Source organism: Kiritimatiellia bacterium, assembly GCA_025054615.1.
Classification (GTDB): domain Bacteria; phylum Verrucomicrobiota; class Kiritimatiellia; order CAIVKH01; family CAIVKH01; genus JANWZO01.
The window spans coordinates 1-115,343 of record JANWZO010000001.1; the positions used below are offsets into that span (position 1 = coordinate 1).

110 protein-coding genes and 3 tRNA genes (1 of these 113 running past the window's edge) are annotated in these 115,343 nt (G+C 61.2%); 24 read left to right on the top strand and 89 right to left on the bottom strand.

What is annotated here, in order from left to right; all coding sequences use genetic code 11:
- The 9 genes from NZ740_00005 to aspS form a co-directional block, all read right to left on the bottom strand.
- Nucleotides 1-284, bottom strand: a 284-nt coding sequence (locus NZ740_00005; GenBank protein MCS6770392.1) for a hypothetical protein, incomplete at its 3' end; no start/stop codon positions are given.
- A 1,375-nt stretch (nt 285-1,659) separates the two neighbouring features.
- Nucleotides 1,660-2,088 carry a hypothetical protein gene (locus NZ740_00010; protein ID MCS6770393.1) on the bottom strand — a complete coding sequence of 143 codons (429 nt, stop codon included), beginning with the start codon at nt 2,086-2,088 and terminating at the stop codon, nt 1,660-1,662.
- On the bottom strand, nt 2,085-2,573 hold the full coding sequence (locus NZ740_00015; protein MCS6770394.1) for a hypothetical protein: 489 nt from the start codon (nt 2,571-2,573) through the stop codon (nt 2,085-2,087). Before NZ740_00015 ends, NZ740_00010 begins: the two co-directional genes overlap by 4 nt.
- Nucleotides 2,570-3,184 (bottom strand): sigma-70 family RNA polymerase sigma factor, encoded by a 615-nt coding sequence (locus NZ740_00020; protein ID MCS6770395.1) that lies wholly within the window; start codon nt 3,182-3,184, stop codon nt 2,570-2,572. Before NZ740_00020 ends, NZ740_00015 begins: the two co-directional genes overlap by 4 nt.
- 322 nt (nt 3,185-3,506) lie before the next feature.
- Entirely contained in the window at nt 3,507-4,439 is a 933-nt protein-coding gene (locus NZ740_00025; protein MCS6770396.1) for a metallophosphoesterase, read from the bottom strand.
- Entirely contained in the window at nt 4,436-5,716 is a 1,281-nt protein-coding gene (locus tag NZ740_00030; GenBank protein ID MCS6770397.1) for a VanZ family protein, read from the bottom strand. Before NZ740_00030 ends, NZ740_00025 begins: the two co-directional genes overlap by 4 nt.
- A 23-nt stretch (nt 5,717-5,739) precedes the next feature.
- Nucleotides 5,740-7,002 carry a VanZ family protein gene (locus NZ740_00035; GenBank protein MCS6770398.1) on the bottom strand — a complete coding sequence of 421 codons (1,263 nt, stop codon included), beginning with the start codon at nt 7,000-7,002 and terminating at the stop codon, nt 5,740-5,742.
- 15 nt (nt 7,003-7,017) lie between these two features.
- Nucleotides 7,018-8,652: a 4-alpha-glucanotransferase gene (malQ, locus tag NZ740_00040; protein ID MCS6770399.1), complete on the bottom strand. Its 1,635-nt coding sequence runs from the start codon at nt 8,650-8,652 to the stop codon at nt 7,018-7,020.
- Nucleotides 8,612-10,405 carry an aspartate--tRNA ligase gene (aspS, locus tag NZ740_00045; GenBank protein ID MCS6770400.1) on the bottom strand — a complete coding sequence of 598 codons (1,794 nt, stop codon included), beginning with the start codon at nt 10,403-10,405 and terminating at the stop codon, nt 8,612-8,614. Before aspS ends, malQ begins: the two co-directional genes overlap by 41 nt.
- A 247-nt stretch (nt 10,406-10,652) precedes the next feature.
- On the opposite strand from aspS, the gene NZ740_00050 reads away from it, so the two are divergent.
- Nucleotides 10,653-10,728 (top strand) — tRNA-Glu (locus NZ740_00050).
- A 27-nt stretch (nt 10,729-10,755) separates the two neighbouring features.
- On the opposite strand, the gene NZ740_00055 is transcribed toward NZ740_00050, so the two are convergent.
- Nucleotides 10,756-13,752 (bottom strand): Ig-like domain-containing protein, encoded by a 2,997-nt coding sequence (locus tag NZ740_00055; protein MCS6770401.1) that lies wholly within the window; start codon nt 13,750-13,752, stop codon nt 10,756-10,758.
- 161 nt (nt 13,753-13,913) lie between these two features.
- On the opposite strand from NZ740_00055, the gene NZ740_00060 reads away from it, so the two are divergent.
- A complete protein-coding gene (locus tag NZ740_00060) occupies nt 13,914-16,856 on the top strand; it encodes an FAD-binding protein (protein MCS6770402.1) in 2,943 nt (980 codons plus the stop codon).
- Nucleotides 16,857-16,919: 63 nt separating this feature from the next.
- On the opposite strand, the gene rplQ is transcribed toward NZ740_00060, so the two are convergent.
- The 45 genes from rplQ to NZ740_00285 all read right to left on the bottom strand — a co-directional run bounded on the left by rplQ (nt 16,920) and on the right by NZ740_00285 (nt 48,201).
- Nucleotides 16,920-17,363: a 50S ribosomal protein L17 gene (rplQ, locus tag NZ740_00065; protein ID MCS6770403.1), complete on the bottom strand. Its 444-nt coding sequence runs from the start codon at nt 17,361-17,363 to the stop codon at nt 16,920-16,922.
- A 21-nt stretch (nt 17,364-17,384) separates the two neighbouring features.
- A complete protein-coding gene (locus tag NZ740_00070) occupies nt 17,385-18,401 on the bottom strand; it encodes a DNA-directed RNA polymerase subunit alpha (protein MCS6770404.1) in 1,017 nt (338 codons plus the stop codon).
- A gap of 66 nt (nt 18,402-18,467) precedes the next feature.
- Nucleotides 18,468-19,094, bottom strand: coding sequence for a 30S ribosomal protein S4 (rpsD, locus tag NZ740_00075; GenBank protein MCS6770405.1), 627 nt, complete (start codon nt 19,092-19,094; stop codon nt 18,468-18,470).
- Nucleotides 19,095-19,106: 12 nt separating this feature from the next.
- Nucleotides 19,107-19,592 carry a 30S ribosomal protein S11 gene (gene rpsK / locus NZ740_00080; protein ID MCS6770406.1) on the bottom strand — a complete coding sequence of 162 codons (486 nt, stop codon included), beginning with the start codon at nt 19,590-19,592 and terminating at the stop codon, nt 19,107-19,109.
- A 17-nt stretch (nt 19,593-19,609) separates the two neighbouring features.
- Nucleotides 19,610-20,014, bottom strand: coding sequence for a 30S ribosomal protein S13 (rpsM, locus tag NZ740_00085; GenBank protein MCS6770407.1), 405 nt, complete (start codon nt 20,012-20,014; stop codon nt 19,610-19,612).
- A 19-nt stretch (nt 20,015-20,033) separates the two neighbouring features.
- Nucleotides 20,034-20,147: a 50S ribosomal protein L36 gene (gene rpmJ / locus NZ740_00090; GenBank protein ID MCS6770408.1), complete on the bottom strand. Its 114-nt coding sequence runs from the start codon at nt 20,145-20,147 to the stop codon at nt 20,034-20,036.
- A 235-nt stretch (nt 20,148-20,382) separates the two neighbouring features.
- A complete protein-coding gene (map, locus tag NZ740_00095) occupies nt 20,383-21,147 on the bottom strand; it encodes a type I methionyl aminopeptidase (protein MCS6770409.1) in 765 nt (254 codons plus the stop codon).
- Nucleotides 21,144-21,794 (bottom strand): adenylate kinase, encoded by a 651-nt coding sequence (locus tag NZ740_00100; protein ID MCS6770410.1) that lies wholly within the window; start codon nt 21,792-21,794, stop codon nt 21,144-21,146. The genes map and NZ740_00100 overlap by 4 nt, the downstream gene beginning before the upstream one ends.
- Nucleotides 21,795-21,810: 16 nt before the next feature.
- The gene (gene secY / locus NZ740_00105; protein MCS6770411.1) at nt 21,811-23,160 is read right to left on the bottom strand and encodes a preprotein translocase subunit SecY; all 1,350 of its coding nucleotides are present in this window, start codon (nt 23,158-23,160) and stop codon (nt 21,811-21,813) included.
- A 10-nt stretch (nt 23,161-23,170) separates the two neighbouring features.
- Nucleotides 23,171-23,614 (bottom strand): 50S ribosomal protein L15, encoded by a 444-nt coding sequence (rplO, locus tag NZ740_00110; protein ID MCS6770412.1) that lies wholly within the window; start codon nt 23,612-23,614, stop codon nt 23,171-23,173.
- Nucleotides 23,615-23,624: 10 nt separating this feature from the next.
- Nucleotides 23,625-24,110 carry a 30S ribosomal protein S5 gene (rpsE, locus tag NZ740_00115; GenBank protein MCS6770413.1) on the bottom strand — a complete coding sequence of 162 codons (486 nt, stop codon included), beginning with the start codon at nt 24,108-24,110 and terminating at the stop codon, nt 23,625-23,627.
- A 12-nt stretch (nt 24,111-24,122) separates the two neighbouring features.
- Nucleotides 24,123-24,479, bottom strand: a complete 357-nt coding sequence (gene rplR / locus NZ740_00120) for a 50S ribosomal protein L18 (GenBank protein MCS6770414.1) — start codon at nt 24,477-24,479, stop codon at nt 24,123-24,125.
- Between the two features lie 2 nt (nt 24,480-24,481).
- Nucleotides 24,482-25,018, bottom strand: coding sequence for a 50S ribosomal protein L6 (gene rplF, locus NZ740_00125; GenBank protein ID MCS6770415.1), 537 nt, complete (start codon nt 25,016-25,018; stop codon nt 24,482-24,484).
- A 5-nt stretch (nt 25,019-25,023) separates the two neighbouring features.
- Nucleotides 25,024-25,419: a 30S ribosomal protein S8 gene (gene rpsH, locus NZ740_00130; GenBank protein MCS6770416.1), complete on the bottom strand. Its 396-nt coding sequence runs from the start codon at nt 25,417-25,419 to the stop codon at nt 25,024-25,026.
- Between the two features lie 11 nt (nt 25,420-25,430).
- Nucleotides 25,431-25,616, bottom strand: a complete 186-nt coding sequence (locus NZ740_00135) for a type Z 30S ribosomal protein S14 (GenBank protein ID MCS6770417.1) — start codon at nt 25,614-25,616, stop codon at nt 25,431-25,433.
- Nucleotides 25,617-25,640: 24 nt separating this feature from the next.
- Nucleotides 25,641-26,180, bottom strand: a complete 540-nt coding sequence (gene rplE / locus NZ740_00140) for a 50S ribosomal protein L5 (protein ID MCS6770418.1) — start codon at nt 26,178-26,180, stop codon at nt 25,641-25,643.
- 13 nt (nt 26,181-26,193) lie between these two features.
- The gene (locus NZ740_00145; protein ID MCS6770419.1) at nt 26,194-26,460 is read right to left on the bottom strand and encodes a 50S ribosomal protein L24; all 267 of its coding nucleotides are present in this window, start codon (nt 26,458-26,460) and stop codon (nt 26,194-26,196) included.
- Complete coding sequence (gene rplN, locus NZ740_00150; GenBank protein MCS6770420.1) at nt 26,460-26,825, bottom strand: 50S ribosomal protein L14; 366 nt, start codon at nt 26,823-26,825, stop codon at nt 26,460-26,462. The genes NZ740_00145 and rplN overlap by 1 nt, the downstream gene beginning before the upstream one ends.
- 11 nt (nt 26,826-26,836) lie before the next feature.
- Nucleotides 26,837-27,115: a 30S ribosomal protein S17 gene (gene rpsQ, locus NZ740_00155; protein MCS6770421.1), complete on the bottom strand. Its 279-nt coding sequence runs from the start codon at nt 27,113-27,115 to the stop codon at nt 26,837-26,839.
- Nucleotides 27,112-27,315, bottom strand: a complete 204-nt coding sequence (gene rpmC, locus NZ740_00160; GenBank protein ID MCS6770422.1) for a 50S ribosomal protein L29 — start codon at nt 27,313-27,315, stop codon at nt 27,112-27,114. Before rpmC ends, rpsQ begins: the two co-directional genes overlap by 4 nt.
- A 16-nt stretch (nt 27,316-27,331) precedes the next feature.
- Entirely contained in the window at nt 27,332-27,748 is a 417-nt protein-coding gene (gene rplP / locus NZ740_00165) for a 50S ribosomal protein L16 (protein ID MCS6770423.1), read from the bottom strand.
- Nucleotides 27,732-28,391 carry a 30S ribosomal protein S3 gene (gene rpsC, locus NZ740_00170; GenBank protein MCS6770424.1) on the bottom strand — a complete coding sequence of 220 codons (660 nt, stop codon included), beginning with the start codon at nt 28,389-28,391 and terminating at the stop codon, nt 27,732-27,734. Before rpsC ends, rplP begins: the two co-directional genes overlap by 17 nt.
- A gap of 36 nt (nt 28,392-28,427) precedes the next feature.
- On the bottom strand, nt 28,428-28,775 hold the full coding sequence (gene rplV / locus NZ740_00175) for a 50S ribosomal protein L22 (GenBank protein MCS6770425.1): 348 nt from the start codon (nt 28,773-28,775) through the stop codon (nt 28,428-28,430).
- Between the two features lie 7 nt (nt 28,776-28,782).
- Nucleotides 28,783-29,301: a hypothetical protein gene (locus tag NZ740_00180; GenBank protein ID MCS6770426.1), complete on the bottom strand. Its 519-nt coding sequence runs from the start codon at nt 29,299-29,301 to the stop codon at nt 28,783-28,785.
- An 18-nt stretch (nt 29,302-29,319) separates the two neighbouring features.
- On the bottom strand, nt 29,320-29,604 hold the full coding sequence (rpsS, locus tag NZ740_00185; GenBank protein MCS6770427.1) for a 30S ribosomal protein S19: 285 nt from the start codon (nt 29,602-29,604) through the stop codon (nt 29,320-29,322).
- 3 nt (nt 29,605-29,607) lie between these two features.
- Nucleotides 29,608-30,432: a 50S ribosomal protein L2 gene (rplB, locus tag NZ740_00190; protein ID MCS6770428.1), complete on the bottom strand. Its 825-nt coding sequence runs from the start codon at nt 30,430-30,432 to the stop codon at nt 29,608-29,610.
- 10 nt (nt 30,433-30,442) lie between these two features.
- A complete protein-coding gene (rplW, locus tag NZ740_00195; protein ID MCS6770429.1) occupies nt 30,443-30,727 on the bottom strand; it encodes a 50S ribosomal protein L23 in 285 nt (94 codons plus the stop codon).
- A complete protein-coding gene (gene rplD, locus NZ740_00200; protein MCS6770430.1) occupies nt 30,724-31,365 on the bottom strand; it encodes a 50S ribosomal protein L4 in 642 nt (213 codons plus the stop codon). The genes rplW and rplD overlap by 4 nt, the downstream gene beginning before the upstream one ends.
- 1 nt (nt 31,366) lies before the next feature.
- On the bottom strand, nt 31,367-32,002 hold the full coding sequence (rplC, locus tag NZ740_00205) for a 50S ribosomal protein L3 (protein MCS6770431.1): 636 nt from the start codon (nt 32,000-32,002) through the stop codon (nt 31,367-31,369).
- A gap of 50 nt (nt 32,003-32,052) precedes the next feature.
- Nucleotides 32,053-32,361 (bottom strand): 30S ribosomal protein S10, encoded by a 309-nt coding sequence (rpsJ, locus tag NZ740_00210; protein ID MCS6770432.1) that lies wholly within the window; start codon nt 32,359-32,361, stop codon nt 32,053-32,055.
- 3 nt (nt 32,362-32,364) lie between these two features.
- A complete protein-coding gene (fusA, locus tag NZ740_00215; protein ID MCS6770433.1) occupies nt 32,365-34,494 on the bottom strand; it encodes an elongation factor G in 2,130 nt (709 codons plus the stop codon).
- A gap of 18 nt (nt 34,495-34,512) precedes the next feature.
- Nucleotides 34,513-34,980, bottom strand: coding sequence for a 30S ribosomal protein S7 (rpsG, locus tag NZ740_00220; GenBank protein MCS6770434.1), 468 nt, complete (start codon nt 34,978-34,980; stop codon nt 34,513-34,515).
- 20 nt (nt 34,981-35,000) lie between these two features.
- Complete coding sequence (gene rpsL, locus NZ740_00225; GenBank protein ID MCS6770435.1) at nt 35,001-35,408, bottom strand: 30S ribosomal protein S12; 408 nt, start codon at nt 35,406-35,408, stop codon at nt 35,001-35,003.
- A 63-nt stretch (nt 35,409-35,471) separates the two neighbouring features.
- A complete protein-coding gene (gene rpoC / locus NZ740_00230) occupies nt 35,472-39,656 on the bottom strand; it encodes a DNA-directed RNA polymerase subunit beta' (GenBank protein MCS6770436.1) in 4,185 nt (1,394 codons plus the stop codon).
- Between the two features lie 37 nt (nt 39,657-39,693).
- Nucleotides 39,694-43,452, bottom strand: a complete 3,759-nt coding sequence (gene rpoB, locus NZ740_00235) for a DNA-directed RNA polymerase subunit beta (GenBank protein ID MCS6770437.1) — start codon at nt 43,450-43,452, stop codon at nt 39,694-39,696.
- Nucleotides 43,453-43,589: 137 nt separating this feature from the next.
- Entirely contained in the window at nt 43,590-43,991 is a 402-nt protein-coding gene (rplL, locus tag NZ740_00240; GenBank protein ID MCS6770438.1) for a 50S ribosomal protein L7/L12, read from the bottom strand.
- Nucleotides 43,992-44,024: 33 nt separating this feature from the next.
- Entirely contained in the window at nt 44,025-44,558 is a 534-nt protein-coding gene (gene rplJ, locus NZ740_00245) for a 50S ribosomal protein L10 (GenBank protein MCS6770439.1), read from the bottom strand.
- Nucleotides 44,559-44,568: 10 nt separating this feature from the next.
- Entirely contained in the window at nt 44,569-45,273 is a 705-nt protein-coding gene (gene rplA, locus NZ740_00250) for a 50S ribosomal protein L1 (GenBank protein MCS6770440.1), read from the bottom strand.
- Complete coding sequence (gene rplK / locus NZ740_00255) at nt 45,273-45,698, bottom strand: 50S ribosomal protein L11 (GenBank protein MCS6770441.1); 426 nt, start codon at nt 45,696-45,698, stop codon at nt 45,273-45,275. The genes rplA and rplK overlap by 1 nt, the downstream gene beginning before the upstream one ends.
- 59 nt (nt 45,699-45,757) lie before the next feature.
- Nucleotides 45,758-46,306, bottom strand: coding sequence for a transcription termination/antitermination protein NusG (gene nusG, locus NZ740_00260; protein ID MCS6770442.1), 549 nt, complete (start codon nt 46,304-46,306; stop codon nt 45,758-45,760).
- A 17-nt stretch (nt 46,307-46,323) separates the two neighbouring features.
- On the bottom strand, nt 46,324-46,527 hold the full coding sequence (gene secE / locus NZ740_00265) for a preprotein translocase subunit SecE (GenBank protein MCS6770443.1): 204 nt from the start codon (nt 46,525-46,527) through the stop codon (nt 46,324-46,326).
- Nucleotides 46,528-46,548: 21 nt separating this feature from the next.
- Nucleotides 46,549-46,624, bottom strand: a tRNA-Trp gene (locus tag NZ740_00270).
- Between the two features lie 14 nt (nt 46,625-46,638).
- A complete protein-coding gene (rpmG, locus tag NZ740_00275) occupies nt 46,639-46,791 on the bottom strand; it encodes a 50S ribosomal protein L33 (protein MCS6770444.1) in 153 nt (50 codons plus the stop codon).
- A gap of 63 nt (nt 46,792-46,854) precedes the next feature.
- The gene (tuf, locus tag NZ740_00280; GenBank protein MCS6770445.1) at nt 46,855-48,063 is read right to left on the bottom strand and encodes an elongation factor Tu; all 1,209 of its coding nucleotides are present in this window, start codon (nt 48,061-48,063) and stop codon (nt 46,855-46,857) included.
- A gap of 65 nt (nt 48,064-48,128) precedes the next feature.
- Nucleotides 48,129-48,201: transfer RNA gene (locus tag NZ740_00285), tRNA-Thr, on the bottom strand.
- Between the two features lie 420 nt (nt 48,202-48,621).
- Between NZ740_00285 and NZ740_00290 the strand changes: the two genes are divergently transcribed.
- From NZ740_00290 to NZ740_00305, 4 genes are all read left to right on the top strand, one after another.
- Nucleotides 48,622-50,385 carry an ABC transporter ATP-binding protein/permease gene (locus NZ740_00290; GenBank protein MCS6770446.1) on the top strand — a complete coding sequence of 588 codons (1,764 nt, stop codon included), beginning with the start codon at nt 48,622-48,624 and terminating at the stop codon, nt 50,383-50,385.
- A 63-nt stretch (nt 50,386-50,448) separates the two neighbouring features.
- Complete coding sequence (locus NZ740_00295) at nt 50,449-52,266, top strand: ABC transporter ATP-binding protein/permease (GenBank protein MCS6770447.1); 1,818 nt, start codon at nt 50,449-50,451, stop codon at nt 52,264-52,266.
- The gene (locus NZ740_00300; protein ID MCS6770448.1) at nt 52,263-53,006 is read left to right on the top strand and encodes a 16S rRNA (uracil(1498)-N(3))-methyltransferase; all 744 of its coding nucleotides are present in this window, start codon (nt 52,263-52,265) and stop codon (nt 53,004-53,006) included. The genes NZ740_00295 and NZ740_00300 overlap by 4 nt, the downstream gene beginning before the upstream one ends.
- Nucleotides 53,007-53,013: 7 nt before the next feature.
- The gene (locus NZ740_00305; GenBank protein MCS6770449.1) at nt 53,014-53,970 is read left to right on the top strand and encodes a histone deacetylase; all 957 of its coding nucleotides are present in this window, start codon (nt 53,014-53,016) and stop codon (nt 53,968-53,970) included.
- On the opposite strand, the gene NZ740_00310 is transcribed toward NZ740_00305, so the two are convergent.
- Together NZ740_00310 and NZ740_00315 are read right to left on the bottom strand one after the other, a co-directional pair.
- The gene (locus NZ740_00310; GenBank protein MCS6770450.1) at nt 53,957-56,002 is read right to left on the bottom strand and encodes a PAS domain S-box protein; all 2,046 of its coding nucleotides are present in this window, start codon (nt 56,000-56,002) and stop codon (nt 53,957-53,959) included. The two genes, NZ740_00305 and NZ740_00310, sit on opposite strands and share 14 nt — an antisense overlap.
- Nucleotides 55,999-57,147, bottom strand: coding sequence for an FIST C-terminal domain-containing protein (locus tag NZ740_00315; protein MCS6770451.1), 1,149 nt, complete (start codon nt 57,145-57,147; stop codon nt 55,999-56,001). The genes NZ740_00310 and NZ740_00315 overlap by 4 nt, the downstream gene beginning before the upstream one ends.
- A 115-nt stretch (nt 57,148-57,262) precedes the next feature.
- Here NZ740_00315 and gltX point away from each other — a divergent pair, with 115 nt between their 5' ends.
- The 7 genes from gltX (at nt 57,263) to argA (ending at nt 65,723) form a co-directional block, all read left to right on the top strand.
- Nucleotides 57,263-58,570 carry a glutamate--tRNA ligase gene (gene gltX, locus NZ740_00320; GenBank protein ID MCS6770452.1) on the top strand — a complete coding sequence of 436 codons (1,308 nt, stop codon included), beginning with the start codon at nt 57,263-57,265 and terminating at the stop codon, nt 58,568-58,570.
- Between the two features lie 71 nt (nt 58,571-58,641).
- Nucleotides 58,642-59,373, top strand: a complete 732-nt coding sequence (locus tag NZ740_00325) for a DUF502 domain-containing protein (GenBank protein ID MCS6770453.1) — start codon at nt 58,642-58,644, stop codon at nt 59,371-59,373.
- Nucleotides 59,370-60,164 carry a DNA repair protein RecO gene (gene recO, locus NZ740_00330; GenBank protein ID MCS6770454.1) on the top strand — a complete coding sequence of 265 codons (795 nt, stop codon included), beginning with the start codon at nt 59,370-59,372 and terminating at the stop codon, nt 60,162-60,164. The genes NZ740_00325 and recO overlap by 4 nt, the downstream gene beginning before the upstream one ends.
- Nucleotides 60,165-60,174: 10 nt before the next feature.
- Complete coding sequence (locus NZ740_00335; GenBank protein MCS6770455.1) at nt 60,175-61,380, top strand: hypothetical protein; 1,206 nt, start codon at nt 60,175-60,177, stop codon at nt 61,378-61,380.
- Complete coding sequence (glgX, locus tag NZ740_00340) at nt 61,377-63,485, top strand: glycogen debranching protein GlgX (protein MCS6770456.1); 2,109 nt, start codon at nt 61,377-61,379, stop codon at nt 63,483-63,485. The genes NZ740_00335 and glgX overlap by 4 nt, the downstream gene beginning before the upstream one ends.
- A gap of 222 nt (nt 63,486-63,707) precedes the next feature.
- On the top strand, nt 63,708-64,403 hold the full coding sequence (locus NZ740_00345) for a zinc metallopeptidase (protein ID MCS6770457.1): 696 nt from the start codon (nt 63,708-63,710) through the stop codon (nt 64,401-64,403).
- Nucleotides 64,404-64,436: 33 nt separating this feature from the next.
- Complete coding sequence (gene argA, locus NZ740_00350) at nt 64,437-65,723, top strand: amino-acid N-acetyltransferase (GenBank protein MCS6770458.1); 1,287 nt, start codon at nt 64,437-64,439, stop codon at nt 65,721-65,723.
- Here the strand turns inward: argA and rfbD are convergent.
- The 4 genes from rfbD to NZ740_00370 form a co-directional block, all read right to left on the bottom strand.
- Nucleotides 65,705-66,595: a dTDP-4-dehydrorhamnose reductase gene (rfbD, locus tag NZ740_00355; GenBank protein ID MCS6770459.1), complete on the bottom strand. Its 891-nt coding sequence runs from the start codon at nt 66,593-66,595 to the stop codon at nt 65,705-65,707. The genes argA and rfbD overlap by 19 nt on opposite strands.
- On the bottom strand, nt 66,592-67,170 hold the full coding sequence (locus tag NZ740_00360; GenBank protein ID MCS6770460.1) for a metal-dependent hydrolase: 579 nt from the start codon (nt 67,168-67,170) through the stop codon (nt 66,592-66,594). Before NZ740_00360 ends, rfbD begins: the two co-directional genes overlap by 4 nt.
- 7 nt (nt 67,171-67,177) lie before the next feature.
- Nucleotides 67,178-68,146: a TlpA family protein disulfide reductase gene (locus NZ740_00365; GenBank protein MCS6770461.1), complete on the bottom strand. Its 969-nt coding sequence runs from the start codon at nt 68,144-68,146 to the stop codon at nt 67,178-67,180.
- 256 nt (nt 68,147-68,402) lie between these two features.
- Complete coding sequence (locus NZ740_00370; protein ID MCS6770462.1) at nt 68,403-68,963, bottom strand: DNA-deoxyinosine glycosylase; 561 nt, start codon at nt 68,961-68,963, stop codon at nt 68,403-68,405.
- Between the two features lie 58 nt (nt 68,964-69,021).
- Between NZ740_00370 and NZ740_00375 the strand changes: the two genes are divergently transcribed.
- Together NZ740_00375 and NZ740_00380 are read left to right on the top strand one after the other, a co-directional pair.
- Nucleotides 69,022-69,702, top strand: a complete 681-nt coding sequence (locus tag NZ740_00375; GenBank protein ID MCS6770463.1) for a hypothetical protein — start codon at nt 69,022-69,024, stop codon at nt 69,700-69,702.
- A 174-nt stretch (nt 69,703-69,876) separates the two neighbouring features.
- Nucleotides 69,877-70,173, top strand: a complete 297-nt coding sequence (locus NZ740_00380; GenBank protein ID MCS6770464.1) for a hypothetical protein — start codon at nt 69,877-69,879, stop codon at nt 70,171-70,173.
- A 32-nt stretch (nt 70,174-70,205) separates the two neighbouring features.
- On the opposite strand, the gene rpmE is transcribed toward NZ740_00380, so the two are convergent.
- The 3 genes from rpmE to NZ740_00395 form a co-directional block, all read right to left on the bottom strand.
- On the bottom strand, nt 70,206-70,412 hold the full coding sequence (gene rpmE, locus NZ740_00385; GenBank protein MCS6770465.1) for a 50S ribosomal protein L31: 207 nt from the start codon (nt 70,410-70,412) through the stop codon (nt 70,206-70,208).
- 108 nt (nt 70,413-70,520) lie between these two features.
- Entirely contained in the window at nt 70,521-72,365 is a 1,845-nt protein-coding gene (locus NZ740_00390) for a carbamoyltransferase (GenBank protein MCS6770466.1), read from the bottom strand.
- Between the two features lie 56 nt (nt 72,366-72,421).
- Nucleotides 72,422-72,880 (bottom strand): hypothetical protein, encoded by a 459-nt coding sequence (locus NZ740_00395; protein ID MCS6770467.1) that lies wholly within the window; start codon nt 72,878-72,880, stop codon nt 72,422-72,424.
- Between the two features lie 99 nt (nt 72,881-72,979).
- Here NZ740_00395 and NZ740_00400 point away from each other — a divergent pair, with 99 nt between their 5' ends.
- A complete protein-coding gene (locus NZ740_00400; protein MCS6770468.1) occupies nt 72,980-73,543 on the top strand; it encodes a chalcone isomerase family protein in 564 nt (187 codons plus the stop codon).
- Here NZ740_00400 and fmt read toward each other — a convergent pair.
- The 3 genes from fmt to NZ740_00415 are packed head-to-tail and all read right to left on the bottom strand — an operon-like array spanning nt 73,540 to nt 77,961.
- Entirely contained in the window at nt 73,540-74,472 is a 933-nt protein-coding gene (gene fmt, locus NZ740_00405) for a methionyl-tRNA formyltransferase (protein MCS6770469.1), read from the bottom strand. The genes NZ740_00400 and fmt overlap by 4 nt on opposite strands.
- 8 nt (nt 74,473-74,480) lie before the next feature.
- Nucleotides 74,481-75,539 carry a glycosyltransferase gene (locus NZ740_00410; protein ID MCS6770470.1) on the bottom strand — a complete coding sequence of 353 codons (1,059 nt, stop codon included), beginning with the start codon at nt 75,537-75,539 and terminating at the stop codon, nt 74,481-74,483.
- On the bottom strand, nt 75,529-77,961 hold the full coding sequence (locus NZ740_00415; GenBank protein ID MCS6770471.1) for a YfhO family protein: 2,433 nt from the start codon (nt 77,959-77,961) through the stop codon (nt 75,529-75,531). Before NZ740_00415 ends, NZ740_00410 begins: the two co-directional genes overlap by 11 nt.
- A gap of 196 nt (nt 77,962-78,157) precedes the next feature.
- Here NZ740_00415 and NZ740_00420 point away from each other — a divergent pair, with 196 nt between their 5' ends.
- Complete coding sequence (locus NZ740_00420; GenBank protein MCS6770472.1) at nt 78,158-79,822, top strand: putative transporter; 1,665 nt, start codon at nt 78,158-78,160, stop codon at nt 79,820-79,822.
- A 45-nt stretch (nt 79,823-79,867) separates the two neighbouring features.
- Here the strand turns inward: NZ740_00420 and NZ740_00425 are convergent, their stop codons facing one another.
- The gene (locus tag NZ740_00425) at nt 79,868-80,323 is read right to left on the bottom strand and encodes a hypothetical protein (GenBank protein ID MCS6770473.1); all 456 of its coding nucleotides are present in this window, start codon (nt 80,321-80,323) and stop codon (nt 79,868-79,870) included.
- A gap of 17 nt (nt 80,324-80,340) precedes the next feature.
- On the opposite strand from NZ740_00425, the gene NZ740_00430 reads away from it, so the two are divergent.
- Nucleotides 80,341-81,186 carry a metallophosphatase family protein gene (locus tag NZ740_00430; protein MCS6770474.1) on the top strand — a complete coding sequence of 282 codons (846 nt, stop codon included), beginning with the start codon at nt 80,341-80,343 and terminating at the stop codon, nt 81,184-81,186.
- Between the two features lie 107 nt (nt 81,187-81,293).
- Here the strand turns inward: NZ740_00430 and NZ740_00435 are convergent, their stop codons facing one another.
- The 7 genes from NZ740_00435 to NZ740_00465 are packed head-to-tail and all read right to left on the bottom strand — an operon-like array spanning nt 81,294 to nt 88,537.
- Entirely contained in the window at nt 81,294-82,046 is a 753-nt protein-coding gene (locus NZ740_00435) for an rRNA pseudouridine synthase (protein MCS6770475.1), read from the bottom strand.
- A complete protein-coding gene (locus NZ740_00440) occupies nt 82,033-83,088 on the bottom strand; it encodes a hypothetical protein (GenBank protein ID MCS6770476.1) in 1,056 nt (351 codons plus the stop codon). Before NZ740_00440 ends, NZ740_00435 begins: the two co-directional genes overlap by 14 nt.
- Nucleotides 83,089-83,118: 30 nt before the next feature.
- On the bottom strand, nt 83,119-84,033 hold the full coding sequence (locus tag NZ740_00445) for a hypothetical protein (protein MCS6770477.1): 915 nt from the start codon (nt 84,031-84,033) through the stop codon (nt 83,119-83,121).
- Nucleotides 84,030-85,022 (bottom strand): N-acetylmuramoyl-L-alanine amidase, encoded by a 993-nt coding sequence (locus NZ740_00450; GenBank protein MCS6770478.1) that lies wholly within the window; start codon nt 85,020-85,022, stop codon nt 84,030-84,032. Before NZ740_00450 ends, NZ740_00445 begins: the two co-directional genes overlap by 4 nt.
- Nucleotides 85,023-85,039: 17 nt before the next feature.
- Entirely contained in the window at nt 85,040-86,548 is a 1,509-nt protein-coding gene (locus NZ740_00455) for a hypothetical protein (GenBank protein MCS6770479.1), read from the bottom strand.
- A gap of 25 nt (nt 86,549-86,573) precedes the next feature.
- A complete protein-coding gene (locus tag NZ740_00460; protein ID MCS6770480.1) occupies nt 86,574-87,740 on the bottom strand; it encodes a glycosyltransferase family 4 protein in 1,167 nt (388 codons plus the stop codon).
- On the bottom strand, nt 87,737-88,537 hold the full coding sequence (locus NZ740_00465; GenBank protein MCS6770481.1) for a glycosyltransferase: 801 nt from the start codon (nt 88,535-88,537) through the stop codon (nt 87,737-87,739). Before NZ740_00465 ends, NZ740_00460 begins: the two co-directional genes overlap by 4 nt.
- A gap of 76 nt (nt 88,538-88,613) precedes the next feature.
- On the opposite strand from NZ740_00465, the gene NZ740_00470 reads away from it, so the two are divergent.
- On the top strand, nt 88,614-89,585 hold the full coding sequence (locus tag NZ740_00470; GenBank protein ID MCS6770482.1) for a GDP-L-fucose synthase: 972 nt from the start codon (nt 88,614-88,616) through the stop codon (nt 89,583-89,585).
- Nucleotides 89,586-89,591: 6 nt separating this feature from the next.
- Here NZ740_00470 and ftsW read toward each other — a convergent pair whose 3' ends face one another.
- The 10 genes from ftsW to NZ740_00520 all read right to left on the bottom strand — a co-directional run bounded on the left by ftsW (nt 89,592) and on the right by NZ740_00520 (nt 99,140).
- A complete protein-coding gene (gene ftsW / locus NZ740_00475) occupies nt 89,592-90,725 on the bottom strand; it encodes a putative lipid II flippase FtsW (protein MCS6770483.1) in 1,134 nt (377 codons plus the stop codon).
- 80 nt (nt 90,726-90,805) lie between these two features.
- Complete coding sequence (locus NZ740_00480; GenBank protein MCS6770484.1) at nt 90,806-91,828, bottom strand: LysM peptidoglycan-binding domain-containing protein; 1,023 nt, start codon at nt 91,826-91,828, stop codon at nt 90,806-90,808.
- Nucleotides 91,825-93,147, bottom strand: a complete 1,323-nt coding sequence (murD, locus tag NZ740_00485) for a UDP-N-acetylmuramoyl-L-alanine--D-glutamate ligase (GenBank protein MCS6770485.1) — start codon at nt 93,145-93,147, stop codon at nt 91,825-91,827. The genes NZ740_00480 and murD overlap by 4 nt, the downstream gene beginning before the upstream one ends.
- A gap of 84 nt (nt 93,148-93,231) precedes the next feature.
- On the bottom strand, nt 93,232-93,924 hold the full coding sequence (locus tag NZ740_00490) for an HAD family phosphatase (protein ID MCS6770486.1): 693 nt from the start codon (nt 93,922-93,924) through the stop codon (nt 93,232-93,234).
- Between the two features lie 11 nt (nt 93,925-93,935).
- On the bottom strand, nt 93,936-95,663 hold the full coding sequence (gene polX / locus NZ740_00495) for a DNA polymerase/3'-5' exonuclease PolX (GenBank protein MCS6770487.1): 1,728 nt from the start codon (nt 95,661-95,663) through the stop codon (nt 93,936-93,938).
- Nucleotides 95,664-95,708: 45 nt separating this feature from the next.
- Nucleotides 95,709-96,143: a hypothetical protein gene (locus NZ740_00500; GenBank protein MCS6770488.1), complete on the bottom strand. Its 435-nt coding sequence runs from the start codon at nt 96,141-96,143 to the stop codon at nt 95,709-95,711.
- 29 nt (nt 96,144-96,172) lie between these two features.
- A complete protein-coding gene (frr, locus tag NZ740_00505; GenBank protein ID MCS6770489.1) occupies nt 96,173-96,727 on the bottom strand; it encodes a ribosome recycling factor in 555 nt (184 codons plus the stop codon).
- A gap of 15 nt (nt 96,728-96,742) precedes the next feature.
- A complete protein-coding gene (gene pyrH / locus NZ740_00510; protein MCS6770490.1) occupies nt 96,743-97,435 on the bottom strand; it encodes a UMP kinase in 693 nt (230 codons plus the stop codon).
- Between the two features lie 200 nt (nt 97,436-97,635).
- The gene (locus tag NZ740_00515) at nt 97,636-98,118 is read right to left on the bottom strand and encodes an NYN domain-containing protein (protein MCS6770491.1); all 483 of its coding nucleotides are present in this window, start codon (nt 98,116-98,118) and stop codon (nt 97,636-97,638) included.
- The gene (locus NZ740_00520) at nt 98,115-99,140 is read right to left on the bottom strand and encodes a LacI family transcriptional regulator (protein MCS6770492.1); all 1,026 of its coding nucleotides are present in this window, start codon (nt 99,138-99,140) and stop codon (nt 98,115-98,117) included. The genes NZ740_00515 and NZ740_00520 overlap by 4 nt, the downstream gene beginning before the upstream one ends.
- A 200-nt stretch (nt 99,141-99,340) precedes the next feature.
- Between NZ740_00520 and NZ740_00525 the strand changes: the two genes are divergently transcribed.
- The 4 genes from NZ740_00525 to NZ740_00540 all read left to right on the top strand — a co-directional run bounded on the left by NZ740_00525 (nt 99,341) and on the right by NZ740_00540 (nt 105,763).
- Nucleotides 99,341-100,279, top strand: coding sequence for a PEGA domain-containing protein (locus NZ740_00525; GenBank protein MCS6770493.1), 939 nt, complete (start codon nt 99,341-99,343; stop codon nt 100,277-100,279).
- On the top strand, nt 100,276-102,198 hold the full coding sequence (locus NZ740_00530; GenBank protein MCS6770494.1) for a hypothetical protein: 1,923 nt from the start codon (nt 100,276-100,278) through the stop codon (nt 102,196-102,198). Before NZ740_00525 ends, NZ740_00530 begins: the two co-directional genes overlap by 4 nt.
- Nucleotides 102,191-103,060: a HEAT repeat domain-containing protein gene (locus NZ740_00535; GenBank protein MCS6770495.1), complete on the top strand. Its 870-nt coding sequence runs from the start codon at nt 102,191-102,193 to the stop codon at nt 103,058-103,060. The genes NZ740_00530 and NZ740_00535 overlap by 8 nt, the downstream gene beginning before the upstream one ends.
- Nucleotides 103,061-103,159: 99 nt before the next feature.
- On the top strand, nt 103,160-105,763 hold the full coding sequence (locus NZ740_00540) for a glycoside hydrolase family 26 protein (protein ID MCS6770496.1): 2,604 nt from the start codon (nt 103,160-103,162) through the stop codon (nt 105,761-105,763).
- Nucleotides 105,764-105,793: 30 nt separating this feature from the next.
- Here the strand turns inward: NZ740_00540 and rph are convergent, their stop codons facing one another.
- The 4 genes from rph to tsaE form a co-directional block, all read right to left on the bottom strand.
- Entirely contained in the window at nt 105,794-106,555 is a 762-nt protein-coding gene (gene rph, locus NZ740_00545) for a ribonuclease PH (GenBank protein MCS6770497.1), read from the bottom strand.
- 48 nt (nt 106,556-106,603) lie between these two features.
- Nucleotides 106,604-107,869: a hypothetical protein gene (locus tag NZ740_00550; GenBank protein ID MCS6770498.1), complete on the bottom strand. Its 1,266-nt coding sequence runs from the start codon at nt 107,867-107,869 to the stop codon at nt 106,604-106,606.
- Nucleotides 107,870-108,002: 133 nt separating this feature from the next.
- Nucleotides 108,003-108,638 (bottom strand): tRNA (adenosine(37)-N6)-threonylcarbamoyltransferase complex dimerization subunit type 1 TsaB, encoded by a 636-nt coding sequence (gene tsaB / locus NZ740_00555; protein MCS6770499.1) that lies wholly within the window; start codon nt 108,636-108,638, stop codon nt 108,003-108,005.
- Complete coding sequence (gene tsaE / locus NZ740_00560) at nt 108,635-109,087, bottom strand: tRNA (adenosine(37)-N6)-threonylcarbamoyltransferase complex ATPase subunit type 1 TsaE (protein ID MCS6770500.1); 453 nt, start codon at nt 109,085-109,087, stop codon at nt 108,635-108,637. Before tsaE ends, tsaB begins: the two co-directional genes overlap by 4 nt.
- Nucleotides 109,088-109,270: 183 nt before the next feature.
- Between tsaE and NZ740_00565 the strand changes: the two genes are divergently transcribed.
- A protein-coding gene (locus NZ740_00565) for a hypothetical protein (protein ID MCS6770501.1) crosses the window boundary here: on the top strand, nt 109,271-115,343 show its 5' portion. 311 nt of this gene lie beyond the right edge of the window; the window shows 6,073 of its 6,384 coding nt (coding positions 1-6,073); the start codon lies at nt 109,271-109,273; its stop codon lies beyond the right edge, outside the window.

A 115,343-nucleotide genomic window follows, 5' to 3' on the forward strand; every position in this document is an offset into this window, starting at 1 on the left:
TGCGCGTTCGTCAACGCCGCGTCCAAATTGCCGACGACCCCGTGCTGCCCGATCACCGTCGCATAGAGCCCGTCCACCGCCGTCGCAAAATTCGTGCTCTGGTGCAGCAGCGTTCCCCCCGTCGGCGCATCATACATCCGGAACACCAAACTCACCGGCCCGCTGTACAGGTTCGTCCCCTGCACCAGCCGACCCTGATAGTGAATCATCCCCGGCGCATCCGCCTGCGCCAAGTCGGCTACGGCCCCGATCAACAGCATCGCGAACAGCCAACCGCGTTTCATCGCGGCTTCCCTCCTCCTTATGGTCGTAAAGTACATGCGCGTTTTCTCCTTGCCCATCACTGTGAAATCACCCTCCTCAGCGTTCCAATCTCTTTGCGAAGCGCCCGGATCTCGTTCCAGAGTTGAGCATTCTCTTCTTCAAACCGCTCACTGTGTTTCGCAAGCGCTGGGACGGAGGCGAAGAGGACCTCCTCCGGCCCAATGGCTGACCCCCCCTGCGGTTACTCTTCGGTACCACTAAGTCCAGTTTGTTTGTCCCATCCTAATATACGCTTCCAACGTATTCCAGGTAGGATTATTTCTTAAGCTCGCTGTTTCCGCAATCCAGTTCTTTTTGGCTTGTCATAACTCTTAGCAAACATCCACTGGCAAACGCGATAGAAATGATCCGATGTCCGAGGAAGGAGTACTGCTGTGATGGCAGAACTACCAAGGAATCAGAATGAGTGAACGAGGCTGAAGGTTACTGAGGCAGAGAAAAACCTCTCGTGCGTGGGTGATGTGGCGCGAAAACCGGGACTTAGCGTTCGCGGCGCCAAACGGGTTTGGCAGAAATTTCGGATTGAGGGGGATGCGGTGTCGGTCCACCGAAGTCGCGGCCGACAAATAAATCGGCAGGAGGCGACGATCCGTGAAGGGGCGCTTGAGAGGTATGCCAAACGTTACGCGGGGTTTTGGGCGACAGCTTCGGCTTCAGCGTCGTCGTTTTGAGTCGTAGCCGCGCTCGATGAGCCCGGAGAATTACTGGTGACCTGTAGAGGGGCGCGGTGAGCCCGGAATCTTTCCGGCGCCAACGACGCCGGCGGAAGGAAATTCTGCGGGGCTTCAGCCATAGGACTGAGATTTAGACCTCTCATGCGGCCGCGACATCGGATAGATGGCGCAGCAGGCCCTTTTTTATGAATAGGTATTAACAGGAACTCATGTAATTCGTTTTTACTCGATTCGTCAGATGGAACATTTAATACTGATCTCATGAGGAAGGGGAGTTCGATCAGACCGCTTCCATGCCCGACGTGCGGCTATCAACCGGAGTCCTTTGCAGAAACGGTCTGCGCAAAATGCGACTCGCTACTCTACGAACCGACGCAGGGCGCTTACCTTCAGGTCGATATCGCTCACAAAGGTCAAACTAGAGAAGATGCAACACGGATCATTGAGAAGAGTCTTAACGAGGCCATCATAAAGCGGAAAAGCGCGATTCATTTTATCTGCGGTTACGGTAGCCAAACCGGGCACACATCGATCATTCGCAACCATGCCATAAACGTTCTAAAGCGCCTGGCGAGGACGTCGAACTATCAAATGATATGCCCGCCCGAGAATCCCGGTAAGATCATCCTCGTTCTCGAATCTCATCGGAAAACGGCGTCCTCTATTTGGCCGTGATTGTCACGATCAAACGGCCCTCGCCGTGGGGAACGCCACCGAGGATGGCCGGGCGCCCGCGCTGAAGCTTGATGGACGTACTTAGGAGGCGCCGGTCATCCCGGTACCAGATGACTTCCACGTGGCTGCCGCGGTCACGCCCGGCGCGAACGGAAAGCACGTGGCCCTCTCCGAGATCGATCGCGGCTTCGCCTGGTGTGTGGAGAATGACAGAACCCATGCCCAACAGGCGGTACGTCTCAAATCGGAGAAGCGGGCGGAGGATGTAGTCCACGCGCTCGAGACGGCGATCCAGCGGGGCGGGTTCATTCGACGCCAGGATCCGCATCGCCTCAATTTCTATGGTCCCGTTTGCCGAGACCGGCGCGGCAGCCAAACCGATCACCCACCCCATGAGCATGAGAAGCCGTTTCATGTCGGTCCCTCCGCAGGCGGACCTTCGGGCATTACAATCCAAATGACGACCGCGCCATTTTCGGAGTCTTCGTAAACCATGGCACTGCTTCCAGGCAATTCCGGTTCAACCCATTCAACCACCGGCCCGGCGGCATGAGCGTGAAGCGGAGACATCGGGCGAAGACCGATCACGCCGAGCCCGACGACGAGAACAAGCGTGGCGGCAATGGCCGCCCAATTCCAGTGGGCTCGGATCCGCTCCGCCTCGCGGCGTTGGGCGCGCCTTAAACGGATCTCCCGAAGGACATCGATGCACATTGTTTCCGCTGGCGGCGTTGGAACCGGCTGCCGGCGCAGGAGGTCGCCCACGGTGTCCCAGGCACGAAGCGATGCTTCCACGTCAGCGGGTGGGGGTCCCTTGGCGTCGAGCCGTTCGGCCTCTCTCGGCTTCAGCTCTCCGTCGCGCCGCCGGCTCCAGGCTTTCAAGCATTTCTCCACGTTCATAGCAGGTCCTTCAAAAGGCGTTGCATTTCGCGGCGGGCGTAAAAAAGGCGCGACATGACAGTACCGGTACGGCATTTCATGACCTCGGCGATTTCGCGGTAGGAAAGACCTTCGACCTCCCGCAGAATCAGGGCTGCCCGGTGTTCCGGCGTAAGCCGCTGGAGGGCAGCTTCAAATGCTTTCCAGATCTCGTCCCGCGAGACGCTCGCGTCGGGTCGTCCCGCATCCGGCGCCTGCCATTCCGCGGCCGGACTGGGCTCGCGCTCGGGTAGCTCGTCGAGGGAGACCTCCCGTCGGCGGGTCGATCGGCGAACCTCGTCAAGCACGGTGTTAACGGCGACGCGGTAAAGCCATGTAAAAAACCTGGATTCCCCCTTGTACGTGTGGAGGCGCTGCCAGGCCCGAACCCAAGCCTGTTGAGCCAGTTCTCGCGCCAATTCCGCGTCGTTGACCATGCGGTAAATTACTCCATAGACCCGGCTGTGAAATATTTGTACCAACTCGCCGAAAGCGCGGTCGTCGCCGGCCTTGGACCGGCGCACGAGGTCTTCGACGCCCGCTTCCGGCGAACTCTCCTCGAGGTTGGACGCCTCCGACTCAAGGTTATTCATTCCGACGCCAGCCCCCTTCGTCTTGGCGGGCTGAAAATCTGTTTACCCGCCTCCCAGGTACGCGACGCCTGCGAGATGGACACCCGCTGCGCGTCATCGTTGCAAATCGGGCTTCGCTACTCAACTTGGGAAAGTTACGTCGCGTAGGGGCCAAGGTCATATTACCTCGGTTCATAAGCCTGCCGAGGGTCTTGAAGTCGGAGCGAGAATCTGGTGGATGAACCTTGGTCGTATTTCTGATCCTCCGCCGATACGAAGCGCGTCCGCATAGTTTGGTAACTGACCTATTCTCTCAGCGCCTCGCGCAGCCTCTTCGTACTAATCACACGCGCCGTGGTTTCCAGCCCAGCGGAATATACTCCCAATCCACCCGGGTCCGACGGAGGGTTACCACGCCGAATCCCGGCTCCGTACCCATCCACGGCCCGCGCCACCACCGGCCGCAAACGGCTCCGCCTGTGATAAACGTCGTGCCCCGCCATCGAACGATTTCATCCACGTGCAAGTGCCCCTGCAACACCAGGGGCAACGGGCGGTTCTCAAATGCATGAATTACCTCGTGCGCATTGACGACAATCCGATTTCTCCGCGCGGAGGCCTCCCCGCCCTCTGTGGCCTGGAAGAACGTGGTTAGCAAGGGCATATGTGTAACCAGCACAATCGGGCGGTCTTCCGGCGTGCGCTCCACGACCTCGCGAATCCAGGCGATTCGCTCGGGCGCGACATATCCCCGGTAATGAAGATCATCGCCGGTGAGGTCCACCGAATCGATAATGATGATCCTGCAGTCGCCCGCTTCGACGACAAAATTCGTCTCTCGCACAGCCAGTTCCTCGCGGAAGGCTGCCCGGGGATCGGATTCGGGCGGCCCGCCATCCTGGGGCCGGAGCCCGACGCAATCATGGTTTCCTATCGCTAAAATCGGCGGCTGCCGGAGCTTGTCGAGCAGATGCGCCCGAAAGGCTTTCCAACGATGGTCCACGGCCGCGCGGCTGCTCGTGAGCCCGTCGGTGATATAGTCGCCGCCGCCGATGATGAGGTCGGCTGCCTGGCGATTGATGAGATCTGCCGCCAGCTCCATTGCCACTGGCGTTTCCCACTCCACGCGCGCATGCACGTCCGTGAAAAAGGCAATCCGCACGGTCTCGCGCGGACCCTGCTCCACGGCCCAGCTAGCGCGCCGCGAGAAGCCGAGTCCTACGGCGCCCGCCCCAAGGGCGCCCCAGAATTCGCGACGGCTCATGCGCTGTTTCATGGTGGAGTCTGACGCCTCACCTTGCGCCGTACATCATAGGTTTCCCCGACCAGCGTGAGCAAGAGGACCGCGGCAACCGCGGCCTGCAATTCCCGCTTCGAGCACCAGGTGATCAGCTCACGGCTCACCGGGCTGTGATACGGCCCCGGCAGAGCCTCGCGCGCCGCCTCAATCCGGCGCGATTCCGGCCACCTGCGCTGAGTTGCGGCGAGCGTGCTGCCGTAATACTTCTCGAGGATCATGTTTTCGCCCCACGCCACTGTCATCAACACCCGCCGTTCGGCCGAATCTATCTTCGGCTCTTTGGCTCGATCCCAAAACCGGTCGCGCCGAAACAGACGTACGCGGAATTCGTACAAAAAGGGATCAGTAAACATCGAATAGCGATCGATGAAGGCTTGGTAGTCTTCTTCCTTCGGATATTCGCGGAGAAGTTCGGCTGCTTCATCGGCGCGTGCGCTGTCAGACGCAAGAATCCGCTCCCGCTTCAATCGCGAATTGAACGAACCAATCTGTGGATCCACGTGGCGATAGCCATATTCGACCATGGCTTCTTTGAACACGAACGCGTCCGGCCGATAGGAATACAGGGGGCTCCAAACGTCGGGGGTGTTGGAGACGATGAGAAGGAAGACAAGGCTTAGGATCTGGGCAAGACGCCACACGGCGCGCGTGGACCGCATCCCGGCCCGAATCGCCATCCGTTGCGGCGCCAGGCCGGCTGCCAGACCGATTTGAACCAACACACCGGAAATCGCATTGATAAAGAGATCTCGAAAATCGAAGAATCGACGCGGAACAATCCACTGGATCACCTCGTCCAGCGTGCCCAGAAGAGCGCCCATCAGCACCGAGCAGATATAGGCTCCGCGGTCGCCATAGCGGTGCGAGTAGGCGCGGAACAGCAGGAGGGACAGCACGCCGTACTGCACAAAATGCAGGGCCTCTTCCGCATTAGCGCGCAGCAACCACGTACCCCATGCAAAGATCGCGCACAGCGAAGCCAGCAGGATCCATTGCCGCCGCGTCATCGGCTCCGGCCTTCGCCGATAATAAGCCACCGCCCACAGTGCACCCGCCGCGATGCAACCGTAGACGAACCACGAAAAGGCAGCGCGGGTCCAATTTTCCGTCACCCAGATTTGGATTCCACGCGCGATCGGGATGGTTGTGTAAATGACGAGGGTCCAGAGCGCGACGAGCGTCCAGTTCCAAGCGCCCCGTCGCCACGATTCCTTCGCCCCAACAGCCTCACGAGATGGTTCAGCGTCAACCACGTTCGCCGAGACCTTTCCGCTCCTTATCCAGCCCTGTGGGACCGGCCAGTGGCCAGCCGGTCAGACATCCGCCAGAACCCGGCGCATAACGCGAGAGCTCCCGCGGCGATCAGCCAGACGTCGGTCAACGTTACAGCGCAAACCAAGTGGCGTCCAACGGGACTGGTGTAGGGATCCGCTCGGATATGCGTCGCGAGCGATTCCTTCGTCTCATCGGTCCAGCGCTGGCCGGCGGCCTCCAAGGTCCTGGGCAGATACCGCTCGAGAAACTGGTTCTCGCGCCATGCGATCGTGGCATGAAAGGAGTAATTATCCGGGTCGGACCGATACTTGGGCAGCACGCCCCAGTAATGATTTCGCCTCTCCAGCCGCTGTAGGGCCTCGAACAGGAACGCATCACGCGCGGCAGCGAGGACCATGCGGCGATTGGTTGGGAATCCGCTCTGGGCCGCCTCAGCGAGCAGAAGGCCCACATCCGGCCCTCGCAGGGTGTCGGCGAGGCGGAGCGATTCGGGGTCAAAACGTGAGTAGAAACGTCCGCCATCCGCCTCTCGATAGCAGAACCCGTACTCCGTCATGGGATGCGTGTTGTCAAACAGGGGTTCCAGGGCGGGAATCCGCGACGTCAGGCGCCGGGCCATCTGGGGCGTATTGGAGAAACAGAGCGCCAGCAGGACTGTCGCGGACGCAGCCAGAGCAGCGGCCCGGCGGATGGATTTCGGTTGAATAGGACCTCGGAGATAAGGCGGCCGAAATCCCAGCGCTAGGGCTGTCAGCACACACGCCACGGCCGCGGCATTGTGCGCGACATCCCGCAAATCCCAATAACGGCCGGGTGAAAACCACTGCAGCGACTCGTCGACCACGCTCACCAGCAGACCCGCAAGAAAAGCGTGGAGGTATACCAGGCCATCCCGCCCATCGATCGCGAACGCTCGGAAGCAGAGGACGCCCAGAACGCTGTACAAGACGAAATGGGTTGCTTCCGCAGGCGAATCGAGGCCGACAAAGGCCATCCCCCAAAAGACAGCCCCTGCTCCGGCTATGGCAGTTGCGCGAAGCCAGGCCCGACCCCGGAATATGCGGACCCCCCGATATAGGGCGACGGCGGTTGAGACCGTCAGCACGGCAAGGGAAATCCAGCGCAGAGAGCCCTCTCCCAGCCATTGGTTGGAGATGCGCTGAATCGCCCGCGCGAACGGAATGATGGCGAATATGAACGCCGACCAACCGAACACCCACGCCCAGGCGCCGAGTCGCGAACCCTTGGGCGGGTATTCAATCATTATAAATGCCCGCAATCAGTCGTGGATGCGGCCCGTCTCCTCGGTGAGGAGGCGCAACCGCTGTTTGATTTCGGGCGTCAACTGCTCCCAGCGAAAACGCCAGCGCCAGTTGCCGCCCTTGGTACCGGGAATGTTCATACGCGCCTCGGACCCCAAGCCGAGGAGGTCTTGTAGCGGAAAAATCGCGGTATTTGCATTTGATCGCATCGCCAGTCCGATCAGATCCCAATGAATCTCATGCCCATCCGTGCCCAGGTAATTTAAGATGGCTTCGCGCTCTTTTTCGATCTCTTCCGCGCTGCGCGTGCTGCCCTCGCCGGCTCGACTGTTGAACCACCCCACTGTCGTGTCATTGTCGTGGGTTCCAGTGTAGACAACGCAATTTTTGGGGTAGCTCTCCGGGCGGTACTCGGCGGCCTTGGCGTCGTTCCCGAAGGCAAACTGGAGGACCCGCATACCGGGAAACTGAAATTGGTCGCGCAGGGCGTCGACATCCGGCGTAATCACGCCGAGGTCCTCGGCGATGATGCTCACATTTCCAAGATGCCGTCTGACAGCGTGGAAGAAATCTGCCCCAGGGCCCGGTACCCAGCGCCCATGGATGGCCGTGTCCGCGTCACCGGGGATTTCCCAGTAGCCGGCAAATCCGCGGAAATGATCGATCCGAACAATATCGACCATCTGGAAGATCTTTCGAAGCCGGGCAATCCACCACGCGTAGTCTTGCGCCTTGTGCACATCCCAGCGGTACAACGGGTTTCCCCATAGCTGGCCTGTCGCGCTAAAGTAATCCGGCGGGACTCCGGCGACGACGGTGCATTTGCCGTTTTCATCAATGTAGAAGAGCTCGCGGTGCGACCACGCGTCCGCGCTGTCGTGCGCAACGAAAATCGGGATATCTCCGATGATCTTAATGCCCCGGTCGCGGCAGTAGAGGCGGAAGCGGTGCCACTGGTCGTCGAAGATCCATTGAAGGATTTTGGCGTTCCGAATCGCAGTCCTGAATTGCCTGCGGGCATGAGCTAGGGCTGATGGCTCGCGACGCACAAGTTCCGGCTCCCAAGTGTGCCATGGCTTCAAGTTGTGCGCCTCCTTGAGCGCCATGAACAGGGCAAAATCCTCGAGCCAATCCGCATTCCGCTCGCAAAACTCCTTGAAAGCCTGCTTTTGGGTCTGCGATGCATGCCGCTCAAAGGTTCGGCAGACCGTGCGGAGCACGGCCATTCGCGCGGGGATGACCTCCCCGTATTCCACGTGGTCATCCGGAAACTTCGGAAACTTGTCCAGATGCCACTTTTTCAGAAGGCCGTCCTGGACAAGCAGATCGAAACTGATGAACATCGGGTTGCCGGCAAAGGTCGAGAACGACTGGTACGGCGAATCGCCATAACCCGTGACCCCGTGGGGCAGGATTTGCCAAAGGTGCTGCCCCATCTCCACCAGCGCATCGGCAAAAGCTCGGGCCGAGGGACCGAGGTCGCCAATTCCCCAACGACCGGGCAACGACGTGATATGCAATAAAATTCCGCTTTCTCGAGGAAAGTTCACCGTTTCCCTCCTATGTAAAAACGACTTTGAAGTAAAACGGTTTACCCGCGATCTGTCACGTTTATTTCCGAGGGGAATCCGATTCTTCCTCCGGCAGGTCAAGCTGAATCCAAACTTCCCGCAGTTGTCGCGCTTCCACCCGGTCCGGCGCGTTCATCATCAGGTCGACAGCCTTCTGGGTCTTCGGGAAAGCAATCACGTCGCGGATGCTGTCCGCCCCAGCCATCAACATCACGAACCGGTCAAGCCCGAGCGCAATGCCTCCGTGCGGCGGAGCCCCGTATTTGAAAGCATCGATCATGTGGCCAAACATCATGCGAATTTTTTCCTCAGGCAGACCCAAGGCACGGAATGCGCGCGCCTGTAGATCCGAATCGTGAATTCGGATGCTGCCCCCGCCAAGTTCAATGCCGTTGAGGATAATGTCGTACGCAAGAGCGCGCGCACGGAGCGGGTCGGTTTCGATCAGCGCCGCGTCATCGGGGTGAGGTGCCGTAAACGGGTGGTTGACCGACGTGATCCCCCCTTCCGCGCTCCGCTCAAAAAGCGGGAAGTCGGTCACCCATGTGAACCGGAACACGCCGGTGGGTATCGCTCCCGCCTCCGCGCCGGCCAGCAGGCGGATGCGGCCCAGAGCGATATTCGCAATATCCGGCTTGTCGGCTGCGAAGAGCACAAGGTCACCGGGGCGCATATCCAGCCGATCTCGGAGCAAGGCCTGTTCGGCTTCGCTGAAGAATTTGACAATGGGCGATTTCCAGGAACCGTCCGGCTGAACCCGGATGTAGGCGAGTCCGCCCAGCCCGGACTCTTTTGCCACCTGGGTCCAGTTGTCGATCGTCCCCTGCGACACCGCGCCAAGCCCCTTCGCGTTGATGGCCTTGACCACACCCCCCTGCGCGAGCACCGACGCGAAGACCTTGAATTGCGTGCCCGCGAAGATGTCGCTCAGATCGGTCAGTAGCATCTGAAACCGCGTATCCGGCTTGTCCGAGCCGTAACGGTTCATCGCCTCCGAATAGGTCATACGCGGGAGGGGCAACGAGGGGCGCGGGTGTCCGGCCGCCTCCATGGCATCGGCGATTAGCCCGTCGATCAATGCGTAGATGTCCTCAGGAGTGATGAATGACATCTCAATGTCGACTTGCGTAAACTCCGGCTGGCGGTCCGCGCGCAGGTCCTCATCCCGAAAACACCGCGCGATCTGAAAGTATCTGTCCAGCCCAGCAACCATGCATAACTGCTTGTACTGCTGGGGCGATTGCGGCAGGGCATAGAAGCAGCCTGGATTCACGCGGCTCGGCACCAGATAGTCGCGCGCGCCCTCGGGCGTGCTCTTCGTGAGAATCGGTGTTTCGATCTCGATGAAGCCTTTCCCGTCCAAATATCGGCGGATGGCCTGCGTGATCCGGTGGCGCAGAACCAGGTTTCGCTGCATCGACTCGCGCCGCAGATCCAGATAGCGATACGTCAGCCGCAATTCCTCCGCCACCCTGACGGCCTTCGCCTCCTCCAGCGGAAAGGGGGGCGGCTGGCTGCGGTTCAGCAATTCGATGGCCGTGCCTCGCACTTCGATCTCCCCCGTCGCCAGCCTTGGGTTGACCATGTCCGCCGGCCGCGGCTGCACAACGCCGGTCACGCGCAGGACGTACTCGCCTCGTGCGGATTGCGCCGCATCCCACGCCGACTGGGAATCGCGCGGGTCAAACGTAACCTGTGTCACCCCGTAGCGGTCGCGCAAATCGATGAAGATGAGACCGCCGTGGTCCCGCACTGTATCGGCCCAGCCGCACAACGTAACCGTCTGGCCCGCGTGTTGCCGGCGCAATTCTCCGCAGGTATGCGTTCGCATCATGGTCTGTGACGCTCCAAAAAGTTCCATTCTCTGTAAAAATTTTTTCAGCAGCTTCCATGCTTTGGAAATTCAGCGCAATGGACGCCTGCCGACGCCTGTTTCAACATTGCTCGCGCTTATAGGCACGCTAAGCGGTCTGAATCAATCTGTTATTCAGACCGCGGAGGCGCGATAGGTCCGGGCGGCGCGGCGGGCAGGGCGTGATTGACGCGATCGCATCGCTGCGGTAGCGTTCCTCAATCATCGCGCCCCCATCGTCTAGAGGCCCAGGACGCCAGGTTCTCATCCTGGAAACACCGGTTCGAATCCGGTTGGGGGTGCCAAGCCGCTAGGCAAAATGAACCCAGCATCTACTCCTGTGCGCGAACGCGCAAGAACCGCTGATCGTTGGTCGAAGCGGCGTCGAGATAGTGATGCCACGTGTTGGGCGGCGAATTGGTGAGGGTGCCGGCGGGCGCAAAACCGCCGAACAGATTTGTCGAGGCGTCCACAAACAAGCTTACGCCGCGGGACGGCGTCGGCTGGTATCGGAGCCGCCAGCGGTTGGTCTCGAACAACCATTCAATCAAGGGCACATTCGTCGCTGACATCGGATGGCCGCCCAACGCGTATTCCATCAGGTTGGCCCAACCGTCGCCGTCCGGATCAGCCGCGGCAGATGCCGCCGTCCCGGTTACGGATAGGTCCGAGATCCAATCGGCGAAGCGCTGCGGTCCAACCGGAGCAAAGCTCAACCAGTTGTAGTTGCCGGCCCCGTATTCAAAAAAGATGCGGATCACGCGTGTCCCGCGCGAAAGGTGGGCGGGAACGGGAGAGGTCCAGGTCTGCCAATTCTCGTAGTCCCAATTCCAGCGGCCGTTTGCGGGAATCGCAACGTTGCTGATGGCAAGCGAACCGTCGACATACAGCGAGATTCGCGGGTTCGGGAAGTTTGTTGGCGAGGCGTAGCGGACCCGCAGACCATATTCGTTGCTTTCGGGCACCCAGATGGTGTAGTCGAGCCACTCGCCGTTGTTGACCCATCCCACGTGGTGACCGCCGCCACTGTCGCCCGTCGGCTGGATATCGACACTGTCGATGCGATACGCGCCGCCCTCATTGTTCGGCGTCGTGTCGTGCCAACTGATGCCGGGGCCGCCGACGTCATAATTTTCGAATTCAATGCGGTTCGTCGCAACGGGCGCCGTCCCGCCGTAAGGTCCCTTTGGGGGATTGTTGACTTCAACCGTCTTCCACCCATAACCGCGGGCGCCCCGACTGTCGAATGCCTTGGCCAGATAGGAGTGGATACTGGCCGTCACGGGGAAATTAGTCACCATATAGGGCGCATTCGTGCGGGTGGCGAACAAGACATTTCCGCGATAGAACTCCACCTTCGAAATCGAATCCCCATCCGGATCGGAGACGGATGCACTCAGAACGAGGCTCGTGGGCGCCTCGTAGGGCCCTGAATTGAGTACATTCAGCGAAACGTTAGGCGAGCGATTCGACAGCGGCCCGATATCGACGGCGAGGGGTGGAGTCACGCCACGGCGCCCCGCGGTGTCCGTAACGCGCGCCACCAGCACGGCGAGCTGAGCGGTGGACGGCGTCCATGACAAAGTGTAGGGCGCCGTGGCATTGGAGAAGCGGACCGCGCCGTCGACCAGCAGCTCCACATACGCGATGGCCGCGTTGCCCGTGGCGACGGACGGAGTTGAGGACCACACTTCGCTGACGCGCCCCGAGACAGAGGGCGAAACCCACGCAATCTGCGGTGCGGGATTTGCCGGCGCTGAAACCGAAAGCGTGCCCAGAGAATATCTGCCGTTGGCGTCGCGTCCCTGGATCGCAAGGGAAAGCGGACGCTGGTAGTGGTTGGTTCCCTGTAGGAGAACAGCGACTTTCAGGGAGTACGATCCCGGAGGCAACGAAGCGGGCACCGCCAATTCATCGAGAATCGTCACCGGAACGTTCTTTCCGTTGGCTTCGGTCTCCTCCGTATTCACATCGAAATCCCCATTCACGGTCGTCGGAAGGAGCTGCTGAAAATCCAGGCGGCTTCGCGCCGACCAGACCAGGGACGTGCCGCTGTACAGTTCCCAGACCGGCGCCCATTTTTCATACGCCGGAGCGACGCCGACGTTCGACCAGCGTGACGTGATGACGAAACGGTGGCCAGCTTCGACCGAGTCCGGCCAAGCTGCTCGGTTCAATTGGAAGCGGAACCCAGCAGCCTTGCCGATCTCAATTCGCTGAGTGTGCGTGTTATAGGAATTTAGCGCGACCTGGCTTACCGCGTAGCGGATCACCTGTGTCTCGGCGCGCATCATCGCCGGCGTGTCTTCGCCGCCGAAGAATTCGACGACAAGAGGCGTTGTCTTCCACCGGTTGCTGAACGCGGCATTGATGTTCGGGAACCACGGGCCAACCTCATCTTCAAACCAATAGTGGCTCAGGTTGTCCTTCCGGACGCCCATGCGAGGGTATCGTTCCATGGCATACGCGAATCCGGTTCCGCTCCGCTCCGGGTAATCGCCATCGGTGTCCGGGATCATGAGGAGGCGGGTTTTTTGAAATGCGGCGGCGGCCATGTCGACGAGCCGGGCGCGGGTTTCGGGCGTTGCATTCAACTCGATCGGCAAATTGGTAAAGCCGAGCCCGCTCATATGCCATTCGCCCCAGTGGCCGTAAATCCCCACATCGACATAGGCGAGGCGCGGATCGCCATCGAACGCGGCACCCAGCGCCTGATACAATGCCTCGACGCGGGCAAGAAAATTAGTGTTGTTCCAGTAGGGGACGAAAATTCCATTGCATTCGGGCTTAGTCGAGGCCATCCGTCGTCCCAAGCCCTGCTGTTCGATATAGTCGGGCGCGCCCATCAAGCCGTCCGCCTGGCCGTCGTTGTCGATATCGCCCTCATATTCGCTAAGAATTTGAATGCGGAAGGCGAAACGACGTCCGGCCAGACGCGCCTGCTCCAAATGTTGGGTGATGACCGAAAAATTGTACACGCCGGGCGAAGGTTCGATGGCGCGCCAGACGAACCGCTTATATTCGTCAAACAGGACACGATTGGTAGGAATGCCTCGAATATCCGCCCACCCGCCGGCGGGCGTTCCCCAAGGATAAGGGTCCTGCCATCCCCAGCGATAATCGCCGACACCCGGATTCGGAATAACGCCGACCGTTTGGCCAACGCCGTTTGTGCCGTAATTCCCCTCGCCTACTCCGTACGGAATGATTGCCGGATCAATTGACGCGCCCAACACGGACCCGTTCAACCAAAGCCACAACGGACCGACGGCCAAGCAAGCCAATCGAATCCGCCATCCAAGACTTTCCGCCCGTGAATGAATGTTCATGGTTGCTGCCGCTTCATAAATCGTATCGCAGGTTCCGTGCCGGGTAAACCTACAGTAGCCCGATCCCCAGCGAACCCTTACCGTTACTGGTAGCGGTGCTGCGGGATTTGTCCGACGGGCAATTGGGAACAAATGGCTTGCGCCGTGATATACTGAACGGCGTGAAGAAAAATGGTGCGCCCTGGCATGAGTTGCAGATCGAGGGCGATCTCTACGTCGATCTGTTGCAGCGACTTCTGTACAGCACGGACGCCTCCGAATTTCAGGAAATGCCCGCTGCGGTGGCCTGCCCCAAACATTCGGAGGACATTCGACGGCTCCTCGAATTTGCTAGAAAACACCGCTTAGGATTGATCCCCCGAGGGGCGGGGACCTCTCTCGCGGGCCAGGTTGTGGGCTCCGGGATCGTCGTGGATCTCAGGCGATACATGAATGGTATCCTTTCGATCGATCCTGCGGGACGTCGCGCCCGTGTTCAACCCGGTGTCATCCGGTACGATTTAAACACTGTGCTCCGGCCGCACGGCCTCTTTTTCGCCCCTGAAACGTCAACCGCGGACCGCGCAACGATCGGCGGGATGGTCGGAAACAATTCGTGCGGCGCCAATTCGATCGTGTACGGCAGCACGCGAGATCGCCTCGTGCGCGCACGCGGATTCCTCGCGGATGGTTCCGAGGTGGAATTTGGGCCGTTGGACCCATCCGAATTTTCTAAAAAATGCGAAGCTTCCTCGGATTCGCTGGAGGCACAAATTTACAGACACCTTCGAAATGTGCTCGGAAACCCGTACCTGCAGCACCTGATTCGCGAGCATTTTCCCAAACCGGAAGTCCAGCGGCGGAATACCGGATATGCGCTCGACAGCCTGTTGAATTCACAGGTTTTCGACCCGTCATCGGACAAGCCATTCAATCTGTGCCAACTGATCGCCGGATCCGAGGGAACGCTGTTTATCGGAACAGAGTTCGAATTGGCCCTTGATCCAATCCCGTATTCGCCCGCCCTTCTCTGCGCCCATTTTTCAGAGATCAGCGAGGCCTTGCAGGCTGCGGGGATCGTCATGCGCGCCTCGCCCAGCGCTGTCGAGCTCTTGGACAGGCACGTCCTATCGGCCGCTGCCGCCGCGCCGGATTACGGTAGAAACCGCTTTTTCATCGAGGGCGATCCAGCTGCGATTCTCGCCGTTGAGGTGCGCCGAAGCGAACCGGAGGAATCGCTGGCCGCGCTGCGCTCCTTGGCGGTCGCCTTGAAGGAAAAAGGGCTCGGCTACGCGCATCCGATATTCAACGGCGCTGACGTGGAGCGAATCTGGTCGATCCGTCGCGCAGGTCAGGCTTTGATCATGAACACCCCCGGCGACGTGAAGCCCGCCGAGGTGATTGAGGATACGGCGGTTGCGGTGGAAGACCTCCCGGCCTATTTCAGGGACTTCGATGCGATCGTGCGAGGAAAATATGGCCTCGATTGCGTGTATTACGGGCATGTGGGCGCCGGCGAGATCCATGCACGTCCCTATCTAAATTTGCGCTCTGAAGAGGGAAAACGAATGTTTCGCGCACTCGCCGCCGACATCGCGGGGCTGGTGAAGAAATATCGCGGATCGCTCAGCGGCGAACACGGTGATGGGCGGCTGCGCGGCGAGTTTCTGCGCCTCTTTTTCGGAGATGACGTCTATGAACTCTTGCGCGGGATCAAGCGATGCTTCGACCCCTTCGGCATCCTGAATCCCGGCAAAATCATTGACGCACCGCCGATGATCGTAGCCCATCGCCACAGGTCCGGCGAGCGTCGTCCCGAATTCGACACCCTGTTCGATTTTGGCTCTGATGGCGGGCTGATTCGCGCCGCCGAGCGGTGCAATGGAGCAGGCGTGTGCCTCCGCAGTCACCGCTCCGGCGGCACGATGTGTCCAAGTTTTATGGCGACGCGCAACGAACCGGACTCCACGCGCGGGCGCGCGAATACCCTCCGCATCCTCCTTTCGGCGCCTCCCGATCCGCGCCGGCCTTTCTCTAGCAAAGATCTACTGAGCGTTCTCGACCTCTGCCTTTCCTGCAAGGCTTGCAAGTCGGAGTGCCCAACCGGAGTCGACATGGCCAAACTAAAAGCGGAGGTTCTTCAACAGCACTACGATGAGACGCATACCCCCTTTTCCGCCTGGATCGTAGCCAATTTCGCTTCCTTCGCACGGTTCGGCGCCCGCCAGCCCGCTATCTGGAATGCCATCCTCCGATCGAAAACGCTCCGAGGCCTGTGCGGCTTCGACACGCGCCGAAAACTCCCGCCGATGCCGCCCGCATCCGTCCTCCGGCAATTTGACCGACTTCCATCACGACCGATCCGCCGGCATCGCACGGTCGCCTTTTTTATCGACGAGTTCACTCGCTACCAGGATCCCTCCCCCGGACTCGCCTCGATCGAACTCCTCGAGCGTCTCGGCTACGAGGTAATTCGTGCGCCCCTGGCAGAGAGCGGCCGTGCAGCGATCTCAAAAGGGATGCTCCGGCGCGCGCGCAACCTGGTCGAAAAGAATCTCTCGGCGTGGGCGCCTTTTGATTCGGAAGGTATCCCGCTTCTCGGCGCCGAGCCGTCGGCGCTGCTGACGCTTCGCGATGAATACCCCCAATTGGTGCGCGGCGAGGCGCAGCGCGCGGCGGCTCGACTCTCAGAAAGGGTACGGCTGATCGATGAGTTTTTGGCGGAGGAGCTGGACCTCGGACGCCTCGATCGGACTCTTTTTCGACCGCTCCAGCAGACCGTGCACCTGCACGTCCATTGCCATCAAAAGGCGTTGAGTTCACCCACGGTGACGTTTCGACTTCTTCGGGAGCTGGCCGGCGCGGACGTTCGATTGATCCCCGCAGGCTGCTGCGGTATGGCCGGGTCGTTCGGATACGAACGAGATCACTACAATTTGTCCATGCAGATTGGCGAGCTGGTTCTGTTCCCCTACATTCGACAAGTTCCCGAATCGGACCGCATCGCTGCGACAGGCACGAGCTGCCGCCACCAAATCCGCGATGGCACGGGTCGGATCGCTGTCCATCCCGTGGAACTCCTCCTGGAATCGCTTCCGGCCTCGGCTTCACCCGAGCGCCTCTGATAAACAGACGCGCCCTCCAATTGGAGAGCGCGTCATCATGGCTAATCCAGATTGACCGTGAAGCTAGGAAGCCGCGGATGCCTCGCGTCCGGTGCCGGCCTCTTTCTTCTGTTTTCCGCCCTTCTCCTTGTCCTTCTTGGGTGCGGGCGGCACATAATTGACCCATTCCAAAATGGCCATTTCCGAGCTGTCGCTGGGCCGGCGGCCCAGCTTTAAGATGCGCGTGTAGCCGCTGTTGCGGTCCTGTAGAGACGGGGCGATTTCACCAAACAACGCCGCAACGGCCTCCTTGCGGCGGAGGATCGAGACGGCGCGGCGCCGACTGTACAGGGTATTCCGCTTGGCGAGGGTCACCATCTTGTCGGCGAGCGATCGGGCGGCTTTCGCCTTGGCGAGGGTCGTTGTTATCCGCCTGCGCTGAATCAGGTTGCACACCAGGCTCGACAGCAGGGCATCCCGATGTTCGGAGGTCCGCCCCAGTTTTACGGTCTTTTTTCGATGCCTCATGGAGGTAGCCTCCTGTCCCGCTCAGCGGCGGCGCTGCGGTTCGTCCGGCAGAGGTTTGAGAAGCTCCGGATCGAAGGTCATCCCCAGCGACAGGCCAAGCTCGGCAAGCTTGGACTTGATTTCGTTCAATGACTTCTTTCCGAAATTTCGATATTTCAGCATCTCCGCCTCGGTCTTCTGCGCCAATTCACCGATCGTCGTGATGTTGGCATTATTCAGACAGTTGGCGGAGCGGACACTCAACTCGATGTCGTTGACGCTCATGTTCAACTTGCGCCGCAGCTCCTCGCGCTCTGCGTCGATCTGTTTCTCCGTCTCCTCGAACTCGATAATGTCCTTGTCGAAGCTGACGAACACATCGAGGTGGTGACGAAGGATCGCGGCGGACATGGTCAACGCTTCATCTGGCGTCACCCGGCCATCGGTCCAAATCTCCATGATCAGCCGATCATAGTCGGTGCGTCGGCCGACACGGGTGTTTTCGACGGAATAGGCGACGCGTCGGACGGGCGAGAACAGCGAGTCGATCGGGATGATGCCGATCTCCTGGTCCTCCTTTTTGTTCCAGTCGGCGGGGCAGTAACCCCGCCCGATGCGAACCTCCAGTTCGGCGTCGAATTTCCCATCGCGGTCCAGCGTGCAGATATGATGGTCCGGATTGAGGATTTCGACCATCCCGCCGGTCTGAATGTCCTTGGCGGTTACCTCGCCCGGACCTTCCACGCTGATCTTCACGCGGCGGGGCTCGCGCGAATAGGATTTGAGGAGAACTTTTTTCAGGTTGAGGATGATGTCCGTCACGTCCTCCACGACGCCGGGCAACGAGGTAAACTCATGCATGGCGCCCTCGATGCGCACGGAGGAGATGGCCGCACCCTCGAGCGACGAGAGCAGGACGCGGCGCAGGGAATTCCCGATTGTGCGCCCATAGCCCGCCTCGAACGGTTCGGCCACGTATTTTCCGTATGTGGCGGTGGACACATTTTCATCTTTGATGATTCGCTTCGGCATTTCGAAGCGTGCGAGTCTGCGTGGCATGGCTGTTCCTCCCAGGATCGGACGTTACCCGACCCGTATGGTGTTTCCGTTTGATTCCTGCCCGAATTACTTCGAGTACAACTCGACGACGAGCTGTTCATTTACCGCCGGCGCGATTTCCTCGCGCGACGGAATTTTGAGGACCGTTCCCTCGAAATTCGCCTTGTTCAGGGAAAGCCAGGGCACAATGCCGCGGCTTTCCGCATTGTCAATCCATCGGCCAGCGTAGAGCCGGCTCTGCGCGCGATCGCGGACGCGGATCACATCGCCCTCCTTGCAGATGGCCGATGGGATGTCCACCTTCCGACCGTTCACCTCGATGTGCCCGTGCGTGACGAACTGCCGGGCCGCCTTGCGCGACGGGGCGAAGCCGAGCCGGTACACGAGATTGTCGAGACGCATTTCGAGCATCTGGAGCAGCTTCTCGCCAGTGATGCCCCGCACCTTCAGAGCGCGTTCGAAGAGGTTCCGAAATTGCGCCTCCTGGATGCCGTACATCCGGCGCAGCTTCTGCTTTTCGCGGAGCTGAACGCCGTAGTCCGACAATTTGGCCCGCCGCTGTCCGTGCATTCCCGGGGGTGGAGCATTTTGATCGATCGGACACTTGGCCATGTAACAGCGGTCGCCCTTGAGAAACAGTTTCTGCCCCTCGCGGCGGCACAATTTGCAAGAAGGTCCAATATAACGGCCCATAATCTCTCCTCTTCAGACCCGGCGTCGTTTCGGGGGTCGGCACCCGTTGTGCGGCATCGGCGTCACGTCTTTGATGGCAGTGATGGTCAGCCCGGCCGCCTGCAGGGCGCGGATCGCGGATTCGCGGCCGGCGCCCGGCCCCTGCACGCGAACCTCCACCTCCTGCATCCCGTGCGCAATTGCCTGGCGCGCGGCGTCCTGCGACGCCATCGTCGCCGCGTAGGCCGTGCTCTTGCGCGACCCCTTGAACCCGCAACGGCCCGCGGAGCTCCACGCAATAACGGAGCCACGCATGTCCGTGATCGTCACGATGGTGTTATTGAAGGTCGCCATGATGTGGGCGATCCCGACCGGTACATGCTTGGCACCCTTGACCTTAACTTTCTTCGCTGGTTTCGCCTCCTCACCGGCGAGAACGTCATCCGCCGACGGAGGGACGCTTGTCTCCGCCTCAGGGGCGGTTTCTCGATTTTTTTTATCTTCCTTCGCTTCGCTCATCCGGCATCCTCATCCAATTATTCATTCTGCTGCGCCTTCATGGCAGCGCGCGCCTCCTTGCTCCGAACGGCGCCGACCGTCTTGCGCGGCCCCTTGCGGGTTCGCGCATTGGTCTTGGTGCGCTGGCCGCGAACCGGCAGGCCCTTTTTGTGCCGCAACCCGCGATAGCAATTGATCGCGATCAACCGGCGGATATTCGCGGCCACCTCCCGCCGAAGATCGCCTTCCAGGCGGTACGCATTCAGCGCCTGAGTAATTTTTGACATTTCCTCATCCGTCAGATCGTCCGCCTTTTTGAGCGGATCGATCCCGAGCTGCTCGACCAGTTGCCTGGCTCGAGTCGGTCCGATGCCATAAATATACCGAAGCGCGTACTCCACGCGCTTTTTCCCCGGCACATCGACTCCCAGAATTCGAGGCATGGGCTAACTCCCTTGCGGCCTATCCCTGGCGCTGCTTATGGCGGGGATTCGTGCAGATCACACGGACCACGCCCCTGCGCCGAACGATTTTGCAGCGCTCACAGATTCGCCGAACTGATGTTCTAACTTTCATGACGACAAACCAGTCCTCTTTTCGTCCACCAGCTCGCCCCTCGAAAAATCAAACGGCGACACGCGCACCCGCACGAGGTGCCCGCGTTCCAATGCGGGTCCGTCACCTCCGCGGTATGCCACCAATACGTGCCCGTTCGCGAGCCGAACACGAAAAGCTCTATTATTTATCACGCTCTCCACTTCTGCGTCCAGAAAAATCATTTCCCTGTGCTCGCGCGATTCGGTCCGGTTCTTCATCGCACAGCGGCGACAGGAGCGCGGGTCAGGACTTCCGCATAACCTTCCATGACGGCAATCGTGTGTTCCACATGCGCCGAAGGCATGCGGTCGCGGGTCACAACAGTCCAGCCGTCCGCCATCACTTCCACCTCGGAGCGACCCATGTTCACCATCGGCTCGATCGCCAGCGTCATCCCCGCGCGGAGCCGGGGACCGCGGCCCGGTGGGCCATAATTCGGGATTTGCGGCTCCTCATGCATGCTGCGGCCCACTCCGTGCCCTACAAATTCGCGCACAACGGAAAAGCCCGCATCCAAAACGACGCGCTCGATAGCGTGCGAGATATCCGACAGCCGCGCGCCGGCCACGGCCTTTTCGATCCCCTTTTCGAGCGCCTCCTCGGCCACTCGCACGAGGCGAATAATCCGGGGATCCGTCACGCCGACCATCACGGTGATGGCCGTGTCACCGACGAACCCCTCGTAGATCACGCCCACGTCGATACTCACAATATCCCCCTGACGGATGCGCTGGGGACCCGGGATGCCGTGCACCACGACTTCATTCACCGAGGTGCATATATGCCCCGGAAAGCCCCGATATCCGAGGAATGCGCTCCGCGCCCCGGCTTTGTCCATTAGCTCCCGAGCATAGTCATCGAGCTCCCCCGTCGTAACTCCCGGTGTCGCCGCGCGCGCTAGCTCATCCCGAATTTTTGCGGCGATCTGTCCGCTGGCTCGCATGCGATCCAGCTCCTCCGAAGTCTTGACGATAATCATGCGGGGCGCCCGAGGTGGCGGAGGATCGCCTGCTCCGTTTCGATGCGATCGGTCGAGTCGACTTCGACAAAAAGCCCTTTCCGCTTATAGTAATCGACAAGGGGCGCGGTCTCCCGTTGGAAGACATCCAAACGGTTCGCGACGGTCGCTTCATTGTCATCTGGGCGCTGATACACCTCGCCTCCGCACAGATCGCAGACACCGTCGACCTTCGGCCGCATGCCGATCATGTTGTACACAGCGCCACACCGACGACACACCCGCCGGTTCGAAATCCGGCGAATAATCAGGTCGCGCGGCACGACAAGGGAGAAAACGTGCGTCAGCGTACCGCCCACCTCGGCCAATAGCGCGTCGAAAAGTTCGGCCTGGCGAACATTCCGAGGGAATCCGTCAAACATATAAAGGGCATCCGAGCGACCCGCGAGCAGCTTCTCTCGGACAATTCGCAGAATGACCTCGTCCGGAACCAGTTCGCCCCTTTCCATGTAGGCCTTGGCCTCGAGTCCGACCGGAGTGCCTGCGCGAACCGCCTCGCGAAGCATGTCTCCGGTGGAAATGTGTTCAATCCCGAGCCGCCGCTTCAAATCCTCGGCCACCGTTCCTTTTCCCGCCCCCGGCGCACCCAGCAAGATGATGGCTTCCATACAAAGGAATCTCCGCCTACTTGGCGCGCCCTCGCAGCCGTCCTCTCTTGAGGAATCCGTCGTAATGCCGCATGACGAGGTGGGACTCAACCTGCCTCATTGTGTCGAGCATGACGCCGACTGTGATCAACATGCTCGTGCCCCCGAAGAAATGGGCGACGATCCATGGGATGCGGAACTGTTGGGCAAGCACGGTCGGCAGCACCGCGATCACCGCCAGAAAGATGGCCCCAGCCAGGGTGATTCGCGTCATCGTTCGGTCCAAAAACTCCGCCGTGGGCTTGCCCGGCCGGATGCCGGGGACATAACCGCCGTATTTTTTCAGGTCGTCGGCGATCTGGATCGGGTTGAACTGCGTTGCGACCCAGAAATAGGAGAAGAAGATGATCAGCAGCGCGAAGAGAAAATTGTGCGTGAAAGTTCCGTAGTTGAGGGCGGCGGCCAGCGATTGGAAAAATCCACCCGGGATCATTCCGAAAATTTTTGTCGGGAACATCAGAATGGCCTGCGCGAAAATGATGGGCATCACGCCGGAATAATTCACGCGCAGCGGCATGTAGGTGCTTTGCCCGCCATACACCTTCTGGCCGATCACCCGCTTCGCATATTGGACGGGAATCTTGCGCTGAGCCTGAGTCACCGCAACCACTGCGGCAATCACAAAAAAGATCATGATAAGCAGGCCGATTGCGTGGAAAGCTCCGAACTGCGCGATCCCGTCGATAGGACGAAACATGTTGATCGACGCCTGAATGGCGCCCGGAAGCTGGCTGACAATCCCGACGGTGATGATGATGGAGACGCCATTGCCGATGCCCCGTTCAGTAATCTGCTCGCCCAGCCACATCAGCAACATCGTGCCGGTCGTCATGGTGAGCACTGCCATCAACCGAAATCCCCACCCCGGCGCGATCACGATATCGCGGGTGATCCCCAGCGCCTCGGGATTTTCGAGCGTGACGGCCATGGCATAGCCCTGCACGATGCACAGAACCACGGTGAGATAGCGTGAATACTGCGTCAGCTTCTGCCGGCCGGTCTCGCCCTCTCGCGCCAGCCGCTCCAGATGAGGGATCACGGCGGTCATGAGTTGGAGGATGATCGATGCGCTGATGTAGGGCATCACGCCGAGCGCGCCGACCGCGCAGTTCTCGAGCGCGCCCCCGCTGAACAGGTCGAAGAGGCCGACAAAGGTTCCCCCCGCCATGCGGCGCACGGATTCCATGAATTCCTGAAGGGCCGCCGCATCAACGCCCGGTGTGGGCACCGCGGCAATGAGCCGACAGATGAAGATGATCCCGAACGTGAACAGGATGCGAGCCCGGAGCTCGGGGATGCGCATGCTGTTGGCGAAAGCCGAAAGCATAATCGGGCAGTCAGTTGATTACTTCACACGTTCCGCCCACGGCTTCGATCTTGGCTTTGGCGGACGCGCTGAAAGCATGCGCCTTGACACGGAGGGCCCGGTCAATCGTTCCCGTACCCAGGACTTTGACGCGCGCGCCGGCGCCCGAGAAAAGCCCCGCCTCGCGCATGCGGTCGGGTGTGACCTCGCTGCCTGGCTCGAAGTTGGTCAACTGTTGCAGGTTTACGGGCGTATAGGGAATCTTCGCTCCCCGATTGAATCCACGCTTGGGCATGCGCCGGATCAGCGGCATCTGGCCACCCTCAAACGTGGATTTGTACTTATGGCCGGAACGCCCGTACTGCCCCTTGGTTCCGCGTCCCGACGTTTTGCCGTGACCCGACGATTCGCCGCACCCGACCCGCTTCCTGCGACGGACCGCCCCCGGAACATGCTTAAGCGTGTGCAGTTTCATAACCATCCTTTCAGGCCGCGTCCTCGCTGCGCAGCGCCGCGATCTCCTCGCGCGACTGAAGGGACTGGAGAGCCTTCACGGTTGCGCGAACGACGTTCAACGGATTGTTGCTCCCCATGGACTTGGCTAAGACGTCGCGGATGCCAGCCAACTCGATGACGGCGCGCATGCCACCCCCGGCGATGACGCCCGTGCCCGGCGAGGCCGGCCGCATGAACACCTTCGCGCCGCCGAACCGCGCCTCCACCTCGTGGGGAATGGTGCGGTCCTTCATGGTGACGCGGAACATCGACCGCTTCGCCATTTCCGTCCCCTTGCGGATCGCATCCGCGGCCTCATTGGCCTTTCCCAGCGCATATCCGACGCGGCCCTCCCGATCCCCCACCACGATCAACGCGCTGAAGCTGAAGCGGCGACCGCCCTTCACCACCTTGGCGCAGCGATTTACGTGGATCACCCGCTCTTCAAGATTATCGATCGACTCTTTTTCCTTCACGCTGTGCCTCCGCTAAAACTGAAGCCCCGCTTCGCGCGCGGCATCGGCCAGCGCCCGGATTCGACCGCCGTACGTGAACCCTCCCCGGTCAAAGACAACCCGGGTGATGCCCTTCTCGAGGGCCGCCTGCGCGGCGAGTCGCCCGAGCTTCTGGGCGGTCTCGCGGTTGAGCTTCGCGCCGTCGAATTCCGCCGCGAGGGTCGAGCACTGCGCGAGCGTGCGGCCCGAACTGTCATCAATGAACTGCACGTACAGATGCCGGTTCGAGACGTACACGCTCATACGAGGCCGCTCGGGCGTGCCCACGACCTTCTGTCGGAGCCGAAGATGCCGGCGTTTCCGATAATCCTGCTTCGTTCTCACTCTCATGGTTACGCCACCGCCTTCCCGGCCTTCCGGCGGATATGTTCGCCCTTGTAACGAATCCCCTTCCCCTTATAGGGCTCGGCCGGGAAAAAGCCCCGGATTCGCGCCGCAGTTTCCCCGACCAGATACTTGTCGGGACTCGATAGCGTGATCGCGGTTCCCTCCACGACTTTCGCCGTCACCCCGGCGGGCAATGTGTATTCAATGGGATGGGAGAACCCGAGGGAAAGCGTCAGTTTCTGGCCCTGCAACTGGGCGCGAAATCCCACGCCTTGGATTTCCAGCTCTTTAACGTAGGGTGTTGCCAGCCCTCGCACCATGTTCGCAATCAGGCTGCGCGTGGTACCGTGCAAGGCGCTCATGCCCTTGTCATCGCGGAGGGCTTTCACTCGAACGGATGGTCCCTCGACGGAAACCTGGATACCATCGGGAATCCGAACTGACAGCTCGCCCTGCGGGCCTTTGCCCTTTGCGACGTTTCCTTCCACCGTGACGGTGACGCCTTTGGGCAACTCGATGGGTTTGGCTCCAATCCGCGACATAATCATCACCAAATGTAACAGAGGACCTCGCCGCCGACCCTCGCCCGACGGGCCTCGCGATCTGTCAAGATCCCGCGGGAGGTGCTGAGTACGGCAATGCCCGTCCCCCCTACCACCCGGGGCACGTCCGCTGCTTGTACGTAGCGGCGGATGCCGGGCTTGCTGATCCGCCGCAGCCCCCGGATGACCGGCCGCTCACGCTTGTAGCGCAGGTGCAAGCGCAACGTTTTCTTCGCGCCGTCTTCCAGCGTTTCAAACGAGATGAGATAACCTTCACTGGCCAATATCCGGGCGATCTCCTCCTTGAGCCGGGAATGCGGGACCTCGACCTCCCGCAACCCCGCCCTGGCCGCATTCCGGATTCGGGTCAACATGTCGGAAATGGGATCGCTAAGACTCATATTCTTCCACCCTACCAGCTTGCTTTCACGACGCCGGGAATCAGTCCCTTGGAGGCCATTTCCCGGAAGCAGATGCGGCACAACTGAAACTTTCGCATGTAGGCGCGGCGGCGGCCGCAATTCTTACAGCGATGATACGCGCGCACCTTGAACTTTGGCGGGCGTTCCGCTTTGACCATCCACGAAATTTTCGCCAAGTGCGTACCTCCAAACTTAGTGGCCTAGCTCGTTGCAAAGGGCATGCCCAACATCCGGAGCAGGTCCTTGGCTTCCTCATTGGTCCGGGCCGTCGTGACCAATGTGATGTCCATCCCGTGGACCTTCCTGATCTGGTCAGGATCGACCTCCGGGAAAATGGTATGTTCCTTGATGCCGAGGGTGTAATTCCCCCGGCCATCGAACCCGCGGTTCGGAACCCCTCGAAAGTCGCGAATACGGGGCAGCGAGACGTGAATCAGTCGCTCCAAAAATTCGTACATACGAGCCCCGCGCAACGTCACCCGCGCGCCAACGGGTTGCCCCGCACGCACCTTGAAATTGGCGATACTCTTTTTCGCCTTCGTCACCTGAGGCCGTTGACCTGTGATCCGGGCAAGATCTTCCACCAGCGACTTGAAGGTATCCTTGTCCACCTGGGAACTGATGCCCATGTTGACAACGATCTTGGTCAGCCGAGGAATCTGCATCACGTTCGCATACCCGCGGGATTGCCGGAGCGCGGGCGCGACCTCTTTGCGGTATTTTTCCTGTAGCGCTGCCATAGATCCTTACCCCTCACCCCGCTGGCTTCGCCGCTTTTTTCGCGCGCGATTCGTCAAACCGCACAAGTTTCGAAACGTGCAGCGGCGCCTCGCGCTCGATGATGCCCCCCTTCGGATTGTCCTGCGTCTTCCGCATGTGGCGCTTGACGTAATTGACGCCCTCGACAATCGCAAGCCCCTCGCGCGGCATCACGCGCAGGACCTTTCCGGTCTTCCCCTTGTGCTCCCCCGACCGGACATAGACGACGTCGCCCCGCTTGATGTGCCTCACGCGTTCCATCACACAACCTCCGGCGCCAGCGAAATAATCTTCATGTAATTGCGTTCGCGCAGCTCGCGCGCCACGGGGCCGAAAATGCGAGTTCCCTTCGGATTGCGCTCGGCGTCCACGATGACGGCCGCGTTGCGGTCGAAACGGATCAATGAGCCATCGGGCCGCCGGATGGCCTGCTTGGTGCGGACGATGACGGCATCATAAATTTCGCCCTTCTTGACCATCCCCGTGGGAATCGCGTCCTTCACCGTCACCTTGATCACATCGCCGATGTGGGCATATGGGCGGTGCTGACCGAGCACGTGGATGCACTGCAGCGCCTTCGCGCCCGTGTTGTCGGCGGGATCCAGCATGGTTTTCATCGTAATCATGGCCTGTCACCTCACCCGGGCTTCTGCGCGCGGGCGACAACTTCGACGAGCCGCCAGCGCTTGAGCCGGCTCATCGGCCGGCACTCGACGATGCGCACCGTGTCGCCCGCCTTTGCTTCGCCCTTCTCATCATGCGCGTAGTACTTCTTGGTCACCGTGATTTCCTTGCCGTAGCGCGGGTGCCGAACGCGCCGGGTCACTTTGACGACGATGGTCTTCGCCGCCTTGTCGCTGACCACAGTCCCTTTCCGCTCTTTGCGGACACTCCGTTGCATCGCCTGGCTCGTCATGACGCCCTCTTGGCCAACGCCTGTTCTCTCATCACCGTCTGAATCCGCGCGATGTCGCGGCGCAGATCGCGGAGCCTCGAGGGCTTTTCAAGACGCCCCGAGGATTGCTGCACGCGAAGGTTGAACAACTCCCGCCGCACATCGCCGAGCTTTTGCTGAAGCTCGGCCTCCGTCATCCCTCTCAATTCGGCCGCCTTCATAGGTTCCTCCCTCGCATCATGCCCCATGCCGATGCACGAAACGGGTCGGTATTGGCAGCTTGCTGGCCGCCAACCGCAACGACTCGCGGGCGACGGATTCCGGAACTCCATCCAACTCAAACAACATGCGTCCCGGCCGCACGACCGCGACCCAACCCTCCACAGGGCCCTTGCCCTTACCCATTCGCGTTTCCAACGGCTTTTTTGTGTACGGCTTGTCCGGAAAAACGCGAAGCCACAATTTGCCCTTTCGCTTCATCGAACGGCTGATCGCGACACGGCAGGCCTCGAGCTGGATATTCGTGATCCACGCGCGTCCGAGCGCCTGCAGCCCATATTCGCCAAAAGCCAGCGTGTTGCCGGATGCCGCGTCGCCTTTCAGGCTGCCCCTCTGCTGCTTGCGATATTTCACTCGTTTAGGCATGAGCGGCATGGCTCGCCTCCTTTGCCGGCTGCTCCGGCTTTCGGCAGATCCAGACCTTGATGCCGATCTTACCCGCCACCGTGTTGGCTTCCGCGAAGCCATATTGCACATTTTCGCGGAGAGTGTGCAGCGGGACCTTGCCCTCGCGATACCCCTCCCGCCGCGCGAGCTCGGCTCCTCCAAGCCGGCCCGACGCTAGCACCCGGATGCCCAGCGCGCCGAGCTCCATCGCCATCTGAACCGCCCGTTTGAGCGCGCGGCGAAACGAGACCCGCCGCTCCAATTGCAGCGCGATATTTTCCGCAACGAGCTGCGCGTTGAGATCCGGATCTTTGATTTCCTTAATCTCCACGTAGATTTCCTTGCCCGTCATCTTCGCGATCTCCTCGCGAAGCTTCTCAAGGTCCGCGCCCTTGCGTCCGATCACGATGCCCGGACGCGCCGTGTACACCGTGATGCGAGCGCGATTCGCATAGCGCTCGATCAGGATGTCCGGAACCGCCGCCTCCTTGAGCCGGTTCTTCACCAACTCCCGGATTTTGATGTCCTCCTGGAGCAGCGGTCCAAAATTCTTCTTGTCCGCGATCCATCGGGATCGCCAGTCCTTCGTGACCGTGACGCGAAGGCCGATCGGATTGACTTTCTGTCCCAAGTGTCCGCTCCTTTGGTTCGACGTGACAAAAAAGTGTTATTCTTTCTTCTTATCGCGCGCCGTCAACACAATCCTCACATGGCTCATGCGGCGCAGGATCGGGCTCGCGCTGCCGCGCGCTCGCGGCCAGTAGCGCTTCATTCGAGGGCCGTCTTCGACCACAGCGAGCTTCACCACCAGGTCGTCCGCGGATACGCCGTTGTTTGCCTCCGCGTTCGCGATGGCGGAACGGAGGGTCTTGCCGAGCCAAAACCCGGCCTTCCGCGCGTTGAAATCCGCGATGCGGAGCGCCTCGGCCACGGGCTTGCCCTGAAGGGCCCGTGCAAGGTCTCGCGCCTTCGACGGAGACATCCGCACGAATTTGCTGATTGCTGTCACTTCCATCTTTGCCTCACTCTCTCTTCATCCGCCAAACGACGGCCCGATCCCCCTGTTCGGGAAACGAGCCGCGCTCCTGCGTCTCCACCCGCGCGCCGGCGATCCGTTCACGAACCTCCACCACCCGCGCTCGGGCGATCACAACGCCGTCGCGAACAATCGCCACCGCGAGCCCCGGCCTCAGACCGTCGCGCACCCCGCCCCGAAGGGCAACCAACCCGAGCTCCCGGCTGGCGTCGACCACGGGCCAACCGTCGGGCGCCACATCGCCACCGCCCGGCTCCGCCGACGGCAACGGAGCGGTCGCAAGCGTCCACCGGTCTGCCCGCATTTCCCCTTCGGCGAGGCGGGCCAGCAAACGGTCCCGCTCCGCCTCCAGCGCCGCGACGGTCTCGCGCAACCTCGCATTCTCCTCGGCGAGGCGCCGCGCGAGCAGCTTGGCTTCCTCGGCTGCGGGGTCCGCCGCCCGCGACAGCGGAGTGACGGCGATTAATCCGGCGATCAACCAGCCGCTCGCAGCCCATCCCCGCATGACCCTCCGCCTCCCCGACTACTTCAGGGAGACCGTCTTGTCGGTCGCCGCGCCGTGCTTTCGGAACGTCCGAGTGGGCGAAAATTCGCCCAGCCGATGTCCGACCATGTTTTCCGTTATAAAAACCGTGTTGAAGGTTTTGCCGTTGTGGATCGCGAACGTATGACCCACAAACTCCGGCACAATCATCGAGCGGCGCGACCACGTCTTGATCGGCCGCTTCTGTCCGCTCTTCTCCAACTGCTCCACCTTCTTAAGCAGCTTGGCATCCACAAATGGCCCTTTGCGAATCGAGCGACCCATCGATCATTTCCTCCGCTGCAAAATGAATCGGCCTGACGGCTTGCGCTTGTTGCGCGTCTTTTTGCCCTTGGCCAATTTGCCCCACGGCGACCGGGGGTGTCCGCCGCCGGAGGTCCGACCCTCGCCGCCACCCATGGGATGGTCGATCGGATTCATGGCAACACCGCGAACGGTCGGACGAATGCCCATCCAACGCTTGCGGCCGGCCTTCCCGAGCGACACGTTCTGATGGTCAATGTTGCCGACCTGGCCCACGGTTGCGTAGCAAGTGTCGCGAACCATCCGTATCTCCCCGGAAGGCAAACGGACTTGCGCAAAGCCGCCCTCCACCGCCATGATCTCCGCTGCCGCGCCCGCGCCCCGGACCAACTGGGCGCCTCGGCCCGGGTACAACTCTATGTTGTGCACGGGCAGGCCGGCGGGAATCTTGGCCAGCGGAAGCGCGTTGCCCTCGGTCGGCTCCGCCGTCGGCCCGGACATCAGCACGTCTCCCACCTTCATGTTGAGCGTGGCCAGGATGTAGCGCTTTTCGCCGTCCGCATAGGTCAGGAGCGCAATCCGGGCCGAACGATTCGGATCGTATTCGATCGCCGTGACCTTCGCGGGAATGCCGTGCTTGTCCCGCTTGAAATCGATGATGCGGAGGTGCCGCTTGTGGCCGCCACCGCGGTGCCGGACGGTAATCCGCCCGTACATGTTGCGGCCCGCCTGCGACTTTCGGGACTGGATCAGCCGCTTCTCCGGCTTAGACTTCGTAATTTCCGAAAAGTCCGGCAGTTCGGTGAAGCGGAGCGAAGGGGTGATGGGTCGATTGGCTTTCAGCGGCATGGCGCACTCCCTAGGTCAGATCAATTTTGTCCCCCTCCTTGAGGGTGACGATGGCTCGCTTCCTGTCGGGCCGGTAACCGATGAGGCCGCGCCGGTTACGCTTCGCCTTGCCGGCACGGTTCAAAGTGTTGACCTTGACGACCCCAACATTGAAGAGCTGCTCGACGGCGCGCTTGATCTCCAGCTTGTTCGCATCAGCCGCGACCTCGAAGAAATAGGTGTTTTGTTTCTCGGTGAGGCCAGCTCCCTTTTCCGTCAGCTCTAGCCTCTTAATGATGACCTCAGCGGGTTTCATGTCGATGCCTCCCTGTCGGTCAGTCGTTCCTGCAGGCGCTCGAGGCCGGCTCGGGTGATCACTAGCAGGGGGTATTTCAGGACCTGCAAAGCGTTGACATCCCCCGGTCGCGCAACCTCCACACGAGGCAGATTGCGCGCGGCCAGCGCTAGCTCTCGGCTTACCGACTCGATCACCACCAACGCGCCACGATCGGCCTTCAAATTCCGAAGGATTCCCGCAAGTTCACCGGTTTTCGGTTTGTCCAGCACGAGCGAGTCGAGAACACGGACTTCGCCGGCGGCGAATTTGTCCCAAACGGCCTTCCGCAGCGCGAGCCGGGCCTGCTTGCGCGGGAGCGCTTTGGCATAGCTGCGCGGCTTCGGACCAAACACGACGCCGCCACCCCTCCAGATCGGCGACCGCCGATAACCCGCTCGCGCGCGCCCCGTGCCCTTCTGACGCCAAGGCTTTTTTCCGTGGCCGGCCACCTCCCCCTTGTTCTTCGTGCACGCCGTCCCCGCACGCCCGTTTGCCCGGATTGTCACAACCGCCTGAACGAGCGCCTCGGACGCGCTCGGCGGCGCCTTCAGCGCCTCGGGGACCTGAAGCTCCCCGACGGCCTGGCCCTGCTGGTTGAGGATCGGAATCGCGCTCATCTTACTTCCCCGCCTTCTTCAACGCCTTGCGCACAATCACCAACCCGCCGGTCGGGCCCGGCACCGCGCCCTCGACCAGCAGCACATGGTCCGCAGGTCGAACCTGCACAACCCGCAGATTTTGCGTGGTCACGCGCACGTTTCCCATGTGGCCGGGCATCCGTTTGTTCTTCATGATACGCGCCGGCCATGTGCGCTGACCGATCGCGCCGATCCGTCGGTGCGACATATGCCCGTGCGACTGTGGCCCGCCGCCCATGCGGTGGCGCTTGACGACGCCCTGGAAGCCGCGCCCCTTGGTCGTGCCGGTTACATCCACATGCGTGACGCCCTCAAAAATGGCCGCTGTGACCTGGTCGCCTTCTTTGATCGAATCGTCAGGCGAGACACGAATCTCACGCAGAACGCGGCAGGGCGCGACGCCCGCCTTTTTGAACCGGCCCAATTCGGGCTTGGTCAGCCGGGATTCTTTCTGCTCAAGAAAGCCCAGTTGAACCGCGTCGTATCCGTCCCTCGCCGCCGTTTTCCGCTGAACCACGACGCAAGGCCCCGCGGCAATGATCGTGACCGGCACGAAGCGGCCGGACTCGTCATACACCTGCGTCATCCCCAATTTTCTGCCGATCAATCCATTCATACGCGGCTTTCTAACTAAGTATTCTGTGATCTTGTTCCGAGCAGCCCGCCTCAAATTTTGATCGTGATGTCCACGCCGGCTGGGAGGTTGAGTTTCTTCAACTCGTCGACCGTTTTGATGGTGGGGTCAATAATATCGAGGATTCGCTTGTGCGTCCGGATCTCGAACTGCTCCATTGACTTTTTGTCCACGTGGGGACTGCGATTTACGCTGTAGCGCTCGATCTTGGTCGGCAGCGGAATGGGTCCCGCCACACGAGCGCCGGTGCGTTTGGCCGTCTCCACGATGTCGCTCGCGGACTGGTCCAGCACCCGGTGGTCGTACGCCTTCAGCCTGATTCGAATGCGTTGCCCGGTCATGATTTACCTGTTCACAATGCTATCCTGCAGTTCCGCCGGCACGATTTCGAACCGGGCCGGCTCCATGCTGTAACTCGCCCGCCCGCGCGTCAGCGAACGGAGCGCCGTTGAATACCCGAACAGCTCGGCCAGCGGCACCTCCGCCAGCACCGTCTGCGCGCCATCTTGCGCAGACATCTCCTTGACGCGACCGCGACGCCCGTTGACGTCGCCAATCACATCGCCCACATGTTCATCCGGCGTAACGATCTCGACCTTCATGATCGGTTCGAGCAGCGCCGGCTGCGCGACGCGCACCGCCTCTCGCAGCGCCATGATGGCCGCGGAGCGATACGCCGTCTCCGTCGAATCCACCGGATGAAAGGCGCCGCTTATAATACGGACTCGCGTATCGATCAAGGGATAATTTGCTAAAATTCCGGTGAGCAACCCGTCGGTCACGCCCTGCTCGACGACCTCCCGAAACGCGGGCGGAATTTCCTCCTCGGACACCTCAAAGACGATCTCATTGCCCGCCCCGCGCTCGCGCGGCTCGACCTCGAGGCCCACGGCCGCGAAATGCATCCGGCCTCCGATCTCGCGTTGGAACACGTGATCTGCATGAGCCTTTTTGAGAATAGTTTCTCGATAAGCGACCGTCGGGCGGCCGGCGTTGGCCTGCACCTTGAATTCCCGTAGAAGACGGTCGCGGATGATTTCCAGGTGGAGCTCGCCCATCCCGCTGATGAGCGTCTGTCCAGTGTCGGGATCCGTCTTCACGAGGAACGTGGGATCCTCCTCGGCCAGCGCCAGGAGCGCCTCACGCAGCCTGTCGCGGTCCGCCTGCGTCTTGGGCTCGATCGCCATGGACATGACGGGTTCGGGGAAGGCGATCCGTTCGAGCAGAATAGGCTGATGCTCCGCGCACAGTGTATCGCCGGTGGTGACTTGTTTAACACCGGCGATCGCGCCGATCTCGCCGCTGTAGAGCACCTCGATGTCGTCGCGCTGATTGGCGTGGACCCGCAGCAGGCGCATCGCCCGTTCCCGCTTGCGAGTGCGCGGATTGAACACCGCCGCGCCCTTCTGGAGAACCCCCGAATAAACGCGGATGTAGACGATCTTGCCGACGAAGGGGTCGTTCGCGATCTTGAAGGCGAGAGCGCTCAGGGGAGCGTGGTCGTCGGCAGGACGGGTCAGGCGCTCGCCGGTTTTGAGGTGATGGCCCTCCACGTCCGGAATGTCCACCGGCGAGGGCAGGTAATCCACAACTGCGTCGAGGAGCGGCTGAATGCCCTGATTGCGCAGCGAGGAGCCGCAGAGGACCGGGACAAACCGACCGGAGATGGTCAGACGGCGAATGGCAGCCCGTAGCGCCTCGGCGGGCACATCCGGCTGCTCGAGGAAAAGCTGCATGACGGCGTCGTCGCGCTCGGCAACCGCCTCGACCAACGCGGCTCGGGCGGCTTCCGCCTGATCGCGGTATTCTTCCGGCCACTCTGACGTATTCACCACGGCGCCCTGTGTCGCGGCGTCGAAGGTGAGGTGCCGGCGGTCCAGCAGGTCCAACACCCCGTTGAAGGATGCCTCGCTGCCGGCCGGAAGTTGCACGGGCCATGCGGGAGCGCCGAGGCGTTCGCGGATATTTCGTACGACCCAGTCAAACCTCGCACCCATCCGGTCCATCTTGTTTACGTAGGCCAGACAGGGCACGCGGTATTTCCGAGCCTGGCGCCACACGGTCTCCGACTGGGGCTGCACGCCGGCCACGCCGCAGAAAACACCAATGGCGCCATCGAGGACGCGGAGAGATCGCTCGACTTCGACAGTGAAGTCGACGTGGCCCGGCGTGTCGATGATGTTGATCTGCTTGTTGCGCCAGTAACAGGTCGTGGCCGCGCTTGTGATGGTGATGCCTCGCTCCCGCTCCTGGATCATCCAATCCATGGTCGCAGTGCCATCATCCACCTCGCCCATGCGGTGGACACGCCCCGTATAAAAGAGCATGCGCTCAGTGGTGGTCGTTTTGCCCGCGTCGATGTGCGCGATGACCCCGATATTCCGGATATCCGCCAGCGCATGGGACCGCCCCTCCGCCTCACGCTTAGAACGCGTGGCGGAAGGCGGCTGGGCGCTGGGGGCGGCGGGGGGCATGGCGCGGTCGGAGCACGATCACCATCGATAATGAGCGAATGCCTTGTTGGCCTGCGCCATCTTGTGGGTGTCTTCCTTCTTCTTGACGGCGTTGCCCTGATTCTTGGAGGCGTCGATGATTTCCATGGCGAGGGCACGCCGCATGGGAAGGCCTTTGCGCTCCTTGGCGTAAGTGACAATCCAGCGCATGGCTAGAGCCGTCTGGCGGTCGGGCTCGACTTCGACAGGAACCTGGTAGGTTGCGCCACCGACGCGCCGGGACTTGACTTCGACCTTCGGTTTGACGTTCTCGAGGCCGGCTTTCAGCACTTCCAACGGGTCCTGCTTGGTCTGTTCGGCGATGGCATCCAGCGCGCTGTAGACGATTCGCTCGGCGACAGCGCGTTTGCCACGCCGCATGACCTTGGTGATCAGGCCGCCAACCTCTACGCTGTTGTAGCGGAGGTCCGGCACTTTCGGACGTTTTTCGGCACGACGTCGTCTCATGGAAGAACTCTGTCCCCCTCTTATTTCTTGGCGCCTTCGGGCTTCGGGCGCTTGGTGCCGTACTTGGAGCGGCCCCGCTTACGCTGGCCCCAGCCGGGCTGTTCGTTGACGCCTGCGCAATCGAGCGTGCCCCGAATGATGTGGTAGCGAACGCCGGGCAGGTCTTTTACGCGACCGCCGCGCACAAGCACCATGCTGTGCTCTTGAAGGTTGTGGCCCACTCCGGGGATGTAAGCGGTAACTTCCACGCCGTTGGTCAACCGAACGCGCGCGATTTTGCGAAGCGCCGAATTTGGCTTTTTCGGCGTCATCGTCTTCACAAGCAGACAAACTCCCCGGCGCTGCGGGCATTTTTGCAGCGCAGGCGATTTGCTCTTCGTTTTGGGGGGCTGCCGCCCCTTTCTCACCAATTGATTGATTGTCGGCATATCGTCCTCTGCGTTCGAGAAAGGGCGGGGAGTTTAGCAAGCTCCGCGCCCGTCTGGCAACTTCTACGCGTTCGTCGCGGAGTCCTTGGTTTCCCCGCCGCCCAGTCGGTCTCCGAGCAGTTCCTCCGCCGTTATCGGTTCGGCGAGGGGCACAAGCTTGATATTGCGGTACATGCTGAATCCTGTGCCCGCCGGGATCAGATGACCCATGATGACGTTTTCCTTGAATCCACGCAGGTAGTCGACGCGCCCCAAGGTCGCCGCATCGGTCAGCACGCGTGTCGTGTCCTGGAACGACGCAGCGGAAATAAAGCTTTCGGTTTCGAGCGAGGCTTTCGTGATGCCGAGCAGGACTGGCGACGCCTGCGCCGGCCGCTTGCCTTCCGCCAGGGCCTTTTGGTTCACGTCGAGGAAGTGGTGTTTCTCCACCTGCTCGCCCCACAGAAAATCCGTGTCGCCGGGATCGGTGATGCGGACCTTCTTCAACATGGAGCGCACGATGATCTCGATGTGCTTGTCGTTGATCTCGACGCCCTGCAGTCGATAGACGGTTTGCACCTCGTTGACGAGGTATTCCTGCAACTCCTGGGGTCCGCACACCTCTAGAATCTCCTGCGGAACCACGGGTCCTTCCGTGAGCTGCTGGCCCTTTTTCACGCGGTCGCCGCGGAACACGACGACGTGCTTGCCCATCGGAATCAAGTGCTCTTCCTCGTCACCGGTCACGGGGTCGCGGACAATCAGTTTCCGGCGGCCGCGAACCGTCCCGCCGAATTCGACAATTCCATCGATCCGCGCGATTTCCGCCGCGTCCTTGGGCCGCCGGGCCTCAAACAGTTCGGCCACCCGCGGCAGTCCGCCCGTGATGTCTTTCGTGCTGACCATCTTGCGCGGCGTCTTCGCCAGCATGGCGCCGGCCACCACAATCTCGCCCTCCTTCGCGACCACGTGCGCGCCCGCGGGAATCGAGTAGTAGCTGATCACCTGATTGGTATCCGGATCCTTCAGAACAATCTGCGGATGGAGATCCTCCTTGTGCTCCAGCACAACGACCCCCTCAAGACCCGTTGATTCGTCGACCTCCTTCTTGACGGTCACTCCTTCGATGAAATCGTGGAACTCGATCAAGCCCCGCTGCTCGGACAAGATCGGCACGTTGTACGGATCCCATTTGACGAAGGACTGCCCCTTCTTGACAGCGCCGCCATCCTCAATCGAGATGGTAGCGCCGATGACCAGCGTGTATTTCTCAAGCTCGCGCCCCTCGTCGTCATAAATTCCGATCACACCGTTCTTGTTCAGCACGACGAAGGTGCCTTCCTGGGTCCGCACCGTCCGGAGGTCGTGATATCGCACTACGCCGTTGTTGCGCGCGATGATCTGAGGTTGTTTGAAGACGGCCGCCGCAGTGCCGCCGATGTGGAAGGTGCGCATCGTCAACTGCGTTCCGGGCTCGCCGATCGACTGGGCGGCGATGATGCCGACCGCGTCCCCGAGTTGTGCGGGCCGATTGGTGGCGAGGTTCCGGCCATAACACCGGGCGCACACGCCGCCCCTCGACTCACAGGTCAGAACGCTGCGGATGCGAACGGACTCCATTCCCAGGCTCGCGATGATGTCGCGCGCCTTCTCGTCGATTTCCTGGCCCGCCGCCACGATGATCTCCTTTGTGGCCGGATGGCGAATATCGTCGACCGCCGTCCGTCCCAGGATGCGCGCGGCAAGGGGCACCAGCTCCTCGTCGCCCTCCATGATGGGCTTGATGTCGATACCGTTCAGCGTGCCGCAGTCTTGCTCGATGATGATCACGTCATGGGCGACGTCGACGAGCTTGCGGGTCAGATAACCGGCATCGGCCGTCTTGAGCGCGGTGTCAGCCAATCCTTTTCGGGCGCCGTGCGTGGAGATGAAGTATTCCAGCACGCTTAGGCCCTCGCGGAAATTGGAAAGAATGGGCTTCTCGATGATTTCGCCGGACGGCTTCGCCATAAGCCCTCGGATTCCCGCGAGCTGCCGGATTTGCTGCCGGTTGCCGCGGGCGCCCGAGTCCACCATCATGAACAGCGGGTTGACGTCGCGCCGGCCCTTATCGAAATCATTGAATTCGAGCGCTCCGAAGAGCACGCTCGACACCCGGTCGGTCGCGTGCGTCCAGATGTCGATGATCTTGTTGTAGCGCTCGCCATCGGTGATGATGCCCTTGCGATACTGGTTTTCCACCTCCTGAATCTGCTTCTGGGCATCGCTGACGATGGCGTCCTTCTCGGCAGGGATGATCATGTCGACGAGGCCGATCGAGACCCCCGCCAACGTGGCGTACTCAAACCCGAGCGCTTTCAACCGGTCTAGGCATCGAACCGTTTCATCGTGGCCGGCGATCTGGTAACAGCGGAAAATTAGCTCCTCGAGCTTCTTCTTCGGGACCGGGCCGTTGAAGAAGCCGAGTGAGTCCGGCCAGATCTCGTTGAAGAAAACGCGCCCGACGGTGGTTTCGATCACCGAGCGGGTCTTGTCCCCGTAATACGTGTCCCGCCGGTAGTCGGGGTTGCGCAGCCGGATACGGTCATGAATCCGTACGGCCTTCTCGTCAAAAGCGGTATGGACCTCGTGAGCATCGTTGAAAAGTGGAAGGTGCTCGATTTGATCCGCTGGCTTTGGCGCCATGCGGCGGCGAATGCGGTCCTCTTGCGACTCGATGGTCAGATAGTAGCAGCCGAGCGCGATATCCTGCGTCGGCGTCATGATCGGTTTGCCGCTGGAAGGCGAAAAAATGTTGTTGGGCGCCAGCATGAGCAGGCGCGATTCCAACTGCGCCTCGATGGACAGCGGGACATGTACCGCCATCTGGTCGCCGTCGAAGTCGGCGTTGTAAGCCGTGCACACCAGGGGATGAATACGGATCGCCTCTCCCTCGATGAGCACCGGCTCGAATGACTGAATGGAGAGACGATGCAGGGTGGGCGCTCGGTTGAGCATCACCGTGTGACCGCGCGTGACCTCTTCGAGAATATCCCAAACCTCATCCCCTTCGCGCTCGATCATCTTTTTCGCCGATCGAACCGTGTGCACGATCCCCAATTCCTTGAGCCGGCGGATGATGAACGGCTCAAAGAGGACCAGCGCCATCTTCTTCGGCAGGCCGCACTGGTTGAGCTTCAATTCCGGACCGATGACGATCACGGAGCGGCCCGAGTAGTCCACGCGCTTGCCGAGCAGATTCTGGCGAAATCGCCCCTGCTTGCCGCGGAGCATGTCGGAGAGCGATTTGAGCGGCCGGTTCCCCGCCCCGGTCACGGCGCGACCGTGTCGACCGTTGTCGAAAAGGGCGTCCACCGCCTCCTGCAACATCCGCTTTTCATTTCGAATGATGACGTCCGGTGTCTTTAGTTGCAGCAGGTTCTTCAACCGGTTGTTCCGGTTGATCACGCGGCGATAAAGGTCATTGAGGTCTGACGTTGCAAACCGGCCGCCCTCCAGCGGCACCAGCGGGCGCAGTTCTGGAGGAATCACGGGAAGGACCTCGAGAATCATCCATTCGGGGCGCGAGTTTGTCCTTCGAAACGCATCAAGAACCTTGATGCGCTTGGTCAATTTTTTCTTGGTCTGCTTGCTCCGCGTCTCCGCCATTTCCCGGTCGAGTTGCTCGATCAACTCATCAAGGTTGATTTTGCGCATGAGATCGCGGATGCCCTCGGCGCCCATCTTAGCGATAAAGGCGTCGCCATACTTGTCCTGGGCCTCGCGAAACTCCATTTCGCTCAGGAGCTGTTTTTCCTGAAGCGGGGTGTCGCCGGGGTCAACGACCACATAATCCTCGTAGTAAAGGACGCGCTCGAGGTTGCGGCTGGACATGTCGAGCACGAGCCCTATGCGGCTGGGCGTACATTTGAAGAACCAGATGTGCGAAACGGGGACGGCCAGCTCAATGTGTCCCATGCGCTCGCGTCGAACGCGGGCGAGGGTGACTTCAACCCCGCAGCGGTCGCACACGACCCCTTTATGCTTAATCCGCTTGTATTTTCCGCAGGCGCACTCCCAGTCCTTTGTGGGTCCGAAGATTTTTTCGCAGAACAGCCCCCCCTTCTCCGGTTTGAAGGTGCGGTAGTTGATGGTTTCCGGATTTTTGACCTCTCCGCGGCTCCACGACCGGATTGTCTCCGGCGACGCCACGGTGATACTGGCCCAATCGAAGCCACTGAAGGCTGGCTCCGTGCTCAACCAATGCGCTGCGCTGGTATGTTCTGCCATAGGATCGATCTCCGCTCCGCCTGACGGCCTCTGACGCCTAGGACTCCTTTCCGCGGTGAACGCGGATGTCGAGCGCGAGGCTTTGCATCTCCTTCATCAACACGTTGAAGGACTCCGGCATCCCGGCATCGAGGACGTTTTCGCCCTTCACGATCGATTCATAGATCCGGGTTCGACCCTGCACGTCGTCACTCTTCACCGTGAGGAGTTCCTGCAGCGCGTAGGCCGCGCCATAGGCCTCCATTGCCCAGACCTCCATCTCGCCGAACCGCTGACCGCCGTACTGCGCCTTGCCGCCAAGCGGCTGCTGAGTGACCAGCGAATACGGGCCGACCGCCCGGGCATGAATCTTGTCGCTAACCAGGTGGTGAAGTTTAAGCATGTAGATCACGCCAACCATCACGCGTTGGTCGAACGGCTCACCCGTGCGCCCGTCATAAAGAACGGTTTTGCCATCCTCGTCGAGGCCGGCCTTGACCATCAGCTCCCGGATGGCCTTCTCCGAGATGCCGTCGAACACCGGCGTCGCCGCGTGGATGCCCAGCATGCGGCAGGCGATGCCGAGGTGCGTCTCCAGCACCTGACCCACATTCATGCGGCTCGGCACGCCCAGCGGGTTGAGCACAATGTCGACCGGAGTACCGTCCGGGAGGAAGGGCATGTCCTCGTCCGGGACAATCTTGGCAATGACGCCCTTGTTGCCGTGGCGACCCGCCATCTTGTCGCCGACTGAGAGCTTCTTCTTGCTGGCCACATACACCTTGACCTGCTTGATGATCCCCGACTCGATTTCGTCGCCGCTCTCAATCCGATCGAGCTGGCGGTCACGCTCGAGCTCGAGGTCCGAAAACTTGGCCGCATACTCGTTGATAATCGTTTGGATCTTCAACTGGATCGGACTCGGGTCGATCTCGATGTGGTTGTACGCCGCGGCCAGCTTCCGCAACAGAGTCTTGGTGATCTTGCGGTTCGCCGGAATGATCACCTCGCCCGTTTCCACGTTGACAACGTCGAGCGGGATCTTTTCTCCGAGAAGGATATTACTCAACGCCTCGGTGAGGTCCTCTGTGAGCCGTTCATGCTTCTCGGCGAACTCCGTCTCGATTTGCTTGATCTGCTTTCTTCGCTCGGCCGGCGTGAGCTTCGTCTCCTTGTTGTCCTGGCGGGCCGAGACCTTCACATCCATGACGATGCCGTAGGTCCCCGACGGTACCGTGAGGGACGTATCCTTCACGTCAGCCGCCTTCTCGCCGAAAATGGCCCTCAACAGCCGTTCTTCAGGCGCGAGCTCCGTCTCGCTCTTCGGGGTGATCTTCCCGACCAGAATATCTCCCGGCTTCACCTCCGCCCCGATGCGGACCACGCCGTCATGATCGAGGTTCTTTAAGGCATCCTCTCCGACGTTGGGAATATCCCGCGTGATCTCCTCGGGCCCCAGCTTGGTGTCCCGCGCCCCGCATTCAAATTCCTCAATGTGAATCGACGTGTAGACGTCCTCCCGCACGAGGCGCTCGCTGATCAGGATGGCGTCCTCGAAATTGTAGCCGCACCACGGCATGAACGCGACCAGCACGTTCTTGCCCAGCGCCAGCTCGCCCTGGTCCGTGCAGGGGCCGTCGGCCAGCACATCGCCCTTCTTGACCCGCTGGCCCACCCGCACGATCGGTTTCTGATTGATGCAGGTCCCCCCGTTCGAGCGCATGAACTTCCGAAGCTCGTAGACCTGGTAGTCGCTTTTGGGCGTCTTTTTGGTCGGCATCTCGCCATCAACGGAAACGATGATCTTCGAGGCCGAGACATAGGCGACCTTGCCCGGCGCCTCCGCCAGAACGATCACGCGAGAGTCCCTCGCCACCTTGGCCTCCATGCCCGTCGCCACATACGGCCGCTCGGACCGGAGAAGCGGGACCGCCTGACGCTGCATGTTGGAACCCATCAGCGCGCGGTTCGCGTCATCATGCTCGAGGAAGGGGATCAAACTGGCTGCCACGGACACCAACTGCTTGGGAGATAGATCAATATAGTCGACGCGGTCCGGCGGCACCTCGAGAAAGTCGCCCCGATACCTCACGGGAACCGTCTTGCCCACGAACCGGCCATTCTCATCCACCGGCGCATTCGCCTGAGCGATAACGTAGTTTTCCTCCTGATCGGCCGTGAGATAGTCCACCTCGTCGGTCACTCGCCCCTCGATGACTTTTCGATAGGGGCTTTCGATGAAACCGAAAGCGTTGACCCGCGCGTACGTGGAAAGCGAGGAGATCAGCCCGATGTTCGGGCCTTCCGGCGTCTCGATCGGGCAAATCCGGCCGTAATGGCTTGAATGCACGTCGCGGACCTCAAAACCCGCGCGCTCCCGCGACAGGCCCCCCGGGCCGAGGGCGCTCAAGCGTCGCTTGTGCGTCAACTCCGCCAGCGGGTTTGTCTGGTCCATAAACTGCGACAACTGGCTACGCCCGAAGAAATCGCGGATCACCGCGGAAAGAGCCTTTGGATTGATCAGCTTCTGCGGCGTCAATTTTTCAGTCGACGTGTCGAATATCGTCATCCGCTCCTTCACGAGCCGCTCGGTACGAGCCAGGCCCACGCGGCACTGGTTCTCCAGCAGCTCGCCAACCGTCCGAACCCGGCGGCTGCCGAGGTGGTCGATGTCGTCCACCGTGCCCTCGCCTTTTCGGAGATTGACGAGATATTTGATGGCGGCGATCAGGTCTTCCTTGTGCAGAATTCGGGCCTCGTCGCCGTCCGCCATTTCGGGAAGCCCCAGCTTCTGCTGGATTTTATACCGCCCGACGCGGCCGAGGTCGTACCGCCGCGGGTCGAAGAAAATACGCTTGAGTAACTGCTTCGCATTCGAAATCGTCGGCGGATCGCCGGGACGCAGTTTTGTGTAAATGTCCTTGAGGGCCTCGTCCGTGCTGCGCGTCGGATCCTTCTGAATCGTCTTGAGCAGGAGCCCCTCATCCCAGGACACATTAACCGCCCGGACCGACTCAATTCCCGCCACCTTCATCGACTTGACGAGATCGCGAGTGATCGGCTCGAAGCGGCGACCGAGGACCGTGTTGGAGTTCAGGTCGATCGCATCGTCGCGCAGGACGCGGTGCCGGATCTGCTCGTCCGAGACGGCGCCCTTCAGATCGAGATCCTCGATCGTGTAGAAGAGTGACAACAAATCATCATCCGTGTCGTAGCCGAGCGCGCGAAGGAAAGTGGAAACGAGGAACTTGCGTCGGCGCCGGGTTCGGTCCAGGTACAGGTGGAGGTTGTCCGATGTATCAAACTGGACCTCGAGCCATGATCCCCGATCCGGGATGATGCGGAACGAGTAGAGCATCGTCCCGTTCGGATGCAGATTCTGTTCAAAGCAGATACCGGGCGAACGGTGGAGCTGGCTGACGACCACTCGTTCCGCGCCGTTGATGATGAAACTGCCTTGGTGGGTCATCAACGGCACCTCACCCATGTAGACGTCCTCCTCCCGCACTTCATCGCCGTCCTTGAGGCGGAAGGTGACATAAAGGGGCGCGGCGTAGGACTGGCCCTCGCGCAGGCACTCGAGGGGACCCATTTTCGGCTCTGAAATGTCGTACTTGACAAAGTCGAGCACGACTTTCCCATCGTAACTCTCGATCGGGAACACCTCTTTGAATACCGCCTGCAACCCAATTCGCTTGCGCTTGGTCGGCGGCGTGTCGAGCTGCAAAAAGTCCCGATAGGAGTTCAGTTGGATCTCAATAAGATCCGGCGGTTCCAGAATATCCTTCAGTTTGCCGTAGTTGATCCGATTCGCCATGTCTCACCTTCGGGCGCTGAGCCCATCGAGGACCCATCGTCTTGCGCTTCGACCCCAACCTTCCGAAACCAAATGGCCATCGGTTGGACTGCGGCCTCGTCCGCCGTCCAACCGCATGGCCATCGGAACGACGAACATCACTTGACTTCGACTTTGGCGCCGGCAGCTTCCAGCTTCGCCTTGATATTCGCTGCCTCTTCCTTCGAGGCGCCCTCCTTGATGGTCTTGGGAGCGCCCTCGACAAGATCCTTCGCCTCCTTCAAACCGAGGTTCGTCAGCGCGCGAAGCTCCTTGATCACCTGGATCTTGTTCGCGCCGGCCGATGCGAGCACCACCGTGAATTCCGTCTTTTCCTCAGCGGGGGCCGCCGCCGCCGCGGCAGCACCTGCCGCTCCGGGCGCCGCCGCAACGGCAACCGGGGCCGCGGCTGTCACCCCCAGACGCTCTTCCAACAATTTGACCAGCTTGGACAGGTCCAACACCGTCATCTGCTCGATGGCGGAGACAATTTCTTCCATTTTCTGCGTGGCTTCCGACATGTTTACTCTCCTTCGCTTCGTTAATTCCCCGCCTTACGCGGACTGAGAGGTCTGCCCCTTCTTGTCCGCATAGGCTTTCAGCACATACAGCACGCTGGCTACCTTCTGCTGCAACGCGCCAACCAGGCGCGACATCGGCGCCGCGATCGTCCCGACCACCTGGCCCAGGAGCACTTCGCGGGACGGGAGCGCAGCCAGGCTGTCCACATCCTCGCGCGACAGCCACCGCCCCTGCAGCCCACCGACCTTGACGACCGGCTTTTCGTTCTCGCGAATAAAATCCTTCAACACCTTGGCGACGGCAACGACATCCCCCTGCCCGAAAATCATGGCCGATGGGCCGCGAAGCGCCCGGGTATCGATTTCCGGATAACCCAGATCTCTGACAGCCATCAGGAAGTGCTTGTTTTGCACCACCTGCATGGATGCCTTCTGCGCCCGGAGCCGCCTGCGCAGGTCGTCGGTCTTGCCAACTGACATTCCCTGGTAGTTGGCCAGGAAAAAGAACTTGGTGCCGGACAATTTCGTCCGCACCTCGTTGAGCATGGAAACCTTTTCCGCTCTCATGGTCCGCTCCTTATGCCGCAGCCGCCACCGCGTCGCGGACGTTGACATGCAGCCCAGGCCCCATGGTCGACGTCACCGTACAACGCTTGATGTACGTCCCTTTTGCCGCCGGCGGCCGGGCATGCTGAACGGCCTCGATAACCGCCCGACAGTTATCAACGAGCGCCTGCAGCGGGAACGAAAGCTTTCCGAATGGAACGTGCACGTTCCCGTTTTTATCCATTCGAAATTCGACGCGCCCCGCCTTGAACTGCTTGACAGCCGACGCCGTGTCTTCCGTGACCGTGCCCGACTTGGGGTTCGGCATCAGTCCACGAGGACCGAGAACCTTACCCAGCTTGCGGACCTCCTTCATGCATTCCGCCGTGGAAATCACCACATCCACATCGGTCCAGCCGCCGGCGATCTTCTCCACGAGGTCCTCGAAACCGACGTAATCCGCCCCGGCTTCGCGAGCGGCATCGGCCTGCATGCCGGTGGCAAACACCAGCACGCGGACCTTCTTGCCCGTTCCATGGGGCAGAACAACCGTGCCTCGGACGTTCTGGTCCGACTGCGTCGGATCCACACCCAGGCGGAAGGCGATTTCCGCCGTTTCGTCAAATTTGGCGTATTTGTTGGCCTTCAGGAAGGCGATGGCTTCCTCGAGCTCATAGAGCTTGCCGCGATCCACCTTCGCCGCAACCGCGCGATACTTTTTTCCGTGCTTTGGCATCAGTCCACCACCTCGACTCCCATGCTGCGCGCCGTTCCTTCGATCATGCGGCACGCATGTTCCAGATCTCGTGCGTTCAAATCCTTTTCCTTGATCTTCGCGATCTCCATCAATTGCTTGCGGGTCACCTTGCCCACCTTCTCGCGATTGGGTGTTCCGGAGCCCTTCGCAATCCCGGCCGCGCGCTTGAGCAGTGTCGAGGCAGGCGGGCTTTTTGTGACGAAGGAGAAGGACTTGTCCTGATACACCGTGATAATCACGGGAATAACCAGTCCGGCGTCCTTCTGGGTGGCGGCATTGAATTCCTTGCAGAACGCCATGATGTTGACGCCCTGCTGACCCAGCGCCGGGCCCACTGGCGGCGCCGGATTTGCCTGTCCCGCGGGAATCTGCAGTTTGACAATCGCTACAACTTTCTTTGCCATCTCGGCACCTTATGGAAACGTGATGTTCAAGCATGCGGCCGGTCGAAACCGGCCCCTCCTCATGCGCGCTCGACCTGCCAATACTCCAGCTCCACCGGGGCCGACCGGCCAAAGATCGACACCGCGACCTTCAACTTGCCGCGCTCCGGGTCCACCTCCTCGATCACGCCACTGAAATTCATAAACGGGCCGTCGTTGATCTTTACCGTCTCGCCCGGTTCGAAAGTTACCTTGGGTTTGACCTTGTCCTTGGTTTCCTCAATCTGACTTAGGAGGCTGTTGACCTCCTCGTCCCGCAGCGGGACTGGCCGGTCGCCGCCGATGAAACCGATGATGCCGGGCGTATTCTGGATGAAGTACCAGCTTTTTTCCACAAGCTGTTTGTTATCGTCATATAGGCACATGTGGATGAGCACATAGCCCGGGAAAAATTTCCGAGTGGTCGTGATTTTCTTCTGCTGCTTGGTCTCAGTGACCTTCTCGGTCGGGATCAGGACCTGCTCGATGTAGTCCTGCATCTCCTCGATCTTGATGCGCCGCTCGATGCTCTCCTTTACCTTTCCCTCCTGCCCGGAAAGCGTGTGAAGCACAAACCATTGCTTTTGCATGACCACCACTCGCAAACCTACCGCGTGACCACCCTCAACACGACGCCCAGCACCAGATCGCTGAACGCGACGACAACCCCGAGAATCGCGACCGCCGCAACAACGACAACCGTCGATTCAAACAACTCGGAGCGCGTCGGCCAGGTGCATTTCTTGAGTTCAGTCTGCACCTCGCCGAGAAAGATACGAGCTTGCCCGATATACTGGTTCAATTTCTTCACGCGCCAAACTAACCGGATCGATGGCAGGGCAGGAGGGACTTGAACCCCCAACACCCGGTTTTGGAGACCGGTGCTCTGCCAGTTGAGCTACTGCCCTACCGGACGCCCTCCCTATTTCACTTCGCGGTGCACCGTGTGTTTGCGCTCGAAGCGGCAGTATTTCTTGAGCTCGAGCCGCTCCCCGCCTTTCCGCTTGTTCCGCGTGGTCGTGTAGGAGCGGCGTTTGCACTCCGTGCACGCCAGTGTGATGATTTCACGTGGCATAGCGCGCCTCCGCCGGGGCCGGATATAAACACCATCCGCCGTCGGCCGGCAAACAATCCCCCTTTATTTGATGATCTCCGTTACGCGTCCGGCGCCGACCGTACGGCCGCCCTCGCGAATCGCGAACCGCATGGTCTTTTCCATCGCGATCGGCGTGATCAGCGTGACCTCGAGGTTCACGTTGTCGCCCGGCATGACCATGTCCACACCCGCCGGCAACGTGATGTCACCCGTGACATCCGTGGTCCGGAAATAAAACTGCGGACGATACCCCTTGAAGAAGGGCGTATGGCGGCCGCCTTCCTCCTTGCTCAACACGTAGACCTCGGCCTTGAACTGCGTGTGGGGGGTCACCGTGCCGGGTTTGGCAAGCACCTGCCCGCGCTCTACGTCCTCCTTTTTCATGCCACGAAGCAGTGCGCCAATGTTGTCGCCCGCGCGTCCCTCGTCGAGCAGTTTGCGGAACATCTCAACACCGGTAACGGTCGTCTTCTGGGTCGGCCGCAGGCCGATCACTTCCACCTCATCGCCGACCTTGACGACGCCGCGCTCCACTCGGCCCGTCACCACCGTCCCTCGGCCCTCGATGGAGAAGACGTCCTCAATCGGCATAAGGAACGGCTGGTCCACCGCGCGCACCGGCTCGGGAATGAAAGTGTCGATCGCATCCATTAGCTCCTGAATGCACTTGGCGCCCGGATCGTCCTTGCTGGACGCCTTCAACGCGCTGAGTGCGGAGCCACGAATAATCGGCGTCTCATCGCCTGGGAACTCGTACTTGTTCAGCAGCTCGCGGATCTCGAGCTCGACAAGGTCCAAGAGTTCGGGGTCATCGACCAAATCCACTTTGTTAAGGAATACGACAATGGCCGGAACGCCCACCTGCCGCGCGAGGAGGATGTGTTCCTTGGTCTGCGGCATCGGGCCGTCCACCGCGCTGACCACGAGAATCGCGCCGTCCATCTGCGCCGCGCCCGTGATCATGTTTTTCACATAGTCCGCGTGGCCGGGGCAGTCCACGTGAGCGTAGTGGCGCTTCTCCGACTCGTACTCAACGTGCGAAATCGCAATGGTCAGGATTTTCGTCGGGTCGCGGCGACCCTGCGCCTCTGAAGCTTTGGCGACCTGGTCATAGGTGACCTCTTGCGCCAAGCCCTTCAAGGATTGCACGTGGGTGATCGCCGCTGTCAAGGTGGTCTTGCCATGGTCCACGTGGCCGATTGTCCCTACGTTGACGTGCGGCTTCTTTCGCTCGAATTTATCCTTCGCCATGTTTCGTTTTCTCCTCGCGTGTCACTGCATTCAACTCACTGTTCACACCAAATCGGCTCTGAATCAGCCCACGAGCCGGATCGAACGGCCGACCTCGTCCTTACCAAGGACGTGCTCTACCGACTGAGCTACGTGGGCGTCGATTCTCGGCAAAACAAATGCAGACAACAGACCCCGACCCCTGACCTTCCTCAAACGGTGGAAATTCAGGAGATGCGATTATCTGCAGTTGTTTCGCCGTCGCCCCACGCGCACCCCGCGCGTGCATGCGATTTATCCGAACATGTATGCCGCAATATCGTCGTTCCTGTCAATACCTTCTTTGAACTTTTTTCACGATTTCCGCATAGCCACGTTGGACTGCGGACGGCAAGTGAAGGATCGAAGGAAACGAAATGTGGCGCGGCTGCTGGGACTGCGGCACCACGTCTCTCGTCGCCAAAGCCGATGCACATTGAGGCACCGATCCACCCATCACCGGGCCGCCGTCAATTAATCCCGTCGTAAGCGCTTATCCGCCATTGCGATTCTCCAAGTGTTTTAGCAGGGTTTTCAGCCGTGTCTACCAGCTCCCATCGGTTAAACCGTTACCTGCGGGTGTATCGCGGGAGCGTCGCACTCGGCGCGCTGTGCGTCTCGCTCTACCTCGCCGGCAGCGTCGCGAACCCAATCGTCCTGCGCAAGGTGATTGATGGGATGCAGGAGGGCACACCCCCCGCAGACACCGCCATTGGACTGACCGCCTTCCTGGGAATCGCCGCGACGGTCTTCGCGTGCTCGGTGGCGATGCGCCGCACCCTCTTGGGGCTTGCGAACCGTGTGGAACATGACCTGAGGCGGGACGTTTTCCAGCACCTGACACAGATGGACGCCGCATTCTTTCAGCGTGAGCGGACGGGCGATCTGATGACCAAGATGTCCTCCGACCTGGCTGCGATACGCGAAATGATCGGGCAGGGGCTTTTGCAGGGATCCAGAATGGCTTTAGGGTTTCCCCTCGCCTTCGGCGTGATGTTCACAACGAATGTGCGGCTAGCCGCCATCGTCGCCGCGCTGCTGCCGGTCATCAGCGTGCTGTTTTTTGTCCTGATCCGGCTTGTCCGCAGATATTACGACCTCGCCCAGGAACAGTTCTCCACCATTGCGAATTTTGCCCAGGAGACCTTCGCGGGGATCCGCACAATCAAGGGATTTGGGATTGAAGACCGACGCCGCCATCGCTTTGCCGAACTCAACCGCGAGTTTATCCGCCGCAACATGGCGCTATCCCGGATCGAGGAGCCGGTCTGGCCGTTTATGATGTTTCTGTACTGGATCGGCGCCGTGCTGTTGCTGGTCTTCGCAGGTCACCAGATTCTCCGCGGGGAAATTTCGCTCGGCGTCTACGTCCAGTTCCAGCAACACCTCGTGTTCCTCCAGTGGCCGATGCTCGCGCTCGGCTGGACGATAAATTTGTTTCAGCGCGGGAGAACGAGCTGGTCTCGCGTCCGGCAAATCCTCGATGCCCGGCCCGACGTTGTTGATCCGCCACCGGCCGTCGCGGTCCCCTTCCCCGCTGGCGCCGGCATCGACTTCCGCGGCGTCTGCCTGCGGCTTGGGGAGCGCAACATCCTGAACGGCATCACCCTTCACATTCCCGCGGGCCAGTGTCTCGGAATCACCGGCCCCACGGGGAGCGGCAAAACGATGATGGCCGCTCTGCTCGCGCGACTCTTCGACCCCTCCGAAGGCGAGATTCTAATCGGCGGCGTGCCCATCAACCGAATTCCGCTCGCGGAGCTGCGGCGTAGGATCGGCATGGTCCAACAGGAGCCCTTTTTGTTTTCCGACACGGTCGCCGGCAATCTTTCATTCGGGCTGGAGCCGGCGGAGGATCCCTTTGCCACACACGAGGCCGCGATTCGACGAGTTGCGGCCATTGCGCATCTGACCGATGAGATCCGCGAGTTCTCTCAGGAATTCCATACCCCGGTCGGCGAGCGCGGCGTGACCTTGTCGGGCGGCCAGCGCCGCCGCGCGGCGCTGGCCCGCGCGCTCGCGCGAGAGCCGCAAATTCTGGTGCTGGACGATGTGTTCTCCGCAGTGGACACCCAAACGGAATCCAAAATTCTCGACGCGCTGATTCCCGCGATTCGGGGCAAAACGGTACTGCTGATCAGTCACCGCGTCTCCACCCTCCGACACGCCGACCGAATCATCGTGCTGGATGGCGGCCGGATCGTGCAGGACGGCCGGCATGAGGAGCTGGTCAACCAATCAGGCTATTATCGGGAACTCGATGAAATCCAGCGGCTCGAGGCGCGCCTGGAGGATCCTGCATGAGGCGGCGCTTCCATCAGCCGTCCAGTTTGTGGTGCCGGCATCTTTCGGGAAGCCCAGTTTGACATGGAACATGTAGAATCCGAAATTCCGGCCAAATTGTTCGACCGCGGCCTGTTTGCCCGCATGTTGGCATACGTGCGGCCCTACGCCGGCTGGATGGCCTTGGCCGTGGCCGCGGTAGTTCCGCTCTCCCTTTTCTCAAATACCCTTCCCCTCCTGATCCGCGATGCGACGGACCACGCCCTGCTGGCCACCGAGCGCCCCGCGGGCGAGCGATGGGCCTTTTTGCTGCGGATCGCCGCGCTTTACGTGGCGATCGCTTTCGGCGCGTTCGCGATGCGCGTCGCGCAGGGTTATCTGCTCTCATGGCTCGGCCAGCGCATGCTCTTCGACATGCGGGCCGACATTTTTGACAAGATCCTTCGCCTGCCCTTCCGATTCTTCGACCGACATCCGGTCGGACGGCTCATGACGCGCGTAGGCTCCGACGTGGAGGCCATGCAGCGCCTGCTGACGGACGGACTCGTCGGCCTTACGACCGACGTGTTGATGCTCGCTGGTGTGCTGGCCTACATGTTCTACCTCGACGTGCGTCTGGCGGCCATTATGGCGGCCTTGCTGCCCGCGATGCTTGCCATCCTGATCGGGCTGAACGCGCGCGTCCGAGCCGCGCATCGCCGGGTCCGACGCCGGCAGGCCGCTCTGAACTCGAACCTGCAGGAGGCCATCGCCGGGATGTCAACGATTCAGTTGTTCAACCGCGAAGCCCATGCGGCAGCCCGCTTCGCGAGCCACAACGGCGCTCTGCGCGACGCCATGCTCGATTCGGTCAAATGGTTTAGTTATGCCTTCCCGGCCACTGAAATCATGGGCGCGCTGGCGGCGGCACTGATTCTCGGTATTGGAGGCTGGATGGCGTGGCACGGAGGGGGGTCCCCGACCATCGGCGAGTTGATTGCCTTTCTCGCCTACGTCCGCGATTTCTTCCGCCCGCTCGACGATTTGGCCGAAAAATCAAATGTGCTTCAGTCCGCAATGGCGTCCGGAGAACGCGTTTTCGGACTGATCGATACACCGGAAGAGATCGTCGACCCTCCCGACCCGGTCCGGCTGCCTGAACCTTTCCGCGGCGATATTTCAATGGATGGCGTATGGTTTGCCTACGAGGGTGAAACGTGGGTTCTTCGGGATATCTCGCTAAAGATTTCGGCTGGGCAGTCCGTGGCGATCGTTGGGGCAACAGGCGCCGGAAAATCGACGCTGACTGCGCTGATTCCGCGGTTCTATGATGTCCAGCGCGGTTGCGTCCGGATAGACGGTGTCGATGTGCGGGCCTGCCGGCAGGCCGACCTGCGCGGGCGCATCGGGATTGTGATGCAGGACCCGTTCATTTTTGCCGGGACCATTGCCGAAAATATAGCGCTGTTCGACCCTCATATGCCGCGCGAGCAGATCGAGGACGCGGCGCGTTACGTGAACGCCGATTCCTTCATTCGGCAGAGGCCGGGCGCATACGATGCGGAGGTGATGGAACGCGGCGCCGGCCTTTCGACCGGAGAAAAGCAATTGCTCGCGCTCGCGCGCGCCATCGCGCACAACCCCAATATCCTGCTGATCCTGGACGAGGCGACCGCGAACGTTGACACGGAAACCGAACGTTTAATCCAGGATGCTCTGCGAAAACTGATGAAAGGCCGGACTTCCATCATTATCGCGCACCGCCTTTCCACCATTCGGCACGCCGACCGCATCCTGGTGATGCGGCATGGCCAAATTGTAGAGCAGGGCTCGCACGAGGACCTGCTGCGGCTGAACGGCTATTATCGCCGACTTTACGAACTCCTCAGTCACGATCCCGCCGGCCGCCGCGTTCTCGAATGAATTTGATCCTCCTGAGAGCCGAAGACGTTGACGAGTGCCGCCGCGCTAGAATCGGCGGACCAGCCGCAAGACACGTTCGGGAGGTCCTTCGAGCCAAGGTCGGTGACACGCTGCGAATTGGCCTGCAGGACGGCCCGATCGGCATCGGCCGCATAACGGAACTGAGGAACTCCGAAATCATCATCGAATGCGAGTTCCAGCCCGAGGCGCCTCGCCGTCCGCCAGTGAGCCTCCTGATCGCGCTTCCCCGGCCGAAGGCGATGAAGCGGCTCTGGCCGCAGGTCGCTGCGCTGGGCGTCGACCGCATCTTCGTCACAAATGCAGCGCGGGTCGATCGAAACTACTTCGACACTCATGTGCTCGAGCCTGCATTCTTCACCCCTCTTCTCATCGAAGGCCTGCAACAGGCCCAGGATACGAGAATACCGATCGTCGAGATCCATCGGCGGCTCAAGCCCCTCATCGAAGACCGGCTCGCCGCATGGCCAACGCCGGGTTCCAGGATCCTGCTGCATCCGCCCGCCCCGACGCCGCTTCTCCGCGCCCCGGCGAGGCGGCCCGCGCTGATCGCCATCGGGCCGGAAGGCGGTTGGACGCCCTACGAGGTCGACCTGTTTGTGCGACACGGCTTTCTGGCCGCCTCTCTCGGCAAGCGGACGCTCCGGACAGACACGGCCTCGATCGCGGCGTTGTCGATCTTGCACGCCATGTTTGATTTTGATGAGCCATCTGGCGCATGATTCCGACATGGTTTCGCGATACCTGCACACCGGACTCGTCGCGGATCCGATCTGCAAGCTGCACGACACCGGCCTCGGCCACCCCGAATGCCCGTCGCGATATGACGCAGCATTTCGCGCCCTCTGCGCCAAGGGCCTGATCGATCATCTCGAAAAAATTCCCTGCCGCGAGGCGCTCGACCGCGAACTCGAGCTTTGCCATACACCCGAGTATATCGATCTCGTCGCGCAGGAAACGGCCTCAGGAGCCACCACGTTGAGCACGGGCGATGTCGAAATCTGCCCAAGGTCTTTGGAAGTTTGCCGTTATGTCGTAGGCGGCATTCTGAATGCGGTGGACGCCGTTTGCGCGCGAAAGGTCAAAAACGCCTTCTGCCTTGTGCGGCCCCCGGGGCATCATGCCAGCGCCGATCGCGGCATGGGGTTCTGTCTCTTCAATAACGCCGCACTCGCCGCGCGCCATGCCCAAGTGGAGCACGACATCGAACGCGTTGCCATCATCGACTGGGACGTGCACCACGGCAACGGAACGCAGGACATTTTTTATGCCGATGATACGGTTCTTTATTTCAGCGTGCATCAGTGGCCGCTATATCCCGGCACGGGCGCCCGGCACGAACGCGGAGCGGGCCGTGGCATGGGAACAACCCTGAATATCCCGCTGCCTGCCGGATCGGGCCGCGAAGAAATTTTCCGCGCCTTCGAGGAGGAACTGGGTCCGGCGCTCGACAGGTTCCGCCCGGATCTGATCATCCTCTCCGCCGGATTCGATTCACGGGTGGATGACCCTCTAGGATCGTTCACGTTGACCGACGACGATTTCGCTGATCTTACTGACTGGGTCCTCCGGCGGGCCGACGATTACGCTGACGGGCGGCTTCTCTCAATCTTGGAGGGGGGCTACAACCTCAGCGGTTTGGCGTCGGCCGTGGTCGCACATGTCGGGCAGCTCATCGAGGGATAATCGGTTTTTGATCGCCGAGAGTCCGGCCGACCGCTTCGATGAGCTGCTCCGGCGTGAAAGGCTTCCTCACGAACTCGCGTAGGCCTATGATGTCGCGCGGATCGCGCCCCTCGGTCCGCGGAAAACCTGACATCAATAGTATGGGCAGACATGGAAACTCTTTTTGCACCGCCTCCAGCAACTCCAGGCCGTTCATTTTGGGCATTACGACATCGCTGAGCAGGAGGACGATCCGGCCGCGGTGCTGGCGAAGGAGCGCAAGCGCCTCTTCGCCATGTTCGGCCTGCAAGACATCATAGCCGCACGTTCGCAAAATCTGAGCCGATAGCTTGCGGACCGCAGGGTCATCGTCGGCCACAAGGATGATGCGCGCGCTCGGCTCGTGGGGTCCCCGCACTGACGTGTCTGTGGCGCCCGCTCGCGATTGCGGGAAGAAAAGGGTGAAGGTAGTGCCCGCATTCGGAGCGCTTCGAACGGTGATCGCGCCACCGCACTGCTTGACGATCCCATAGACGATCGAGAGGCCCAAGCCAGTGCCCTGCCCAACCTCCTTCGTCGTAAAGAACGGCTCAAAAATGCGGGACATCACCTCGGGAGTCATGCCGATCCCTGTGTCCGAGACCGTCAAGACCGCATATGAACCCGGCTCCAGCTCCGACAATTCGCCGCCCTCGCCGGGCCGTACGATCGTTTGGCCGGTGGAGATCGTCAGAGTTCCACCACCCGGCATGGCATCGCGCGCGTTAACGGCCAGATTCATCAAAACTTGCTCAAGCTGAATCGGGTCGATGGTAATCCACCCCGCCCGAGCGTCGCACTGGATTTCCACTTTGTTCTCCTTGCCCAGCAGTCGGCTGAGCAACTTTGCCGCGGTCTCGACGGCCTCATTCAGAAGAACCGGCCTCGGATGGACGATTTGATTTCGGCTAAACGTGAGAAGCTGATGCACCAGATTCGCCGCGACTTGCGCGGAGTCGCGAATCTGCTCAACCTCGTTGCGAATCGCGACGCCGGGGCCTAGGCGGCGAAGCACGAGGTCCGCATTCCCTAAAATGGTGGTCAGCAGGTTGTTGAAATCATGGGCTATGCCCCCCGCCAGGCGGCCAATAGCCTCCATCTTCTGAGACTGCCGCAGTTGCTCCTGCAGCTCCGTCTCGCGCGTCACATCCTTCGAAACGGCAACAAAATTTCGGGTCTGTCCCGCGGCGTCCCGAACGGGAAAAATGGTGGCTAGGAGTTCGACCAGCGTCCCATCGCGGCGCCGGTCGGTCAGCCGTCCCTTCCATACCCCTCCCGAGAGAATCGTCTCCCAGAGCCGTGCATAAAACACGGCGTCATGCCGACCGGATTTCAGGATTGACGGATTCTGACCCAGCACCTCGTTTCGCGAATAACCGAAAATCTGTTCGAAGGCGGGATTGACATACTGGATCTGCCCATTCGTATCGGTCATGACCACGGCGTCTGCGGACTGTTCGACCACCGCCGCAAGCCGGTTCACCGTCTCCTCCGCGCGACGCCTCTGCGAAATGTCGCGGATCAAGATCACGAAATCATCAGCGCCGAGCGGCACCACACTGACCTCGCACCATGACGGCCGGCCGGAGCCGAGCCCTTCGGTCTCGGCAACCGACCGTTCTCCGCTTGTCCGCGCGCGATCAAGCAGGGCGAATAGGACCTCCGCTCCGCAGGGAATCGGAAGCTCCTGCAACTTCCTGCCTCGCGCCCGCGTCGAGGCCTCAGGCTCGGCTGATCCGCCGAAATGGCAGTCGAGGATGGTTCCGTCGGAACGTACGCGAAAAAACTGATCCGGCCACATCCGCAACATCCTCGAGAGGTCGCGGTTGGCTTGCAGGAGCTCGCGCGAGCTCAGCTCGAGAGACCGCTCGAGCAGCCGTCGGTCCTCATCCGCCTGACGATACGTCTCATCAATGATGTTCAGCAGGGGACGCCAGTCCTCGGGCGGCTCTCGGCTTCCCAAAAGCCGTTTGAGCTGCCGGACCAGCAGCGGATGATACGCGTTCTGCCTCATGCGTCCTCCGCCAATGTGGTTACCGTCATGGTCTGGTTATGGAAATCGGTCGGCACACCGGCGCGACTCGGCGAGATTTCTCCGTTGGAGTAAAAACCGACAATCGGCAAAGGGACCTCCAGGCGCTCGCGCACGGCCTGGACCTCTTCTTCCGTCCGCTGCCGGAGAATGAGCTTGCGGCCGACGCAACTGATCAGCACGGCCAATTGAGCGGCCCGACGCCCGAGCGCTTCATGAGCGAGCGCACCGGCTCCGCTCGCGCCATCGATGAGCCGGTCGAAATTCGCCTTCATCAACCGCGCCAGCGCGCCCTGCGGAACATCGCCGGCGAAAATCAGGCTCTCAGCCTTTTCATCCACAGCAATAATCGTACGCACAAAGCCGGGATCGTGCTCATCTTTCCGAACCAGCAAGGGAAACAATAACCCGGATGCCGGCAGTCCCTCCGCGTATTCGCCGAGATATAGTTTGTAAAGAGCAAGCGCCGACCTGCCATCCAGCTCGTACAAGACATTCCCGGAGGAACGCGTCACAAGTCGGTCCGGCCCGAAGGCATCCCATCCGCCCACCGAGCCGTAACCAATCCGGAGCGCTTGGCCGTAGAAACCCACGCCCACGGCCAGGTTCGAATGAAATGAACCGTTGACCCAGACACCCGTCCGTTCGAACCTCGCTCCGTCCGCCGACAAACCTCCGGTGGCCTGCACGCCGGAAGGCAGTCCTTCGCGAAGCCCAGCCACCAACTCACTGCCGTTGACATCCAGGCCGTCGGACAGAACAAAAACGTGCGCTAAATCGGGTGACGCCAGGCTTTCGGCGATCCTTTGGCCGGCCTCGCGGCTCGTGGTCCTAGTGATAGGCGCCGTAACCAATCGCACGCGCGAGGCATGAAATCGGATCGCTGCTACCGCCAGCGACCCTTCCCGCACACTTTCCCCGAGAATCTCGCCCGCCGTAGAACAGCCCACCGCGACGGCGTTGGGCGAATGCCGCAGAATGTCGCGAAGCGGTCCCCCGCCTTGTTCGGTGAGGATAGCGCGGTCGCCAAACACCAGAAACAGGTCCGCTGTAGAGGGAATAGCCGCATCGCGATTCGACCACGTCCATCCTTCCGACGTGCTCCATTGACCTACCAACACGTCCATTGGAAACCCTCTCCTCGCAAAGCATGCTACCGTGCCGACCAGAGCAACCCAAGCGGATTTGGCGTTGTGTCGCCTCCCGGCCCGATGCATGCTGACCCGCCAACAAGGTGAACCCATGACTCCACGCGTTCGATTCGCCCCCAGCCCAACGGGCCATGTCCACATCGGGAACATGCGGGCGGCCATCTTCAACTGGCTGTTTGCTCGCCACGAGGGCGGCCAATTCCTGTTGCGCATCGAGGATACCGACAGGGAGCGGTCCACGCCCGAAGCGATCCGGGCCGTGCTGGACGCGATCGACTGGCTCGGTTTGCACCCGGATGGCGAGCCGGTCTACCAATCGCAGCGGCGCGAGGCGCACCTAGCCGCGGCCGAACAGCTCCTCAGGTCGGGTCGGGCCTACAAACTGGACAAGGGCGGCACCGGTAAGGGCGAAGCTATCCTATTCAAAATGCCCGGGCGGGATATCGCGTTTCACGATGCGGTCAAGGGACCTATGAAAAAAGCTGCCGCAGACATGCCCGATTTCGTCATCGTGCGGTCCGACGGTCAGCCGGTGTTCCATCTGGCTAATGTGGTGGATGATATCGAGATGGGCATCACCCACATCATCCGCGGCGATGACCACGTCGAGAACACCTTCCGCCACATCGCGCTGTTTGAAGCGCTCGGGGCGCCAGTCCCGACCTATGCCCACCTTCCGATGATCGTCAACGCGCAGGGGAAGCCCTATTCAAAACGCGACGGCGCCGCGTTCGTCGGCGAATTTCGCGAGAACGGCTACGAGGCGGACGCGCTGTTCAATTATCTGGCTCTGCTTGGATGGAACCCCGGCGACGAGCGCGAGATCATGTCGCGCGAGGAATTAATCGCCTCCTTCACGCTCGAACGCGTCCAATCCAAACCGGCGCAGTTCGATTTCAAAAAATTCGAGTGGATGAACGGCGAGTATCTAAAGCGAATGCCTCCCTCCGCCTATCGCGAAAGGTTCCGCAAGGAGCTCGAGGCGCATGGCCTGTGGGACCCCTCTGTGACCGAAGACTATCTCGACCGCGTCTGTGCGCTGCTGCGCGAACGCGTCAAACGCTGGGCCGACGTGCCGCTGCAGGCCGGCTACTTTTTCACCGAACAGTATCCATTCGACGCGGACGCCGTCCGGAAACGCCTCCAGAAAGAGGGGGCCCGGGACCATCTTGTAGCACTGCGCGAGGCCTTTGCGGCCCTGTCGGACTTCGGCTCGGCCTCGATCGAGCGCGCATTGCGCGAGACGGCGGAGCGGCGCGGCGTGCCCGCTTCTGACCTAATCCATCCCCTGCGCGTTGCGGTCACCGGACTGGCAGGGGGACCGGGACTCTTCGAACTTCTCGAAGTCTTGGGGCGTGACCGGGTCCTCGCGCGGCTGGATCGAAGTCCGCCGACCTGATGACACGGGAACCGGGTCGGCGCTCGCAAAATGGCCCATCAACTCGGGCGAAATGTGTTATAATTCCGCATATGTCCCGATCCATTTTCCGCCCCATTCGAACAAACATCATCGTCGGCCTGATTCTGGTCACGCCGATCGTGGTCACGGCTTTCGTCGTCAACTGGCTGTTCACCTTCATCACAAACCGGGTGCTGATCTTCCTGCCCAAATCCCTTCGCGAGGGCGATCAGGAACTGCTTTGGCGGATCGTTTCCCTGGTGATCGTGCTGCTCCTGCTATTCCTGGTCGGTTTGTTCGTTCGGAACATCCTTGGGAAGCGAATTTATAAGCTCGGCGACCGGCTCTTGACGCAGCTTCCCTTGATCAACCGGATCTACATTGCAACCCGCCAGATCATCACCTCGTTGGTCCAGCAGCGGAAGACGCTCTTCCAGGAGGCGGTCGTCGTCGAGTATCCTCGTCCCGGTATTTTCTCGGTGGGGTTCATCACGGCGGTGGTTCCAAATGAATACACGTGGGCCATTCGCACCGCGGCGCCCGATGAGGAATGTGTTTCGGTTTTCATTCCAACCACGCCCAACCCTACGTCCGGCTGGCTCTGCCTGGTGCCCCGCTCGAGTGTCAAAAAGCTGAACATGAGCACGGGTGAGGCCATGCGGCTCATTGTGTCGGGCGGCGCCGTGTTCCCCGGCCGGGAAATCGACACCGGGTCGGCCTCACTCGTCGAGCTGGTCCACGAATTGATTCACTCCGATTCTCCCCAGGCGCCCAATTCCACGCCGCGCAATCCGACCACGTGATTCTCAAGACACCGGCCATCGCGCTCCGCCGATACCCGTTCTCGGAAACCTCGCTGGTCATCACGTGGTTGTCTCCGGATGCCGGACGCCTCCACACATTGATCAAGGGGGCTTTCCGGCCGAAAAGTCTGTTCTTTGGCGCCGCCGATTTGTTCTACACCTGTGAGCTGGTCTACCACGATCGAGGGCCGGAGGGACTCGCAATCGCCCGCGAAATCTCGCCGCTCCGCCATCGCACGCCGCTGCGGTCGGACTGGCGTGCTTGCGCGGTGGCATCCTACCTTTGTGGCGTCGTTGCCAAAATCGTGCCGCGCGGAGCCACGCGAACCGACCTGTACCACTGGCTCGAGGGCGCGCTCGACGAGCTGGTTTTGCGCGGCGGCAGTCTTCCGCGGCTGTGTTCGCTGGAATTGCGGCTGGCGCGGGTGCTGGGACTTGGGCCCCGCCTTGAACGATGCATACGTTGCGAGTCATCCCTGCCCGTCTCGGGCTACGTGTGGTTCTCCGCTCCCAACGGCGGCTGGTTTTGCGAAAATTGCGTCGTCCGCCTGAAAGGTCCACGCCCCGCGCCGATCCCCTCCGCCGTCATTCACAGGCTCATCGATTGGGAGCGCGCCGGAGACGCCCTCATACAGCCGATCCCGCCGTCGACCATTGATGCCGCGAACCGGCTGGTCGGATCGTTCATGGCCCACCACCTTGACTGTCCGGCCCCGATGCGTATGGCCGCGGTCGACATCCTGAGCCGACAACCGCCGCCCCCTGTTGACCTGCAAAGAACCGTTCGCTAAAGCTGGCTTTATGACCTCTCGCATCTACCCCGCCACGCGGGCCCTGAGCCGTGCTGTTGTTCGGATACTCCTTCTAGTGGCCTCCGTGGTGGGAGCCATTCTGATTATTGAGATCATCCGGGCTGCACTCCTTTTCCGCCGCACGGGGCCTGTGGCGTTCTACGGATTTATTGCCGTTCTGACCGTCGGCCTGGTGTATCTCGCGATCCGCCTCCACTTCTGGCGCTCGCGCGGTATCGTGTTTCGAGCGCCCCCCCGCCCGGGCGACAAGGCGACATTTCGCGAACTAAAGACCTTTGTCCGATATCTCATCCACCTGCTGAAGCGGGTGGCGGATCATCCCAACCTGCCGCCGGCCCAGTCGCGCGACGCCCGCCAGCGCGCCTACGATCTCGAAAGCACCCTCGCATCTCACCCCCTCCTCGATGATCTTCGTCGCGGCATTTCCCGCTCCGAAACTGAAACCTGGAAGCCGCTGCTCGAGACGCTCGACCGCAACGCCGTCGCGTTCGCGCAGTACAAGATGCACGCGGTGGTACGCGACGCGATCGAGCCACCCTTCCCCATCGGCAATCCGGCACTCCTGGTTTACCATCAAATCACGTTGATTTGCGGCCTGGTCGACTGTTACCTGCCGCGCGCAACCCTCCGGGAATACGGCCGCGCGCTCGTCGACGTCTGGCGGGTTCTGACCGGCGGGGACTATTTCCGCATCGGCCAGCGGTTATTCGATGGCGTCTACAGGAACAGCCCGCCCATGGGGCCGGCCGCGTCCGACCTTGCCCAGGCGCTCTCCGTCATCTGGCTCACGTGGACCACGGCCCAGGTCGTGATGCACCGCTGCCGCACGCTGGGCCGCTGGACCGTCGACGACGCGATCCAGCACATCGACCGATCCGTCGTCGACTCGCTGATGGTCACGCGGGATACGCTCATCGAGGACGTTTTGCCCCTCATCAAACTCCGCCTGCGCCACAGCCTCGGGCCGGCAGTCGCCGATGCCGCCGGCTTCTCCGAGCAGGTCATCGAGGGCATCGTCAAATCCGTGGACAGCGTCGTCCAAGGGCTTCGCACTCGGTCGCCGGAGCAGACCGTCGAAGAATCGCGCCGCTCTCTCCGAGCGGCTTCTCTGCAAGAGGAGCGAACCCGCCAAATTTCCTACGTCTATTCGGCGCCTGATGAGCGGCGACGCCGAGTAATGCCCGCCGAGCCATGACCACCCGCCGATCGCGCATCATCAACACCGCCGGCCATCTCCTCCCCAGCGTGCCGATGCCCGTCCCTTACGGCGCGCACGTCGTCGAGGACGGCGTTCAGTTCACCATCTTTAGCCGACATGCCACACGCGTCTGGCTGATGCTGTTCGACGCGCCCGACGCAGTCGAACCGATCGAGGAGTTTGAGCTCGATCCCGAACACAACCGAATCGGCGACGTCTGGCACATCCATGTCAAAACCGCCCGCGAGGGCATGTATTACCTCTACCGCATGGAGGGCCGCCCGCCCCCTGGCCACAAAAATTTCTTCAACCCGGACCAGTGGCTGCTCGATCCCTATGCGCAGGCCGTCTCCCGGCCACCCGGCTGGGGCGATCCTGGGGGCATTACCCCCGGTCAGCCCATTCTCAACGGGCCCTATTTCCCAAAAGGCATCATCGTCCGCGATGAATTCGACTGGTCAGACGACCGAACGCTGAAAATCCCACTGAGCGAGACGGTCATCTACGAGGTCCACCTGCGCGGGTATACTGTTCACCCCTCTTCAGGTGTTTCGCATCCCGGCACCTACCGCGGGTTCCGCGACAAGATTCCTTACCTGCAACGCCTCGGAATCACCGCCGTCGAATTCCTCCCGATCCAGGAATTCAACGAAATGGAATATTTCCAGGAAAATATGCGCCGGAAACACCTGCGCAATTTCTGGGGCTATTCGACGCTCGCCTTCTTCGCCCCCAATGGCCGCTATGCCGCCGGCGGCGTCTACGGCCAGCAGCTCCAGGAATTCAAGAAACTTGTTCTTGCGCTACATCGCGCGGGCATTGAGGTGATCCTCGACGTCGTCTTCAACCACACCGGCGAAGGCGGCGACGGCGGCCAGACCTACTCCTTCCGCGGCATTGACAATTCCATCTATTACATGATGGACGACTCCGGCCGGCACTACCTCAATTACACTGGTTGCGGAAATACCGTGAATTCGAACCACCCCGTCGTCCGCGAATTCATCATGAATTGCCTCCGCTACTGGCACCTCCACATGCATGTCGACGGCTTCCGTTTCGACCTCGCCTCCATCCTGACGCGAGGACGGAACGGCGAGATTCTCCCCAACCCCCCTCTCGTCGAGCAGATCGCCGAAGATCCCGCCCTGCGCGACTGCAAAATCATCGCCGAGGCGTGGGACGCCGCAGGCGCCTATCAGGTGGGTTCATTCCCAAGCGACCGATTTTCAGAGTGGAATGGCCGTTACCGCGACGATGTCCGCAAATTCTGGCGCGGGGATCACGGCGCCCTCGGCGCCTTCGCCACCCGACTGGCCGGCAGCGCCGACCTCTACAACCGAAACGGCCAGTCCCCGCTGAAATCCATCAATTTCATCACCTGCCACGACGGCTTCACCCTCCGCGACCTCGTCTCTTATGACCACAAACACAATGAGGCCAACGGAGAAAACAATCAGGATGGCGAACGAAACAACCACAGCCGCAACTACGGCGCGGAGGGCCCCACGAATGACCCCCGCATCCAAGCCATCCGCCTGCGGCAGCAGAAAAACTTCCTCGCCACCCTGTTCCTGTCGCAGGGCGTGCCCATGCTGCTCGCCGGCGACGAATTTTCACGCACCCAACAGGGCAACAACAACGCCTACTGCCAGGACAACGAAATCTCGTGGGTCGACTGGAACCTGCTGCGGGAACACGGCGAACTGATGGAATTCACGCGCCGGCTCATCCGCTTTCGAAAGGCCCACCCCGCCCTTCGTCGCACCCGTTTCCTATCCGGCCACCATTTCCGCGGCGGCGCGGACATCGCGTGGTACGGACGTGACGGCCGCCCGCCCGACTGGCACCATGACCAGACCGTCGCCTGCCTTCTCAACGGCTACAAGGAGGCCACCGGCGCGTCGGCCGATGACGACTCGCTGTTCATGATCTTCAACGCCTCCGAGCACCCGGCCCGCTTCCACCTGCCCTCTCCGCCCGCGAAAGCCTGGCAGCTCGAGTGGACCACCCAGGAAACGGACCCCGAGTGGTCCCGGCAGCACGGAATCATCACGGTCGAAGGCCGATCCGTCACGGTCCTGTCGTCGCCGATCTCCTGATTGGCCGCCGCCGCGCCGTAACTCCCCCAGCAGGCACTCCTCCGAATCCGTTTCCATCGTATGGAAAAATGTTGTCTCGCGCCTTCCATGCCATGGAATTTCCATGGCATGGAAATTTTCCGCCCCATCATCGAACCGGAAGCCGCTTTAGGTGAACGCCGGTTCCCCTTGCATGTCTAATCGGTCGGATTACTTTATCAGGCAACTGAGGAGTAACTGACCATGATGATGGATCCAATTTACTGGCTGTTTGCCCTGCCGGGGCTCGTACTTGGCCTCTTGGCCGCCGCCCTGACAAGGGGGACTTTCTCCAAGTATGCCCAGGTCGGGGCGCGCTCGGGGTTGACCGGCGCGGAGGCGGCGCGCCAGATGCTCGAATCCCAGGGAATTTACGACGTCGAAATCCACGAAACCGAGGGATTCCTCTCCGACCATTATGACCCGCGAACCCACTCGCTCCACCTGTCGCCGGACGTTTACCATGGCCGTTCGCTCTCGGCGATCGGCGTGGCGTGCCATGAGGCGGGGCATGCAATGCAGCAGGCTCATGGCTATGCATTGATGAGCCTCCGGTCAGTGCTGCTGCCCGTGACGATTGCTGGCCAGAACATTGCGCCGATCCTGTTTGTGATCGGCGCCGCGACAAACATGATGGGATTGATTCACCTCGGTCTTTTGCTCTTCTGCGGGGCCGTGCTGTTTTCCATCGTGACGCTGCCCATCGAATGGGATGCCAGCGCACGAGCCAAGGCCTATATGGTCAACTCCGGCATTGTGACGGCCGCAGAATATCCGCATGCGGCCAAGGTCCTGAACGCCGCGTTCCTAACCTATGTGGCCGGGGCAGTCACCGCCGTCTTGCAACTGCTGTATTTCCTCTTCAGGCTCGGCTTGCTCGGGAACCGCAGGGATGAATAAATAAGGTCCGCCGAGACCCGGCGGGCCTTTTCTATGAGAGCATCGGACCTACGCGGCATTCTCCGCTATACGGCGCGGTTTCGAGACCGGCTTTTCGTGCTGAATGTGGACAGCGCGGTTCTCGCGTCCGACAATTTCCGAAATCTCTTGCTCGACATCTCGGTCCTGCGCAGCCTGAACATCCGCATCGTACTCGTGCACGGGTGTTCCGTGCACATCCGCGCGCTGTCGGAAGAGCTCAACATCCCCGTGTCCGACTTTGAAGGCATGGGCATCACAGACGCGCAAACCCTGCGCATCTCCATCCTGGCCGCCCACCATCTCGCTCATGAAATCCTTGAGGGGCTCGCCGACACCGATCAACGCGCCGTCATCACCAATGCAATCATCGCGCACCCGGCGGGCATCTTGAATGGCGTCGATCACCTCTTCACGGGCCGGGTTGAGCGCGTTGACGCGGAGTTTCTCAACGCTCTCCTCGAGCAGGAAATCATCCCCATCGTGCCGCCGCTCGGGTTCGACGGAAATGGCCAGACCTACCGCGTCAACTCTGACGGCGTCGCACTCGAGGTGGCTGAGGCCCTCCGCGCCGCAAAGCTCATCCACGTCACCACGAATAACGGCGTGCGGGAGGCCGGAAAGTTGAGCGCGCAGTTTTCGATTGAGGAAGCTGAAGAGTACATCCGGAAGTACCGAGACGAGCTTCCACCCGCGATGCTGTCGAAGCTGCAGCACGGCGTGCGCGCCTGCCGCAACGGGGTCCAACGCGTCCACATCATCGACGGCACACAGGACGAGGCGCTGCTGGGCGAGATTTTCTCAAACGAGGGCGTCGGCACCATGATTCACGCCAACGAATACGTCGCGATCCGCCCCGCGCGGAAAAAGGACGCCGGCGTGATTATGAAGCTGATCCGGGATTCGATCGAGCAGCAACAGCTTCTTCCCCGCACGCGAAAATCGATCGAGGAGCGGATTTCCGATTTTTTTGTTTTCGAGATCGACCGCAACGTCGTGGGTTGTGTCGCCCTGCGCCAGTTTCCCGGCGAGGCGGAGGATTGTGCAGAGCTCGAATGCCTCTATGTTGCCGAAGCGCACGAGAACCAGGGCATCGGCGCGAAGCTCATGCTCTTCGTCGAGGATCTGGCCCGCGAGCGCGGCGCGAGGCGGCTGCTCGCCCTCTCGACACAGGCGTTCAACTATTTTACGCAAAAGGGCGGGTTTCGGGAGGGCACGCCCGATATGCTGCCCCCCTCGAGGCGCGCGCTTTACGAGAAGAGCGGGCGCCGATCCAAGATCCTCTACAAGGATCTCGCCTGATCCGAGGCGCTCGCGCGCACGGCGGCCGCCAGCGGTTCCTCGGCCAAATATGCGTCCAGCCCGTCCCGCCAGTGCGGAAGCCCGCGCCCGATCAGCCGCTGCAACGCGCTCGTGTCGAGAACGGAAAACGCGGGCCGGCGGGCTGGAAGCGCCAGCTCGGCGGCCCGCCGCTGCAGCACGCGAACTTCAGGCCTTGTGCGCGCGGTGATCTCGCGGGCGAATTCCCACCAGGAACACCATCCGCTTGCAGCGGCGTGGAGAATGCGCACGGGCGGTTGAAGCGCGGCCAAGTCGAGCAGCGCCTCCGCGAGATGGCGCGTGTACGTCGGGCATGAAACCTGATCATGGACCACACTCAACTCCTTGCGGCCGTTCTCGATCTGTCGCAGGATCGCCTGAACGAAATTCCGACCGCCCACCCCGAACAGGGACTGCGTGCGCACGATCGTTGTGCGGGCGCCCGACTCCAGAACGCGCTGTTCTCCCTCCAGTTTGGTCTCCCCGTACCAGTTCAGCGGGCGGGGCGGGTCGTCCTCGCGGTATGGGGCGCCCTTCTCCCCATCGAATACGTAGTCCGTGCTGATCTGGATCAGGTAAATGCCACGCTCGGCGCACGCATGAGCGAGAAAGCCCGCGCCCTCGGCGTTGACCCGACGGCATGCCTCTCGTTCCCGTTCGGCGTCGTCCACACGGGTAAAGGCGGCGCAATTCACCACAACATCCGCCTCGGGAAGCCGGGCTGCCAGACGATCCGGGCAGGTGATATCAAAGGTGGGCCGGCTCAAGATTTCCACCTCGTGCCCTCGGCGACGGGCGGCCTCGGCGAGATCCCGCCCTAGCATGCCCCTCCCGCCGACGATCGCGAGCCTCATGCTGGATTCTCCACCCGGCGGCGCCCGAACCGCCACTTGACGGCGACCGCGGCGAGCGCGATCGGCAACGTGACAACCATCTCAATCCCGACCGCCGCCGCATTGTGCCACTGAATGAAGTCCGACCACTCCCGCTTCCGCAAGTTCCAGAAAACGCTCACGGGCGAATGGACAGAGGCATCGGAGATCGGCCACCACAAGGGAATGCCGAACGGAGGGCGGCGGTCATCCGTAAAAACATCCGCAATCAGATGCGACAGACCCGCGAGAAGGAGCCAACCGAACGCGGCGATTCGATCCTCGCGCCGCCACCCGAACGCCATCGCGGCGGCGAGCACCGTGACAAAAAGGATCGAATGGGTCGGTCCGTGGTGAAAGGCGTTGAGATCACCGACCCACAATCCTGGGAGATAATCGAGATCCGGCGCGTTTGCGGCGAACACGGCCGCAGCGAGTGCCTTTCGATCGCCGCGCAGCGCGAGCGCGTCTCGCCATGAGCCGGGAGCATCTCGCGGCAAAGCCCACAGCGCGCCAATGGCAAGCCCGAGGATGCTGTGCCCGACCGGCGAAGGCATAGAGATGTTAGCGGGCCATGGCTCGGCGGACAACCTCGGCAAGGTCGCTGCCGCGCAGATCTCGGGCCAGGATCACGCCGTTCGCATCCAGCAGAAAATTGGAAGCCTGTCCGTGGAGTCCGAGCTGGCGCGGGAGTTCGTTCTCGCCATATACGATCGTCCACGGCAGCCGTTCGGTCTGCACAAATCGTCTCAGGACTTCCGTGTCGCGCCCGAGCGCTACGCCGACGATTTCGAAGCCCCGGTCCTTCCATGTTGCGTACAGCCGCTTCAACGTCGGCAGGTCGCGCGCCCAGGGCGTCCATTGAGGATGCCAGAAATCAACCAGAACCACTTTGCCGCGAAGTCCAAGGATCGAACCCCGACGCCCCGAGGCATCGGTCCATTCGAAGTCAGGGAATAAGTTGCCGGGCGCATAACGCGAGCGGTCCCGCGCCGCCTCCATTGCAGTCACGGAGGTCGAATCGGACCCGCGGGCAAATGGGCGGGCGATGGTCATCGGCGTATTGCGGCCCTCGTGAAGGAAGACAGGGAAATCCTCCGCATCGTAGTTCGGGTTCCGACGAAATTCCTCGATGGTCCGCCTGACGCCGTCGGCGTCGCCGAGCCGGGCGAGATAATCAGCTTGCTGGATGAAGAGCCGCCGAACGGAGGGCAGACGCTGTTGCCCGTATTCCCTCTTTGTATCCTCAATCACCCGGAGAGCGGCCACAAGGTCCCGGCGCATGTCGGCGAGGGCCATCGCTTTGACCGCCCGTGCCTGCACCACGAGGTCGGAATTGCCGTTTGCGGCCGCTTGCGCGGCAACCCGGTCCAGCTCCTGCATCGTTTCCTGCCATTCTTTAGGGGAATACGTCCCGTGGCTCATCGCCTGAAGCTGGCTGAGCACACGATTCAACTCCGGCGCGTTCTGGGCACGGGCCGGCACTCCTAGAATCGCAGCCGTCGCCAAAGTAAGAAGAAGAATCCGTTTCATAAAGTCTTGCTCCTAATACTTGAATCAGCGGACCAATATGCCACACCGCACCTTGGTTGCGAAACGCTTTTGCATCCGCCTTATCAGAACTTTTTGACAAGCCTCTCGGCGAACTCGTTTGACTCGACCGATATAAAGTCGTGACCGATGATAAAGTGCGAATCTCCCATCGATCCGACCGCGAAATTGGTGCAGCCTTCCTAAAAAAAACGTGCCGATTCCCACCACATAGATCCCCCGGGGATAGATCGGAGCGTCACACAAGCGCTTCCGACAACGCCTCTCGCCAAGCTTTCAGTTTCTCAGCGAAAGGGCGGCTCGCATGAGCCGGGCTGGTCGACGGCAGCACGGCGAACCGCAGGCGGTTCTGCTCGAGTAATTTCGGAAAATGGCGCCTGAACAGTCGCAGCGCGGGTTGTCCGTTGAAAAGCACGCACCGGATCTCCGGACACCTCTCGAGCAGGCCGGGGATGTCGTTGGGCCGTTCCCGCCGAATCTCGGAATCGGCGCTTCCGCGCCGATGCGCGTCCCCAACCACATCCCACAGGGCGATGCGCGCCTCGCGGAGCCGCTCGAGACGGACCTCATACGGCAAGTCGGGCGTCGCGCCGACCAGACAACCCATGATGGGCCAAAAGTGGTTTCGAGGGTGCGCGTAATATCGACCCGCGCTCAACGATGCCTCGCTGGGAAGCGTTCCGAGGATCAGGACCCGGGCTCGCGGATCCGCTACAGGGCCGAAGGACCGGGCCCGCGGGCCCCGCGTCGTTGGCGCACGGCTGTGAAACGGCTTTCGTTTGGAGAGCGTTTGATTCATAACCAGGCAGGTGCGAATCAATCGTACCGTGTCCCGGCAGATGAACATGGCGGAAGCGATGGCCATGGCGCAAGGGTTCGTCTTGTCGGCGTGGGCGCTTTTGCTCTGGGCCGCCTTCGAGAGCAGGCTGGTTATGGTCCTTCCGGGGTTTCCGATCGAGTTGCCGCCGTCGACGGTGCCCGGCGTGGTCTGGTTAATTGCAGCCCGTCGATTTCGGGTCGCGGCCGGGAACGCCCCCGACTTGAACGGAGCAGCCCAACTATTTTTTATCGCCGCACTGCTGCATGCCTATCTCATCCCCTACCTAGGGTGGTGGCATACTGTCCACGTCCCGTGGTTCAAAGGATTTAATCGTTTTCTGCTGGCGATCTCTATCGGGGCCGGATTTGTTTCTCTTTTTCAGCTCGCATCCGACTGTGCACGCCGACTGGACGATAAGATGTTGCTGGCTGAAATCCGGATCGGCGCTGCCGCTGTGCCTAGCTTGGCCCTACTCTTCGCCGCGCTAATACGATGGAGCGCGATCAGGGCGGGCGCTCCAGAAAGCGGCCTGATCGATTGGTTTGAGACGCTTCGCCAGGCGCCCCACGCGCCACGCCTGTCCGCCGCTCTGGTGATCGTGGCGCCGTTGTCTCCGGCAGTGTTGGTCTTGTTCGAGCTCGAGCGTCGCATCCGGCTGCATCTGGCAGGGCACGAACACGAGAAAAATGACTCGCCGCTGCCCAACCAGGCGGGGTAAAAATCCGCTATGCCATCAGGCCGTGGCCATCGCGTGTGTCGTCCCCTCGCCTCAACGGCCTTGCTTGCATCCGCCCTCCTGGCGGGCGGATGCCCAGATGAACGATCAAGGGCGTTGGATAGAAGGGCCACAGAGACCGCGGGCGCATATGACTACCGTGCGATTCTACAACGCGTGCGCGACCGAGGTGCGTCGGAACGCATTCGCGCCGAATTAGAAGCAGCCATCCGCCAATTCCACCAGGATCTCGGGCGGCTGCCGACAAACCTGGCAGAACTGGTAAAATACCGTTATATATTGGAAATTCCCAAACCGTCGGCGGGGCATGCCTTCCAGTACGATCCCCTGCACGGAAACATTTCGGTGGTGTCGACAACGGGCGTCGAGGACATTCAGTTGCCCGCCGAAATCGAGAACCAGGTGAGGCGCATCGAAATTCACAGGCCGCCGGAACTGCCGCCGCCGGAATAATCAGCAAGCGGCGCGCCGATGACGCCCGGGGTTTACTTGGACGGCTTCGCGTATTTGCGCTGGAACCGCTGGACGCGACCTTCGGTGTCGATCAGTTTCGCGGTGCCCGTATAGAACGGGTGGCAATGAGAGCAGGTGTTCACGTGCATTTCTTTCCGTGTCGATCGCGTCTTGAAAACAGCGCCACACGCGCACCGGATGGTGCATTCAACGTACTCGGGATGGATGTTTGGTTTCATGGCAAATGACCAAGTCAAAAATTCAACGTTAGAAAAATGTGATGTTGAATGGCAAGCCTGGATTCGCGCCTGGGCGCTCACGGTGTTGCAGCGCCCGAATGTCGCCCTTCAATCCAGCACGTATTCCTTTCTCCAATCCGCACGGTCCTCCCACTTTGGCTGATCGCCTTTACTCAGAATGAAATCGCCCAGCACGAGGTAGTCCATCTCAGTGCGCATGAAGCACCGGTAGGCGTCTTCCGGTGTGCAAACGATCGGCTCGCCGCGCACGTTGAAGGAGGTGTTGATGATGCAGTAGTAGCCGGTGAGGTCGCCGAACGCTTTGATGATGTCATAAAACCGGGGATTGACGTCCCGCTCGACCGTCTGAATCCGCGCGGATTGGTCGACGTGCGTGATGGCCGGCAGTTTGGAGCGCGGGACATTCACGCGTTTGCAGAGGTCGGGGTCGCGCATGATGCGCCGTTGTTCATCAGTCAGATCCGTCCATAGGTCGCGGCGGACAGGCGCCACGAGCAACATGTAGGGAGACTCTCGGTCGAGCTCGAAATAGTCGCTGACATGCTCCCGCAGGCAGGAGGGCGCAAACGGCCGGAATGATTCCCGATATTTGATCTTGAGATTCATCACCGACTGCATCTTTTCGGAGCGCGGGTCGCCGATGATGGATCGGCTTCCAAGTGCGCGCGGTCCGAATTCCATGCGGCCCTGCATCAGGCCAACGACATGGCCGTCCGCGATCAGACGCGCGATTTCCCGCGCCCAGGCCTCTCCGGTCAGTTTGCGGGCCGGGTAGCCTTTGGCGGCAAGGTATGCTTCCACCTCGTCGTCAAAACTGGGACCGAGGAATGCGCCCTGCATTGCATCCTTCGCCCCGTCAGCGTGACGAGGGTTGCCTTTTACGTGATACCACACGGCGAGTGCGGCACCGAGCGCGCCGCCAGCGTCGCCCGCAGCCGGCTGGATCCAGATGTTCTCAAACGGACCCTCCCTCAGCAGCCGCCCGTTCGCGACGCAGTTGAGTGCGACGCCGCCGGCCATGCAGAGGTTTTTTTCGCCGGTGATCTTGTGGAGGTGTCGCGCCATCTTGAGCACAATCTCCTCCGTGACCACCTGGATTGACCGGGCGAGATCCATCTCCCGCTGCGTGATGAAGCTCTCGGGTTTTCGGGGCGGGCCGCCGAACAACTCGGCGAATTTCTCATTGGTCATCGTCAAACCCGCCATGTAGTTGAAATACTCCAGATTGAGTTTGAACGATCCATCCTCGCGGACCGAGATCAGGTGTTCGTAAATCTGGCGGACATATTTCGGCTCCCCGTACGGAGCGAGGCCCATCAGTTTGTATTCGCCAGAATTTACCTTGAAGCCGGTGAAGTACGTGAAGGCGGAATACAGCAGGCCGAGCGAATGCGGGAAATGCAGGTCGTAAAGGATTTGGATTTTGTGGCCATCGCCCACACCCAATGTGCTGGTCGCCCACTCGCCCACTCCGTCGATCGTCAGGATGGCCGCGCGCGGATAGGGCGATGGAAAGAAGGCGCTTGCGGCGTGGGATTCATGATGCTCGGGGAAGAAAAGCTCGGGCTTGTCCGGATTAATGTGGCACACTTCGAGCGCCTGCTGAATTTCAAGGGGGATCCACAATTTTTCGCGGATCCAGATCGGCATCGCCATCATGAACGATTCCAGCCCCCGGGGCGCGAACGAAAAATAGGTCTTCAGCAACCGCTCGAATTTTCGGATGGGTTTGTCATAAAACGCGACCGCATCCAGATCCTCCGGCCCAACACCGCCCTCGTGGAGGCAGTAGCGAACGGCGTGAAAAGGGAACCGCTCATCGTGTTTCTTCCGTGTGAAGCGTTCCTCCTGCGCGGCCGCGACGATTTTCCCATCGCGGACGAGCGCGGCCGCCGAATCGTGATAAAAGGCGCTGATTCCCAGAATGTTCATTCCCGGTGTTCGATCCCCCCGCTCGAAGCCCTACCGCGGGGTCATCGCTCTCCTCCTCAGTGTTGCTTCTTATACTGCTCCATGTTGATTACAGGCGGCCGCGGCAGCCAAAACGACGCGCGTTCCGCATCCGGGAACGCCCGGTCCATGGGATCCTTTCGGCTCAACCAGAGGATTAGGCGACCCGCCGTGAACGTGATGTAAAAAAAGGGCGTCAGTAGACCCCACGTCAGTCCCGCCGATACCCAGAAAGCGAGTTTGGCTCCAAATCGTTCGAATCCGTGAAAGAGAGGCGGATAAAGCCATCCACCCGCCAGGACAAGCGCTGCTAGGGTCCAAACGATGGCCGGCCCGATCAGGTGGTCCCAAATCCGGAAGATGGCGAACCCGACCAGCGCCATCACCGCCGCCTGAATCGTCGACTTGACGCGAATGGGCATCGGCTTCTTCTCGGGCAGCGGGACGCCGAGGGCCTTCCACGGCCACGTATTCCTCGTTTTGGGTATGTTTGCCACAGCGAAACTCCGATCCGTTGCAGAGTACGAAAAACAGGTTCACAGTCAATGGAATCAGCCGTGCCGTAAGGCGGAGATGACGAGCGTCGATAAAATAATGTGATTCGTTGCCTAAGAATATTTGCGCTGTTGACCATCCTCGCGATCGTACCCGCCGCCCGGGCGCTTTCAGCCGAAAAGCCGCATTTCGCCCGCCTGGTTGAGATTCATGGCTCGCGATTGACGCTGCGCGGGACTTCATTGCTGCGCGTGGGCTACGTGTTTCGCGTGTACTGGGCCGCTCTGTATGTCGGCGAGGGGATTCCCACCGATCGGGTTTTGGAAGATGTTCCCAAACGCCTGGAGATCGTCTATCTGAGGAAAATATCTGCCAAGGACATTGTCCGAGCCGGCAATGAAATCCTGCAGCGTCAAACGGCGCCCGACCAGCTCGAGGCGATCCGATCGCGGGTTGACCAAATCAATGCAGTGTATCGCAGCGTGCGGCCGGGTGATCGGTACACGCTCACCTACGTGCCGGGCGTCGGCTCCGATCTCACCCTGAACGGAGAATGGCTCGCTCGAATCCCTGGCGCGGATTTTGCCCGCCACTACTTCGGAATTTGGCTGGATCCGCGGAATGAATACAGGGAGTTTCGCGCTGCGCTGATGGGCTCGGACTAGGCCGATGTGTCGACGTCGAGCCGGTCGCCGGGCGAGACCCTCGCGCCCCTTGCCCAATCCGCACCAGACATTTCGCGCTTTCCCTCCGGCTGCACCGAGAGCAGACGCAGCGCGCCTTGGCCACAGGCGACCAGTGGCCCGTTCCGGCTCGCTTCAAGAATTTCGCCAGGCGCTCCGGATCCCTCCTCTGCGCGCGAGGCCAAGACAGCGATCCGCCGCCCCTGAAACGAGCCAAAGCTGCCCGGCCAAGGGACGAAGCCGCGTATCTGATTGTGTAACTCCGTTGCAGGTCGCCTCCAATCCAAGCGCCCGTCCTCTTTGGTCAGTTTTCGCGCCCATGTGGCCGACGCCTCGTCCTGCGGAGTTCGCCGGACCTCGCCGTTCTCGATGAGTCGGATCGCCTCCAACATGAGTTCGGCTCCGGCGTTGGCGAGTCGTGACTCGAGCGTCAGAGCGGTGTCCCCAGGGAAAATGGGATGGCTTTGCTGCAACAAAATCGGTCCCGCGTCCATCTTGGGCGTCACCTCGGCAATCGTCACCCCCGTTTCCGTCTCGCCGTTTGCGACGGCCCATTGAATCGGAGCCGCCCCCCGATAGCGCGGCAGCAGCGAGGGATGAATGTTGATGCATCCTTTGGGGGGCAGGTTGAGTAATCGCGAGGGGATGTATTGGCCGTACGCCGCAACCACGATCAGCTCCGGCGCCCGTGCGGCGATTTCTTCGAAGGCGTCACCGATTCGCTCAGGAGTGAGTGTCGGAATCCCGAGCCGTTCAGCCGCGTCTTTTGCAGGGCAGGGCTTGACCTTTCGGCCGCGGCCCTGCGGGCGATCGGGCTGCGTCACGCAGGCGAGCACAAGATGCGGCGAGCGCGCTAGCGCCTCGATCGCGGGCACCGCAAATGCGTCCGAGCCCATGAAGAGAATTCGCATCGCTGCCTCTAGGTCGTCGGACGCCCCATCAGGTCGCTCAAATCCCTGCCCGGCCGAACAACCTCGAACCAGATCCCGACTCCGTACGCGACGTGCATGAACGGCAATAGGGGCAGGAGCAGAGAATCCGCGAACCGCCTTGTTTGCCAGACCACTTCCGCCGTGACCGCCAGCGCCACAAGAAAGTAGGCCGCGACATTCGCGGCCAGCAACCATGACCCCGCAACGTGGACTGCGGCCAGCGCCGCGCACACCACGAGCGACGCGACCCACGCCGCCGGCACCAATGGCGTCCATTCCACATCGACGCCGGCGCGAATCAGCCGCACACGCGTCGCTCCATATCGAAAAATCTGTCGCCAGAATCCGCGGAAGGTGGTCTTGGGATAGTGGAAAACATATGCCTCCGAGTCGAAGACGAGCGCGTAGCCCATTCGCGCCGTGCGGAACGCCGCAACCATCTCTTCGCCGGGGTAGAACGCTGGATCAAAACCGCCCAGTCGCTCCATCGCCTCGCGGCGAAAAACCATGTTGCAGCCGATGATCCGAGACCATTTGACCCGCTTGCGCGCCTCGGCGCCTCGAAGATAGCGGTGCGCAACGTAACCGGCCGCCCGGGATGAAAGCGCGAGCCCCGCCAGCCGGGCGAATAGAGAAATATCCGTGGGCACCAACGAAGGCCCGCTCACCATCCCGACATCCGGCGCGGAAAACGAGTCAAGAATCCGGCCGATCCAATGGCTGGGGACGTAGACATCGTCGTCCAGAAAGGCGACTAGATCGGCTCGGGCCTCTTGAAACCCCGCATTGCGCTTTCGACTCGCGTCGCCGGTTTCAAAGCGCATGGGCAGGTGCCGGACCCGCGGGTTGCCCGAAATGAGCGCCGCCACGCGCTCCGAAACCGCTGCATCAGGAATAATGCCGACGATGATGATTTCGATCAGGCCGGCATCCGGCGATGCCAGAAGCGATTCCAGTGATTTGAACAGGATTGGCCGACCCATGGTGGGGATCACCACCGAGAGCGACGGCCTTGCCCCACCGGACTCTCGCGCGTCAGGCCTCATCCCTGCGAAGGCGACTGCTTCGAGCGGCAAACACCGCGCCGAGCGCCGCCAAGGCAAATCCGACCGCCTGCGCATGGAGCGTCAACCGCGGCGGATAATGCTCGAGCGTGACGGCGTGAATCCCGGCCGGAACCCAGACACCCACGAAGATATGATCGCATCGAAACACATCCGCCGGCTCGCCGTTGATGGTGGCCCGCCAATAGGGAGTGTATTTTTCGCTGAACCGCAGCACGCCGCCGGACTCGGATGCCACCCGCAATTCCGCGCGGCCCGTCTCGAAGCGAAGGATCTCGACGGACCCGGAAATCCCGGAACCAGTCGACTCCGGAAGACGAACCGTTTCCGGCACGAGGGCTCGTTCCAGCGGCGTATACTCCCGCGACGCCATCCGGTCCAGTGTCCGACGCTTGTCTAGCGCCTCCCACCCCGACAGCAGCGCGAAACGCGGTGCCGGAGCGACATGTCGCGCGACAATATGCCGCCCGCGATTCTGCTCGGTCCCGGCGGCAACGCGGAATCCGCCGCCCTGCGGAAACACATTGAACGCATATTCGAGCGAAAATTTTCCCCGAAAACTCGGGTTGCTTTCCAATTCCGGCCAGACTTGCGCCGGACCGAGCAGATATCCGATGGCAAATGAAGGCCACAGGACATCCGGACGATTTCCCACAGCCTGAAAATACTCGCGGTAATCTTCGGGCATGCGCATTTGCGCAGCGTTGTAGGTCGCAATCCCGCAATACGGAAACAGAATGTTGAGCCAGTGCGAATATGCCGGATCTTGGCCCGCGATGAAAACCCGCTGGGAGCCCAGTCGTTCGGCCAACAGATCGACCACAGCGTTGCGCGAAATAAATCCCTCCGCCGGCACGGTCTTGACGTAGTGGCGACTGATGATTAGTTGGTCCACGGCAACCACTGCCACGGCTGCCCATGCCAGGCGCCCCGACGAGCGTCTGCTCAGCGCCAGGCAGAGCCCCGCTGCCACCGCGAGCAATGCGCCCGCATGCAAAACGGACCATGCGCGGTTTTCGGCTATGACCCCGCCGAATTGGCCCCAACCCGCTTGTGCGAAGCGTTGTGCGGACGTAGCGGTCGAAGAAACCATCCCAAGCCCTATCAGCAGCAGCAGCGCCGCCACTCCGGCGGCAGCGAAAGCGAAGCGCCGCGCGCGTCGGCTGTCGGCCGCTTGCGATGCCAACAGGGCATCCAGGCCGAAGGCCGCCAACACGCCTATTGCGAATTGCGTCACCTGCATGAACTTGACGGGCGCCCGGATCGACGACATGCCCGGAAGCTCAAAAAACAACCGGTAGACGGGCGTGAATTTTCCACAGCCGAGCACGAAGGTAACGGCGACGGCCACCAGCCAAAATATAGTTTCCAGCCGCCGCGGATGTCCGCGCTGCAACCCCAACCAAACCCCTAGGCAGGCAAACGCGACCGGGATCGACCCCAGATACAGCGTCTCCAGCTTGAAATTCATGAAACCCTGCCGCGTGGTGTCCCATTCTTTGGAACGGCCCAATCGGCCCCAATAAGGGCCGGCCGTCTCGCCGCTTCGCCATCCGAAAAATCCCGGCGCAATCCATTCGATGGTCTCCTCCGGCGGCCAGCTCCACTGCGTACAGTAGTCCCAGACCTCCTCCGGAGTCCGGGCCTCCGAGCCCTCCCCATCCAGTGCGTAGAACGAAGTAGCCACCCAGATCGCGCGGCCCGCCGTCAAAAGCGCCACGATTCCGATCGGAACCAGTGTTCGCGCCCAGAGGACCCAAGAGCGCCCGAACTCACGCGCAGCGGCGAATAGAGCATAGGGTCCGAGAACGATTGAGAAAAATACCGCCAGGTCCGCCTGCTCCAAAAACATGCCCCCGCATGCCGCTCCCGCAAGCGCGCCCCATGCGGCGGAGCGTCGACGTATTGCCTCCTCGATCAGCCAGACCGCCAGTCCGGCAAACATCACCACGCCAAATTTGCCGATGTGCCCCGCATAGGTCAGAAAAAAGGTGCTGCCCAGCCAGAACGCGGTAAGCGCTCCCAGCAGCGCAGGGACCAGACGCACTCCCCTCGCGCGCAAAAACAGCCCAAAGCCAATCGTGCCGACGGCAAGATCGAAGGCATGGATCACCTTGTGAAAAAGGCCAACCGGCAGTAGCCACAGCAGCAGGTTCGTCGAATTGATCAATAGAAAGCCCGGCTGACCGGCCAGAATGGAATCGTCCCAGAGTCGCCAGAACCCCTCTGGCAGCCAACGCTGTCGCATGGCGACATGGCCGATGTTGTCGTCGCTGGTGAACAAAACCGTACCTGGCAGCCACGCCTCGCGATACACGATCAGACCCATCGCGATTGCCGCCGCGATAAGTGCCCAATAATCCCGGCGCGGCCATGCCAGGCTGCCTGCTTGTTCTTTACTCATCGGATGCCATTTGGAATGAGATCGCGAGAATCCGAAAAACCCGCCGTCAGGACAACCCAGAAAATGGCGATATCTCCACTCGCACCCCAGGAGGGGTTGCCCGGCTGGCTCCGCAGACAGACTGAGTTTTCACGACCCTAATCTTGCGTGGGCGTGTCGCATCGCATACAAGCCATGGTTTGTTTTGATTCATGCAATGGATTGGCTCATTCAACTGATTACTGGTCACTCCGCAGCGCATGCGGTGCTCATCTTCAGCGCCGTCATCGCGCTCGGTGTCGGGCTGGGACACATTCGTATCTTCGGGGTGAGTCTTGGCATCGCAGGCGTCCTCTTCGCGGGCCTGTTCTTCGGGCACTTTCACCTCACAGTCGAGGATGAAATCCTCGAATTCATCCGCGAATTTGGACTCATTCTGTTCGTGTACACGATCGGAATGCAGGTTGGGCCGGGTTTTTTTGCCTCTTTCCGACGACAGGGCCTTCGGCTCAATCTTCTCGCGGCCGGCGTGGTTTTTGGAGGCGTCCTTACGGCGATCGCCATCTATCACCTCACCGGGCTGCCGGTTCCCGTGCTGGTCGGCTTGCTGTCCGGCGCCGTTACCAACACCCCAGGGTTGGGAGCCGCGCAACAGGTCCTGCGGGACCGCTTGCCGGACTCCCCGGACCTCGCGCTGCCGGGAATGGCCTACGCGGTGGCCTACCCCTTCGGCATTCTCGGCATCATCCTCACAATGTTGCTCATCCGGAAGATCTTTGGCATCCGGATTGAAGAGGAGGCCGCCCGCTTTGACCAAGAGCAGGGGCAGAAAGGACAGTCTCCCCGTAATTTCAACTTGCAGGTTTCCAACGCAAAGCTCAACGGCTTAGAGGTCCGCCGCCTCGCAGGGCTCGTGCAAGCCGATTTCGTCATCTCCCGGCTCTTGCGAAAGGACAAGGTCATCATCCCGCATGCCGACACCACCCTGCAGTTAGGCGACATCTTGCACGTGGTGTGCACCCCGGACAATGCGGAGAAACTCTCCCTGGTTGTCGGCGACCTTACCGCCGTCGATGTGCGGTCGGTCCCTAGCGGCCTGACCGTGCGCAACATCCTGATCACGCAGAACAGCGCCGTCGGCAAAACTATCGGGGAGCTTGACCTGCTCAACCGCTATGGCGTCGCCATCACGCGAATCAACCGCGCCGGCACTGAACTGTTGGCCAAGGCCGGCCTCGAGCTGCAATTCGGCGACCGCGTGACTGTTGTGGGCGAGGAAAATGCCCTCAAAAAGGTCGCCGTCGAGCTCGGTGACTCGCTCAAACAGCTCAATCATCCCAACGTGCTGCCGGTCTTCGTCGGAATCATTCTCGGCGTTTTGCTGGGTAGCATCCCCCTGCCGATTCCCGGCGTCCCTGCTCCTGTCAAACTCGGACTTGCCGGCGGGCCTCTGTTGGTCTCGATCCTGCTCAGCCGCTTCGCACGTGTGGGCCCGATCGTCTGGTATTTGCCGCTCAGCGCCAACCTCGCACTCCGCGAAATCGGGATCACGCTTTTCCTTGCGTGCGTCGGGTTGAAGTCCGGCGGACGCTTTGTCGAAACACTGATCGCCGGAGACGGCCTGATGTGGATGGGGCTCGGCGCTCTTATCACGGTCATTCCGATCGTGACGGTCGGGATCATCGCGCGAGCGGTTTACCATCTAAATTACCTCTCGATCTGCGGGTTGCTCGCCGGCAGCATGACCGACCCGCCGGCGCTCGGCTTCGCGAACCAGATGGCATCGTCCGATGCGCCCGCCATCACCTATTCCAGCGTTTACGCGCTGACGATGTTCCTCCGCATCCTCACGGCGCAGGCACTCGTGCTACTGCTTCTCTAGTGCGTCGCAGACGAGGGGTGGGGCCAACCGTCAGAGCCGGATCCCCTACTCCACGGCAAGCGGGTTCTTCCACAGAATGTCATTGGTCGTGCTGCGCAAGATCACGAGGACGACCTGCCCCGGCTGGATCACATGGTCCTCTGCGCTGCCGGATCCTCCCGTCTGATACCACCACCGACCACCTTCCCGCGCATTTCGCCAGATTCGAACCGCCGGGCTGCGGTCCATCACGTCGCGGCTCGCAAAAATTCGAATTTCATCCGCAATCATAATTCCGTTCGCCGCGGACAAGGATTCCAGACCCAGTTCGCGCAACGGAACGACCCGAGGCGCTGAGAAGGTCACCACGTTAACCACATTCGAGGCGGAAAGTCGGTCTTTCGCCAGGTGAAGTTCCAAGCGCTGTGGCGCTCCGGTTTGCGCCTGGGCGGTGATTCCGAGCGCGATCGCAAAGAGAAGTGCGATCCCCATTGTCTTTCGAGCGGAGTGGTACATATTCATGCGGGAATTTTACACCTGTGCGCCTCGCCGTTCTATCCGACATTCATGGCAACTTTATCGCGCTTCGGGCGGTCCTTGACGCCATCGATCGGGACAATCCGGATCGCGTGATCATCGCTGGAGATGTGATCAACCGGGGCCCCCGTTCTCGGGAGTGCCTCGCCTGCGTGCTCGACCGCATCGAACGGGACTGCTGGCTATGCATCAAGGGCAACCATGAAGACTACGTGTTGATGGCCGCTGCACAGGACCCCGCAATGATGCAGCCCTGGCAACGCGCCGCGCTTGCGCACACCTTCTGGACGGCGGATCGCGTGCGCGATCTCCTGCCCACCGTGGCCGCCTTGCCGGATCAAATCTCGCTCTGGGGACCTGACGGCTCGGAGGTCCGTTTTGTCCACGCATCCATGCGGGGGAACCGCGAGGGGTTGTATCACCACATGGACGAGGCGGCGCTGATCGAGCGAACTTCGCCGCCCGCCGACGTGCTCGTCGCCGGACATACGCATATCCCCTTCAGCCGCCGCGTTGATGGCCGGCTCATCGTCAACGCCGGCGCGGCCGGCCTCCCGTTCGATGGAGATTTTCGGCCCTCCTACGCCATTCTCGAATGGACGCCCCGGGGATGGACGACCCACATCCGCCGAATCACCTATGACCGGGCCGCCGCTGAACGAGACATGGTGGATTCCGGTTTCCTGGACGGCGGCGGCCCCATGGCCAGGCTCATCCTCGAAGAATTGCGCTCCGCTCGGCCGCTGCTGGCACGCTGGCAGAGAGACTTCGAGCCGCGGGTCTGCGCGGGGTTAATGACCGTCGAGGACTCCGTCGATGCGCTTCTCGACTCGATCGGTGCGCGCTGAAGCCGCCCGCGAAACGGCCCGCTCTCCCGTCCCTGATCGATCCGATCGGCCTCCATTTTTTCCATGCTCTGGAAATTCCATAGCATGGAAGCCGGTTCGCGGCATTTTTACAGACGATGGAAATTTTCGCGAGCGGCGAACCGAAGCGCCTCGACTTCGTGCGGCGTGAGCTCGCGGCATCTGCCCGCCGGCAGGTCGCCGAGCTGCACCGGACCGATCGCGGTCCGGAGCAGGCGGATCACGCGAACCCCGCAAGCGGCGAATAGCCTGCGAACCTCCCGCTTCCGGCCCTCCGCGAGGACCACTTCGTAGACCGCGGAGGCGACCTCACGGATGGATCGGGCGCGCAGCCATTCGCCGCCGTCGCGAATGCCGCGCACGATCCGCCGGGCCCCATTCGCCTCGAGCGGAGTGTCGCACCAAACCATGTACGTTTTTACGACGCCGTAGCGCGGGTGCGTGAGGCGGAGCGCAAAGTCACCGTCGTTCGTCAACAACAGCAAGCCCTCGCTGTCGCGGTCGAGCCGGCCGACATGGTAGAGGCGGCTGCTCCCCGCGGGCAACAGGTCCGACAGCGTGCGCCGCCCGCGGTCATCGGACATGGCGGACAAGACGCCCCGCGGTTTGTGAAAAAGGAGATACCGGAACGGCTGCGGCCGGATTGGGCAGCCGTCCACTTCAACGCGTTGTCGGGCGGGATCCACCGCCACCGGCCCGGCCACGACGGCGCCATCGACGCGGACCCGACCGGCGGCGATGAGCGCCTCGCAGGCGCGGCGCGACGCGACGCCGCAGAGGGCCATGTATTTGTGCAGACGGATCGGCCCGATTTTGCCGGCGGGTGCGTCAGTGTTCGACATATGGAACGAGTGTATGGGGCAGCCACGCGGCAAATGGCGCATAGCGGGCCGGAATTTTCCGAGCGGCTTCTTCGGTTACTTCAGTGACACGCCGGGATTCGGATTTCGGAATCGTCCAGGCATCCCGAATGAGCAGGTGCGGCGAATCGCGCGGCGATTCTCCGGGAATCAGATGGAACTGGATGGTGCGGGCCGCAGATCCGAAGAAATCGTAGGCCCGGGCCAACTCCTCCTCACTGACGGCGAGAAGCCGCTCAAAACGGGCCGGGCCGAGCACCGTCCGAAAGCCGGAATAAAGATCCTCGCGAAGCTCCGCGCCGGCCTTTTCGAAGGGGGGGATGTAGATGGAAACCTCATTTGGCGCGGGCTGCGTGGCGATGAGAACCTGTTGCTGGATCGATAAGATCGAGGCGCGGCCGTATTTCAGGAGGTCGTCGAGCAGCTCGCGCTCTCGCGGATTGACGGCGAGGAAATCCGCCAGATCGGGGTGCACGGAGTAGTCGTCCGCAACCGCCGCGAAGCGAAGGCGGGGCAGGTGCCGTTCCCGGAGCAGCAGACGCCCGCGCAGGTTGACGAGAATCCAGTTCGCCAAATCCTCATAGCGAAGCCTGGCCGTTTCGGCCGTGCGACGAGCTTCGGCCAGCTCCCGCTGAATTTCCTCCGCAACGAGGGGCGGCGCGGACGCCGACGGCGGCGAAGGCGACGAGGACGGCGCTCGCTCGGAATCGACCGGTGTTGACGTCTCAGTGTGCGGTTGGACCGCGGAACCGAAATTGGCTGTCACAGGCACGGCCGGATCCGAATCGCTCCGCGCCAGCGCCCAGCCCAGCGCGAACAACACCGCCCCGGCGGCAACCGCCAGGCACAGGGCCTGCAGACGGCGCAGCAATGCCGGGTTTAGGACGGTTGATTGATGGGGAATCTGCAGCGAGGAGCGGCAATTCGGGCACTCGGCCAGTGAGCCGGCGGCAGGCGGGTCCGCGGCGAGCCTGCGGCTGCACGCGGGGCATCGGAAAAATATTTCGGCCCGCTCCCTGCCCATAACGCCAGTGTAGGAACCCTGTTCGTGGATTCAAGGGCGGGTGGATCGGCGCCGATCCCCGGGCAACGCCCCCCTCTGAATCACGATTTTTCGGCCGGACGGACGACGCGGGTCAGAGGTGTCGTAAACGACGAATTTGACGCCGGGATATTCCCGCGCGAGTTCCGCACGAATGAACTGCTCGACGGCCTCCAGGTTATGACGGTCGTCGTCGGAAAAACCGATGCTGACCCTTTCCGCGCGGCGCCGGCCGCGGAGCAGGCTCATGGCGTGCTCAACAAACTCGCGGATGGCGGCCTGTTTCGCCTTTTCCGGGCTCTCGGCGCCGCTGAGGCGGTGGCCCATCAATTCTTGGAATTCGGGGGAGGTGACCCCGCGATAGCGACAGAGGTCGAGATATTGCTTGAGAACCTCGCTGTCGGACAGTCCGTACGGATCTCCATCGAAATAGGCGATGTATCCGCGGAGATTATCGATCATTTTTTTCTTTTCCTTCGGCGTCAGCACATGCTCGATGAAATACTCGACGCCCTGCCGGATCGACGCGGCGCTGTGTGAGCGGGCGGTGATGATCGCAAAGAGGCGGCCTTCAACGAGAGCATTCCGAAATTTCCGGAAGCTCGGGGCGCCTTTTGCGCGGCCCTCGATAATGGGCTGGAGCGCCTTGCGCGTGTCGTCAAGGAACGCTTCCGCGCCCCGGGAGCCGATGTCGTAAAAATCCGAGAAGGCGCGGTCCCAGTCGTTGCCGAGCGGCCGGCAGTTTTTCATGGTTCGGCGGATGCGGGCGAATTCGGCGGTCGAAACATCCCAAGGGATCCAGCCGCGCGGCGTCTTTTTTTCGAGATGAATGCGGGTGGGCATGTGCAGGATGTTGTCGTCCCAGTCAAACATGTAGTACTTGAAGTGGAGGGGGCGGCTCCTCTCCCCAGCGGGTCTACGTCTCATGGGCCCTCTCCTTGAGAGCGGCGTACCAGATGGAGATACGCCAAAATGCCGCGTGCGATGCTTTCGGCAAGGGTGGCGCGATACGACTCCTTGAGCAGAAGGGCTTCCTCCTGTGGATTGGACACGAATGCGCATTCGATCAGCAGCGCGGGGCACGGCGCATTTCGCAGGACAAGGAAGCGAGAGCGCCGCACCCCGCGATCTGGCGCCCGGAGCCGCTGCAGCATCGAACGCTGGATGAGGTAGGCAGCGATTCCGTTGGCCGCTTCGTAGCGATTCCCGGGCTGCGTGAGGTTGGACAGGCCGCCGGCGGTTGATTCGTATCCCGCGGCGGCGAGCACGTAGGTCTCGATTCCCGCCGCCGAGGTGTTGGCGGCGGAGTTTAGGTGAATGCTCACAAATAGGTCGGCCCGCCAGCGCGCGGCCTTTCGGGTGCGCTCGTCTAGTTCGACAAATCGATCGTTCTCGCGGGTGAGATACACGCGCACGCCAGCATTGACCAGATGGGCGCGAATGCGGCGCGCGAGATCAAGCACGACACGTTTTTCTTCCACCCCGCGGCGCCCTTTGGCACCGGTATCGTGGCCGCCGTGTCCGGGGTCCAGAACCACGATCCGGTGGCCGATCCCGCGGAGATGCCGCTCCGGCCGGATCAGGGGATCAATCACCGTGCGCGCATCGACCTCGCGAATGGACCATCGGTCGCGAATCCGCTCCAACGGTGCGTGCATCCAGACCGTAACGCCGTCGACGGTGGCTTCGCGGCTGTCCACTTTGAACACGATCTTCCGCGTGCGATTTTGAAGGATCAGGCGCTGATCGTCGGGGCCAGAGAGGCTCATGTCGTAGGCGCGCGATAGCTCACGCAGCGGCACATATTTCTCCTTCTCGTGCCAGAAAACGGCGAATCCATCGCTCCGCGCGAGGATCGCCGGAATGCGGATCCCCAGAACAAAAAGCACACAGAGGACGGTGATCAGCGGACGCATCTGCGGCAGGCCCGGTTTCAGCGGCGTCGGTAGAGATAGCAGCGCTCATCGCTGCCGAAGACGGTTTGGTCGACCTTGTACACCATCTCGAATCCAGCTTTGGAAAGATCGAGGGGAGCATCCAGTAGCAAGTAAAGGGGCTGAGGAGGGGGGACGGCCTGCATAGCCCGGAGGATCGCCCTGTCGTAGGGCATTTGGTGGGCCTCGACTGTGGCGTGATCCTGGCGGACAAAGGTCACGCGGCGGTCGAGCGCGACATTCCAAAAGGTCGCTCCCGGCAGATAAAGGGGAAGGCTGCTCAGATGCCAGTAGCGGTGAACGGCGATGGGCTTGTCGAGCAACCCGTTGCGCTTCAAGTAATCCGCCATTCGGGCGGTTCCGGAGAAATCGAGGCGCCGGTCGAGATCATGCAGTTGGAAGGCAACCGGCAAACAGATGACGGCGGAGATGCCCAGCACGAGGCAAGCAATCCGGAGGCGATCTCCGTATTCGGACCATCCTTTCGGAAACGGCAACGCCCAGCGGTCAGGTTCTGAGCGCGCAATCCAGTATCCCCACATGAGCGTCAGCGGCACCACACCGTAGTGGCGCAAACCTGAACCCTTGTAGAGGGCAATCACAAAGTTGGCGACCAAGATCGAGGTGACAATCAAAAGCGAAATCGGCCTGCTCGCAAACGGTAAGAGAGTCAAGGCCAGAAAAAGCCAACCGGCCGGAATCAGGAAATCACCCGGACTGAGCATCGCAAAAAACGCGCCCACGACATACTTGTGGACCTCATTGAAATTATAGACGTAACGGTGCGTTGTTCCGCCGCCGATCAGTCCCACTTGCACGAGACAGAGCAGAACCCCCAATGCCATGACTCCAACGGCTGCCCACTTCCGCGGCTCCGCCGTGCGAGCCAGCAGTAATTCCAGCGCATAGGCGCCTACGAGCGCAGCGCCGACAAGCACCATGTGGACATTCGTGTTGCTGAGCAGGAAAACAAGGACTGCATAGCGAAAGGGATGGTCGAATCGGCGTTCATAAAGCCACGCGACGGCAAACATGAGCAGGAAGCCGATCGCATAGACGCGCATTTCCATCGCGTACTGCCAGAAAAAATAGAAAGAAAACGCGCTGGCGGCCTTTAGCCACATCGGCAGCGGCGCTCGAAATAAAAAGAGGGCCATCACGCCGAGGACGACCCCATAGTGGAGAAGTCGCATAGCGTCGAACGAAAACCCCGCCTTGGCGAATGGCAGTAACATCAAATACCACAGTGCAGGATGAGCCTCGAACCGCAGGTCGTAGAAGAGTTCTGCCAAGCCCGCATCCCGAGCATATAGCCACGCTTGGGCTTCATCGCGCCAAGGCTCATGCGCCCACGTAGTGACCCACACGTTCCATGCGTAGACGACAAGCAGCAGCCAGGCGACCACTCGGGACACGAGGTCCGGGCGCTCCCGGATGAGGCTGAGCGCCTGGCCCAGCTCGGGGGGCGACTCATGGGTTTCTTTTCTGGGGGCGGCTCGCTTCGACATATGCGCGCAGTTTTTCCGTTCGCATTCAGGAAAGCGAGTTTTTTGAGGGCGATCCCCTTCGAGCCGCGGCCCGAAACGCCTCCAGCGTCGTTCGGGCGGTCCGGTCCCAGGTGAACTCGCCCGCTCGGCGGCGCGCCGATTCCCGAATCCGCTCCCGATCGGTCGTCGATAGGCTCACAAGTTCCATCATGGCCTCCGCCCACCTCGATTCATCGCGCCCGTCGGCGTAGCGCGCGGCGCCCCCCCCGACCTCTCTCGTAGAACCTTGACCGGTCGCAAGGCACGGCGCCCCTGCGGCCATCGCCTCCAGCAACGGCAGTCCGAACCCCTCGTATAGGGAGGGAAACACGAAAGCGGCGCAAGCCTGGTAAAGCGCCACGAGCTCGCCGCGCGCGACGGCGCGGACTCGGTGCACACGTCCTGCTGGCGCCACGGCCATGGCGCGCTGCAAAGCCGCCTCGCCGCGTCGTTCCCGGCCCACAATCAGGAGGTGATGCGGGACTGACCCGGCGATGCGGCTGAACGCGCGGACAAGAAAATCGAGGTTTTTGTGCGGGTGGCTGTGGCCGACAGTAAATAAAAACGGCACGTTGGCCGGCAGATATCGGCTCTGCACCGCCTGCACTTCCGCGGCTCCCGACGGCTCGAAAAAAATTCGGTCTACGCCAAGAGGCGTCACGGAAATCCGTTCCGCTGGCGCTCGGGTGTACCGCTTGATTTCATCCGCCGAAAAATTGGAGATGGCCAAAATGCGGTCGGCCCGCGTCGCGGCCAAGGTAACCAGCACGTGAGTAGTCCAACGGGCAAGGGTCGATAGGTCCTCGGGGTGGCTGCGATACTGCATGTCCAGAATGGACACGACCTGCGGACACGGCGCCCACAGGGGCATCGTATAACCGGGGGACCACAGCAGATCCGGTCGGACGGCTCTCAGCTTGGCGGGAAGGAGAGTCTGCTCCGCCACGATGCGGGCGTGGCGGTTGGAGGCGCGCAGGGGTAATCTCAAAAAGGAAAAGCTTGCTGCGCCTCCGAAATGCTGCCGTAAAAACGTGTCGTTTTCCTCATTTGTTATGAGGATCAACTGAACCGCAGGGTCAGCCGCCGTAAGGGCGCGGAGCGTTTCAACGAGGTAGGTCTCCGATCCTCCCACTTCGCCGGGAATGAGGAAGAGCGTATTGACTGCAACCTTCATTCTCCGCCCGCCCATCGCCGCGCGGCGGCCATGCAGGTATAGCAGCCCACGATCCCCCACCGCACAAACCAGTGGATCGCGGTTTGAGGCGCGAAACGTCCCGCATCCGCGCGAGCGGCTTCGAATTCCTCGCGAAACTGGCGGACGAAATGCTGACCGCTTATCGAAGCCGCATGCCAGCGGAAATCTGCCAGCGGCGGCCCCGGGATCCGCGCTGCAGCGCCCACACGCCAAAGGCGAAGGAGGAACTCGTAATCGAATGCCGCTTTGAGGTCCAACCGGAGCGGGCCAGCCGCCTCGACGGCGGATCGGCGAAAGAAGGACGCGGGCTGGGAAATATAGTTGATGCACTGGAACACAAAGCGACTCGAAATCGGAAAAAACAGCTCCTTAAACCGGGTGATGCCCCGGCGGATTTCCGCGCCCTGCTCGTCCACGATTCGGCAACGACCGAACAAAAAAGCGGCATCGTGATGTTTTCGCGCGGCCTCCGCTACGCGGACAAGAGCCCCTGGAGAATACGCGTCATCGGCGTTCAGCCAGGCGACCCAATCCCCACTAGCTGCTCGAAAACCTTTGTTGATCGCGTCCGCTGGGCCCTTGTCTGGCTCGACGATCAGGTGGTCGATGCCGTCCTTGTATTTCTCGATCACAGCAAGCGAACCATCGGTACTGCCTCCGTCCACGACGATGTGCTCGACCTGAACGCCGCTCTGGCGCTGGGCGTGTACACTGCGAAGACATTCCTCAAGGTGACGCGCGCCGTTGAAATTCGGGGTGATGACGCTGATCTTCATCCGGAAAATATGCTGTAAACCGCGGCGACACGGTTTAGGATGACAACAAACGGATCAAGCGGAAAGTCCGCACGGCATGACAAAGAACTTTTGGAGCAACAAGCGTGTGTTGGTGACCGGAGGGTCCGGCTTTCTCGGCCATCACGTGATTGAGGCGATCCGCGCCCGCGGCGCCACCGACATCGCCGCGCCCCGCAGCCGGGATTATGACCTTCGGAAGCCAGAAGCGGTGCGGGCCTGTTTACGCGACATCCGACCGCACATCGTAATCCATCTGGCGGCGGTGGTCGGCGGAATCGGCGCCAATCGCGCCCACCCGGGCAAATTCTTCTACGACAATGCGGCAATGGGCATTCATCTCATCGAAGAGTCGCGACTGGCGGGTGTCGAAAAAATGACCAACATCGGCACCATTTGCGCGTACCCCAAGTTTACGCCCGTGCCCTTCAAGGAAACGGACCTCTGGAACGGCTATCCGGAAGAGACGAATGCGCCCTACGGCCTTGCGAAGAAGATGATGCTCGTCCAAGGGCAGGCGTACCGTCAGGAGTACGGCTTCAATTCGATCTTCCTGCTGCCGGTCAACCTGTACGGTCCGCGAGACAATTTTGACCCGGAAAGCTCCCACGTCATCCCGGCGCTCATTCGAAAGGCAATTGAAGCGCGCGAAACCGCCGCTCGGACGATGACTTGCTGGGGCACCGGGCGAGCCACGCGGGAATTTCTTTATGTTGAGGATTGCGCTCGAGCGATTGCACTGGCGACGGAGCGGTACGACGGACCTGAGCCCGTCAATATTGGCAGCGGGATGGAAATCAGTATCCGCGAGCTCTCGGAGAAAATCGCGCGAATGTGCGGATTTGAGGGGGAGCTGGTCTGGGATACGAGCAAGCCCGACGGCCAGCCTCGGCGCTGCCTCGATACGACACGGGCCTGGGAACTGTTTGGATTCCGCGCCGAAGTGCCGTTCGACGAGGGACTGCGCCGAACCATCGACTGGTATCTCGAACACCGCCATTCTCCACTGGCGAGCGCCCGAAAAGGCTAAAGTTGTCTAAAGGCGTCGGACGCGATCCTTGACGGCCGTCAACGTGGGATCGGCGTCCCCCGCATGGCGGGCGACGCTTACCAGCATGCCTACCATCGTCAGCGATACGACTAGACTGGTCCCGCCGTAGCTGATGAAGGGCAATGGGATGCCCTTGGTGGGCAAACTGCCCGTCACCACGCCGATGTTGATAGCGGCCTGGAAGGCGATCATGCACGTCAATCCCAGCGCGAACAGACGGCTAAAGAGATCTGGCGCCCGCGCAGCAATCCGCAGGCCAGTGAAGAAGAATACGGCGAAGAGCGCAACGACACCGAGCGAAGCCGCCAGACCGAGCTCCTCCCCGATGATCGCGAAGATGAAATCGTTGTGCGCCTCGGGCAGGTAATACCGCTTCTGGAGGCTGTTCCCAAGACCCACGCCACCGCCCCCGCCCATCACAAACGCATAGATCGCGTTGAGCAACTGGAACGCCTCGCGCTCCGCATACGCCTCGGGATCCCGGAAGGCGATGATCCGGCGATAGCGGACCTCATTTTGCATGATCAGGACCGTGAGCGCGCCGGCAGCCGCCGCACCGGCAAGCAACAGATGCCGGAATCGGGTTCCACCCGCCCAGAGAACGGCAAACCCAACCAGCCCCATCAGGATCGACGTGCCGAAATCTGGCTCGGCCAGGACGGGAAGGATCAAGGCCCCCATGAGGAAACACGGTATGGCGAGCCCCGGCACCCACTCCCCCGCACGTCTCCTCACCCGGCTCATCCACCAGGCCAGCAGCATCACCAGCGAAATTTTGGCCAATTCAGAAGGCTGAATCGTGGTAAAGCCAAGGGAAAGCCAGCGGCGACTCCCCTTGACGGATATTCCGATGCCTGGGACCAGCACCAGCACCAACAAGACGAATGCCGCGATAGCCGCGGGCAGGGCCATTTGCTTCCAGGCGGCCGCCGAAACGCGCGATGCCACGAGCGCGGCAACCACGCCGATCAACAGCGCGACTGCCTGACGCCTGACGAAATAATGAGGGTCGTCAAAACGCGCCAAGCCATGAACGGAACTCGTGCTCGCAAGCATCACCAGCCCGATCGCGGTGAGCGCCAGCACCGACGCGACGAGTATGGTCGTCGTTCTCCACATGTCCGGGTGCGGCCCGGCGGCTAACAAGCCATTCGCCGGCGCGCGCGGCAGCCCGGCTATTTCATGACCCATTGCTCCGGTCAGGGAGATGCTAGCGGAATCTTGATCTTCTGACCGGGTCGAACTTCCGCGCCTTCTGGAAGGCCGTTCAGCGCCAGGATCTCGGACCGCAAAACGGCAAAATTGCGGGCGATGTCATCCAGCGTTTCATTGGGCCGGACCGTGTATTCAAACGGGATCTGAGCCGGCTCGAGCTGTGCACCCGCCGGAGCTGGGGGCGGCTGGGGCGCTGGCGCAGCCGGAGTTTGCATGGGCGCGGGGGCGGCCGCCGGCACGGGAGCTGGCGCTGGTGCAGCGGGGGCTGCGGGATCGGCCGGAGCAGTCGATGGCGCCGCTCGTGGTGCCGCGGGGGACGGAGCTGGACGCTGCGTCGCCGCAGGCTTCTGAGCTCCAGCCGGGATCTTCAATTTCTGACCGACCCGAATCAGGTCAGACTTCAAATTATTGACTTCTTTGAGGGCGCGAACCGTGGTTCCGTGCCGCGCGGCGATGACCGACAGGCTGTCCCCGGACTTCACGACATATTCACCGCCGGCAGCGACCGCAGTCGTTTTCTGTTCTTTCTTAGGTGTCGGTGCCGGTGATGCCGCAGGCGCCGGCGTGGCGTAGGGCGGCAGCTTTAATTTTTGGCCGACCCGGATTTTGTTGGGATCCTGAATGTTGTTGAGATCCTGGATCTCGCGGACGGTCACCCCATAGCGCCGCGCGATGCGGGAGAGGGATTCACCGGGCGCGACCGTGTGGGTTTGAAGCGCCGCGGCCTCGAGCGATGGCGGGGCGGGTTCGACAACTTCGGGCGGCTGAAAAGTCGGTTTGGGTACAACTGTTGGAGGGGCGACGACATCCGCTCGGGGAGGCATGATCGGAGCCGGCGGCGGCTCCACCGACGAGGGCGGCCTCGTCTGACAACCTTGGAGTGAAAGAAATCCCGCTATGGCGAGCACGTGCGCGCCAGCGATCGCCGCGACCACCCGGCCTCGGCTCCGACCGGACCGATTCTCCGACGAGACGATCCCATTTTCGAATTCAGATGTTTTCTTCATGCGCTGCTCCTGGCGATCGACTCAGCGATCCGCCGAAAGATGACTCCTCGTTCGATGTAATTCGCGAATTGATCAAAGCTCGCGCAACCTGGCGACAACAAAATGACATCTCCTCGCTCCGCCTCGCTCCAAGCCGCGCGAATCGCGTCTTCCAGCGAACCGCAGACTCGGCAAGGAACCACGTCTGACCAGGCTGACTTCATTGCGTGCGTTGATGCTCCGATAAGATAGACAGTACGCGCGCGGCAAGCGAGCATTTGTTTCACACTATCGAGATCAGATTGCTTTAACAGGCCGCCAGCGATCAACCGAACGGGGCCGGGCGCCATCTGCAGCGCGGCGGACATGGCGGATAGCGTGGTCGACTTGGAATCGTCTATGAAGGTCACTCCGCGCGATTCGGCGACCTTCTGCATTCGATGCGGAAGCGGCTCAAATTCGCGCGCCGAGGTTTCGAGCGCCCCGATTGGCAACCCTGCGGCTACAAACGAGGCCGCGACCGCGGCGGCATGCGGTCCCAAAACGGGATTGTCGAAATACGTGCCCTGAATCCGCAAACATTCGCCGTGCCGAAGCACAATGGATCCCGGCCGCCATTCCGCATCGCATTCCGGACTCACGCCGAAGGTCAGCCAGCGCCCCCGGCCGCCAGCGGCGGCTCGCATGCGATCAAGCCAGGAGGGCGGGCTCAGGCACCAGTCGTCGGACCCGACGTTGGCAAAGAGGCGCGATTTCGCGGAGATGTAGGCATCCATCGTTCCATGCCGATCGAGGTGATTCGGCGCTATATTGAGCAGGATCCCGATATCCGCGCGGAATCGCACGGACGCCTCAAGCTGAAAGGAGCTGGCCTCGATAACCAACCAGTCCAGATCCTTTTTCTCCGCCACCACTCGACATACGGATGGTCCGTAATTCCCGCAGGGCGCGGCTCGAAGCCCAGCGGCCTGCAACGACTCGGCCGCCCACTTGACCATCGTACTCTTTCCATTAGTTCCAGTGATTGCGAGAGTCTTTCCGGAAAACCGACTCCAACCCAACTCGAATTCCGGAACGATGGGGATGCCGTGCTCCAGCGCTTGGCGAACCCACGGGTGAGATAGCGGAATGCCGGGACTGATGACGCATAGATCCGCGTCGCTCGGCCACGGCGGCCGATCACCTGTTGGCACGGCGCTGACGCCGATCGCATGGAGGGCCGCCAGCGCGGAATCGGACGGAGCACGGTCCCACACGGTCACGCGCGCCCTTTCCTTGCGCAGCAACAACGCCGCACCAAGCCCGCTCTCCCCTGCGCCGAGGATTACGGCATGTCGCACAACGCGATCGGGTCGGGGAACAAGAGCGCTGGTGCAGCGAGAGTCGGATTGATCAACCCGTTCCACCTGAAGCAACGCCCCGGGCTACCCCGCCGCCCGACCCGCCACGCGATGGAGGTCCTCGATGTCCAGACCATCGAGAGTGTTGAGGATGGCATCCGCCGCGCCGAGTTCCTTGGCTTCGTGCGTATTGGTAACGGCGAGTACCCGAAGTCGTGCGGCCTTTGCCGCGGCAATTCCGGTCGGAGTGTCCTCGATAGCCAGGCAATCCGGCGGCTCGAGTTCGATGTTTCGCGCTTCGGAGAGCCGGCGGACGGCCAATCGGTAACAAGCGGGGTCGGGTTTTGACGCGGACACATCGTCCGCGGTCACCACGGCGTCGAACGCGTCATGAAGGTCAAGCTGCCCGAAAATCGGCTCAAGGTCCGATCGAAGCGCGCCCGTACAAAGCGCAAGCGGAAGTCGACCGCGCAGGCGGCGAATGAGCGCGAGCGTATCGGGGAACGGACGGGGCGGCTCTGAACTCACCATGTGGTGAAACGTCGCCGCCTTGCGAGAGACCAGCCGGCGGACCTCCTCCTCTGTGATCGGGTGGCCGGCCTGTCTAAGAACGGCTTCAAAGACGCCCCGGTCGTCATTACCGATGAAATCGCGCACATAGACGTCCCAGGAAAAGCCGAGCCCCATGGGCTCGAGAACACGGTTGAGTGCCTCGAAATGGAGCGCCTCGGTGTCGACGATAATGCCGTCGAAATCAAATACAACGGCCTTTAGCACGGTTCCATCCCTCATTCGCGGATGCGGCGAAGATACGCCAGCAACTCCGGCAGCGGAAGCGTGTTGAGGACGTCGCCGGGTTCGAGCCAACCTCGGCGCGCCTGACCGATCCCGTATGCCATATTGGCCAGCTCCGCGGTCTGATGGCCATCGACATTGATCGCAATTTTGACGCCGGCTTCCTTCGCGAGCCGACAATGGACATCGTTCAGGTCGAGCCGCATGGGGTTTGCGTTGAGTTCCAACACGCGGCCCCGCGCCCGCGCGTGTTCGATTACGCGCGCCAGGTCGATTTCAAACGGCTCTCGCTGCTGGATCAGCCGGCCGGTCGGATGCGCGAGAATCGTGGCATAACGGTTGTCGAGCGCCCGAAGAACTCTCTCCGTTTGCTGCTCGCGGGAAAGATTGAATTTGGAATGGACAGAGACGACCACGAGATCGAGCTCCTTCAACACGCTATCGTCGAGGTCAAGCGAACCATCTTCGAGGATATCGCACTCGATGCCCTTCAGCAGGCGGATGCCCTTGAGGCGAGTGTTCAGCCGGTCGATCTCCTCGATCTGACGCAGCAGCCGTTTTTCATCCAACCCGTGGGCGACCGTGAGCCGTTTCGAGTGGTCGCAGATCGCGAGGTACTCGTATCCCCGCGCGCGCGCCGCCTCGGCCATCTCCTCCAAGGTGTTGGCGCCGTCGGACCAATCGGTGTGGTTGTGCAGATCGCCTCGGATGTCGGCCAGCTCCACGAGCCGTGGTAGCGCGCCACGGGCGGCGAGCTCGATTTCTCCGCGGTCCTCGCGAATTTCCGGCGGCGGAACGGCGAGTCCCAGCGCACCATACACCTCCTCTTCTGTCCGACCCGCGATCCGCTCTTCTCCCCGCATGACGCCGTATTCGTTGACCTTTAACCCCTTCGCCTGCGCGATCTTCCGGATCGCAATGTTATGTTCCTTGCTGCCCGTGAAATACTGCAGCGCAGCCCCGAAACTTTCCGCCGGAACAACGCGAACATCCACCTGCAGACCAGCCCTGAGCCGCGCGCTCGACTTGGTTTCACCGTGCGCCAGCACATCCGCGACTTCATCATATTTGACAAACGCATCCATCACCGCGGCTGAATCGGAAGCCTCCACGAGTATATCGAGATCCCCGATCGTCTCCCGTGCGCGCCGATAGCTTCCGGCGGGCTCAACCCGCTGGACGCCGGGGACGGCCCGTAGGTGCCGGCAGAGCGCCTCCGCGTGAGGCGACATGGCGGCGCGCTGGAAACGGCGCCCCTCCCGCTGCCGGGTCTGGATTGCGTGCAGAATGCCCGACTCGATTTTCTCGCCGAATCCCTTCAATTGGCGGATTTTTCCCTCTCGCGCCGCGGCGGCCAACTGGTCGAGGTCCCGGATGTTCAGCTCGTTGAACAACGTCTTCACGCGTTTGGGGCCGAGCCCCGGCAATCGCAACATGTCCAAAAGGCCCGCCGGAAACTCGGCGCGCAGCTCTTCAAGCTGCGCGATCCGGCCGGTGATCACGAGCTGCCCGATTTTGAGCGCCAGGTCCTTGCCGATGCCCGGAATCTGCGTCAGGTCGTCGCCGCGGTCGACCTTTTCGCGCAGCGGCTCCGGATATTCGGCCAGCACGCGAGCCGCGTTGCGATACGCTCGGACGCGGAAGGGATTTTCCCCCTTGATTTCCAGCAGATCCGCAATCTCGTCAAAAGCCGCCGCTATGTCCGCATTGTGGATCGGCATCGCTCTCCCTCCCTTGAGCCCGCCATACGCCCGCGTCTCGCGCCGTCAGCGGGAGGCGGTCCAGCGCCCGTCCGCCGGCGGGCCGACCACGACTCGCCACGTTCCGTCCAGCCGCGTCCGTTCGGCATCCGGCTGGCCCCACCACTCGACAATCAAATTCCCCTCGTCATGGATCGAGGCAAATTCGACCCGATTGGAGTGAACCGTACCCGTGATCGGCGCCCTGCCGAAGGCGCTGTCGGCGAGCGAGCCGCGAAGCGCGCCGTCGCGCTGTTCGAAATCGAACTGCACGGATGCCGCGCCGCCCTCATACAGCCGAGCACCGACAAACGTGCCGTCGAGACCGGGAAGGGAAGCCGCGTTTAGCCCCGCCTGAGTTGTCTCCTTCGGTTCGGCCTCAACCTCGCTCTCGCTGCACCCAACGGCAAGAGCCGCGGCGAGCACCGACCCGAATCGCGCCAGACGTGGGATCCTGATCATGTCGTGTCCTTGAGGGGAAGGCGGTCCCGTTACACCGCCATGATGTCCTTTTCCTTCGCAGCCACAAGGTCATCAATTTTTTTGATGAACGAATCGGTCAGTTTCTGGATCTCCTCGATGCCCTGGTCGCGCTCGTCCTCGGTAATCTTGGAGTTCTTCTGCAGCGCCTTGATCATGTCATTCGCGTCGCGGCGGATGTTACGCACCGCCACCCGCGCCTCCTCGGCAACGCGTTTGGCCACCTTGACCAGTTCCTTTCTCCGCTCCTCACTCAATTCGGGGATCGGGATCCGGATCACACGCCCGTCGTCCACCGGCGTGATGCCGATATTCGCCGCAAGGATCGCGCGGCAGATGGCCTCTCGCGCTGAGGGGTCATACGGATTGATCACAATTAGCCTCGGTTCGGGCGTAGAGATGCCCGCGATCTCGCGGAGGCGGGTTACAGCGCCATAGTATTCGACGCCGATGTTCTCCACCAGCGCAGGCGAAGCCTTGCCCGTTCGAATCCCGTGCAGCTCTTGTTGGAGATGGGCGAATGATTTCTCCATCTTCTCTTCGGCATCCAGCAGAATGTCATCCAACGATTCCATCGCGGTTCACTCCGTGACCAGCGTGCCCACCGGGCGTCCGGTGACCGCACGCAAGATTTCGCCTTTCTTGAAAAAGTTGAAGACCAAAATGGGGATTTTGTTTTCCTGGCATAACGAGAACGCAGCTGCGTCCATCACCTTGAGCTGACGCGTTAGGGCCTCAAGGTAGGTGATCCGCTGGAAACGCCGCGCCGTCGGGTCCTTCAACGGATCGGCCGTGTAGATTCCGTCGACCTTCGTCGCCTTGAGCAGGACGTCCGCGCCAATTTCGCTCGCGCGGAGAGCCGCGGCGCTGTCGGTGGAGAAATACGGGTTCCCCGTCCCCGCCGCAAAGATCACCACGCGGTTCTTTTCGAGATGCCGGATCGCGCGGCGCCGGATCATCGGCTCTGCGACGGCGGGCATGTTGATCGCGGTCAACACCCGCGTGTGGACGCCCATCGACTCCAGCGTGGATTGCAACGCGAGGGAATTGATCACCGTGGCCAGCATGCCCATGTAGTCGCCGGTCGTCCGGTCCACCCCGCACTTTTCCGCCGTGATGCCCCGGAAAATATTGCCGCCACCGACCACAACCGCGACCTGAACGCCGAGCGCGCGCACGCGCTTGATCTGCTCCGCTATCGACTGCAGCACCGAGGGGTCCAGGCTCTCCCCCGTCTCGGCATTTTGGAAGGCTTCCCCGCTGAGCTTGAGCATCACGCGGCGATATTTCGGTTTAGCGGTTTTTCGAGCAGCCACAGGTGGTCTCCGTATCGGGCGTCGATTCAGAGCGGGAAATGTAACGGCCGCGCATTTTACAGACGATGGAAATTTTTAGAACAATTTTTCCAGACCATGGAAATGCGCGTCTTGCCGAGGAGCCCCGCCAATAGCAAAACGACGGCGAACCGAGCGGATTATGCGCTGGGGAACACGTCGCCGATCGTAAAGCGCGGAGGCGGCCGTCTGGCTGTATGCGCCTGGTTGATACCGGACTCGACTCGCTCCAGCCATTCCAAGAATGTTGTGCACGACATCGCCATGGCATTAGCTGCTGAGACGGTGACGAGCTCGAGACGGTCCGAACTCACAACGCACACCGAGGTAGGGTCCGGATCCGCGTGGACCATCTGCTCGATAACGGCGTCCGCCGTTCTGCCAGCCGGCGCGAAAATGAGCGAGAGCCGACCCGCTGCGATCTCCTCGCGGTTCGCCACCTGGCCATCAAACACGATCACCACTTCCTGGGCGAGCGCGGCCGCCACCCGATCGATCCGGCGAATGAGCCGCTCTCGAGCATGCGACAGGCTTTGACCCCTTTGGCGAGTCGCCGAAGATTCGCGAAAAAGGAGACTGTAGCCGTCGATGATCAGACGCCGAATCTCGCCGGACCGGCTCACGCGCGGACGGGCGCCGGACCGGTGGATTCGCGCAGGACCAACCGCACCGATACCACCTGCTGAATGGGCGCAGGTGAGGTTTTATGGAACAAGCCAAGCGCCGCATCCACCGCCATACGGCCAATCGCGAACAAATCATGGTGAATGGTCGTCAACCCGGGGTTCGTGAACGCCGCGGCGGGCATGTCGTCCACGCCCATCACCGAGATGTCATCAGGAATTTGCAGCTTCCGCTCGCGGAGGTAACGCATCGCGCCGATCGCCATTTTATCATTGCCGCCCATGATCGCGGTGATGCCGGGGTGGCGCTCGAGCAGCCAACGCGTGGCCTCGTAACCGCCCTGCTCGCTGAACCAGCCATCCGCCCAGACAATATCGGATGCAGCGACCCCGCCGTCGATGCAAGCGCGGATGAAAGAGTCGCGCAGGTCCAGTGCGGTGTAGGTGTTGGTCCCACTCAGGAAGCCGATCCGGCGGTGCCCCAACGAAAGGAGATGCGACGCAGCCAAACGGGCGGTCTCGCGATAGTCGGCCATGATATAGCTGACCGGCTCGCCAGGAAAGTAGTGGTTGACAAGCACGAACGGGAGGTTTTCCCGGACAAGCTGCAGCAGATACGTATCGTGCACGGAAGAGCCGATGAACAACATGGCATCCGCCCGCCGAGATTTCAGAAGGTTCAGGTGCTCGCCGGAAGCGACAAAACGCTGGTTGGCCACATCGAGGAGGACCTTGTATTGAACCTCGGAGGCGCGGTCGTAAATGCCGCTGACGATCTCCCCGAAATACGTGTCCGCAAAGACGTGATTCAGGTCCGGTACCACGACGCTGAACACCTCGCTCGACTGGGAGGCGAGACTCCTTGCAAAGGCATTCGGCTGATAATTGTGCTTGGCGATCGCCTGAAGAACCTTTTCGCGCGTCGCCGGGCTGATCCGGGGGTTGTTGTTCAACACCAACGACACCGTGCTCAGCGACACGCCGCATTCCTTTGCTATGTCCTTGATCGTTGTTCTGGTCATGAATGTGGAGAGTATTATGAATTTATTAGCCTTCTCGTGCAACCATGAATAGACCCCGACCGGCCTCGTAGTTCTGCGATGCCAAGGCGTCAGCCTCCGTGATGCCGTGAATAAATTGACATGTCACCTCGTCGAATTTGAGGTTCGCGAACCTGTCGCGGACAAGTTATCGTTATAAGCCTTCAATCGGAGATGGAGTCATGAAAGGAATCTTTTCCGCGATCGCCTTGATCGCAGCCGTGGCGGCGGCCGCTGCATCGGATACGCCAATTCGGGCCCTGGTGCTGGATTTTGAGGACCGCACTGGCCAGATCGGCGATTCCCTCCTCGGCGGCTCGGTTTCGCGAGACGCCCTGGCAGAGAAGGGCGCATTTCTCGTCGGAAAGGCCTTCGCGAATCGGCCCGAATTCAACCTAGTGGATCGCCGGGATTTTCTGCGGCAGCTCGAGAGGAGCGTGCCTATGGATGAAGGCCGGCCCACACCGGTCCGCCCATCATTTTTGCAGGCCGCTCAATCGCTACGAGCCGATGTGGTGATCCGAGGATCACTCTTGAGCGTTTCACCCGGCAAGCAGTTGATCCATCAGGGGGGTTATGAGACAGAGCTGGCCACTTTCAGCGTTCGAGTTGGACTCGAAGCGCTAGACGCTCGGGATGGCTCGATTATTGCCGCTAAGGACGGTGTGGTGCGACGGCAAATCCGGCAGACCGAGGCCATGGCGACATTCCTTGGAGAAGACGATCTACTCGAGATGATGGAGCAGGCGCTGAATCAAGCGGTGCCCGCCATAGAGCGTGCGCTCACGGAACGCGCCCAAGCCGCTCGAAGCCGGCCGACGGCGCGCCTGTCGGTCCGAACGAGCGCCGATCCCGCTTTGGTGGAAGTGGACGGCGTGCTCGTCGGCGCCACGCCTATCGAGGGCCTCAATTTGTACCAGGGTGACCATGTGCTGGCGATCTCGCGGCCGGGCTATCAGACGGTGACCAAACGCATCCTGCTGGAGCGGGACACCTCAATCGAAGTCCCCATGTTGCGAGACCAACTGACGGCCGATGAGCTCAAAGAACTTTACGAAAAAATGCAGTTGAACCTGATCCGCGTTGAACCGGGTCTCATCCTTCGCCAGGTCATTCCGTGATCCGGATGCGACCCGGCCTTCGCACGGTCCTTGCCGCATCCGTTGTCATAGGGGGCGTCCTCACTGCACGCGCTATCAACCTTAGCGAGCCGGAAGCACTAGCCTTACACAGAGCGTTGGCCGCGCTCAACGCATCCGAAGCAGACCTCGGTTTCCAGAAAGACGTGGCCGAGCCGCTCGACGCCTTCGATTGGATCCGCCGCGCGCTGCATGACCCGCTGGCGCTGAATCGGGCGGGCCAGACACTGCTGGACACCGCACAGCTCAAGGATCCCGAGGCGCTCTGGGAGCTGGCGAGGACGCTGATGGAACTTGAACGCGCCGATAGTGAGACGCCTCCGGAGATGGACACCGATGTTCTCGCCCGCATCCCTGACCAGTTTCGTCCCGCGCTGAGTCGGTTTATTCGCGAAGCGCGGCGGGCTGAATCGCTCATCGAGCGCGCCCTTCAGCCGCTTTCGGATGATGAAAAACAACGGCTTGCGGCGACCGCGCTTGGCGGGGCATTCCGTCTTCGCGACGATGCCGAAGCCAGGGTGTCGTTCACGCGGGCCGGAATCGGAGAAGCCGCCATCGAGGCACAGATCCGGAGCATAGATGAGCTCGATGCGCGACCCGCCGGCGAGGCCTTCATCCGGACCGGATTGCGCTTTGGCCATGCCGTCGCGCTAGAAGCCGGCCGGATCGCGCACCGCGCGGCGCGTGAACTCGCCGAGGCCGCGGCAACCATATCCGACTGGCCGGAACAAACCCTGATCCTCGACGTGCCTGCATTCGGACGAATCGTCCTCCTTGGGACGCAGGAATCGTCCTTCTCCGAAACCGCTCCGCTGATCATCGCGCCCCGCGGAAGTCAGCGATACACCGGACTCGCCGGCGCCGCCAACGGCCTGGCGGGCAGCCCACTCAGCGTGCTCATCGATCTGGAGGGTAATGACGTCTACGAATCGCGCGATCTGATGGGCGCGGCGGGCGGCCTGTTCGGTGTCGCTGTCGTGGTCGACCGGGCGGGGGACGACACTTGGCGGTTGGCCCATACAGGTCTTGGCTGCGGGATTTGGGGCGCGGGGATCCTCGAGGATCAGGACGGCCACGACCGTTACGAGGCCGCCACCTTCTCCCAAGGGGCCGCACTCTCCGGCGTCGGGCTTCTGATCGACAACTCGGGAAACGACCGCTACGCCGTGGGCCACCACGGCCAGGGATTCGCCGGATGGCGGGGATTTGGGCTTTTGATCGACGGAAACGGACAGGATGAGTATTTCGCCGGAGGCCGGGAACCTGACCACGAACGAAATCCCCATCGTTTCCTAAGCCTCGCCCAAGGGTTTGCCATCGGCCCGCGGCCCTTCGCTGGGGGCGGTGTTGGGGCTCTGGTCGATCTCGCTGGGAACGATGTCTACCTCGCCGATGTGTTCGGGCAGGGCGCGAGTTACTATTATGCGGCGGGTCTGCTCATCGATGTCGGCGGGCATGACCTGTATGTCACGCACCATTACGGGCAAGGTTGCGGAATCCACCTTAGCCTCGGGCTCCTCGCGGACCTCGAGGGCGACGACCGCTATCTCGGCGGAATCCTGGCGCAAGGAGCGGCCCACGACTTTGCGGTTGGGTTCCTGCTCGACCGCGCCGGCCGCGACACCTATGCGGCCGACCGCCACGCGCAGGGCCACGGCATGAACAATTCCGTTGGAATTCTCATTGATTCCTCGGGCGATGACGTCTACGGAGCGCGCGAGGCGGAGACTGCGCAAGGAGTTGGGAACACCGGAGGATTCCGCGAATCGGGCAGTCTCGGTCTGTTGCTGGACCTTGCGGGACACGACCAGTACTCCTCCGGAGCACGGGACGGCGCGATCGCCATCCGCGCCCTCTATGGTGCCCTCCTCGACGATCCAGCGGGGGTGGACGGTGATTAAACTGGTCGCCTGCATCATGTTCGTGCTGATCGCCGCGGAGCCCTCACCCGCCGGTCCTGATTACGACGAGCTGTTACGGCGCGCTCTGCAATATGGCGATACGCCGGCGCGCCGCGCCGAAAAAGAAGCAGCCCGCAAAGAATTGGATGCACTCGGCGCCGACGCATTGCGCGCCATGGTAGACCGGATGCACATGGAGAATCTGATGCTGCATGTGGTCGCGCATGAGTTTGTCGAGCGGCAAGTTCCGGCCGCCGAGGGCATCCCGGTGCTGCGGAGCGGATTGGATTCCCCCCATGAGCAGACCCGGCGCGCCTGTGCGTTCCTACTCGGTCTCTATCCGCGGGACGACGAGTCCATCCCCCGCCTGCTGCGGATGCTGGACGTCGAGCGGGAGCGAAATGCCGCGCTGAGAACGCTGGGTCTCTGGCGAGTCGAAGAGGCACATGCGCGCGCAAGAGGTCTCCTCGCGGCCGACGCCGAACGTACCCGAATCGCGGCGGCAAACGCGCTCGCGCGATTCCGTTCTCGCGCGGACATCGACGCACTGCTTGACGCGCTCGGCGACTCCTCAATCCTCGTGCGAAACGCCGCGGCCCGCGCATTACTCGAGATCGGCGCTCCTGCGAAGCCTTCCGTGCGCCGAGCAATTCGACGGGCCGAGGGCGCCCGGTTGCGTGAACTGATCCGACTTGCGGGCATCTGGAGAGATCGCGCGGCGAAGCGGGACCTCGCGCGGCTGAGCCGCCATCCCGATCCGCAGATCCGTGCCGACGCGAGATGGGCTCTCTCCCGAATCGACAGATCCCAGCCGCCCCGCGATCGTCTTGTGGACCCGCAATTTTACGGCCGCATTCGTTGAGGGCGCCACGGCTTCGGGTCGGCGGATCCGCAATTCAGGACGAAAATTCGGCAATCTCACGCATGGCGTTCCGCGGCCCACCTCCGCGATGATCACTACATGAATCGAATCCCATTCTATTCGATCGCCGTCTACCTCTTCGCTGCTTTTTCGCTAAACGTCTCCGCGCTCGCCCAGTCCAACTTGCTCCTGAATCCCGGATTCCAATTGGGCCCTGACGGAACCACCAACGCATCGCCCTCGGCCCTTCATTGGCAAGCCTGGGGAGAAACGAGCCGTGAAAATTGGGGCTCCCACGACGCAGACGGCTGGCTGGCAACGATGCACGGCTGGTACGGCACGAACTTCAGCGGCTGGTATCAAGACGTCCCGGCGACCGGCGGCCTGTGGTACATTCTGAGCGGTTATTTCTATGCCGAGACAAACTATGTGTATTCGTCGATCGAGCTGAAGCTCGAATTTCTAGACGCGGGCATGGGCATGATCGCGGCGCATACTACCCGCGTTACGGGCGTCACAAATGCATGGACCTATTATGAAGTTGAGGGCAACGCCCCATCGAATGCCGCGTGGGCTCGCGCCGTGGCCGCGGCAACCGGTCAGGGAACGACCGGCGTTCTTCTGATGGATAATTTCGAGCTGACATCAAGAGCGCGTCCAACTCGTGCGAAACTCGAGCCCGCGCGCGGCGTGCTGACGGGCGTGAATCTCGACTGGGGCAGCCAATATGCGGGACAGTTCAACGGGATGGTCGGCTGGGATCATGTGATCTTCGTCGACTTTACGTATTTTCCCTCTGCAAGCGGGTATGGCCACCTCGACAGCCACGTGGGGCAAGTGCGGGAGGCTCAAGGGATTTACATGATCACCTTGGAGCCGATGGGCGGACTCGAGACGGTCAACGCGAGCAATTGCGCTGTATTTGCTGGATGGTGCGCCTGGTGGAATGCGCAGGGTGTGCCGATCATGGTCCGATTCGCGCATGAAATGAACGGAGACTGGTACCCGTGGCGCATGCGCCCGCAGCTTTATCGCGAAAAGTTCCGCCTGATGGCTCAGACCATCCGTTCGATCGCGACCAATACTGTCATGATCTGGGCGCCAAACGAAGCGACAGGTTACCCCTTCAGCACCTTCATTGGCATGACTCGTGCGACCTATACGAATGGATATGGTACACTGGCTGACTGGGTCCTTCTCGACAGCAACGGTGACGGCGTATTGAACAATCCCGGCGTGCTGAATGACGACCCGTACAGCCCGTTTTACCCTGGCGACCAGTATGTCGACTGGGTCGGCATGACGCTTTACCACTGGGGCCAGGTCTATCCCTGGTGGTACAATTGCACGCCCGAAGCGCGAAAATTCGCCCACAACCTGACGGGCAACTATAACGGCCCTAACGGCGGCGACCTCACCTGGCTGCCCGACTTCTACGCAGACTGGGCCGAGGGCCGAGGGAAACCCCTCATCATCGCGGAAACGGCCGCCTACTTTCGGCCTGGCGCGCCGAACCCTCCCAATCCGGCTTGGCCGCCCGGGCAAACCACGAACGAATTCGAGATCAAGCGCCTATGGCTGGATCAGGTGTATAACATCCACGGCGACACAACCAACGCGCTCGACATCTCGGTCCACTTCCCCCGCATCAAGGCTATAAACTGGTTCAACTGGTACAAAATCGAAGCCGAGGCGCAAAACAGCTATGTCAACTGGACCGTCACCTCGAACCCCGCTGTGCGCGCCGAATACCTCAACCGCTTGCGCGCGGCGCAGGGCAATCAGCGGTATTTCCTCCACGCAAGCGACCTGCGCGGCCTGGTCTACGGCTGGAACTACTCGTTTGACGGATGGGCCACCGGCGGGCCGCCCTTTGCCGTCAGCCTCTCGACCAACAGCCCTTATGAAGGGTCCAAGTGCCTCCGCGTCGACTACACAGCGCCCACTTGGCCGTACGGCGTGACCGTCGCGTGCGATCTCGCTGCGATGAGCGACCCGTGGACACCGTGGTCCTCGAACAATGCCATCTACCTCCGCGTCAAGGTCATGCCCGGCACGGATTGGACGTCTGTCCGCCTCATCTTCCAGAGCGCCGAATCCTCTTGGAATCCTTTGGCCACGACCTCCTGCCCGCCGGACGGCGCCTGGCACACACTGATCTTTCCTTACAACTGGTCCCTCCACGACAGCAGTGCGTGGCTGAACATCTTCCTGAACCTCGATGTGCCCACCAATGCCAATGCGACGATTTATCTCGACGCATTCGAAGTGGTGACCGACACCGACCTCGACGGCCTTCCGCTGGGCGCCGATCCGGATGACGACGGCGACGGAATGGCGGACGACTGGGAGACAGCCTATGGATTGAATCCTCGCGATCCGACTGACGCATCCCTCGACCCCGATCTTGATGGCGCCTCGAATCTGTCGGAGTTTATCGCGAATACCAATCCCCTCGACCCCACTTCATTTCTTAGAATCTCCGCCACCTCCGCAACCGGCGGGGTCTGGTCAATTCGATGGCTCGGGCAGACCGGCGTGCAGTACCGCGTCTTCGCTACGGACCAGCTTCAAACAGGCGGATGGTCGGCGGTGTGGGGTCCCTCGAACGGATACGGCGGGCTTTTGGAGTATTCGTCCCCATTCACGGCGACGACCCGATTTTTCCGGGTCGGCGCGGGACGGATCGGCTGGCCTCCGTAGGCTGCAGAATCGCCCGCCGGATGATGCAGCTCACGTCCCGTCTGACCGCTTGACGCTGCGTAGAGCGGCACGCTGTGCGGCGAACAGTCGGCGCAACCCGCGGCTGGCCACCGCGAGCAAGGCTTCCAACTGGTCTCGCGTGAAGGGTTCCTCCTCGGCGGTCCCCTGGATTTCAACCCATCGGCCCCGCGACGTCATCACGATGTTCATGTCGACCTCGCAGGCGACGTCCTCTTCATAGTTCAAATCAAGAACAGGCCGTCCACCGACGATCCCGACGCTGACCGCCGCCACCGCCTCCCGCAGCGGATCGGCCGTGAGTTTTCCCTCGCGCAACAGGCGATCCACCGCTAGGCGCGCGGCAACCCAAGCCCCCGTGATCGAGGCCGTCCGTGTCCCGCCGTCCGCCTGCAGCACATCGCAGTCGAACCAGAGCGTCCGCGGGCCGAGCAGATTCAGATCGATCACGGCGCGTAGTGAGCGGCCGATCAGGCGCTGGATTTCCTGCGTGCGGCCGCTGATTTTTCCGCTGGACACCTCGCGCTTGGTCCGCTCCGGCGTCGAATACGGCAGCATGCTGTATTCCGCGGTGACCCAGCCGCCCTCGACCTTCTGCTTTTTCATCCAGGCGGGGACGTCTTCCTCCACCATCACCGCGCAAAGGACTCGCGTGTTGCCCATGGCAATCAGCGCGGATCCAGCAGCATTCGGCGCGGGGTTCAGCTCAATCGTTACGGGCCGCAACTCGCCGGGTTTCCGCCCGTCGGCCCGGCGGGCGTTTCGAAGGTTCATGGTCATGGGTTCATCTTCCAAATCAAACGTGGGAAGGGCTAGCCGAATCTAGGAAGGACCGGTCGCCCAACGGTCCCGAAGGGCTTGCACTTCCGCCGGCTCGGCCGCGCGCCAGCGGCCCGTCCGCACGCGGAATTCCGCCGCGCCGGGCCGCATGAAGAAACTGGTCACATGCCGGCCCTCATCGGTGAAGGCGTGTGTCCGCCCCTTCGGTCCTGCAACGACAAACGTTTGCGCCTTCAGGTCGTAAAAAATGGCTTCGTCCTTTGAAGCCAGCGCGTCTTCGATCGCCTTGGGCACTGGCCGCTGCTCGGCTCGACGAATTTCCGCATGGCGGGTGCGCCGCTGCGCCTGGCGAGCTCCGCGTTCCAGGGCATCCGCCAATCGATGAAGCACCCCCGGCACACGCTGAAGAATCTTCCGCGCCGCGTCCATGTCGCCCCGTTCGCGGGCGGCTCGAGCGCCGGCTTCCAACGCCGCCACCTCGCGGCGCGCCCGCATCTGCGCGCGAAAAAGAGCCATCGGCGCACTGCCGCCTATCCACGCATCGAAACCTACACCATCCGGCATGGCGGCCAGGGTGTTGAGCTGCAGTCGAAATTCGCCCTTGGCCCCGCGCGATTCCACAACCTGAAACGTGACCGCCAATCGCTCAGGCGCCTCCTGCGCCGCACCCGCCGCGCGGGGCGCCTCGAAATACCCCGCCACCACCTGGCCCAGCACTGCGTAGGTCTTCGAAGCGCGGCCGAACGCCGTCAACTGCTCGCCGCGCACCTCGCGCCCGTATTGCATACCCGCCAAAACCGCTGGCGGCCGGCCGAACAGTTCATCGACTCGCGGATGTCGAACCCGCAGCAGGGCTTGGGGCAACTCCTCCCATGTCGGCCGACCGGCCGCGTCGTACCCCGCGAAAACCGACCTCGGCGTAGGCGGCCGCGCATGCTCGCAGTCTGTGCGCTCGCAGCGGTAGCAGTAGACCGATCCCCTCACAAACCCGAGACGCGCAGCTTGAGCGTCTGCCAACTGCTCCGCCAGTTGCTCCGGAAGCGGCGGTTCAAACGAGAGCGCCCATTTCTCTGCCGGACGCAGCCGTACCCGCAGGACGAGCGAGAGGTCGCCCTCTGGCGCTCGAGCCCCGTACTGGTCTGCAAACAGATCGCGCACAAGCGTCCGTAAGGCATCCGCGACCGAGCGGGATCTCCGCTCCGTCCGGCTAAGCCTCCGCGGGTCCGATCCGGAAGCGGCGCCATTCTGCCCGTCGGGCGCCGGGCTAGTGCCCAGCTCTCCGGCGGTCTCGTAGGTCTCATTTTCCATCGCGCAAAATTTCCATGGGATGGAAATCTCAAAAAAATTTTTTCCATCGCATGGAACTTTTCAAAGCCGTTTTTCCATAGAATGGAATTTTCGGCGAGAGGGCCCAGGTTCCGCTTGGCAACGGACCGCCGGTTCAGACCGGGGGATGCAAATACAGCGGCTCCCACGGCTCTTCGTGCGCGGCGCTGCGCGCAAGGCGGCCGACAGATTTGGCGGTCGGATAAGCCGTGATAATTGAAGCCGACGGAATCGCGGCTGATTGGGCCAGGCGTTCCGGTTCACTCGAGATGACCGTCGCCCGGCTCGCAATATCGCGGAACTCGGCAGCCGGGATCACCCGGTACTCACCGACGCGAACAACGCCACCGGGAACTGGCTCAAACTCCGCGTACCACACGCACCCGCGCCGTGCGTCCCCCGCGACGACGACCCGGCTTGGAGTGCCCGACGATTTTTCCCACCACTCGAGGGCCGTCGCGGCGGCGCTACTGACGGCACGAATCGGCTGTCCGCCGGGTGCCGCGAGCATGCGTACAGCCGTTAGCGCGGCGCGAAGGCCGGAATAGGAACCTGGCCCGCGCCCTGCCGCGAAGAGTCGAATCGTGGACCAATCCGGAATCGATTCCGCAACAAGGCGGCGAAGTGCAGGCCAGAACGCTAGATGCCGAGCGGAAGCGTCCTCCCACTCCTGAACGGCGACGACCTCGCCGCTCTCCGAAAGTAGGGCAATACCGCCAAGTCGGCTGGAAAGGTCGACCGCGAATATCATGGGGCAAGTCCCCGAATTTCAATGATCCGCTCGTCTGGCTTGGCGCCCATGGCGAGCCGGACATGGAGGGTCGCGGCCGGAAGAAGTTCGGCAATCCGGTCCGCCCATTCGATTGCGATGACGCCATCGCCCTCCAGGTAGTCCATCAGTCCCGCTTTGAGGAATTCTTCCGGCGACTGAATGCGGTACAGGTCGGCATGGTACAGCGGAAGTCGCCCACCCCGATACTCGTGGAGAAGCGTGAACGTTGGGCTGGTGACAGCTGCGGCGCAGCCCAGGCCCTCGGCCAATCCTTGTACGAAGCAGGTCTTCCCAGAGCCCAGCTCCCCATGAAGGGCGATGACCGCCCCCGGCCCCAGCCGCCGGGCCAGTCCAGCCGCGATGGATCGCGTCTCCTTAGCACTAAAAGAAACCGTTTGACTCGTTGGGGAAGGGCACCCGCTTTTCATTAGAAAGGCTATCGTCTCAGAAGCTGTTTTGCGCTGCAAGATCCTCGCGAATTGCTTTACTACCAGAAATAAAACCCAAGTGTAACCCTTTGTTAGTCGACAAGTTGTGTAAATCCGACTCAACAATACATTGTTGCCTGTATATATATATGTGGGAGTACGAAACTTTTCGAAGTGGTGGGTATGTCGAGGCTAAAGCATTTTGGCCGTGGATTATTTTTACTGAATTTCGGCTATTCCAGGACTAGCGTCCTGTTGTCTCTTGTTTTTTCCCTGCTTAGCGGCCTTGACGCCGTTTTTGCCCAAATCAGGTATTCATGGCGCTCGGACTCGCCGCCGGGTGATTTGTGGTGGTCCACGCCCTCGAACTGGGTGCGAATTGACACCCTCGCGGCGGAGGCGCCGACCGGTTATGAAATCATCATGTTCACCAATTCGCACAAGGCGATGGTGAGCACAAACAATCTGTCTATCACCAACCGCTTTCGGCTTTGGCTTACGAACAACGCGGCTGCACGCGCCGTTACGGGCATCCTTGAAAACACCTTTCACGCCCTGGGGACAAATGGGCCTTGGATCGCCAACTACAGCACGAATGATCTAACGATTGCGTTTCCAGTGAGGTCGGGTTCGACCAACTTTCAGCTACTTCCCCTATCGGGATCGATCATTTTCCATAACATCGAACTTGGGGGAAATGGCGCAAGAATCTGGGGAAACAACACGAATGCGGGGGTGGTTTTCCGGGGGCCCGTTTCGGGGTCTATGGCCGGAACTTTGCGGCTTGCCTCGAATACTTGGGCCCGCTTTGAGTGGCCGCCGAATTATTCCGGCGAGACGAGGGTGGAGGGCGGCGTTCTGGAATATGGAGTCTCCGGCGGTCCGACTCACACAAACACCATTTTCCTGGGCAGCTCGAATGGTACACCGGCCATGCTGCGCTTCCTTGCCGGGGGGATCACGATCTCAAATCCAATTGTGACGGAGCCGGGGTCAACGGCGGCCCGCTCCGTCAATCTCGCGCAAACGGGTACAGTGATCAGCCTTGGGGGTATCGTGCTTTCAAGCCCGCTGACCATCACAGGGTTATCGCCGTCCGCGCAGTGGAACCTTCAGGGTCCGATTTCCGGGACGGGATCGGTGGTGAAGTGGGGTCCCGGATCGGTGGCAACCCTGGGGACCAATTCCATCTCGGGATCAATTACGATTTGGAGCGGGGTCTGGCAGGTTGCAGGCTCGGCATTGAACACGGGCCCCTACACGGTGAATGGGGGCACCTTGAGATTTGATGTAACGCCCGGACCGAATCACACCAACGTCATCACGCTCGCCCTCAATTCGCCGCAATTGGCTTTTGGCGGGTCGAACGTTACGATTTCAAATCCTCTCCAGATCGCGTCGGGGGGCAACGGGATTCGGTGGATCGTCAACCAGTCTACGGGGATTGTCACGTACGCCGGCGATGTTGTGTTCGGGCAAAACACGTGGTTTTCCAATTCGCTCGGCGGGATCCTGCGTTTTCGGGGAACAAGTGACATTGTCGTTGGGGGCCGTGTTTTCACGGTTGAAACGAATAGCAGTGTCTGGTTTGAGGCGCCAATCATCAGCGGATCTCTCAATAAGCGTGGGCCCGGTGAATTGGTGCTTGGCCATACCAACTGGTTCATGCATTTGAATGTGGATGGTGGCATTGTCAGGCTCACCGGCGTGATCGCCACGATTCGGGGTGAGTACCGGATCGGGCCGAATGTCGGAGCTTCAAATGCCTATTTCATTATTGAGGACGCGGGTCTGACCGTCACCAATCCGATCGTAGTTCGGCAGGTCGGCGAACGCGTTATTGAAACGCGACATATCACGGGGACATCGATGTTGCGCGGCCCCGTATCGCTGACGACGAGCGCTGTTTTCCGAATAGCTGGCAACGGCGTTCTGGGAGTGTCGAATCTGGTGCTCGGCAACGGACACCTGCTGAAAACAGGACCGGGTCGCCTCGATCTTTTTGAAAACAACTTGTTCAATGGAAACAGTTGGATTAGCCAAGGCGTGGTTCGCATTTTCGCGAACAATGCCCTGGGATCCACCGCGGGCTCTAACACGGTGATCGCCGGCGCGGCCTTGGAGATCACCAACAACCTTGTAATTCCGGAGCGAAATGTCCTCAATGGCTCCGGCGTAGGCGGCCTTGGGGCGCTGCGGCACCTCGGCGGACAAGCGCGTCTGACGGGCACTACGCTGATCCAGTCGCCAAGTCTTGTCCGGGTTGAGGCGAACTCGCTCACATTCCAAGGGTCGGTTTTGGGGACTTCCGCCCTCACGTGTACAGGTTCCGGTGACCTGATTTTTAGCAATTTTCATCCGCTGGCGGGTCCTGTGATTTTAGAGGGCGGAACCACGTATCTTCGGGGTCACCTGAGCAACGCGCCGGTCACTGTGTCCGGCGGCGCCATCCTGGTTGGCTCGGGAACGGTCCAGTCGCTCTCTCTTAACGGATGGCTGGATATCGGTCCGGCGAGCAACACCGTAGGTCAACTGCGCGCCTTAGGCGCTTCAACTCTGCACACCTCCTGCACGTGGATGGTGAACGTCGGGAATGCCACCGGATCGATTCCCGGACTGCACTGGGACTTTCTGAATATTTCGGGATTTGCGCTGACGATTGGCGCAACCCCCTCTCAACCGGTCACCCTGCGTGTTGCCGGGAACCCAACAGCTTTTGTTAATTCCGCGACATATTCGTGGATGATCGCGACGGCGGCGACGGTTGTTGGTTTTGCGCCGAACCACTTTGCCATCGACAGTTCATCCTTTGTTCCGCCTCTAAACGGCGGCTCCTTCAGCGTTACGGCTACGGCTACGGCGATTTATCTAAGATATCTCCCCGGATTGCTGGCGCCATCCAACATATCGATTGTCGCCGATGGTCCCCAGATGGTGCGGCTGTCATGGAATCCGGGCGGGTCGGCGGAGACGATTGTCACGCATAACGAGACGAACCCGCCGCCGCTTCTTACCAGTGGAACCCCGTATTTTCCCGGTGATTCTCTAGGAGGGGGCGCGCGGGTCATTTATCGAGGCTCAGCAACCTCTCTGGAACACGTTGTCCGAGCGGGATCGTTCAACCAGTATCGAATTCATAGTTCTACGGGCACGATCTACTCCTTTGGCGTCCTGGCAGGGACCAACACCCCCTACCATCCTTCGCCCATCGCGGAAAACTTCTCCTACACGAATGGCGTTGCGCTGGGTGGGCTGGACGGCGGAATCGGTTGGGCCGGTGCCTGGCCGGTTGGGCCTGGCTCCTATACCGCGGCCCAGGTTCAGGTGCAGTTGCCCAGCAATTATTTCCCCAGAGGCGGCAACGCCTTGCATCTGCCACCGCCCGGCGTCAACGCTGACGCAACACGCATTCGTCCATTCGGTCAGACATTTTCGACCGGCTCTCTCTATGTGAGCTTCACCGTGAGAGCAAGCCTGGTCAACGGCAACCGACGTGTCGGCATTCTGCTGATCTCCAACTTAATGCCCCGACTTTTCATTGGGGTTCCCGCCAACACAAATGTTTTCGGCATCCAAGAGAATATTTCGTCGAACGGCGCGATGACCTCAATCTCCGTGAACACCAATATGTTCTACACGCTTATCGCCCGATACACGTTTTCGAACCGACAATTTGCGCTCAACGTCTACACGCCCTCCAATGTGGTGCCCGGCAACGAGCCGGTCTCCTGGGATGCTGACTACGTGGTTCCCGCCGCTGTCGCTCCTCAATCAATCAATGCTTTGGCGCTTCATGTCCGCTCGTGGAGCGGGGCGGATAGCGGCGCGACTACATTTGACGAAATCCGGGTAGCGCCGTCGTTCACGCAACTGTTGGCGTCCGTCGCGATCTCGATCACAAACTTTAATGTGGACGGCGACTTTCAGGTTTCGGACGAGCAGTTGCGCCTGGGTAATTATGGCATCACGGCTACATTCCTTCATCCGGATGGCATGACCAATACGCTCACCCTTCCCCATGTTGATCTTCTAGGCCCCACAGGAACCGTGTTGTTTTCAAACATCTTGCTGACCAATCTGACATACAGTGGCGGAGGAACCGTTCTAACCGCCATAAATGCCCAGCAGCCTCCGCTCAGTCCATCCGATGTCGTTCTCGGCGTTCACACGGTCCGCTTGTCAGCAATCAACTCCAAAGGGCAACTCATAATTGACCAACCCTATGACGCCTCCGGACAGCCGCTGTCGTTTAGCGTCCACGATGATGACGATGAAGAACCCACCACGGCTGACCTATTCTTCCAAGGGATCTACAGCGATCGAACCCTGTTGTTCACCGGATTCGAGACCAATGAAAGCTGGCCAGCATTCCTCACCGGCGGATCGACTTGGACGCAAACTATCGTTGTGGGCTCAGCGACCGGTATTTGGGTCGGCACTTGCGGGTTGACGCCGGGTGGCGCTGCGGCGGGATTGAATAAGCTGGTCTTCCCCGCCTCACCTACGGGCGCTTATGTTCAGCTCCCGCCGAGAGCTGCTGTTGGACGAATTGCGCTCGACGCCCGCCTCGATGGCGGGACCAATTCGAGTATGCTCGTGCTCGAACGCTGGACGGGCAGCGCATGGGACAGCCTCGGCACCAATCAGATCACCAGTACGCAATACGTAAAATACGCGTGGGCGGTCGGCACCGCTGCAACCTCAGTTTATCGACTGGTCCGCGTCGGCCCGACCGGTGCGCCGCCTCTCGCCGTGGACCATATAGAAGTGATCGCTGACGGATCTCTGGAAGACCCTGAAAATTCAGGTTGGACGAATAAGACGGACATAACCCTGAGCTGGGCGCCGGCGCGCGACAACCTGTCGCCGATTGCCGAGTATCGCCTCGTCCCGCCAAGTTTTGGATCAAGCCCGCCCTTGGGTACAAATGACGGGATCGGCATAGGGGCAGGTATCACGAATCTAAGCATCACTCTGTCCAACGCCTCGGGAATTGTCACGGGTTGGATCGCTGCGATCGACCAAGATATCGATCGCCTGCAAGACCGGCTGATGAGCGAACCTCGCTCATTTATCGTCCGAATCGATACGAATCCGCCGCCAGCGGTGCAGGACGTGGACATTGTGAGCGACCCGTTGATCGATGACGCCACAGAAATGCGGATCGAATGGACACCGGCCTCGAGCAACGCCCATGAGGCTGCAGGGTGGAGAACCCTCGATCAGGAGCCGCTTTCGCCCTGGGATACCTACGTCATTCGGGTATACCAGTATGATACGAATGGTAACCCCGTTTCCACGACCCTTCTGACCCGAACCAGCGGCTATCCCGAACTCGCCTCCAATAACACAACCACCATCATAATTTCGAATCTTCTCGAGGACACGGACTATGGCATCTTGATCTCGGGCCGTGATCGGGCCGGTAATGAAGGTCCGGGACTGTTAATTACGGGACGAACCGAATCCGCTTCCTTCGGAATCGTTCAGGGAATCGCTGTCAGCGGCTCGCCTACAAATGTTATCCATCTAACCGTCACGGGAACACCCAACAAGGTCTACGATGTGGTCTATGTAGATGCGCTCTCATTCACCAACGGTTTATCAAATGAGTGGGACATCATTTGGAGCGTGACAACTACGCCGATCAGCGTGTTGACGGATGTGGGTGGATTCAACGCCACGAACCGATTCCGGCCAGTGCCTGAGGCCATGGGCCGCACCATGCGCTTCTATCGGGTGGCCGGCCAACAAAAGTGGAAAGCGGGCGTGCACCCGCAGAGACGTTCGAGTCCAGCCGTCTACGTCAAAAAAACGCTTCGCCTCGTGCCAGGTGAAAATTGGCACTCTCTCTTCTTTGAGCCGGACACTAACACCGTCGCGCACATTTTCGGACTCGACCGTTTGCCCGCTTCTCTGACCTACGCAAACGCGACGCGGATTTACTGGTTCGCACCGACCAATATCGGCGGCACCTACAACTTTGCCACCAACGTTATCGGGCTGTATGGCGATGGGATATCCAACACCTGGCGTCGATGGACCAACGATTGGGGACCTTCCGCCAATGAGATGCCTGTGCCGCTCCATCAGGGCTTCATGATCGAGCTCCCCTCCTCCGCGCCAACCACGATGCTATCCCTCGTGGGCCGCGTGAAGACCAACTCGATTGTCGTTCAAATCCCGGGGCGCCCCCCTGGCGCCTCCAATGATTATTACTGGATCATGAGTTGGAACTACCCTTACCGCCTTTCGC

Bases quoted from the DNA above. Each gene is read 5' to 3' on its own strand.
- rplB (MCS6770428.1), bottom strand. From the start codon at position 30,432: ATGCCGCTGAAAGCCAATCGACCCATCACCCCTTCGCTCCGCTTCACC.
- NZ740_00360 (MCS6770460.1), bottom strand. From the start codon at position 67,170: ATGCCTTCGCCGGTCGGGCACAGCATCCTCGGGCTTGCCATTGGCGCG.
- NZ740_00460 (MCS6770480.1), bottom strand. From the start codon at position 87,740: ATGAAGGTTGCAGTCAATACGCTCTTCCTCATTCCCGGCGAAGTGGGA.
- NZ740_00325 (MCS6770453.1), top strand. From the start codon at position 58,642: ATGTCCCGATCCATTTTCCGCCCCATTCGAACAAACATCATCGTCGGC.
- rpsH (MCS6770416.1), bottom strand. From the start codon at position 25,419: ATGAGTCTTAGCGATCCCATTTCCGACATGTTGACCCGAATCCGGAAT.
- rpsQ (MCS6770421.1), bottom strand. From the start codon at position 27,115: ATGACGAGCCAGGCGATGCAACGGAGTGTCCGCAAAGAGCGGAAAGGG.
- rplJ (MCS6770439.1), bottom strand. From the start codon at position 44,558: ATGAGAGCGGAAAAGGTTTCCATGCTCAACGAGGTGCGGACGAAATTG.
- NZ740_00345 (MCS6770457.1), top strand. From the start codon at position 63,708: ATGATGATGGATCCAATTTACTGGCTGTTTGCCCTGCCGGGGCTCGTA.
- rplA (MCS6770440.1), bottom strand. From the start codon at position 45,273: ATGCCAAAGCACGGAAAAAAGTATCGCGCGGTTGCGGCGAAGGTGGAT.
- rpoC (MCS6770436.1), bottom strand. From the start codon at position 39,656: ATGGCAGAACATACCAGCGCAGCGCATTGGTTGAGCACGGAGCCAGCC.
- tsaE (MCS6770500.1), bottom strand. From the start codon at position 109,087: ATGAAAAGCGGGTGCCCTTCCCCAACGAGTCAAACGGTTTCTTTTAGT.
- NZ740_00070 (MCS6770404.1), bottom strand. From the start codon at position 18,401: ATGCCACGCAGACTCGCACGCTTCGAAATGCCGAAGCGAATCATCAAA.
- rplO (MCS6770412.1), bottom strand. From the start codon at position 23,614: ATGAAACTGCACACGCTTAAGCATGTTCCGGGGGCGGTCCGTCGCAGG.
- NZ740_00470 (MCS6770482.1), top strand. From the start codon at position 88,614: ATGACAAAGAACTTTTGGAGCAACAAGCGTGTGTTGGTGACCGGAGGG.
- aspS (MCS6770400.1), bottom strand. From the start codon at position 10,405: ATGATGCGAACGCATACCTGCGGAGAATTGCGCCGGCAACACGCGGGC.
- NZ740_00390 (MCS6770466.1), bottom strand. From the start codon at position 72,365: ATGAACATTCTGGGAATCAGCGCCTTTTATCACGATTCGGCGGCCGCG.
- NZ740_00455 (MCS6770479.1), bottom strand. From the start codon at position 86,548: ATGTCGAAGCGAGCCGCCCCCAGAAAAGAAACCCATGAGTCGCCCCCC.
- rplF (MCS6770415.1), bottom strand. From the start codon at position 25,018: ATGTCGCGGATTGGAGCCAAACCCATCGAGTTGCCCAAAGGCGTCACC.
- polX (MCS6770487.1), bottom strand. From the start codon at position 95,663: ATGCCGATCCACAATGCGGACATAGCGGCGGCTTTTGACGAGATTGCG.
- rplC (MCS6770431.1), bottom strand. From the start codon at position 32,002: ATGAATGGATTGATCGGCAGAAAATTGGGGATGACGCAGGTGTATGAC.
- tuf (MCS6770445.1), bottom strand. From the start codon at position 48,063: ATGGCGAAGGATAAATTCGAGCGAAAGAAGCCGCACGTCAACGTAGGG.
- NZ740_00035 (MCS6770398.1), bottom strand. From the start codon at position 7,002: ATGATTGAATACCCGCCCAAGGGTTCGCGACTCGGCGCCTGGGCGTGG.
- rpsD (MCS6770405.1), bottom strand. From the start codon at position 19,094: ATGGGCCGTTATATTGGACCTTCTTGCAAATTGTGCCGCCGCGAGGGG.
- NZ740_00010 (MCS6770393.1), bottom strand. From the start codon at position 2,088: ATGAAACGGCTTCTCATGCTCATGGGGTGGGTGATCGGTTTGGCTGCC.
- ftsW (MCS6770483.1), bottom strand. From the start codon at position 90,725: ATGTGGAGAACGACGACCATACTCGTCGCGTCGGTGCTGGCGCTCACC.
- fusA (MCS6770433.1), bottom strand. From the start codon at position 34,494: ATGCCCCCCGCCGCCCCCAGCGCCCAGCCGCCTTCCGCCACGCGTTCT.
- tsaB (MCS6770499.1), bottom strand. From the start codon at position 108,638: ATGATATTCGCGGTCGACCTTTCCAGCCGACTTGGCGGTATTGCCCTA.
- rplD (MCS6770430.1), bottom strand. From the start codon at position 31,365: ATGAGCGCGATTCCGATCCTCAACCAGCAGGGCCAGGCCGTCGGGGAG.
- NZ740_00540 (MCS6770496.1), top strand. From the start codon at position 103,160: ATGAATCGAATCCCATTCTATTCGATCGCCGTCTACCTCTTCGCTGCT.
- NZ740_00100 (MCS6770410.1), bottom strand. From the start codon at position 21,794: ATGGAAGCCATCATCTTGCTGGGTGCGCCGGGGGCGGGAAAAGGAACG.
- NZ740_00020 (MCS6770395.1), bottom strand. From the start codon at position 3,184: ATGAATAACCTTGAGTCGGAGGCGTCCAACCTCGAGGAGAGTTCGCCG.
- NZ740_00305 (MCS6770449.1), top strand. From the start codon at position 53,014: ATGGTTTCGCGATACCTGCACACCGGACTCGTCGCGGATCCGATCTGC.
- rpsG (MCS6770434.1), bottom strand. From the start codon at position 34,980: ATGAGACGACGTCGTGCCGAAAAACGTCCGAAAGTGCCGGACCTCCGC.
- rph (MCS6770497.1), bottom strand. From the start codon at position 106,555: ATGAACCTTCGAAACGCCCGCCGGGCCGACGGGCGGAAACCCGGCGAG.
- nusG (MCS6770442.1), bottom strand. From the start codon at position 46,306: ATGCAAAAGCAATGGTTTGTGCTTCACACGCTTTCCGGGCAGGAGGGA.
- NZ740_00450 (MCS6770478.1), bottom strand. From the start codon at position 85,022: ATGCGTCCGCTGATCACCGTCCTCTGTGTGCTTTTTGTTCTGGGGATC.
- NZ740_00145 (MCS6770419.1), bottom strand. From the start codon at position 26,460: ATGGAACGCGTGAGGCACATCAAGCGGGGCGACGTCGTCTATGTCCGG.
- rplP (MCS6770423.1), bottom strand. From the start codon at position 27,748: ATGCCGCTCATGCCTAAACGAGTGAAATATCGCAAGCAGCAGAGGGGC.
- NZ740_00520 (MCS6770492.1), bottom strand. From the start codon at position 99,140: ATGACCAGAACAACGATCAAGGACATAGCAAAGGAATGCGGCGTGTCG.
- map (MCS6770409.1), bottom strand. From the start codon at position 21,147: ATGATTATCGTCAAGACTTCGGAGGAGCTGGATCGCATGCGAGCCAGC.
- NZ740_00500 (MCS6770488.1), bottom strand. From the start codon at position 96,143: ATGATCAGGATCCCACGTCTGGCGCGATTCGGGTCGGTGCTCGCCGCG.
- rplK (MCS6770441.1), bottom strand. From the start codon at position 45,698: ATGGCAAAGAAAGTTGTAGCGATTGTCAAACTGCAGATTCCCGCGGGA.
- rpsM (MCS6770407.1), bottom strand. From the start codon at position 20,014: ATGCCTCGAATTCTGGGAGTCGATGTGCCGGGGAAAAAGCGCGTGGAG.
- rplE (MCS6770418.1), bottom strand. From the start codon at position 26,180: ATGGCAGCGCTACAGGAAAAATACCGCAAAGAGGTCGCGCCCGCGCTC.
- rpmE (MCS6770465.1), bottom strand. From the start codon at position 70,412: ATGAAACCAAACATCCATCCCGAGTACGTTGAATGCACCATCCGGTGC.
- NZ740_00315 (MCS6770451.1), bottom strand. From the start codon at position 57,147: ATGGACGTGTTGGTAGGTCAATGGAGCACGTCGGAAGGATGGACGTGG.
- rplR (MCS6770414.1), bottom strand. From the start codon at position 24,479: ATGAGAGTGAGAACGAAGCAGGATTATCGGAAACGCCGGCATCTTCGG.
- NZ740_00550 (MCS6770498.1), bottom strand. From the start codon at position 107,869: ATGGAAAATGAGACCTACGAGACCGCCGGAGAGCTGGGCACTAGCCCG.
- glgX (MCS6770456.1), top strand. From the start codon at position 61,377: ATGACCACCCGCCGATCGCGCATCATCAACACCGCCGGCCATCTCCTC.
- NZ740_00445 (MCS6770477.1), bottom strand. From the start codon at position 84,033: ATGAGACGTAGACCCGCTGGGGAGAGGAGCCGCCCCCTCCACTTCAAG.
- gltX (MCS6770452.1), top strand. From the start codon at position 57,263: ATGACTCCACGCGTTCGATTCGCCCCCAGCCCAACGGGCCATGTCCAC.
- rpmG (MCS6770444.1), bottom strand. From the start codon at position 46,791: ATGCCACGTGAAATCATCACACTGGCGTGCACGGAGTGCAAACGCCGC.
- NZ740_00525 (MCS6770493.1), top strand. From the start codon at position 99,341: ATGAAAGGAATCTTTTCCGCGATCGCCTTGATCGCAGCCGTGGCGGCG.
- rpsS (MCS6770427.1), bottom strand. From the start codon at position 29,604: ATGGGTCGCTCGATTCGCAAAGGGCCATTTGTGGATGCCAAGCTGCTT.
- NZ740_00410 (MCS6770470.1), bottom strand. From the start codon at position 75,539: ATGAGGCCTGACGCGCGAGAGTCCGGTGGGGCAAGGCCGTCGCTCTCG.
- rpmC (MCS6770422.1), bottom strand. From the start codon at position 27,315: ATGAAGGCGGCCGAATTGAGAGGGATGACGGAGGCCGAGCTTCAGCAA.
- rplQ (MCS6770403.1), bottom strand. From the start codon at position 17,363: ATGAGGCATCGAAAAAAGACCGTAAAACTGGGGCGGACCTCCGAACAT.
- NZ740_00370 (MCS6770462.1), bottom strand. From the start codon at position 68,963: ATGAATCAAACGCTCTCCAAACGAAAGCCGTTTCACAGCCGTGCGCCA.
- NZ740_00015 (MCS6770394.1), bottom strand. From the start codon at position 2,573: ATGAACGTGGAGAAATGCTTGAAAGCCTGGAGCCGGCGGCGCGACGGA.
- rpoB (MCS6770437.1), bottom strand. From the start codon at position 43,452: ATGGCGAATCGGATCAACTACGGCAAACTGAAGGATATTCTGGAACCG.
- rplN (MCS6770420.1), bottom strand. From the start codon at position 26,825: ATGATTACGATGAAAACCATGCTGGATCCCGCCGACAACACGGGCGCG.
- rplL (MCS6770438.1), bottom strand. From the start codon at position 43,991: ATGTCGGAAGCCACGCAGAAAATGGAAGAAATTGTCTCCGCCATCGAG.
- rpsK (MCS6770406.1), bottom strand. From the start codon at position 19,592: ATGAGCGAAGCGAAGGAAGATAAAAAAAATCGAGAAACCGCCCCTGAG.
- NZ740_00375 (MCS6770463.1), top strand. From the start codon at position 69,022: ATGGCCATGGCGCAAGGGTTCGTCTTGTCGGCGTGGGCGCTTTTGCTC.
- NZ740_00025 (MCS6770396.1), bottom strand. From the start codon at position 4,439: ATGAAACAGCGCATGAGCCGTCGCGAATTCTGGGGCGCCCTTGGGGCG.
- NZ740_00465 (MCS6770481.1), bottom strand. From the start codon at position 88,537: ATGAAGATCAGCGTCATCACCCCGAATTTCAACGGCGCGCGTCACCTT.
- NZ740_00295 (MCS6770447.1), top strand. From the start codon at position 50,449: ATGGAACATGTAGAATCCGAAATTCCGGCCAAATTGTTCGACCGCGGC.
- rpsL (MCS6770435.1), bottom strand. From the start codon at position 35,408: ATGCCGACAATCAATCAATTGGTGAGAAAGGGGCGGCAGCCCCCCAAA.
- NZ740_00435 (MCS6770475.1), bottom strand. From the start codon at position 82,046: ATGTCGAACACTGACGCACCCGCCGGCAAAATCGGGCCGATCCGTCTG.
- NZ740_00420 (MCS6770472.1), top strand. From the start codon at position 78,158: ATGGATTGGCTCATTCAACTGATTACTGGTCACTCCGCAGCGCATGCG.
- pyrH (MCS6770490.1), bottom strand. From the start codon at position 97,435: ATGCTCAAGCTCAGCGGGGAAGCCTTCCAAAATGCCGAGACGGGGGAG.
- rplV (MCS6770425.1), bottom strand. From the start codon at position 28,775: ATGGAAGTGACAGCAATCAGCAAATTCGTGCGGATGTCTCCGTCGAAG.
- rplW (MCS6770429.1), bottom strand. From the start codon at position 30,727: ATGAAACCCGCTGAGGTCATCATTAAGAGGCTAGAGCTGACGGAAAAG.
- NZ740_00335 (MCS6770455.1), top strand. From the start codon at position 60,175: ATGACCTCTCGCATCTACCCCGCCACGCGGGCCCTGAGCCGTGCTGTT.
- rpmJ (MCS6770408.1), bottom strand. From the start codon at position 20,147: ATGAAAGTTAGAACATCAGTTCGGCGAATCTGTGAGCGCTGCAAAATC.
- rpsJ (MCS6770432.1), bottom strand. From the start codon at position 32,361: ATGACCGGGCAACGCATTCGAATCAGGCTGAAGGCGTACGACCACCGG.
- secY (MCS6770411.1), bottom strand. From the start codon at position 23,160: ATGCTTTCGGCTTTCGCCAACAGCATGCGCATCCCCGAGCTCCGGGCT.
- NZ740_00300 (MCS6770448.1), top strand. From the start codon at position 52,263: ATGAATTTGATCCTCCTGAGAGCCGAAGACGTTGACGAGTGCCGCCGC.
- NZ740_00310 (MCS6770450.1), bottom strand. From the start codon at position 56,002: ATGAGGCAGAACGCGTATCATCCGCTGCTGGTCCGGCAGCTCAAACGG.
- argA (MCS6770458.1), top strand. From the start codon at position 64,437: ATGAGAGCATCGGACCTACGCGGCATTCTCCGCTATACGGCGCGGTTT.
- NZ740_00365 (MCS6770461.1), bottom strand. From the start codon at position 68,146: ATGAAACGGATTCTTCTTCTTACTTTGGCGACGGCTGCGATTCTAGGA.
- NZ740_00480 (MCS6770484.1), bottom strand. From the start codon at position 91,828: ATGAAGAAAACATCTGAATTCGAAAATGGGATCGTCTCGTCGGAGAAT.
- fmt (MCS6770469.1), bottom strand. From the start codon at position 74,472: ATGCGAATTCTCTTCATGGGCTCGGACGCATTTGCGGTGCCCGCGATC.
- NZ740_00415 (MCS6770471.1), bottom strand. From the start codon at position 77,961: ATGAGTAAAGAACAAGCAGGCAGCCTGGCATGGCCGCGCCGGGATTAT.
- NZ740_00440 (MCS6770476.1), bottom strand. From the start codon at position 83,088: ATGGGCAGGGAGCGGGCCGAAATATTTTTCCGATGCCCCGCGTGCAGC.
- NZ740_00055 (MCS6770401.1), bottom strand. From the start codon at position 13,752: ATGAACATTCATTCACGGGCGGAAAGTCTTGGATGGCGGATTCGATTG.
- NZ740_00425 (MCS6770473.1), bottom strand. From the start codon at position 80,323: ATGAATATGTACCACTCCGCTCGAAAGACAATGGGGATCGCACTTCTC.
- NZ740_00180 (MCS6770426.1), bottom strand. From the start codon at position 29,301: ATGCGGGGATGGGCTGCGAGCGGCTGGTTGATCGCCGGATTAATCGCC.
- rfbD (MCS6770459.1), bottom strand. From the start codon at position 66,595: ATGAGGCTCGCGATCGTCGGCGGGAGGGGCATGCTAGGGCGGGATCTC.